At 71.2% G+C, this 114,187-nt stretch carries 104 protein-coding genes, 3 pseudogenes and 1 riboswitch (1 of these 108 cut by a window edge); of the genes and pseudogenes, 56 read left to right on the top strand and 51 right to left on the bottom strand.

The window, feature by feature from the left end:
* The 3 genes in view from ABZV34_RS21045 to ABZV34_RS21035 are tightly spaced (at most 16 nt apart) and all read left to right on the top strand, a layout consistent with a single transcriptional unit that may run on beyond the window.
* Positions 1-87 carry the 3' portion of a cysteine desulfurase gene (locus ABZV34_RS21045; protein ID WP_356278592.1) on the top strand. The gene continues 1,170 nt to the left of window position 1, outside the view, so 87 of the gene's 1,257 nt are visible here — the last part of the coding sequence; its start codon lies beyond the left edge, outside the window; it ends in the stop codon at positions 85-87.
* Between the two features lie 16 nt (positions 88-103).
* Entirely contained in the window at positions 104-568 is a 465-nt protein-coding gene (gene sufU, locus ABZV34_RS21040) for a Fe-S cluster assembly sulfur transfer protein SufU (RefSeq protein WP_153291240.1), read from the top strand.
* Positions 565-903, top strand: a complete 339-nt coding sequence (locus tag ABZV34_RS21035; RefSeq protein WP_355790821.1) for a metal-sulfur cluster assembly factor — start codon at positions 565-567, stop codon at positions 901-903. The genes sufU and ABZV34_RS21035 overlap by 4 nt, the downstream gene beginning before the upstream one ends.
* Positions 904-1,060: 157 nt before the next feature.
* Here ABZV34_RS21035 and ABZV34_RS21030 read toward each other — a convergent pair whose 3' ends face one another.
* A complete protein-coding gene (locus ABZV34_RS21030) occupies positions 1,061-2,035 on the bottom strand; it encodes an AbfB domain-containing protein (RefSeq protein ID WP_356278589.1) in 975 nt (324 codons plus the stop codon).
* A 308-nt stretch (positions 2,036-2,343) separates the two neighbouring features.
* Here ABZV34_RS21030 and ABZV34_RS21025 point away from each other — a divergent pair, with 308 nt between their 5' ends.
* From ABZV34_RS21025 to dapD, 3 genes are all read left to right on the top strand, one after another.
* Positions 2,344-2,664, top strand: coding sequence for a multidrug efflux SMR transporter (locus ABZV34_RS21025; protein ID WP_356278586.1), 321 nt, complete (start codon positions 2,344-2,346; stop codon positions 2,662-2,664).
* The gene (locus ABZV34_RS21020) at positions 2,664-3,203 is read left to right on the top strand and encodes a TetR family transcriptional regulator (RefSeq protein ID WP_356278583.1); all 540 of its coding nucleotides are present in this window, start codon (positions 2,664-2,666) and stop codon (positions 3,201-3,203) included. Before ABZV34_RS21025 ends, ABZV34_RS21020 begins: the two co-directional genes overlap by 1 nt.
* A 289-nt stretch (positions 3,204-3,492) precedes the next feature.
* Positions 3,493-4,482: a 2,3,4,5-tetrahydropyridine-2,6-dicarboxylate N-succinyltransferase gene (dapD, locus tag ABZV34_RS21015; protein ID WP_356278580.1), complete on the top strand. Its 990-nt coding sequence runs from the start codon at positions 3,493-3,495 to the stop codon at positions 4,480-4,482.
* A gap of 291 nt (positions 4,483-4,773) precedes the next feature.
* Here dapD and ABZV34_RS21010 read toward each other — a convergent pair whose 3' ends face one another.
* Positions 4,774-5,199, bottom strand: coding sequence for a hypothetical protein (locus ABZV34_RS21010; RefSeq protein WP_356278577.1), 426 nt, complete (start codon positions 5,197-5,199; stop codon positions 4,774-4,776).
* A gap of 351 nt (positions 5,200-5,550) precedes the next feature.
* Between ABZV34_RS21010 and ABZV34_RS21005 the strand changes: the two genes are divergently transcribed.
* Positions 5,551-7,170: a DUF262 domain-containing protein gene (locus ABZV34_RS21005; protein WP_356278574.1), complete on the top strand. Its 1,620-nt coding sequence runs from the start codon at positions 5,551-5,553 to the stop codon at positions 7,168-7,170.
* 603 nt (positions 7,171-7,773) lie between these two features.
* Here the strand turns inward: ABZV34_RS21005 and ABZV34_RS21000 are convergent.
* The 3 genes from ABZV34_RS21000 to ABZV34_RS20990 all read right to left on the bottom strand — a co-directional run bounded on the left by ABZV34_RS21000 (position 7,774) and on the right by ABZV34_RS20990 (position 9,887).
* Positions 7,774-8,436: a Type 1 glutamine amidotransferase-like domain-containing protein gene (locus tag ABZV34_RS21000; protein WP_356278571.1), complete on the bottom strand. Its 663-nt coding sequence runs from the start codon at positions 8,434-8,436 to the stop codon at positions 7,774-7,776.
* A 315-nt stretch (positions 8,437-8,751) separates the two neighbouring features.
* The gene (locus tag ABZV34_RS20995) at positions 8,752-9,117 is read right to left on the bottom strand and encodes a hypothetical protein (protein ID WP_356278568.1); all 366 of its coding nucleotides are present in this window, start codon (positions 9,115-9,117) and stop codon (positions 8,752-8,754) included.
* A 266-nt stretch (positions 9,118-9,383) separates the two neighbouring features.
* On the bottom strand, positions 9,384-9,887 hold the full coding sequence (locus tag ABZV34_RS20990) for a hypothetical protein (protein WP_356278566.1): 504 nt from the start codon (positions 9,885-9,887) through the stop codon (positions 9,384-9,386).
* 148 nt (positions 9,888-10,035) lie between these two features.
* Between ABZV34_RS20990 and ABZV34_RS20985 the strand changes: the two genes are divergently transcribed.
* Together ABZV34_RS20985 and ABZV34_RS20980 are read left to right on the top strand one after the other, a co-directional pair.
* Positions 10,036-10,596, top strand: a complete 561-nt coding sequence (locus ABZV34_RS20985; protein WP_356278563.1) for a SigE family RNA polymerase sigma factor — start codon at positions 10,036-10,038, stop codon at positions 10,594-10,596.
* Positions 10,593-11,795 (top strand): WD40 repeat domain-containing protein, encoded by a 1,203-nt coding sequence (locus ABZV34_RS20980; protein WP_356278560.1) that lies wholly within the window; start codon positions 10,593-10,595, stop codon positions 11,793-11,795. Before ABZV34_RS20985 ends, ABZV34_RS20980 begins: the two co-directional genes overlap by 4 nt.
* Here ABZV34_RS20980 and dapA read toward each other — a convergent pair whose 3' ends face one another.
* Complete coding sequence (gene dapA, locus ABZV34_RS20975; protein ID WP_356278557.1) at positions 11,796-12,716, bottom strand: 4-hydroxy-tetrahydrodipicolinate synthase; 921 nt, start codon at positions 12,714-12,716, stop codon at positions 11,796-11,798.
* A gap of 475 nt (positions 12,717-13,191) precedes the next feature.
* On the opposite strand from dapA, the gene ABZV34_RS20970 reads away from it, so the two are divergent.
* Positions 13,192-13,926, top strand: coding sequence for a helix-turn-helix domain-containing protein (locus tag ABZV34_RS20970; RefSeq protein WP_356278554.1), 735 nt, complete (start codon positions 13,192-13,194; stop codon positions 13,924-13,926).
* Positions 13,927-13,945: 19 nt separating this feature from the next.
* A complete protein-coding gene (locus ABZV34_RS20965) occupies positions 13,946-14,680 on the top strand; it encodes an SRPBCC domain-containing protein (protein WP_356278551.1) in 735 nt (244 codons plus the stop codon).
* A gap of 178 nt (positions 14,681-14,858) precedes the next feature.
* On the opposite strand, the gene ABZV34_RS20960 is transcribed toward ABZV34_RS20965, so the two are convergent.
* Positions 14,859-16,685: an endonuclease/exonuclease/phosphatase family protein gene (locus ABZV34_RS20960; protein WP_356278548.1), complete on the bottom strand. Its 1,827-nt coding sequence runs from the start codon at positions 16,683-16,685 to the stop codon at positions 14,859-14,861.
* Between the two features lie 437 nt (positions 16,686-17,122).
* Here ABZV34_RS20960 and ABZV34_RS20955 point away from each other — a divergent pair, with 437 nt between their 5' ends.
* From ABZV34_RS20955 to ABZV34_RS20940, 4 genes are all read left to right on the top strand, one after another.
* Positions 17,123-18,550 (top strand): hypothetical protein, encoded by a 1,428-nt coding sequence (locus ABZV34_RS20955; protein WP_356278545.1) that lies wholly within the window; start codon positions 17,123-17,125, stop codon positions 18,548-18,550.
* Between the two features lie 232 nt (positions 18,551-18,782).
* The gene (locus tag ABZV34_RS20950; protein WP_356278542.1) at positions 18,783-20,228 is read left to right on the top strand and encodes an alkaline phosphatase PhoX; all 1,446 of its coding nucleotides are present in this window, start codon (positions 18,783-18,785) and stop codon (positions 20,226-20,228) included.
* A gap of 536 nt (positions 20,229-20,764) precedes the next feature.
* Positions 20,765-22,351 (top strand): TROVE domain-containing protein, encoded by a 1,587-nt coding sequence (locus ABZV34_RS20945; protein WP_356278539.1) that lies wholly within the window; start codon positions 20,765-20,767, stop codon positions 22,349-22,351.
* Between the two features lie 198 nt (positions 22,352-22,549).
* On the top strand, positions 22,550-23,116 hold the full coding sequence (locus ABZV34_RS20940) for a helix-turn-helix domain-containing protein (RefSeq protein WP_356278536.1): 567 nt from the start codon (positions 22,550-22,552) through the stop codon (positions 23,114-23,116).
* Between the two features lie 271 nt (positions 23,117-23,387).
* On the opposite strand, the gene ABZV34_RS20935 is transcribed toward ABZV34_RS20940, so the two are convergent.
* The 7 genes from ABZV34_RS20935 to ABZV34_RS20905 form a co-directional block, all read right to left on the bottom strand.
* On the bottom strand, positions 23,388-24,590 hold the full coding sequence (locus tag ABZV34_RS20935; RefSeq protein ID WP_356278534.1) for a TerD family protein: 1,203 nt from the start codon (positions 24,588-24,590) through the stop codon (positions 23,388-23,390).
* Between the two features lie 355 nt (positions 24,591-24,945).
* Positions 24,946-25,935, bottom strand: a complete 990-nt coding sequence (locus tag ABZV34_RS20930) for a zinc-dependent alcohol dehydrogenase family protein (protein ID WP_356278531.1) — start codon at positions 25,933-25,935, stop codon at positions 24,946-24,948.
* Positions 25,932-26,783 carry a carbohydrate ABC transporter permease gene (locus ABZV34_RS20925; RefSeq protein WP_356278528.1) on the bottom strand — a complete coding sequence of 284 codons (852 nt, stop codon included), beginning with the start codon at positions 26,781-26,783 and terminating at the stop codon, positions 25,932-25,934. Before ABZV34_RS20925 ends, ABZV34_RS20930 begins: the two co-directional genes overlap by 4 nt.
* Entirely contained in the window at positions 26,780-27,718 is a 939-nt protein-coding gene (locus tag ABZV34_RS20920; protein ID WP_356278525.1) for a sugar ABC transporter permease, read from the bottom strand. The genes ABZV34_RS20925 and ABZV34_RS20920 overlap by 4 nt, the downstream gene beginning before the upstream one ends.
* On the bottom strand, positions 27,715-29,085 hold the full coding sequence (locus ABZV34_RS20915) for a sugar ABC transporter substrate-binding protein (protein ID WP_356278522.1): 1,371 nt from the start codon (positions 29,083-29,085) through the stop codon (positions 27,715-27,717). Before ABZV34_RS20915 ends, ABZV34_RS20920 begins: the two co-directional genes overlap by 4 nt.
* Positions 29,086-29,215: 130 nt before the next feature.
* Positions 29,216-29,977, bottom strand: coding sequence for a DeoR/GlpR family DNA-binding transcription regulator (locus ABZV34_RS20910; RefSeq protein ID WP_194280720.1), 762 nt, complete (start codon positions 29,975-29,977; stop codon positions 29,216-29,218).
* A 269-nt stretch (positions 29,978-30,246) separates the two neighbouring features.
* On the bottom strand, positions 30,247-31,071 hold the full coding sequence (locus ABZV34_RS20905; RefSeq protein ID WP_356278518.1) for an NAD(P)-dependent oxidoreductase: 825 nt from the start codon (positions 31,069-31,071) through the stop codon (positions 30,247-30,249).
* Between the two features lie 253 nt (positions 31,072-31,324).
* Between ABZV34_RS20905 and ABZV34_RS20900 the strand changes: the two genes are divergently transcribed.
* Both ABZV34_RS20900 and ABZV34_RS20895 read left to right on the top strand, forming a co-directional pair.
* On the top strand, positions 31,325-32,278 hold the full coding sequence (locus tag ABZV34_RS20900) for a 5-dehydro-4-deoxyglucarate dehydratase (protein WP_356278515.1): 954 nt from the start codon (positions 31,325-31,327) through the stop codon (positions 32,276-32,278).
* A complete protein-coding gene (locus ABZV34_RS20895; protein WP_356278512.1) occupies positions 32,275-33,447 on the top strand; it encodes a hypothetical protein in 1,173 nt (390 codons plus the stop codon). The genes ABZV34_RS20900 and ABZV34_RS20895 overlap by 4 nt, the downstream gene beginning before the upstream one ends.
* Positions 33,448-33,687: 240 nt before the next feature.
* On the opposite strand, the gene ABZV34_RS20890 is transcribed toward ABZV34_RS20895, so the two are convergent.
* Positions 33,688-34,863 (bottom strand): MFS transporter, encoded by a 1,176-nt coding sequence (locus ABZV34_RS20890; RefSeq protein WP_356278509.1) that lies wholly within the window; start codon positions 34,861-34,863, stop codon positions 33,688-33,690.
* Positions 34,864-35,084: 221 nt separating this feature from the next.
* On the opposite strand from ABZV34_RS20890, the gene ABZV34_RS20885 reads away from it, so the two are divergent.
* The 12 genes and pseudogenes from ABZV34_RS20885 (at position 35,085) to ABZV34_RS20830 (ending at position 49,079) form a co-directional block, all read left to right on the top strand.
* A complete protein-coding gene (locus ABZV34_RS20885; RefSeq protein ID WP_356278506.1) occupies positions 35,085-35,672 on the top strand; it encodes a TIGR03086 family metal-binding protein in 588 nt (195 codons plus the stop codon).
* Between the two features lie 704 nt (positions 35,673-36,376).
* Positions 36,377-37,033 (top strand): GntR family transcriptional regulator, encoded by a 657-nt coding sequence (locus tag ABZV34_RS20880; protein WP_356278504.1) that lies wholly within the window; start codon positions 36,377-36,379, stop codon positions 37,031-37,033.
* Complete coding sequence (locus ABZV34_RS20875) at positions 37,030-37,938, top strand: dihydrodipicolinate synthase family protein (protein WP_356278501.1); 909 nt, start codon at positions 37,030-37,032, stop codon at positions 37,936-37,938. The genes ABZV34_RS20880 and ABZV34_RS20875 overlap by 4 nt, the downstream gene beginning before the upstream one ends.
* On the top strand, positions 37,926-39,674 hold the full coding sequence (gene araD, locus ABZV34_RS20870; protein WP_356278498.1) for an L-arabinonate dehydratase: 1,749 nt from the start codon (positions 37,926-37,928) through the stop codon (positions 39,672-39,674). Before ABZV34_RS20875 ends, araD begins: the two co-directional genes overlap by 13 nt.
* 154 nt (positions 39,675-39,828) lie before the next feature.
* Positions 39,829-40,764: a sugar ABC transporter permease gene (locus ABZV34_RS20865; protein ID WP_356278495.1), complete on the top strand. Its 936-nt coding sequence runs from the start codon at positions 39,829-39,831 to the stop codon at positions 40,762-40,764.
* A complete protein-coding gene (locus tag ABZV34_RS20860) occupies positions 40,761-41,663 on the top strand; it encodes a carbohydrate ABC transporter permease (RefSeq protein ID WP_356278492.1) in 903 nt (300 codons plus the stop codon). The genes ABZV34_RS20865 and ABZV34_RS20860 overlap by 4 nt, the downstream gene beginning before the upstream one ends.
* Before the next feature lie 5 nt (positions 41,664-41,668).
* Entirely contained in the window at positions 41,669-42,865 is a 1,197-nt protein-coding gene (locus ABZV34_RS20855) for a Gfo/Idh/MocA family oxidoreductase (RefSeq protein WP_356278489.1), read from the top strand.
* A complete protein-coding gene (locus ABZV34_RS20850) occupies positions 42,862-43,716 on the top strand; it encodes a PmoA family protein (RefSeq protein ID WP_356278486.1) in 855 nt (284 codons plus the stop codon). The genes ABZV34_RS20855 and ABZV34_RS20850 overlap by 4 nt, the downstream gene beginning before the upstream one ends.
* Positions 43,716-45,284: a family 43 glycosylhydrolase gene (locus ABZV34_RS20845; protein ID WP_356278484.1), complete on the top strand. Its 1,569-nt coding sequence runs from the start codon at positions 43,716-43,718 to the stop codon at positions 45,282-45,284. Before ABZV34_RS20850 ends, ABZV34_RS20845 begins: the two co-directional genes overlap by 1 nt.
* Positions 45,285-45,456: 172 nt before the next feature.
* Positions 45,457-46,794, top strand: a complete 1,338-nt coding sequence (locus tag ABZV34_RS20840) for an extracellular solute-binding protein (RefSeq protein ID WP_356278482.1) — start codon at positions 45,457-45,459, stop codon at positions 46,792-46,794.
* Between the two features lie 131 nt (positions 46,795-46,925).
* Positions 46,926-48,242: a polysaccharide lyase family 1 protein gene (locus tag ABZV34_RS20835; RefSeq protein WP_356278479.1), complete on the top strand. Its 1,317-nt coding sequence runs from the start codon at positions 46,926-46,928 to the stop codon at positions 48,240-48,242.
* Positions 48,243-48,244: 2 nt separating this feature from the next.
* Positions 48,245-49,079 (top strand): annotated as a pseudogene (locus ABZV34_RS20830) (pectinesterase family protein).
* 67 nt (positions 49,080-49,146) lie between these two features.
* Here the strand turns inward: ABZV34_RS20830 and ABZV34_RS20825 are convergent.
* The 5 genes from ABZV34_RS20825 to ABZV34_RS20805 form a co-directional block, all read right to left on the bottom strand.
* Positions 49,147-49,308: a hypothetical protein gene (locus tag ABZV34_RS20825; protein ID WP_356278477.1), complete on the bottom strand. Its 162-nt coding sequence runs from the start codon at positions 49,306-49,308 to the stop codon at positions 49,147-49,149.
* Positions 49,309-49,942: 634 nt separating this feature from the next.
* Complete coding sequence (locus tag ABZV34_RS20820; protein ID WP_356278475.1) at positions 49,943-50,725, bottom strand: colicin immunity domain-containing protein; 783 nt, start codon at positions 50,723-50,725, stop codon at positions 49,943-49,945.
* A gap of 31 nt (positions 50,726-50,756) precedes the next feature.
* The gene (locus ABZV34_RS20815; RefSeq protein ID WP_356278473.1) at positions 50,757-51,284 is read right to left on the bottom strand and encodes an RHS repeat-associated core domain-containing protein; all 528 of its coding nucleotides are present in this window, start codon (positions 51,282-51,284) and stop codon (positions 50,757-50,759) included.
* Positions 51,285-51,447: 163 nt separating this feature from the next.
* Positions 51,448-52,371 (bottom strand): hypothetical protein, encoded by a 924-nt coding sequence (locus ABZV34_RS20810; RefSeq protein WP_356278470.1) that lies wholly within the window; start codon positions 52,369-52,371, stop codon positions 51,448-51,450.
* 99 nt (positions 52,372-52,470) lie between these two features.
* Complete coding sequence (locus ABZV34_RS20805) at positions 52,471-52,845, bottom strand: hypothetical protein (protein ID WP_356278467.1); 375 nt, start codon at positions 52,843-52,845, stop codon at positions 52,471-52,473.
* 221 nt (positions 52,846-53,066) lie between these two features.
* Between ABZV34_RS20805 and ABZV34_RS20800 the strand changes: the two genes are divergently transcribed.
* On the top strand, positions 53,067-53,861 hold the full coding sequence (locus ABZV34_RS20800) for an HAD family acid phosphatase (RefSeq protein WP_356278464.1): 795 nt from the start codon (positions 53,067-53,069) through the stop codon (positions 53,859-53,861).
* Positions 53,862-54,311: 450 nt separating this feature from the next.
* Positions 54,312-55,763 carry an NCS2 family permease gene (locus tag ABZV34_RS20795; RefSeq protein WP_356278461.1) on the top strand — a complete coding sequence of 484 codons (1,452 nt, stop codon included), beginning with the start codon at positions 54,312-54,314 and terminating at the stop codon, positions 55,761-55,763.
* Positions 55,764-55,822: 59 nt separating this feature from the next.
* Here the strand turns inward: ABZV34_RS20795 and ABZV34_RS20790 are convergent, their stop codons facing one another.
* The 3 genes from ABZV34_RS20790 to ABZV34_RS20780 all read right to left on the bottom strand — a co-directional run bounded on the left by ABZV34_RS20790 (position 55,823) and on the right by ABZV34_RS20780 (position 58,605).
* Entirely contained in the window at positions 55,823-57,274 is a 1,452-nt protein-coding gene (locus ABZV34_RS20790) for a penicillin-binding transpeptidase domain-containing protein (protein WP_356278458.1), read from the bottom strand.
* 80 nt (positions 57,275-57,354) lie between these two features.
* On the bottom strand, positions 57,355-57,828 hold the full coding sequence (locus ABZV34_RS20785) for a GNAT family N-acetyltransferase (RefSeq protein WP_356278456.1): 474 nt from the start codon (positions 57,826-57,828) through the stop codon (positions 57,355-57,357).
* Between the two features lie 3 nt (positions 57,829-57,831).
* The gene (locus tag ABZV34_RS20780) at positions 57,832-58,605 is read right to left on the bottom strand and encodes an IclR family transcriptional regulator (protein WP_356278454.1); all 774 of its coding nucleotides are present in this window, start codon (positions 58,603-58,605) and stop codon (positions 57,832-57,834) included.
* 131 nt (positions 58,606-58,736) lie between these two features.
* Here ABZV34_RS20780 and ABZV34_RS20775 point away from each other — a divergent pair, with 131 nt between their 5' ends.
* From ABZV34_RS20775 to ABZV34_RS20755, 5 genes are all read left to right on the top strand, one after another.
* Entirely contained in the window at positions 58,737-60,266 is a 1,530-nt protein-coding gene (locus ABZV34_RS20775; RefSeq protein WP_356278452.1) for an aldehyde dehydrogenase (NADP(+)), read from the top strand.
* A 121-nt stretch (positions 60,267-60,387) separates the two neighbouring features.
* On the top strand, positions 60,388-60,996 hold the full coding sequence (locus ABZV34_RS20770) for a DUF1349 domain-containing protein (protein WP_356278449.1): 609 nt from the start codon (positions 60,388-60,390) through the stop codon (positions 60,994-60,996).
* A 90-nt stretch (positions 60,997-61,086) separates the two neighbouring features.
* Positions 61,087-61,560, top strand: coding sequence for a GNAT family N-acetyltransferase (locus tag ABZV34_RS20765; RefSeq protein ID WP_356278638.1), 474 nt, complete (start codon positions 61,087-61,089; stop codon positions 61,558-61,560).
* Between the two features lie 87 nt (positions 61,561-61,647).
* Positions 61,648-62,367: a DsbA family oxidoreductase gene (locus ABZV34_RS20760; protein ID WP_356278446.1), complete on the top strand. Its 720-nt coding sequence runs from the start codon at positions 61,648-61,650 to the stop codon at positions 62,365-62,367.
* 97 nt (positions 62,368-62,464) lie between these two features.
* A complete protein-coding gene (locus ABZV34_RS20755) occupies positions 62,465-63,514 on the top strand; it encodes an aminotransferase class V-fold PLP-dependent enzyme (RefSeq protein WP_356278443.1) in 1,050 nt (349 codons plus the stop codon).
* Between the two features lie 95 nt (positions 63,515-63,609).
* Here ABZV34_RS20755 and thpD read toward each other — a convergent pair whose 3' ends face one another.
* From thpD to ABZV34_RS20730, 5 genes and pseudogenes are all read right to left on the bottom strand, one after another.
* Entirely contained in the window at positions 63,610-64,497 is an 888-nt protein-coding gene (gene thpD, locus ABZV34_RS20750) for an ectoine hydroxylase (protein ID WP_356278440.1), read from the bottom strand.
* 7 nt (positions 64,498-64,504) lie between these two features.
* A complete protein-coding gene (locus tag ABZV34_RS20745; protein WP_356278437.1) occupies positions 64,505-64,903 on the bottom strand; it encodes an ectoine synthase in 399 nt (132 codons plus the stop codon).
* Between the two features lie 52 nt (positions 64,904-64,955).
* Positions 64,956-66,227 carry a diaminobutyrate--2-oxoglutarate transaminase gene (gene ectB, locus ABZV34_RS20740; RefSeq protein ID WP_356278434.1) on the bottom strand — a complete coding sequence of 424 codons (1,272 nt, stop codon included), beginning with the start codon at positions 66,225-66,227 and terminating at the stop codon, positions 64,956-64,958.
* 29 nt (positions 66,228-66,256) lie between these two features.
* A complete protein-coding gene (ectA, locus tag ABZV34_RS20735; RefSeq protein ID WP_356278431.1) occupies positions 66,257-66,814 on the bottom strand; it encodes a diaminobutyrate acetyltransferase in 558 nt (185 codons plus the stop codon).
* 426 nt (positions 66,815-67,240) lie between these two features.
* Positions 67,241-67,459 (bottom strand): annotated as a pseudogene (locus ABZV34_RS20730) (hypothetical protein); the annotation flags it as partial.
* A 425-nt stretch (positions 67,460-67,884) separates the two neighbouring features.
* Between ABZV34_RS20730 and ABZV34_RS20725 the strand changes: the two are divergent.
* On the top strand, positions 67,885-68,763 hold the full coding sequence (locus ABZV34_RS20725) for a S41 family peptidase (protein WP_356278428.1): 879 nt from the start codon (positions 67,885-67,887) through the stop codon (positions 68,761-68,763).
* A gap of 137 nt (positions 68,764-68,900) precedes the next feature.
* On the opposite strand, the pseudogene ABZV34_RS20720 reads toward ABZV34_RS20725, so the two are convergent.
* Positions 68,901-69,307, bottom strand: a pseudogene (locus tag ABZV34_RS20720) (hypothetical protein).
* A 622-nt stretch (positions 69,308-69,929) separates the two neighbouring features.
* On the opposite strand from ABZV34_RS20720, the gene ABZV34_RS20715 reads away from it, so the two are divergent.
* Positions 69,930-70,742, top strand: a complete 813-nt coding sequence (locus ABZV34_RS20715) for a helix-turn-helix domain-containing protein (protein ID WP_356278425.1) — start codon at positions 69,930-69,932, stop codon at positions 70,740-70,742.
* Between the two features lie 75 nt (positions 70,743-70,817).
* Here ABZV34_RS20715 and ABZV34_RS20710 read toward each other — a convergent pair whose 3' ends face one another.
* Positions 70,818-71,918 (bottom strand): aminotransferase class V-fold PLP-dependent enzyme, encoded by a 1,101-nt coding sequence (locus tag ABZV34_RS20710; protein ID WP_356278635.1) that lies wholly within the window; start codon positions 71,916-71,918, stop codon positions 70,818-70,820.
* Between the two features lie 319 nt (positions 71,919-72,237).
* On the opposite strand from ABZV34_RS20710, the gene ABZV34_RS20705 reads away from it, so the two are divergent.
* The 5 genes from ABZV34_RS20705 (at position 72,238) to ABZV34_RS20685 (ending at position 76,943) form a co-directional block, all read left to right on the top strand.
* Positions 72,238-73,086 carry a transporter substrate-binding domain-containing protein gene (locus ABZV34_RS20705; RefSeq protein WP_356278422.1) on the top strand — a complete coding sequence of 283 codons (849 nt, stop codon included), beginning with the start codon at positions 72,238-72,240 and terminating at the stop codon, positions 73,084-73,086.
* Positions 73,083-73,916, top strand: a complete 834-nt coding sequence (locus ABZV34_RS20700; protein WP_356278420.1) for an amino acid ABC transporter permease — start codon at positions 73,083-73,085, stop codon at positions 73,914-73,916. Before ABZV34_RS20705 ends, ABZV34_RS20700 begins: the two co-directional genes overlap by 4 nt.
* Positions 73,913-74,725, top strand: coding sequence for an amino acid ABC transporter ATP-binding protein (locus tag ABZV34_RS20695; protein ID WP_356278417.1), 813 nt, complete (start codon positions 73,913-73,915; stop codon positions 74,723-74,725). Before ABZV34_RS20700 ends, ABZV34_RS20695 begins: the two co-directional genes overlap by 4 nt.
* A gap of 10 nt (positions 74,726-74,735) precedes the next feature.
* Positions 74,736-75,827 carry an amidohydrolase family protein gene (locus ABZV34_RS20690; protein WP_356278414.1) on the top strand — a complete coding sequence of 364 codons (1,092 nt, stop codon included), beginning with the start codon at positions 74,736-74,738 and terminating at the stop codon, positions 75,825-75,827.
* Between the two features lie 189 nt (positions 75,828-76,016).
* Positions 76,017-76,943, top strand: a complete 927-nt coding sequence (locus ABZV34_RS20685) for an SCO1860 family LAETG-anchored protein (RefSeq protein WP_356278411.1) — start codon at positions 76,017-76,019, stop codon at positions 76,941-76,943.
* Positions 76,944-77,187: 244 nt separating this feature from the next.
* Here the strand turns inward: ABZV34_RS20685 and cobC are convergent, their stop codons facing one another.
* From cobC to cobM, 6 genes are read right to left on the bottom strand one after another with little or no spacing between them, the layout of a single operon-like run.
* Positions 77,188-78,294, bottom strand: coding sequence for an Rv2231c family pyridoxal phosphate-dependent protein CobC (gene cobC / locus ABZV34_RS20680; protein WP_356278408.1), 1,107 nt, complete (start codon positions 78,292-78,294; stop codon positions 77,188-77,190).
* A complete protein-coding gene (locus ABZV34_RS20675) occupies positions 78,284-79,231 on the bottom strand; it encodes a sirohydrochlorin chelatase (protein WP_356278406.1) in 948 nt (315 codons plus the stop codon). Before ABZV34_RS20675 ends, cobC begins: the two co-directional genes overlap by 11 nt.
* A complete protein-coding gene (locus ABZV34_RS20670; RefSeq protein WP_356278403.1) occupies positions 79,228-79,839 on the bottom strand; it encodes a precorrin-8X methylmutase in 612 nt (203 codons plus the stop codon). Before ABZV34_RS20670 ends, ABZV34_RS20675 begins: the two co-directional genes overlap by 4 nt.
* Complete coding sequence (cobJ, locus tag ABZV34_RS20665) at positions 79,836-81,554, bottom strand: precorrin-3B C(17)-methyltransferase (RefSeq protein WP_356278401.1); 1,719 nt, start codon at positions 81,552-81,554, stop codon at positions 79,836-79,838. The genes ABZV34_RS20670 and cobJ overlap by 4 nt, the downstream gene beginning before the upstream one ends.
* Entirely contained in the window at positions 81,551-82,840 is a 1,290-nt protein-coding gene (gene cbiE, locus ABZV34_RS20660) for a precorrin-6y C5,15-methyltransferase (decarboxylating) subunit CbiE (RefSeq protein WP_356278399.1), read from the bottom strand. Before cbiE ends, cobJ begins: the two co-directional genes overlap by 4 nt.
* Positions 82,837-83,661 carry a precorrin-4 C(11)-methyltransferase gene (gene cobM / locus ABZV34_RS20655; protein WP_356278396.1) on the bottom strand — a complete coding sequence of 275 codons (825 nt, stop codon included), beginning with the start codon at positions 83,659-83,661 and terminating at the stop codon, positions 82,837-82,839. Before cobM ends, cbiE begins: the two co-directional genes overlap by 4 nt.
* 118 nt (positions 83,662-83,779) lie before the next feature.
* Here cobM and ABZV34_RS20650 point away from each other — a divergent pair, with 118 nt between their 5' ends.
* Complete coding sequence (locus ABZV34_RS20650; protein ID WP_356278394.1) at positions 83,780-84,514, top strand: ZIP family metal transporter; 735 nt, start codon at positions 83,780-83,782, stop codon at positions 84,512-84,514.
* An 11-nt stretch (positions 84,515-84,525) separates the two neighbouring features.
* Here ABZV34_RS20650 and cobI read toward each other — a convergent pair whose 3' ends face one another.
* From cobI to ABZV34_RS20600, 10 genes are all read right to left on the bottom strand, one after another.
* Entirely contained in the window at positions 84,526-85,257 is a 732-nt protein-coding gene (cobI, locus tag ABZV34_RS20645) for a precorrin-2 C(20)-methyltransferase (RefSeq protein WP_356278391.1), read from the bottom strand.
* Positions 85,254-86,705, bottom strand: coding sequence for a cobyrinate a,c-diamide synthase (locus ABZV34_RS20640; protein ID WP_356278388.1), 1,452 nt, complete (start codon positions 86,703-86,705; stop codon positions 85,254-85,256). The genes cobI and ABZV34_RS20640 overlap by 4 nt, the downstream gene beginning before the upstream one ends.
* Positions 86,699-87,307 carry a cob(I)yrinic acid a,c-diamide adenosyltransferase gene (cobO, locus tag ABZV34_RS20635; protein WP_356278386.1) on the bottom strand — a complete coding sequence of 203 codons (609 nt, stop codon included), beginning with the start codon at positions 87,305-87,307 and terminating at the stop codon, positions 86,699-86,701. Before cobO ends, ABZV34_RS20640 begins: the two co-directional genes overlap by 7 nt.
* Positions 87,307-89,343: a putative cobaltochelatase gene (locus ABZV34_RS20630; protein ID WP_356278383.1), complete on the bottom strand. Its 2,037-nt coding sequence runs from the start codon at positions 89,341-89,343 to the stop codon at positions 87,307-87,309. Before ABZV34_RS20630 ends, cobO begins: the two co-directional genes overlap by 1 nt.
* Complete coding sequence (gene cobN, locus ABZV34_RS20625; protein ID WP_356278380.1) at positions 89,340-93,008, bottom strand: cobaltochelatase subunit CobN; 3,669 nt, start codon at positions 93,006-93,008, stop codon at positions 89,340-89,342. Before cobN ends, ABZV34_RS20630 begins: the two co-directional genes overlap by 4 nt.
* Positions 93,005-94,513: a cobyric acid synthase gene (locus ABZV34_RS20620; protein ID WP_356278378.1), complete on the bottom strand. Its 1,509-nt coding sequence runs from the start codon at positions 94,511-94,513 to the stop codon at positions 93,005-93,007. The genes cobN and ABZV34_RS20620 overlap by 4 nt, the downstream gene beginning before the upstream one ends.
* Positions 94,510-95,481, bottom strand: a complete 972-nt coding sequence (locus ABZV34_RS20615) for a cobalamin biosynthesis protein (RefSeq protein WP_356278375.1) — start codon at positions 95,479-95,481, stop codon at positions 94,510-94,512. The genes ABZV34_RS20620 and ABZV34_RS20615 overlap by 4 nt, the downstream gene beginning before the upstream one ends.
* A gap of 104 nt (positions 95,482-95,585) precedes the next feature.
* Positions 95,586-95,721: riboswitch (cobalamin riboswitch) on the bottom strand.
* A 208-nt stretch (positions 95,722-95,929) separates the two neighbouring features.
* Complete coding sequence (locus tag ABZV34_RS20610) at positions 95,930-96,154, bottom strand: hypothetical protein (RefSeq protein ID WP_356278372.1); 225 nt, start codon at positions 96,152-96,154, stop codon at positions 95,930-95,932.
* A 12-nt stretch (positions 96,155-96,166) separates the two neighbouring features.
* Positions 96,167-97,411 (bottom strand): inorganic phosphate transporter, encoded by a 1,245-nt coding sequence (locus ABZV34_RS20605; RefSeq protein WP_356278369.1) that lies wholly within the window; start codon positions 97,409-97,411, stop codon positions 96,167-96,169.
* Between the two features lie 179 nt (positions 97,412-97,590).
* Entirely contained in the window at positions 97,591-98,352 is a 762-nt protein-coding gene (locus ABZV34_RS20600; protein ID WP_356278366.1) for a lysozyme, read from the bottom strand.
* A gap of 196 nt (positions 98,353-98,548) precedes the next feature.
* Here ABZV34_RS20600 and ABZV34_RS20595 point away from each other — a divergent pair, with 196 nt between their 5' ends.
* The 3 genes from ABZV34_RS20595 (at position 98,549) to ABZV34_RS20585 (ending at position 102,231) form a co-directional block, all read left to right on the top strand.
* On the top strand, positions 98,549-99,277 hold the full coding sequence (locus ABZV34_RS20595; RefSeq protein ID WP_356278364.1) for a class II aldolase/adducin family protein: 729 nt from the start codon (positions 98,549-98,551) through the stop codon (positions 99,275-99,277).
* Positions 99,278-99,424: 147 nt separating this feature from the next.
* The gene (locus ABZV34_RS20590; protein WP_356278361.1) at positions 99,425-100,552 is read left to right on the top strand and encodes an alpha/beta fold hydrolase; all 1,128 of its coding nucleotides are present in this window, start codon (positions 99,425-99,427) and stop codon (positions 100,550-100,552) included.
* 269 nt (positions 100,553-100,821) lie between these two features.
* Positions 100,822-102,231: a hypothetical protein gene (locus ABZV34_RS20585; protein WP_356278358.1), complete on the top strand. Its 1,410-nt coding sequence runs from the start codon at positions 100,822-100,824 to the stop codon at positions 102,229-102,231.
* Positions 102,232-102,255: 24 nt separating this feature from the next.
* Here ABZV34_RS20585 and ABZV34_RS20580 read toward each other — a convergent pair whose 3' ends face one another.
* Together ABZV34_RS20580 and ABZV34_RS20575 are read right to left on the bottom strand one after the other, a co-directional pair.
* Positions 102,256-102,669 carry a VOC family protein gene (locus ABZV34_RS20580; protein WP_356278355.1) on the bottom strand — a complete coding sequence of 138 codons (414 nt, stop codon included), beginning with the start codon at positions 102,667-102,669 and terminating at the stop codon, positions 102,256-102,258.
* A 95-nt stretch (positions 102,670-102,764) separates the two neighbouring features.
* Complete coding sequence (locus ABZV34_RS20575) at positions 102,765-103,655, bottom strand: neutral zinc metallopeptidase (RefSeq protein ID WP_356278352.1); 891 nt, start codon at positions 103,653-103,655, stop codon at positions 102,765-102,767.
* 198 nt (positions 103,656-103,853) lie between these two features.
* On the opposite strand from ABZV34_RS20575, the gene ABZV34_RS20570 reads away from it, so the two are divergent.
* The 4 genes from ABZV34_RS20570 to ABZV34_RS20555 all read left to right on the top strand — a co-directional run bounded on the left by ABZV34_RS20570 (position 103,854) and on the right by ABZV34_RS20555 (position 108,004).
* Positions 103,854-104,687 carry a hypothetical protein gene (locus ABZV34_RS20570; RefSeq protein WP_356278349.1) on the top strand — a complete coding sequence of 278 codons (834 nt, stop codon included), beginning with the start codon at positions 103,854-103,856 and terminating at the stop codon, positions 104,685-104,687.
* A 156-nt stretch (positions 104,688-104,843) separates the two neighbouring features.
* The gene (locus tag ABZV34_RS20565; RefSeq protein ID WP_356278346.1) at positions 104,844-106,442 is read left to right on the top strand and encodes an ABC-F family ATP-binding cassette domain-containing protein; all 1,599 of its coding nucleotides are present in this window, start codon (positions 104,844-104,846) and stop codon (positions 106,440-106,442) included.
* 397 nt (positions 106,443-106,839) lie between these two features.
* Entirely contained in the window at positions 106,840-107,061 is a 222-nt protein-coding gene (locus ABZV34_RS20560; protein ID WP_006123601.1) for a helix-turn-helix domain-containing protein, read from the top strand.
* A gap of 139 nt (positions 107,062-107,200) precedes the next feature.
* Positions 107,201-108,004 (top strand): enoyl-CoA hydratase/isomerase family protein, encoded by an 804-nt coding sequence (locus ABZV34_RS20555; RefSeq protein ID WP_356278343.1) that lies wholly within the window; start codon positions 107,201-107,203, stop codon positions 108,002-108,004.
* Positions 108,005-108,071: 67 nt separating this feature from the next.
* On the opposite strand, the gene ABZV34_RS20550 is transcribed toward ABZV34_RS20555, so the two are convergent.
* Positions 108,072-108,893 (bottom strand): nucleopolyhedrovirus P10 family protein, encoded by an 822-nt coding sequence (locus ABZV34_RS20550; protein ID WP_356278340.1) that lies wholly within the window; start codon positions 108,891-108,893, stop codon positions 108,072-108,074.
* Positions 108,894-108,980: 87 nt separating this feature from the next.
* Between ABZV34_RS20550 and ABZV34_RS20545 the strand changes: the two genes are divergently transcribed.
* The 5 genes from ABZV34_RS20545 to amaP are packed head-to-tail and all read left to right on the top strand — an operon-like array spanning position 108,981 to position 111,314.
* Complete coding sequence (locus tag ABZV34_RS20545; RefSeq protein ID WP_168527460.1) at positions 108,981-109,457, top strand: Asp23/Gls24 family envelope stress response protein; 477 nt, start codon at positions 108,981-108,983, stop codon at positions 109,455-109,457.
* Between the two features lie 33 nt (positions 109,458-109,490).
* Positions 109,491-109,676, top strand: a complete 186-nt coding sequence (locus ABZV34_RS20540) for a hypothetical protein (RefSeq protein ID WP_168527459.1) — start codon at positions 109,491-109,493, stop codon at positions 109,674-109,676.
* Between the two features lie 5 nt (positions 109,677-109,681).
* The gene (locus ABZV34_RS20535) at positions 109,682-110,056 is read left to right on the top strand and encodes a hypothetical protein (protein WP_356278337.1); all 375 of its coding nucleotides are present in this window, start codon (positions 109,682-109,684) and stop codon (positions 110,054-110,056) included.
* Positions 110,053-110,730 carry a DUF6286 domain-containing protein gene (locus ABZV34_RS20530; RefSeq protein WP_356278334.1) on the top strand — a complete coding sequence of 226 codons (678 nt, stop codon included), beginning with the start codon at positions 110,053-110,055 and terminating at the stop codon, positions 110,728-110,730. Before ABZV34_RS20535 ends, ABZV34_RS20530 begins: the two co-directional genes overlap by 4 nt.
* A 5-nt stretch (positions 110,731-110,735) precedes the next feature.
* On the top strand, positions 110,736-111,314 hold the full coding sequence (gene amaP / locus ABZV34_RS20525) for an alkaline shock response membrane anchor protein AmaP (RefSeq protein ID WP_356278331.1): 579 nt from the start codon (positions 110,736-110,738) through the stop codon (positions 111,312-111,314).
* Positions 111,315-111,397: 83 nt separating this feature from the next.
* Here the strand turns inward: amaP and ABZV34_RS20520 are convergent, their stop codons facing one another.
* Together ABZV34_RS20520 and ABZV34_RS20515 are read right to left on the bottom strand one after the other, a co-directional pair.
* On the bottom strand, positions 111,398-112,153 hold the full coding sequence (locus ABZV34_RS20520) for an SDR family oxidoreductase (protein ID WP_356278329.1): 756 nt from the start codon (positions 112,151-112,153) through the stop codon (positions 111,398-111,400).
* A 23-nt stretch (positions 112,154-112,176) separates the two neighbouring features.
* On the bottom strand, positions 112,177-113,991 hold the full coding sequence (locus tag ABZV34_RS20515) for a glycoside hydrolase family 15 protein (protein WP_356278326.1): 1,815 nt from the start codon (positions 113,989-113,991) through the stop codon (positions 112,177-112,179).
* Positions 113,992-114,187 lie beyond the last annotated feature (196 nt).

Here is a 114,187-nt window from a genome sequence, read left to right as displayed (position 1 = left end):
CGGGCGTCGTTCTATCTGTACTCCACGCCGGGCGAGATCGACGCCTTGGTCGACGGCCTGGAGCACGTCCGGAACTTCTTCGGCTGAGGGGCTGGCTGGGATCGTGAAGCTTGATTCGATGTACCAGGAAGTCATCCTGGACCACTACAAGCACCCGCACGGGCGGGGCTTGCGGGATGGCGACGCCGAGGTGCACCACGTCAACCCGACGTGCGGCGACGAGATCACGCTGCGCGTGAAGTACGACGGCGAGCAGATCACGGACATCTCGTACGAGGGGCAGGGCTGCTCCATCAGCCAGGCCTCGGCGTCCGTGCTCAACGACCTGCTCGTCGGCAAGGACGTGTCCGAGGCGCAGAAGATCCAGGAGACCTTCCTGGAGCTGATGCAGTCCAAGGGCCGGACCGAGCCGGACGACGCGATGGAGGAGGTACTGGAGGACGCGGTCGCGTTCGCCGGTGTCTCCAAGTACCCGGCCCGGGTCAAGTGCGCCCTCCTCAGCTGGATGGCGTGGAAGGACGCGACCGCCCAGGCTCTGGGCGAGAGCGCCGAGAGGAAGACGGCATGAGCGAGAACGAGACCCTGACGACGAAGCCCGCCTCGGAGGAGGAAGTCCGTGAGGCGCTGTACGACGTCGTCGACCCCGAGCTGGGCATCGACGTCGTCAACCTCGGCCTGATCTACGGCATCCACATCGACGACGCGAACATCGCGACGATCGACATGACCTTGACGTCAGCGGCCTGCCCGCTCACCGACGTCATCGAGGACCAGGCCAAGTCCGCCACGGACGGCATCGTCAACGAACTGCGCATCAACTGGGTCTGGATGCCGCCGTGGGGCCCGGACAAGATCACGGACGACGGACGCGAGCAGCTTCGGGCGCTCGGCTTCAACGTCTGACCGGTCGTCCGTTCCGGCCTCCGGCCGGCCGTCCGCCGCGGCGTCCGGTCGGACGTCCGCCCTGGCGCCGTACGTGCGTGGCCCCCGGCAGTGCGCCGGGGGCCACGCCTGTTTCGGCTGTTCGCGGCCGCCCGGCGGACCGGCCCCGATGCCTGGCTCAGGCCAGGCCGTCGACCACACGGAACGCCGAGTCCGCGCGGAACAGCCGGGAGTTGTCGTACGTCTCCAGGCGGAGCCGGAAATCGCGGTGCCGCAGATAGCGGCCCGGATAGTTCAGCGACTCCAGCATGACGGCGCCGCTGTATTCCGAGGTCCGGGGGCAGAAGGTGGCGTCGCGCTCGAAGAGGGCGGACCCGTCGTCGCGGTCGGCGCGCAGGACGAAGTCCCGATGGCGGAGGTAGCCGCCGTCGGCGGTGGCGAAGGAGTAGCAGGAGGCGTTCCCGAGCCCCGCCACCACCGTGAAGTCGGCGTCCCGCCTGATGCCGGCCGGACTGCCGGCGGTGATCTCGTCGAGACGGACGTAGCCGTCGCGCAAGTGCCAGTACCGGTCGGGGTAGTTGACGGACCGGACCGATTTCGGCGAGGGCGCGGACGAGGACGAGGACGAGGGCCGGGACGCGGGGGGCTCGCTGGGCGAGGCCGCTTTCGACGGTCCGGTGGTGCCGGGAGCGGCCTTGCCGCCGGAGCCCTGTTCCGGGGACTTGGGGGAGGCCGGGCCCGTCGGTGTGGAGCCGGAGGCCGGTGCGGAGGACGGGACGGGCTCGCCGGCCTGGGTCGCCGCCTCGTCGGTGGCCGTGGCGAAGTCGCCGGACAACAAGGGCAGTTCCGTTTCGGAGAGGGCCCGGTTCGTCCCCTCTCGTGACGTGGCGTCAGTTCGGTTGTCCAGTACGGCGATCACGGTGGTGACGAGAACCGCCACCGCGAGTCCTCCGGCCAGCCAGAGCCGCCGTGTTCCGGGCAGCCGTTCCCCGTCCGGGGCCGCACCGCCCAGCCAGGGCGCCGGGGACCCGGTGAAGGAAGGTGGTTCCGCCGGGTGGCGGGCACCGTGGGGCGTGGGCCGCCAGGCGGGTTCCTCCGCGGTGGGCGCGGGATGGTCGGACCCTCGCTCGGGGTCCGGCGATATCTCAGGCATGCGCGTTCCTCCAGCGTCGCCCGGGGCGCACGCGGATTCGTCCACTGGTTTCCGTACAAGAAGGGCACGAGCGCCCGGATCGGCGTCGGCCGTGAAGATCGGGTGTGCGACTGGTGAAACAGTAGTGGAAAGGGTGAGTTCTGAGCAGTCGTTCGCCTGAGTGATCCCTTCCGATCTCCCGTGATCCCCTGTGATTCCTCGCGATTCCCCGCGATCTCCAGGGCTCGGCAGCCCCGGATACTCCTCCCGCGCGAGCGGGACGACTCGTTTATGTACAGGTGTACGCATCGATGTGTACCCTCGTACACATGGGATACCTGCTGCTCGCCGGAGCCATCGTCTCCGAGGTGGCCGCCACGACCGCCATGAAGTACAGCGAGGGCTTCAGCAGACTGTGGCCGTCACTGGTGACCGTCCTCGGATATGTCGTCGCCTTCCTCCTGCTCGCACAGTGCCTCAAGACCGTCCAGGTCGGCACCGCCTACGCGATCTGGGCCGGCGCCGGAACCGCCGTCATCGCCGCGATCGGCATGCTCTTCCTCGGAGAAGCGCTCACCGCCACCAAGGTGGCCGGGATACTGCTGATCATCGGCGGGGTCGTGGTGCTGAACCTGGGCGGAGCCCAGTGATGGCCCCGCGCCGCTACGACCCCGAGCGACGCCAGCGCATCATCGACGCCGCGATCCGGGTCGTGGGCGACAAGGGGCTCGCCGGGCTGAGCCACCGCTCCGTCGCCGCCGAGGCCGATGTGCCGCTCGGCTCCACCACCTACCACTTCAAGACCCTCGACGAACTCATGGTCGCCGCCCTGCGCCAGGCGAACGAGGGCTTCGCCGAGATGGTCGCCGCGCGCGGCGCGCTGGAGGACCCCCGCGTCGACCTCGCGGGCGAACTCGCCGGACTCATGGGCGCATGGCTCGCGGGGGAGCGTACGGGGGTCGAGCTGGAGTACGAGCTGTACCTCGTCGCCCTCCGCCGCCCCGCCCTGCGCCCCGTCGCCGCCGCCTGGGTCCAGGGCCTCGTCGACCCCCTCGCCCGCCGCACCGACCCCGTCACGGCGCGGGCGCTCGTGGCACTGGTAGACGGCATCTGCCTCCAGGTGTTGCTGACCGGCGGGACCTACGACGAGACGTACGCGCGGGAGGTGCTGGGACGGCTGATCGGCTGATCGGCTGATCGGCTGATCGGCAAAACCGGGAGCGGAGCCGGGGGCTGAGAACGGGCGGGCGTGGCGGGCGACGGTGTGTGTCGATGCCCACGCCCATGCCGATGCCCACGCCGATGCCCGTGCGGTGGTCCGGGGCGACCGTGTCCGGTGCGCCGGGTGGGTGAGTTGGCGGGCGCGCCGGCCGGTCCGGTACGTGGGGTCGGCGGGTGCGGCCGCGCGGTCGGCCCGGGACCTGAGACGGGGGGACACCGGTTGGCCCGCGCGGCCCGGGCCGCGTTAGGTTTCACCCATGACCGACACGACTGCTACGCGCACCACCGGCGCCGTCGCCGCGGGCCTCGCCACGCTCACCGCCGACGGCACTGTCCTCGACACCTGGTTCCCCGCGCCCGAACTGTCCACCGAACCCGGCCCGGCCGGCACGGAGCGGTTGTCCGCCGAGCGCGCGGTCGAACTGCTCGGTGAAGGCGCCGTCAAAGCCATCGGTCCCGACGCCCGCCGGGGCGTCGAAGTGATCGCGGTCCGCACGGTCATCGCCTCGCTGGACGAGAAGCCGATCGACGCGCACGACGCGTACCTGCGGCTGCACCTGCTCTCGCACCGACTCGTACAGCCGCACGGCCAGAGCCTGGACGGCATCTTCGGGCACCTCGCCAATGTCGCCTGGACCTCGCTCGGCCCGGTCGCCGTCGACGACGTCGAGAAGGTACGGCTCAACGCGCGCGCCGAGGGACTGCACCTCCAGGTCACGTCCATCGACAAGTTCCCGCGCATGACGGACTACGTCGCGCCCAAGGGCGTCCGCATCGCCGACGCCGACCGTGTCCGGCTCGGCGCGCACCTCGCCGAGGGCACCACCGTGATGCACGAGGGCTTCGTGAACTTCAACGCGGGCACCCTCGGCACCTCGATGGTCGAGGGCCGCATCTCGGCCGGCGTCGTGGTCGGTGACGGCTCGGACATCGGCGGAGGCGCCTCCACCATGGGCACCCTGTCCGGCGGTGGCAACGTCCGCATCACCATCGGCGAGCGCTGCCTGGTCGGCGCCGAGGCCGGCGTCGGCATCGCCCTCGGCGACGAGTGCGTGGTCGAGGCGGGCCTGTACGTCACGGCGGGCACCCGCGTGACCCTGCCCGACGGCCAGATCGTCAAGGCCCGCGAACTCTCCGGCGCGTCCAACATCCTCTTCCGCCGCAACTCGGTCACCGGAACCGTCGAGGCCCGGCCGAACAACGCGGTGTGGGGCGGCCTGAACGAGATCCTGCACAGCCACAACTGAGCAACGGCGGCCGTGACTTGCGGCCGCCTCATCGATCAGCGCTCTGATGTGCCGCTCAGCTGTCGGCGGTTGCCGACGCCGGTCATCGGCGAGCGCCCTTCCACGGCCACGGGACGGCCCGGGAGGGCGCTCGTGCGTTGAAGGCGACAGCCGCCTTGTAAGTTCGGTCTGCCCCCAGCGCGGTAGGGCCCACCTGCGCGAACTAAGGCCGTGCATGTCTTCTGGCGACTGTGTCCGTTCGTCGCCGTTGATGTCAGCGTTGGATGTCAGCGCGGCTCTCGCTGCCCCACGTCACGCCACGGCTGGGCTAGCCCCGTAGCGTTCGTAGAGCCGTTTCATTTGCTTGATCCAGAAGCTGAACTTCTCGTCCTTCGATGCGCTCATGGGTAGAAGCCGGAGCTCCTTGGCCAACTGGTAGAAGCCTGGGCCGGCGTCGTTGCTGTCCAGGTAGTTCACCAGAGCCGAGAGCATGAGAAGGGGGTCGGAGGGAGCGCTCGCCTGATCGCGCTCCACGATCAATCCCAGCAAGTGCCCCATGGCGGCCCGCTCGTCAGCCCGCGCGAAGTCGAAGGTTCTGTAGCCGGTCCGCCTGGCCAAAGTGACGTTGAGCTCGGTGTACGAGGTGACCTTGCCGAGTTTCGCTCGCTCAACAAGGAAGTCCCGCCCGGCGTCCACCAGCAAGTCCCACTCGCTGTCGCCGCGGCCGTATCCAGGCATCCCGCCCCCTCTGATCCGAACCGATCCGTACTTGGGAACGTACAGCGCCGGCGGAGGGCTCCACAATCGCTCGGTGGGGGGATGACTGCGTTGTCAGGGCGGGTGTGATCGACATCGAGGGTGCCCAGGTCACTCCAGCTGTAGTACCAGCCCAGCTCAACGACGTATCTCGACTGCGGCGAGCCGTCGTTGGCCGTGGTTGACCGCACGATGTGGCACGGCCGTGGCACACACCCATGTCAGCTTGGGCCTGCTTCGGCCGCTTTCACTCGCGCTGACGCGGCCGGTCTTTGATCACGATGGACCGACCGGAGTGGCAGGGCCGTCCACCAGATCACGTCTTGTTGAGACGTGGAACTCGCGCAACAGCTAATCTTGTCAGCAAACTTCAGCAAGGAGCATCATATGCCGTCTATCCGTCAACTGATCGAGTCGGTTTCTGATGGCCGAGTCCGGATCCCGGCTTTTCAACGTGGATTCGTCTGGGATGCGGACCGAGTCGCCCAGCTGATGGATAGCATTTATAAGGGTTATCCCTTCGGGGCCCTACTCTTTTGGCGCACCCGGGCGGAGTTGAAGACGGAACGCGACCTAGGCCCCTTCCAACTTCCACCACGCCCCGACGACTACCCGATCGACTACGTACTCGACGGACAGCAGCGCTTGACCAGTATTTTCGGTGTATTCCAGACGGAACTAGAAGCTATCGGAAAGGCCGACTGGGCTGACATCTACTTTGATTACAGGGTAGATGCAGATGCGCAAGAAAGTCTCTTCGTTCCACTTTCCCCAAGTGAAGTAGACCCAGAGAGGCATTTTCCCCTCAACGTTTTCTTTGATGCCTCGAAGTACGGATCCGCATTTCGAGCGCTGCCTGAATCCGTCACGCCTAAGATTGACGAACTGTACAGTCGATTCAAGGAAGTAGACGTACCAGTCCAGACGTTCGTAACGGATGACCGCACTGGCGTGGCAATCGTCTTCGAGCGAGTCAACAGGCTGGGCGTAGAACTTGACACTCTGCAGCTATTGAGCGCTTGGACTTGGTCCGATGATTTCGACCTACAACGTCGCTTCGAAGATCTCAGCGAAGAACTTGAACCCTTCGGCTTCAAGGGGGTCGGCGAAGATGTCACCCTGCTTTTGCGTTGCTGCGCTGCAGTGGTCGACGGGGACGCTTCCCCCAAGACTCTCGTTTCCCTTAACGGGACGAAGGTTCGAGAGCAATTTTCCTACGTCGTGAATGGCATCAAGGGCGCCATTGACTTTGTGCGTCGAGAGCTGAAGGTTGAGAAACTGGACAACCTTCCACATTCAACCCTGCTTGTGCCGCTCGCAGTCTTCTTCGCGGCAGCCGATTCCAAGTCAGTGAAGATGACCGCCGAACAGCGATCCACACTCCTTCGCTGGTTCTGGAAATCCTGCTTCTCGGCTCGCTATGGACGCGTAGTCCAGAGGAATCTTCAGGTCGACGTAGAAGAAGCCATCAAGCTCAAGGATGGGGAACTCTCGAAGCTCGACGACATTCCAGCGCAGGTGGACGACCGATTCTTCCTGGAGAACAATTTCAACCTCAATGCTGTAAGTTCTAAGACATTCGTTCTACTGCTGGCACAGGAACGGCCGCTTAGCCTGGTGAGCGGCTCATCGATTAACCTTTCCGCTGCACTCCAAGCCTACAATCGGAACGAGTTCCATCACCTCTACCCGCAGTCGTATCTGCGCAGTCTTGGAGTTCCCGCAGAGCAGCAAAGCCCGCTGGCGAACTTGTGCTTCATTAACGCCATCGACAATAAAGTCCTGGGAGGAGATGCTCCGAGTGATTACCGCACTCGAATCTCCAGGCAAAACGACGTGCTAAAGCGAGCCCTGTGCCCAGAAGAAGATCTTTTCGCTGACGACTACGAGGCATTCATCAAGACTCGCGCTCGAATCCTTCTCGGTGCAGCAAATTCTCTTATGAACTCCTAGGGGTCGCCAATCATCCAAGGTCGGCGGAACGGCTTTGGGCTGGAGCTGCTTTGGGGCGAGTGATCATGGCCCTTTAAGCTTCCGGCGAGTCGGGCAGTCTGTGGACCTGCCCGCTAAAGCACGACGTTGGGGCCATGATCTTAGAGGCTCGCCCCAAAGTGACTGCCTAAAGCCGTGGAGCCGACCGCCCTAGCCACATGAGGGTGTCTCCCCTTTCATGCCCGCTGCTGCTAGCGCACCGCCTGGCGGGGCCGCCGCTGGCGAAGACACGGCGGCGGCCCCGCCAGGCGGTGCGCGCCCGCGCCGTGGGCGGGCCTTATGAAGTAGGCAAAGTTCTACCGCGCCCTTGGCAATCAGCAGTGTCTTGTCTCGGCTGATGCTTGACGCAGTGGCTTCACCTGATGCTTGACACCGCTTGCCTCGGCTTGGCTGTGCGCGTCGTATCCGCGTGCAGGGAGGGCCGGGGCCGTGCTGGTGGAGTTGAGCGTGGTCGAGCAGCGGTATCACGCGGTCATGGAGGGGGCCGTCGGCGCCTCAGTCACCGAGATCGCGGGGCGTTATGGGGGTCTCGCGGAACGACGCGACGTCTCGGATGCCGGGCGGCTATGACCCGAACTTCGTCCATTGCCCTTCGGAGACCACCTCGACGGAGTCGTCGACAACCTTGATGGCCGTCTGTTCATCGATGGCGTAAGCCGGGACGCCGATGTCGGCGGCCCACCGCTCTGCGTCAGCCAGGGTGTTCTGCGGGAAAGCGTCCAGGTGCGGGAAGATCGAGAAGTCGACGACTCCCAGGGTGCGGTCGTCCGGTGCGGACGGCCACTCGACGAAGTGCGCTCCGATCCGGGGCGTCATCACCATGCTTCCGGCACTCACTCCCACCCAGACCGTGTCGGGCAGCAAAGGCAGGAGATCGGCCAGCCCGGACTCCCGCATCCAGTGGCACAGATAGGTCGCGTCGCCGCCGTCGACCAGGAGCACGTCGGCCTCCCGGATCCAGGGGACGTATCGCTCGGCGTCGATGGTGGGCAGTGCGGTGAGCTCGAGGACACCGAGCGACGCCCAGCCCAGGCCGGACAAGTGCTGCCACATGGGCTCGGCGGCTGCGAAGCCCCGCACCGATGTCGGACCGCACATCGGGTGACCCCACTGTGCTGTCGGGACGCAGAGGGCGTGGCACTCGGCGACCGGCTTGCCGAGAAGCTGCACGAGCGCCGCATGGATGCTGGGGTTCGTGACGCCGCCTGACGTAAGCAACAGCTTCACGGTGCCTCCAAATTCGCGCGCGGAAGGTGGGTGTACCTGAAGACCTGGGACTGTGCTGGAACTCATCGCAGTTCGGGCAACCTCTTCAGAGGTCGCTCAGGTCCCTCAGGTCCCTCAGGTCGCCGGGCTCGACTGCTCCACCTGACAAGACAGTCAGCCACGACGTCTGGACCAGACGTCAAGCGTCACCTGACTCCAACCCGTCAACCATCAACTGAGACTCGACAGCTGCTCCTGGGGGTTCGGGGCTCGGGCTGTCGGCTGAGTAGCGATCTCCGCTACGGTGCGATTCATGCCCTCTGCATTGGACACGCCTCAAGGAGCGGCCGAGCTGGCCGAGTCTCTGTTGCGGGGCTGCTCCTTCAACGCCGCGGAGGCGCGCCCGACCTCGCCCAGGTACTGCTCCAGGCGGAAGCGGACCTCCTCGACGGGCCTGCCGTCGAGGCCCGGGTACATCAGTCCGGACCAGACGACCGTCTCGCCGCGGAGCCGGACCCGGATGGTCAGCCTGCCCGGCCCCGGCTCGGGCCGCTCCTCGGCTGCCACAACCACCTCGCACGGCGTATCCGCCGGACAGAGCGGTCCGCCCGGGCGGAGCAGTCGCCTCGGATCGAGGCCGGCCATCCTGCTGTCGCTGCGCGCGACCACGTCGAGGCCGTCGACGAAGAGGTACGTGTGCACGGCAGCACACGTCGGCGCCCCAGGACACGTACTGACGAGGAGCGTGCTCACCGTACCGCCGACCCGCCCATCGGACACGGCGGTCCTCAGCTCGCGCGGGGACCTACGCGGCATCCGCGTGCTGTGACGTCATGGGTCCGTCCCATCGGCTGTGCGGCAGAGGCCCGGAGGACCTGGCAGGCGGACGTGGGCTGAGCCGGAAGGCGCTGAAGTGCGGCTTGCCGTGGCGTTCGCCGAGGTCCCGCGCGGCCGGCACGGAGACTCCGCTACGCGGGCAGCGTCGCAGCGAACTCCTCCAGGGTGGTGAAGTCCGGTGGGAGCAGGCCCCGTCGGGGGTCGACGTGGTGCAGGAGCGCGGGGGCGGAGTGGTGGGCGGCCACATAGGTGTCGTCGGCCGGGGACTGTTCGTCGTCCACCCAGGCGAAGGGCCGACCGGCCGCGTACGTCACGATCCGCTCCGTCTTCCAGTGCACGCCGTCCGGCCGCGTGGCGAACAGGGCGCCGGTGAAGTCGACGTACGGGAGCGCGGGCAGACCGATGACCGGCGCGATATGGCGGTTGGCGGCGTCCATCCAGGTCGTCGCCCAGCACAGGTCGTACCCGAGGTCCAGGAGGGCGCGGCCGTGCCCGGGGTGGAGCCAGACACGCAGGGGCCTGCCGGGGGTCAACGTCACCCGGATCGTCGTGTACCCCTCGGGCCGGCGCTCCGGCTGGGCGGCGTACGGGTTCAGCGGGCCGTCGACGTCGAGGAACAGCAGCGGTCGGCTCACGAGGTCACCGTAAGGGACGCCGGGTGGAGGAGGCCGGGTAATTTTCCTCCGGCCGGGGCATAGCGGCGGGCGGTCACGCGCGTCACACGGGGCAGGGGAGTGCGGCAGGGGCCGTCGGAGAAGACCCGCGGAAAAGACGAAGGTGACGATGGATGCCGAAGTACAGGAGAACTTCCGGGAGTTCGTGGCGAACCGGTCGTCCGCGCTGCTGAGGACGGCCGTCCTGCTCAGCGGCGGGGACCGGCACGCCGCCGAGGACCTGCTGCAGAACGCCCTGGTCAGGGCCGCCGGGCGCTGGGACCGCATCGAAGAACCCGAGGCGTACGTACGGCAGATCCTCTACCGGCAGCAGGTGAGCCGCTGGCGGCTGAAGTGGCCCCGGCGGGAGGTGAGCGTCGCCGAGCCGCCGGAGGGCGCGCGCCACGGTACGGACTCCTCGGCCGCGGCCGAGCTGCGCGTCGTGATGCGCGGTGCGCTGGCCCGGCTCACCGCACGCCAGCGCACCGTGCTCGTACTGCGCTACTTCGAGGACCTGCCCGAGGGCGACGTGGCCCGGCTCCTCGGCTGTTCCGTCGGGACCGTACGGTCCACGACGCACCGCTCGCTCGCCCGGCTGCGCGCCCTCTCCCCTGAACTGGCCGCGCTCGGTCGGGGCGCGGACGAACAGCCCCCGTCCCGTGACTTCTCGGCCCTGGAGGTGCGCCCGTGAACGTCGACGACCTCGTCCGTGACTCCTTCCGCGAGCAGAACGCGGAGTCGGCCCCGCCACCGGTGGACCTCGCCGACCGGGTACTGGCCGTCCGGCGCCGTCGCCGGGCCCGTACGATCGCGTCCGTCGCCGTGGCCACCGCCGCGGTGGTCGCCGTCGCCGTGGCGGTGCCGCGGCTGGACTCCGGCAAGGACGACGTGCGCCCGGCGAACGTCCTGGACCACGACGACCTCATCGCCCACCCCGACCAGAGCCCACCGCGCGACATGATCGCGGCCGGGAGAGTCGTGCTGGCCGCGTACTGCACCGCGACGAGCGTCAGGCAGTCGGGCGGCCGGCACACCGACGTCCCTACCTACTGGCTCCTCGACGCACGGACGCACACGTACGAGAAGGCGACGAACTGGTCCTTCGTCGCGGTCGCTCCGGGCCTGCGGACCGCCGCCGTCCTGGAACGCGCCCTGCCGGCCACACGGATCGGCCTGCTCGACCTGCTCACCGGCAAGGTGAAACGCTGGATCCCGGTCGAACACACCGTCGGGGCCGTCGCGTTCTCGCCCGACGGCCGCACACTCGTCGCGACGACCTACAAGAAGAACCCCGACCTGCACGTCACGCCGTCCGGCAATCAGTCCAGCCGCTGGCCGAACTACCAGGAGCCGGGCCGGACCGGCTTCTCCATCGTCGACGTCGCGTCCGGTACGGAGTCGTGGAGCAAGGTTCCGTCCGGCGACGGCACCGGCCTCAACGATCGCCAGGATTTCGGTTTCAGCCGTGACGGCAGGCTCGTCTACACCGGGCTCACCGCGGAGCCCGGCCAGCGCTTCTACGACTTCCGGGGCCACCCGGTCCCGACGCCCGCGCTGGAGGAGCACCTGCGCTGGTACATCGACGCGCGGCTGTCCCCGAACGGCCGGCTCGGCGCGGGCGGCACCGCCGACGGGGAGACGTACACGTCCTCCGAGATCCTGAACCCCACCACCGGCGGCCGCTCGACCACGGTGCGAGGGCAGCAACTGCTCGCCTGGATCGACAACGAGCGGTTGATCGCCTGGGACATCACGCCCGGCTCGAACGAGTTCCACAACCGGCTCGTGGTGGTCGCCCTGGGCAGCGACAAGGAGGTGCCGTTGACTGGCTTCCGCGGCGGCGACGACCGCGCCGCCGGACGCTGGACGCCCGTCTTCGCCGAGCGCTGATCAGCCGGACACCAGCTCCTCGTACACCGCCAGCAGACCGTCGGCCACCTCCGGGCCGGCGGACCGCAGCGGCGCGCGGACCGGACCCGCGGGCAGGCCGAGCCGGCCGAGCAGGGCCTTCGCCGTGACCGCGCCGGGCAGACCGGCCGACATCATCGACTCGACCAGCGGGATCACCCGGCGCTGGCGCCGGGCCGCCTCGGCGGTGTCCCCGGAGTCGAACGCGTCGAGGATCGCGCGGAAGGCGCCGGGAGCCGCGTTCGCCACCGTGCTGACGTACCCGGCCCCGCCGATCGCCCGCAGCGCGAGCACGTACTCGTCGCACCCGGTGTAGTACGCCAACTCCGTTTGGGCCAGCACCTTCTGGGTGCCGAGCAGGTCGTACGCGCAGTCCTTGACGGCCACGATCCGGGGGTGTCCGGCGAGCCGGATCAGCGTGTCGGGTTCGATGCGGGTGCCGGTGCGGCCCGGGATGTCGTAGAGGGCGAGCGGCAGACCGGTGGCGTCGGCGACCTCGCGGAAGTGGGCCTCGACGGCGTCCTGCGGTGGCCTGCTGTAGTACGGGGCGACGACCAACAGGCCGTCCGCGCCCGCCTTTTCGGCCTCCTGGGCCAGCTCCACGGAGTGCCGTGTGTCGGCGGTGCCGACGCCCGCGAGGATCGGCACACGGTCGCCGACCGCCTCCCGTACGGACCGCACGAGCGCCGACTTCTCGGCGTCCGTCGTGGTCGGGGACTCGCCCGTGGTGCCGGACAGGACCAGACCGTCGCAGCCTTCGCGCACCAGCCGTTCGGCGAGCAGCGCCGCACCGTCGAGGTCGAGTCCGCCCGCTTCGGTGAAGGGCGTGACCATCGCGCAGAGCGCACGGCCGAAGGGAGGCGCGGGTGTCGCCGGGGTCGTGGTCCGAGGGGTGTGCGTCATGCGAGCAGTCTCGGCACCCTCACGGTGAAGCTCCACTTAATTCTTCTACGAGATAGCGGCAAGGGCTGCTACGAGGTGCCTCTTTCGGCGGCTTCCCGGAGGCGCCGGTGCCCACTCGGCCCCCATGGGCCACCTCGACGAGGAGGGAAGCCGACGGCCGATCGCGGGAGGCGTCCGGAGGCGATCCCCTCGGTCTGCCGGAGATCCTCTTCGTCCGCGCGGACCGGCTCCTCCGCGACCTGGTGCTCGCCCGCGCAGTCGACCTCGCGCACGCCCCGCGCCGCCTGTCCACGTGGTCCCCTGCGCAGCCCTCCTCTGCCGCTCTGCCGCTCCGCCCTCCTCTGCCGCCCGCGGGCCCCCGTCCCGTCCCGACCCACCTCACCCCACCCCGCCCCATCCCGCACCCCGCATCCGTCACTCGGCCGACAACTCCACCCGCCTGGACAAAAAAAGTGTTCGGTGAGACGGTGGGGGCATGTTGGATGTGACCGTCATCGAGGACGCAGAGGCCGCAGCCGTCTCGCTGGACCCGATACGGGCCCGGCTGCTGGCCGAGCTGGCCGCCGGACCCGCGTCGGCCGCCATGCTGGCCGGAAAGGTCGGGCTGCCGCGGCAGAAGGTGAACTACCACCTGAAGACGCTGGAGCGGCACGGCCTGGTCGAGCTGGCGGGCGAGCGCCGCAAGGGGAACGTCACCGAGCGGCTGATGCGGGCGACCGCGGCGTCGTACGTCATCTCGCCGCTCGCACTCGCCGCCGTGCAGCCCGATCCGGACCGCTTCCGCGACCAGCTCTCGGCCCGCTGGCTGCTCGCGCTCGGCGCCCGGCTGGTCCGGGACGTCGGCTCGTTGATCACCGGCGCGGCCAAGGCCCGCAAGCGGCTCGCCACGTTCGCGCTCGACGGGGAGGTGACCTTCGCGACCGCCGCCGACCGCGCCGCGTTCATCGAGGAGCTGACGCAGGGGGTCGGCGCGCTCATCCGCAAGTACCACGACGGTGACGCGGAGGGCGGACGGGACCACCGGATCGTCGTCGCCGTCCACCCCACGGTCAAACCGGAGTCCGCCTCCGATCCCGCCGCGCCGCCCGCCATCGATCCCGCCGCGCCGTCCGGCGCCGATCCCGTCACGGCGGCTTCCTCCGTGACCTCTTCCGCCACCGCCGCCACCGCCGTCACGGCCCCCGCCCCGATCCCGCCCGCCCAGGGCTGACCCCAGGAGAATCACCGCCATGCCCAAGGAATTCGAGATCGCCCGCGAGTTCGAGGTCGACGCCACCCCGGAGCAGATGTGGGACGCCATCACCAGTGGCATCGGTGGCTGGCTGTGGCCGATGGAGTTCGAGCCGCGTCAGGGGGGCGCCGGACCCTTCGGTTCCACGCTCACCAACTGGGACCCGCCGCACCGCCTGACCAGCCGGGTCGAGGACGTCCAGGGCATCTCCCAGCAGACCCTCAACCAGATCGACGAGACCATCGAGCCGCGCGACGACGGCCGCCGTTCCTGGATGCGCTATGTGCACAGCGGCATCTTCGTCGAGGACTGGGACAACCAGTACGACGGGGCGAGCCGGCACACGGACTTCTATCTGCACACCCTGCGCGAGTACGTGACCCACTTCGCGGGCCGCCCGGTCGCCTTCGCCACCTTCGACGGACCTGAGGCGTCCATGGCGTCCGACGCCTTCACCGCGGTGGGGCGTGCGCTCGGTCTCGCCGACGGCACCGAGGCCGGAGCGCGCGTACGGGCCCAGGGCCCCGAGGGCCAACTCCTCGACGCCGTGCTCGACTTCCGCAACCCGTACTTCATCGGCCTGCGCACCGAGGACCAGTTGGTGCGCTTCTTCGGTCGCAACCACTGGGGCGCTCCCGTCGGCATCAGCGTCCACGACTTCGCGGCCGACGCCGACGCCAAGCGCGACGAGAGCGCCTGGCGGAGCTGGCTGGACGGCGTGTTCGCGGGCTGAGCGCGCACAGACTGAGCGTCAGGCCGAGCGCCCGAAGGCTGAGCACCCGCAGACCGAGCGCCTGAAGGCTGAGCACCCGCAGACCGAGCGCCCGCAGACCGAGCGCCCGCAGACCGAGCGCCCGCAGGAAAGAGCCCGGCCCCCCGGACGACGGGGCCGGGCTCTTCCGTACACGGGGTTACGGCCTGAACCTCAGCACCTGCGGGTCGTGGTCGCTGATCTGGTCGGAGAACTCCGAGTTGATGTGCACGCTGTCGTAGTCGACGTCGCAGTCGCGGCGGATCGACGGGCTGACCAGGATCTGGTCGAGGACCTGCTCGTTGCCCTGGTAGTCGTACGTGTAACGCTCGCTCTTCGGCAGCGACTTGATCGCCGACCAGAGCTCGCCGTGACCCTCCAGGATCTTCGCCGTGTCCGAGAACTCGAAGTCGTTCAGGTCTCCGAGCGCGATCACGTCCGCGTCCTTCTGCGCCTTCAGGATCTGGTTGACGAAGGTGTTCTCCGCGGTCGCCTGGAGGTGGCGCTGGGTCTCCGAACTGCGCACCGGAGGCTGGTACTGCGCGGTCAGACCCTGGTCGCCGCCCTTGGAGGCGAAGTGGTTGGCGATCACGAAGACCGTCCGGCCGTGGAAGACGAACTCGCCGGCGAGCGGCTTGCGGCTGGACGTCCAGGCCGTGTTGCCCGGGTCGATCCGGCCCGGAGACGCGGTCAGCCGCGCCTTGCCGTGCGCCTTGGTGACGCCGACGGCGGTCGTCGAGTCGCCGCCCGCGCGGTCCGTGAAGGAGACCCGCTGCGGGTTGAACAGGAACACCTGACGGATGTTGCCGCCCGGCTCGCCGCCGTCCTGGTCGTTGACCGGGTCGATGGAACGCCAGTCGTACTTCGGGCCGCCCGCCGCGACGATCGCGTCGATCAGCTTGTTCACCGTCTGGTCGGCGGCGACCGTGCCGTCGTCCGTCGCGCCGTTGTTGTCCTGGATCTCCTCCAGGGACACGATGTCGGGCGACCGCAGGTTGTCCACGATCGCGGCCGCGTGGGCCGCGAAGGTGCCGTCGCCCGGGTCGAGGTTCTCGACGTTGTACGTCGCCACCGCCAGCTCGCCGCGCGCCTGCCCGCGGGTCGTCTCGCGCTGCAGGCCGCCCTTGTCCAGGGTGCCCAGCCGGTTCGCGACGAGCGTGTAGCCGCCGAACTGGTTGAAGTCGAGCGGACCTTCGGTGGTGCCGGCGAGTTCGTCACCGACGTTCGCGGCGGGGAAGCCGGTGGCCGGACCCAGTGACTGGACCTGGAGACGCCCGGTGTTCTGCGAGGTGTACGCCCCGTAGACGGTGCCACCGCGCCGGTTGGCGTGCTCGTGCGGCTTCACGGTGACCCACAGCTCGCTGTACGGGTCGGTCGCGGTGACCACACGGGTGTCGGAGACCTGGACGTTCATGCCCTCCAGGGACTCGTAGTGGTCCAGGGCGTACTTCTTCGGCTCCAGGGTGAGCGCGTTGACCGAGCCGCTCGCCGCCGTGTCGCCGGCGGGGGCGTAGGCGTCCGGCACGGAACGGCGGTCGATCACCGTGGCGGCGGGGACCGGGTTGCCGGAGGACAGGACCGTGACCACCGGCTTGGTGATCTCCGTCACCGACTGGTTTCCGGTGGAGGCTCCGCCCGGCACGTACTCCGAGACGGTGCCCGAGACCGTGACCGAGTCTCCGGCCGCCGCCTTCGGGGTGGAGCTGGTGAAGACGAAGACGCCCTCACTGGTGGCGGGGTCGGCGTCCGGGGTGGGGTCCTGGATCCAGAAGCCCTTGGACGAGCCGTACGTCCGCACCCCCGTCACCACGCCCGCCACGTCCGTGACCTGCCGGCCCGCGTACGGGGACACCCGGGTGGTGCCCTGGATGTCGTGGATGCGGACCGTGTCCGCGTGGGCCGGTGCGGTGAGCACGACGGCGGAGACGGTGGAACAGACCGCGGCTACGGTCAGCGCGCCGATGCGCGCGGTTCTCTTGCTCGGCAAGGGAATCCCTCCGGGGACTTACATGAGCGCCGGGACGAGGGCGAAGCGGTGGGGGGAACACGACCCGTGTGCGGATCGGTGACGCGCGTAGAAAAAATCGGCGAGCCCAACCCCCGTTGAACTTCTACGCGCGTCAATCTCGTGTGTGGGCGGGGGAGTTGTCAAGGTTTCGGTGGTGTCCAGCTTTTGGCAGGGACATGAACCGGGCGGCATGGGTGGAAATCCGTCTAGGGTGAGTCGTCCACGTGGATTTCCGGGGTGGCGTCCGGGTGTGCGTGTCCAGGGCGGGCTCCTGGCCTCGACGGACTCCCTGCCGTGCTCCGCCTGTCCTCGCCGTCATGCCCACCCCTGTCCGTCATGCTTGTACCGGCCCTGTTCATCGGGTCCTGTCCGGTCCCGCTCGTCGGGTCCCGATCGTTCGGAGGAGAACCCAGCCGATGTCAGACAGCTCCCCCTTGCCGCCGGTGCGGCTGACGTCCGAAGCGGAGCTGGCGCGGGACGCGCTCGCCACGCCGCTGCTCTCCCGCGCCGCGCGGCTGGCCCGCTGGGCCGGGCCGGACACACGGGTCGGCGCGGGCGGTGAACTCGTCGAGGAGCAGCTCGCGGGGGCGGCCGACGCACTCGGACTGACCGGTGACGACGCCGCGGCCTTCGCCAGTGAGGCCTGGCGGATCGCCGTCGACACCGGACTCGTGGAGATCGTGAACGAGGGCGAGGACGAGAGCACCGTCGTGGCGGGCGCGGACCTCGCCCTGCTCACCTCCGGCGGGCCGCAGGACGTCCTGGGGGTGTGGCTCGTCGCCCTGGAGGCGGTGCTCGCCGACGCGAGCGTGCCCGACCTCGACGAACTGGCCGGGGCGGTGGAGGACGGCGGCGAGTTCGACCTCTCCTCGCTGGACTGGGACCCCGAGGCCGAGGCCGAGTTCCTGGACGGCGTGCTCGGCAACCTGTACCTGCTGACCGTGAGCGAGGGCGGGGAGGGGCCGGTGCCGCTGCCGGCCCTCGCCGCGTCGATGATCGTGCCCGATGACATGGGGGACCCCAGCAACGACGTGCTGGAGCAGGTGTCGGACGCGATGATGCGGCTCGACGACCAGTTCCGGCTGCTGGAACCTGTCGGACTCGTCGACTTCCAGCCGGTCGACGAGGCGCTGATGGCGGACACCGACGAGGAGCCGGCCGGCCCCCTCGACGAGACGGACGTCTCGCGGTACGGGATGGTGCAGCTGACCCCGCTCGGTCTGTACGGGCTGCGGTCCCGGCTGCTGGAGGCGGGGCTCTCCGTTCCCGCGGTGGGTGACCTGGTGGACAAGGGCGCGGACGCGCTGCTGGAGGGCACCGGCGTCTTCCCGCCGGCCGCGGCGCAGGCCGAGACCGAGCAGTGGCTCGCCCGGCGTGAACCCCTCCCTGCCGCACGGGAGTTGCTCGCCGCGGCACGCGGCGGCGACGCCGGCGCGCCGCTGCGGCGGCTGCGCTGTCAGCAGGCGCTGTCGCTCGTCGGCATGGAGGCCGAGCCCGCGCTGCGTGACGTTCTCGACGACGCCGAGCTGGGCGGCCTCGCCCGGGTCTGGCTCTCCGAGCACGGCGCCGTCGACGTGCCCCCGCCGTCCGAGGCGATGATCTTCTGGCTCACCATCGACACGGTCGCCGCGCAACTCGCGGCCGAGGGGAACTCCGCGGAGCTGCAGGGGCTCGTGGAGGGTCTGGCGCAGCGGCACGGCGGCTTCTTCGCCGCGGCGTGGCGGGTCGACCACCCCGCCACGCCGGACGTCCTGGAGGCGATGGGGCGGCTGCACCCTGACAAGAAGGTCGCCAAGGAAGCCCGCAAGGCCGCGTTCAAGGCGCGGTCGCAGCAAGGGGGCTGAGGGCGCCGGCCGGGATCCGCGCGCCGCGTCGGGGAGGGCGGGCGCGCGAGGGGACGGCTGAGGGCGTTTTGGGCTCCTGTGGCCCGGTCCTTACGGATTCATGGAAGGGAGTCCGGTGAAGTCGCCGGGCGTTCAACTCCCGTTCAGGCCGGGGCGGGACGGTGTGCCCGCAACGGCGTCCGCGGCCCTCCGCGGCCCTCCACGGTCATCCTCACCGTCACAGGAGACACCCATGTCGCTCACCCGCAGGGACTTCGCCGGACGATCCGCGATCACCGGTGCCGGAGTGGCCCTGGCCGGCAGTGTGGGCGCCCTCGCCACCGCCCCGAACGCCCTCGCCTCCACCGACACGGAGCGTGTGGGAGAGGAGTCCGCGGACCGGCACGGCGGGGTGGGCTACGGACCGCTGGTCCCCGACCCCGAGGGCGTACTCGCGCTGCCCGCCGGATTCTCCTACCGCGTCATCACCTACAGCGGCCGGACCAAGCTGGAATCCGGTGAGTTCACGCCCTCCAACCACGACGGCACGTCCACCTTCGACGGCCCGCGCGGCGCCACCCTCCTCGTCAACAACCACGAGCTCAAGGGCGCCCGCGACAGCTGGAAGTGCCCCGTGCCGCTCACCGAGGGCCTCGTCTACGACCCGGCCGCGGCCGGCGGCTGCACGGTCGTCGAGGTACGCCACGACAAGGTCGCGGAGTGGGTCGGCATCGCCGGCACCTCCACCAACTGCGCGGGTGGCGACACCCCTTGGGACACCTGGCTCACCTGCGAGGAGACCGAGGACAAGGCCGGCCAGAACGGCATGACCAAGGACCACGGCTACGTCTTCGAGGTCGACCCCGCCGACCGCCGCCGCAACCGGAACCCCAAGCCGATCAAGGCGCTCGGCCGGTACGCCCACGAGGCCGTCGTCGTCGACGCCAAGCGCGGCCGCCTCTACCTCACCGAGGACGCGGCGACGCCCAACGGCCTGCTGTACCGGTGGACCCCGCCGCAGGGCTTCGAGCACGGCCACGGACAACTGCGCACCCTCACCGACGACGCGGGCGCCCTGCAGGCCTTCAAGTGCTTCGACTCCGGCGGCCGTTTCGTCGACGACCTCTCCCGCGCCACGAAGATCGGCACCGTCTACGGCGTCGACTGGGTGGACGTCCCCGACCGCGACGCCCGGACGCTCTCCGTACGCAAGCAGTTCGCCGCCGGTGAGGTCACCCGCGCCCGCAAGCTCGAAGGCATGTGGTGGGGCGACGGCGGTGTCTACATCGTCTCCTCGTACGCCCGTGCGGAGAGCCCCGTCCAGCACGACGGCCAGGTCTGGTTCTACGACCCCAAGCGCCGCACCCTGACCCTGAAGGTCCTGATCGGAGTGAACCCCGACCCGTCGGCGGACGGCGCCTTCGACGGCCCCGACAACATCACGGTCTCCCCGTACGGCGGGTTGGTCATCGCCGAGGACGGCGAAGGCGTTCAGCACCTGTTCGGCGCCACCGACAGTGGCCGCACGTACCCGATCGCCCGCAACGAGCTCAACATCGGCACCGAGGACGAGCCGGCCTACAGCGAGTTCACCGGCGTCACCTTCTCGCCCGACGGCCGGACGCTGTTCGCGAACATCCAGGAACCCGGAATCATGCTCGCGATCACCGGCCCCTGGAAGCGCCAGAAGCGGGGCTGAACTCCGCGGCGGCGCGGCTGAACCCCGCTCTGTCGCCCGGCGATTAATTCGCTCGCCCGTCCCGCGGTACGCCTCCTAGAGTGATGCACGTCCAGGTGCGAAGGCAGGACCTACTTCCACTACTCATGGGGCGGCCGCGGGTTCGAATCCCGCCACCGGTACAACAGGCCGGTGTAGCTCAGGGGCCAGAGCACCTTGTCGGTTCCGTCGATCCTGAACTCTGGACACCACAATTTCATGCACCTCCCGGTGCGCGGGCTGCGGCTACTTCTCTGTAAAAGAATCCCATGCCGCCGCCGATTCTGATCTCGGGAGGCGCAGCTCATGGTGGGTGCCCGGTGCGCAGGCGACGGCTACTTCATGGGATCGGACGGTTGCGGGTTCGAGTCCCGCCGCCGGCTTCGGCCGGCGTAGCTCAATCGGTAGAGCATCTGGCTGGTCCGTCGCCGCTTTCCGAACTCGGGCACCCTCCTTCTGCCGCGCCTCCCTCCGAAACACGACGTCACCGTCGTACCGAGAATTCGGGGGAATTCATCATGGCGCGATTCAACACCAAGGCCGCGAAGGCACAGCCCACTTCGCGGGTCACCTCGACCGGCCGCGTCCTGCGGACACATCAGGGCGGCCGCGGACAGGAGCGCGACGCGCGCTCCGAGCTCTTTCTGCTCGCCGTCTCCCACTTCGTCTCGCAGCAGACCTTCTACGAGAGCGGCGACGACCGCGACGACCGGTTCGCCACGCTGGTGCGCGAGCTCGCCGTCCACGACCCCTCGTGGACGGCCGCCCTGCTCGGCTGGCTGCGGGGCGACGGCAACCTGCGCTCCGCCTCGGTCATGGGCGCCGCCGAGTACGTGAAGGCACGCCTCGACGCGGGTGCCACCGACGGCCCCGCCAACCGTCAGGTCGTCGCCTCCGTGCTGCGCCGCCCCGACGAGCCCGGCGAGCTGCTCGCCTACTGGACCTCCCGGTACGGCCGCAACGTGCCCAAGCCCGTCAAGCGCGGCATCGCCGACGCCGTACGCCGTCTGTACAACGGCAAGTCGCTGCTGAAGTACGACACCGCGTCCAAGGGCTACCGGTTCGGCGACATCCTCAACCTGGTGCACGCGGCGCCCGACCCCGGCAAGCCGTGGCAGGGCGAGCTGTTCCAGTACGCCCTGGACCGGCGCCACCACCCCGACACGGCGCTGCCCCCCGCCTCGAACCGTGTGCTCGTCGCCCACCGTGAGCTGATGGCGGTGCCCGTCGCCGAGCGGCGCGCGGTCGTGACGGCTCCGGACGGTGCCGAGCGGCTCGCGGCGGCTGGTCTCACCTGGGAGGCGCTGGCGGGCTGGCTGCAGGGTCCGATGGACAAGGCGGCCTGGGAGGCCGTGATCCCGTCCATGGGCACGATGGCGCTCGTACGGAACCTGCGGAACTTCGACGAGGCGGGTGTCGGCGACGACACGGCGGCCCGGGTCGCGGCGCGGATCAGTGACCCGGCGGAGGTGGCACGGTCGCGCCAGTTCCCCTTCCGTTACCTGGCCGCCTACCAGCACGCGCCCTCGCTGCGCTGGTCGTACCCGCTGGAGCAGGCGCTCGGGCACTCGCTGGCCAACGTGCCGGCGCTGCCCGGACGGACGCTCGTGCTCGTCGACCGGTCCGGCTCGATGTTCTTCTCCCGGCTGTCGGACCGCTCGGAGCTCAACCGGGCCGACGCGGCGGCGGTCTTCGGCACGGCGCTCGCGCTGCGCGCGGCGGACGCGGACCTCGTCCAGTTCGGCACCAGCAGCGATCGGGTGCGGTACCGCGGGGGCGAGTCGGTGCTGAAGGTGCTGGAGCGTTTCGGCGACCTCGGCGGCACGAACACCAGCGAGGCGGTACGGGCGCACTACCGGAAGCACGACCGGGTGCTCATCGTCACGGACGAGCAGGCCGCGTACAGCCACCACGGCGACCCGACCGAGCAGGTCCCGGCGCACGTACCGGTCTACACCTGGAACCTCGCCGGCTACCGGGCCGGCCACGGCCCGGCCGGCAAGGACAACCGGCACACGTTCGGGGGCCTGTCGGACACGGCGTTCCGGATGGTCTCCCTGCTCGAGTCCGGCAGGGAAGGGCTCTGGCCGTGGATGAGTGAATGAGCGTGGGCCCGCCGGGGAAGTCGTCGCGCGATGCGGTGACTTGCCCGGCCAGGGGGGCCGGGGGCGGACGGTGTGGGAGGCAGTGACGGGGTGGACATGGGATGCTCCCTGTCGGGTGTCGCCGGTGCGTCGGCTGTGGGCAGCGATGACCGCCCGCCAAGATGCGGAGAGTGGCCCCGGTTGGCAAGGAGTAAGTGAATGACGCGGGTCAAGCCGATGCGGGCGGATGCGCGGCGGAACTATGAGCGGCTGATCGAGGAGGCCGCCGTGGCGTTCGCCGAGCACGGGGAGGGCGCGTCCCTCGACGACATCGCCAAGCGGGCCGGGGTGGGCTCGGGGACGCTGTACCGGCACTTCCCCACCCGGCAGGCGCTCCTGGAGGCCGTCTACGTCGACAGCATCGAGGCGATCGCTGTCCGCGCGGACGAGATCGCCGCGGAGCTCGCGCCCGGCGAGGCGCTGGTGGAGTGGCTCAACGAGCTGAGCGGGATGATGATCCAGGTCCGCGGTCTGAAGGCGCTGCTCGGATCGGCTGTCTCGGACGGGAGCGGCGCGGTGCTGACCGCGTGCGGGACGTCCGTGAAGGGCGCGGCCGAACGGTTGGTCGAGGCGGCTCAGCGGGAGGGCACGCTGCGGGCGGACGTGGAGCCGATCGAGGTGCTGCGGCTGGCGCACGGGGTTGCCACGGCGTCCGAGCTGGCGGACGGCCAGGGGAAGTGCATCCGGCGGTATCTGTCGCTGCTGACGGAGGGGCTGCGGCCGTAGCGGCGGGTGCCGGGGCCGTGCCGGGGCTTGGGTGGAGGCGCGGTCGGGGTGTGGTGGGGGGCGTACGCGGGTGCGGGCGGCCTGTGCGCGGGGCGTGGTGGGGCGGGCGGGGCCGTGCCGGTACATCGAGCCCGTCGCCGCCGGATCAGACGTTGCCCCGCAGGGAGCCGTATCCCGATCCGGACGTAAGCGACGGGCTCGCGATGCACCGGCACGGCCCCTCGCGCGCGGGGGCGGCCGCGTGGGCCGTGGGGGCTCGCGGCCCGCGCCGTCAGAGGGCCTGGGCCGCCGGCTTCACCATGCCGCGGACCGTGCGGGACTTCACGAAGTCGCCGATGGCCGTCATCTCCCACTCGCCGGAGAACTGCTTGATCAGCTTGGCCATCATCACGCCGGTCTGGGCTTCGGCGTTGGTGAGGTCGAAGCGGACCAGTTCCTCGCCGCTGGCCGCGTCGATCAGGCGGCAGTAGGCCTTGGCGACCTCGGTGAACTTCTGGCCGGAGAAGGAGTTGACCGTGAAGACCAGGCCGGTGACCTCCTGCGGCAGCCGGCCGAGGTCGACGACGATCACCTCGTCGTCACCGCCGCCCTCGCCGGTGAGGTTGTCCCCGGAGTGCTTGATCGCGCCGTTCACGATGGAGAGCTTGCCGAAGTAGCAGCTGTCGATGTGGTTGCGCTGCGGGCCGTAGGCGATGACCGAGGCGTCCAGGTCGATGTCCTTGCCGCGGTACGCCGGCTCCCAGCCGAGGCCCATCTTGACCTGGGAGAGCAGTGGGCGGCCGCCCTTGACCAGGGAGACGGTCTGGTTCTTCTGGAGGCTGACCCTGCCCTTGTCGAGGTTGATCTTCCCGGAGGGCGGGGCCGCCGGGGGCGCGGGGGGAGCCGTCGGGGGCGGCGGTGTCATGGGGGGTGCCTGGGTCGTGGGGGGCATCGGGGGCACGGGGGTCTGCATCGGCGGGGCCGGCGGAGCCCCGGGGGCGGGCTCCTCCACCGTGACGCCGAAGTCCGTGGCGATGCCCGCCAGGCCGTTCGCGTATCCCTGGCCGACCGCGCGGGCCTTCCAGGCGCCGTTGCGGAGATAGACCTCGACGATCACCAGGGCCGTTTCGGTGCCGAGCTGGGGCGGGGTGAAACTGGCCAGTACGGCGTTGTCGTCGGCGTTGCGGATGGTGGCCGTGGGCTCGATGCCCTGGAAGGTCTGGCCGGCGGCGTCCGGGCTCGCGGTGACGACGATCTTCTCGATGCCCGGGGGGACCGCGGTCGTGTCGACCGTGATCGCGTCCGGGGAGCTGCCGCCGCCCGAGCGGTAGGTCACGCCGGGGCCGGTGGGCTGGTTGTAGAAGATGAAGTCGTCGTCGGAGCGCACCTTGCCGTCGGCGGTGAGCAGCAGGCCCGACACGTCGAGCCGCACCGGAGCGGCGACGTCCACCGTCACGCGGGTGACGGGGAGAGGGATGTTCGAGCCAGGGGTCATAGCTGTCATGACTGGGGTAACGACCGGGGGCGCTTTACCGTTCCCTTACCCAAAGATGAGTTGCCCGGGGTGCGTGCGGGGCTGTTGGTATGGCCTTTTTCGCCCCCGCCGCCCCTACCCGACCCATCCGTTCCTGGGGGCTCCGCCCCCAGACCCCCGGTCGGCCTTGAGGGCCTTGTCCTCAAGCGCCGGACGGGCTGAGGGTGCGGGCCGGTGCTGAAAGGCCGGCGGCGGGGCCATGCTTTTCAGCCCGTCCGGCGTTTGAGGACGAGGCCTTCGGGCGATGGCGGGGGTCTGGGGGTGGCAGCCCCCAGGTACGGGATGGGTCGGGTAGGGGCGGCGGGGGCGAGGGACCCTACGGGACCACGACGATCTTCCTGCCCACCCCCGCCGCGAACTGTTCCAGCGCCTGGGGATAGTCCGCCAGCGGGATGCGGTCACTGATGAAGACGTCCGGATCGAGGACACCCCCGGCGAAGAGTTCCGCCGCCCGTTCGAAGCTGTGCAGGACGGCCATGGAGCCGGTGATGGTGATCTCCTGGTTGTAGATGCGGTAGGGGTCGATCGAGACCCGCGTCGCGTAGTCGGCGACACCGAACTGGAGGAAGGTGCCGGCCTTGGCGACCCGGTCCAGGCCGTCCTGGATCGCCGCCGCGTTGCCCGTCGCGTCGATCACCACGTCCCACCCCCGCGGCCGGTCCAGCTCGTCCGCGTTCGCCGCCGAGGCGGACGCCCCCAGCAGCCGGGCCGTGGCGAGCCGCTGGGCGTTCACGTCGACCACGTCGACACTCGCCGCCCCCGTCCGTTTCGCCAGTTCCAGCATCATCAGACCCATCGTCCCGGAGCCGTAGATCAGGACGTGGGCCCCCAGCCGGGAGTTCAGCACGTCGTAGCCGCGTACCGCGCAGGAGAGCGGTTCGACGAGTGCCGCGTCCTGGGTACGGACGTGATCGGGGAGCTTGACGCAGTTGGCCACGGGGGCGGTCGCGTACTGCGCGGCGCCGCCCGCCGTCGTGACACCGATCGCGGCCCAGCGCTCGCAGAGGTTGTTGTGGCCGGTACGGCAGTACCGGCACTCGTGACAGTAGAGCGACGGGTCCACCGCGACCCGGTCGCCGGCCGAGACCTCCGTGACCTGGGTGCCCACGCCGACCACGGTGCCGGCGAACTCGTGGCCGGGCACGATCGGCAGCTTCGGCGCGAACTCGCCCTGGAGGATGTGCAGGTCCGTGCCGCACAGTCCGCACGCCGCGACCTCGACGACGACGTCGCGCGGGCCGGGCGTCGGGTCAGGGACCTCGGTGACGACGGCGCGGCCCACGGACTCGATGACGGCGGCCTTCATTTCACGGCTCCCAGTGACAGGCCCTGGACCAGTTTGTCCTGGGCGGCGAACCCCGCGGCGAGCACCGGCAGGGAGACGACGAGCGACGCGGCGCACACCTTGGCCAGGAAGAGACCCTGGCTGGTGATGAAGCCGGTCAGGAAGACGGGGGCGGTCTCCGCGACCACGCCCGTGAGGACCCGGGCGAACAACAGTTCGTTCCAGCTGAAGATGAAGCAGATGAGGGCGGTGGCGGCGATGCCGGGCAGGGCGATGGGGGCCACGACCCGCGCCAGGATCGTGGGCAGCCGCGCGCCGTCGATCTGCGCCGCCTCGATCACCGCCACCGGCACCTCGGCGAGGAACGACTGCATCATCCACACCGCGATCGGCAGGTTCATCGAGGTGTAGAGGATGACCAGGAGCCAGATGTTGTCGAGCATCCCGGCGTTCTTCGCGAACAGGTAGATGGGCAGCAGGCCCGCCACCACCGGCAGCATCTTCGTCGACAGGAAGAAGAACAGGACGTCCGTCCACTTCTTCACCGGCCGCACCGACAGCGCGTACGCCGCGGGGAGGGCGAGGAGGAGGACGAAGGGGGTGGAGGCCACGGACGCCACCAGCGAGTTGACCAGCGCCGGCCAGGGGCTCGCGCCACCGCCCGTGCCGAAGAAGTCGCGGTAGCCGTCGAGAGTGAGGGCGGCGCCGAAGGACGGCGGGTTGGTCGCCGCGTCCGCCTCCGAGTGGAACGACGTCAGGGCCATCCAGGCGATGGGCAGGAAGAACAGCACACCGAGTACCCAGGCCAGCAGGCCCAGGCCCGTTCCCCGGGTGCGCCGGGGACGTACGCGGATCGTGGTGGTGCTCATGCGCGGGACACCTCCTCGCGGAACAGGGACGAGACCACGCGCAGCGCGAAGGTCGCGATGATGATCGAACCGATGACGACCAGGACCCCGGCGGCCGAGGCCAGACCGTTCTCGTGGGCCTGGTAGAAGCTCTGGTAGACGGTGTAGGGCAGGTTGGCGGTGCCGAGGCCGCCGGAGGTGATGGTGAAGACGGCGTCGAAGTTCTGGACGATGTAGATCGAGCCCAGCAGGGCGCCGAGTTCGAGGTAGCGGCGCAGGTGCGGGAGCGTGAGGTGGCGGAAGACCTGCCAGTCGCTCGCGCCGTCCACCCGGGCGGCCTCGATCTGCTGCTGGTCGCGGCTCTGCAGGCCCGCCAGCAGGATCAGCATCATGAAGGGCGTCCACTGCCAGACGAGGGAGGCCTCGACCGCCAGCAGCGGGGTCTGGGAGATCCAGTCCGGCTGAGGGCCGCCCACATAGTGCAGCAGACCGTTGAGGAGGCCGTACTCGGGGTTGTAGAGCACATGTTTCCAGAGCAGGGCCGCGGCGACCGGGACCACCAGGAACGGCGCGATCAGGAGCGTACGCACCACCCCGCGCCCCCGGAACCTGCGGTCCAGGAGGAGCGCGAGGGCGAGGCCGAGGACCAGGCTGACCAGGACGACGGCCGCCGTCAGGAGGATCGTCGTCCAGACCGAGTGGCGCAGGTCCGGATCGGTGAGCACGTCCGAGTAGTTGGACAGGCCGGTGAAGTGGCGGGCCTTCGGATAGAGGGAGTTCCAGTCGAAGAGGGAGATCACCAGCGTGGCCACGAACGGGAGCTGGGTCACGGCGATCATGAAGATCAGGGCGGGGAGCAGCGGGGCGCGGGTGGCCCAGGCGCGCAGCCGGCCGGAGGGCGGGCGGGCGGCGCGGGCGGGAGCGGTGGCGAGGGGGGCTGTCGTCGTGGCGGTCATCGTCCCTCGTACTCCTTGGAGATCTTCTCGGCGAGTTTCTGGGACTTCTTCAGGGCCGAGTCGACGGACTGGCGCCCGGCGATGGCCGCGCTGATCTCCTGCGAGACCTTGGTGCCGAGATCGGTGAACTCGGGGATGCCGACGAACTGGATGCCGGGCGCCGGGCGCGGCTGCACTCCGGGGTCGCGGGGGCGGGCGCCCTCGATGGCCGCGCGGGTCATCTCCTGGAAGGCCGAGGCCTCCTTGGTGTACGCGGCGTTGGTGTAGGTCGAGGCGCGTTTGCCGGCCGGTACGTCGGACCAGCCGATGGTGTCCCCGACCAGCTGCTCGTACTGCTTGCCGGAGGCCCAGGAGATGAACTTCCAGGCCTTGTCGGAGTTGTGGGAGGCCTTCTGCAGGCCCCAGGCCCAGGTGTAGAGCCAGCCGGAGGACTCGGTCTTCTCCACGGGCGCCGGTACATAGCCCATCTTGCCCTTGACGGGGGAGTCGGACGCCTCCAGGGAACCGGCCGCGGAGGTGGCGTCGTACCACATGGCGACCTTGCCCTGGGTGATGTTGTTGAGGCACTCGGCGAAGCCGGACTGGGCGGCGCCGGACTCGCCGTGCTCGCGGACGAGGTCCACGTAGAACTTCGTCGCCTTCACGAACTCGGGGGAGTCGAGGCGCGCCTTCCAGTCCTTGTCGAACCAGGTGCCGCCGAAGGTGTTCACGACGGTCGTCAGCGGGGCCATCAGCTCGCCCCAGCCGGGCAGGCCGCGCAGGCAGATGCCCTTCATGCCGGACCGGGCACCGTCGGCCTCGGAGGCCAGCTGTGCCACCTGGTCCCAGGTGGGATGCGGGGGCATGGTCAGGCCCTTCGCGGCGAACACGTCCTTGCGGTACATCAGGAAGGACGACTCGCCGTAGAAGGGCTGCCCGTAGAGCTTGCCGTCGTCGGCCGTCAGGGACTGCCGCATGGGCGCGAGGATGTCCTGCTCGTCGTAGCCGCTGTCCTGGCGGACGTAGGAGTCCATCTCGTGCAGCCAGCCGTTCCTGGCGTAGATCGGTATCTCGTAGTTGGACAGGGTGGCCACGTCGTACTGGCCCGCCTGGTTGGCGAAGTCCTGGCTGATCTTGTCGCGGACGTCGTTCTCCGGCAGCACGGTGAAGTTCACCTTGATGCCGGTCTCCTTGGTGAAGTGGGCCTTGGTGAGTTTCTGCAGCTCCACCATCTGCGGGTTGTTGACCATCAGGACGTTGATGGAGTCGCCGCCGGAGCCCGCCCCGCCCGCTCCGGTCCAACACCCGGAGAGCAGCGGGGTGAGCAGCGTCCCTGCGGCGACCGCGGCGAACAGCGCGCGCGGCCTCCGTCGGCTCGGGGTTCGCATGGATCACTCCTGGACTTATAGGGAGATATAGGGCGTAACCGGAGTTGGGGTGCCCCTGGGAGGGTGAGTGAGGACGGGGGTGAGTGGGGGCGTGGGATGTCGGACGCGGTGCGGGGGGTGGGTTAGGTTCTCAGACGCGTATGACCTGGGGTCCCTGCAGTGAGTAGCGGTGAGCTTCGGCCGTCGGGAGCAGGGTGCTCGTGACGATCGTCTCCAGGGCGGTGATCTCGGCGAAGCGGCAGAAACTGACCGCCCCGAACTTGGTGTGCACACCGGCGAAGACCGTGCGCCGGGAGGCCCGGATCGCCTGGGCCTTGACCTCGCTGACCGCCGGGTCGGGGGTGGTGAGGCCGTGTTCGCGGGAGATGCCGTTGGCGCCGATGTAGGCCAGGTCGATGACGAAGCCGGCGAGCATCTTCGTCGTCCAGTGGTCCACGGTCGCGAGGGTGCCGGGGCGTACCCGGCCGCCGAGCAGCAGGACGCTGGTGTTGTCCGCCTCGGCGAGTGCGCCCGCCGTGGCGAGGGACGCGGTGACCACGGTCAGCGGCCGGTCGTGGGGCAGGGCCTCGGCGATGAGCTGGGGGGTGAAGCCCTCGTCGACGAAGACCGTCTCGGCGTCGCCGAGCAGTTCGGCCGCGGCGGCCGCGATCCGCCGTTTCTCGGGTACGTGGCTGGTGGCGCGGAAGGCGAGTGTCGTCTCGAATCCGGCGCTCTCGACGGGATAGGCGCCGCCGTGGGTGCGGCGTACCAGCCCGTGGTCCTCCAGGGCGCGCAGGTCACGTCGTACGGTCTCCTTGGCGACGCCCAGTTCGGCGGCGAGCGCGGTGACGTCGACCGAACCCGTACGGCGGGCGGCTCGGACGATCTCCCGCTGACGTTCTTCCGCGCTCATGGCCGGCACCCGCTTCCCGCGTCCTGTTCTCGCTGCCCGTTCGGGCCCGGTCGGGCCTTGGAGGAAGTTCTACAGCGGGCGCGCGGCACTGACCAGGCCTGTTGCACGCCCGATGATGCCCGGCTGTGCCCGTTCGGCCGCGCGGGGGAGCGTGCCGGACCTGGGGCGGAGCCGGTGCGGGGGTGGGGTCGGGCAGGGTTCGTGCCCGAACACGGAGGCGGGCGGGCCCGTTCGGTGCCCGCCCGCTCCGTCGTGCCCGTGCGGCGCCGTCAGTACGGCCAGATCGGCGGGTGCGTGGTGAAGTGGCCGCCCAGGTGGGCGTGGTCCGGATTGTCCGGGTCGAGCTCGCCCTGCTCGGCGATGAGCTTCTCGGCGTACGGCTCGGAGTCGTCCTGCGGCTCGTAGCCCAGCGCCCGTGCCGTCGACAGGTCCCACCACAGACGGGTGTTGGCGGAGGAGCCGTAGACGACCGTGTGGCCCACGTTCTCGGCGGTGAGCGCCGCGTGGAAGAGGCGGGCGCCGTCCCCGGGGCTCATCCACACGGAGAGCATGCGCACGCTGCTGGGCTCCGCGAAGCAGGAGCCGATGCGGACCGAGACCGTCTCCAGGCCGTGCTTGTCCCAGTAGAACTGGGCCAGGTCCTCGCCGAAGGACTTCGACAGGCCGTAGAAGGTGTCCGGCCGGCGGGGGGTGTCGACGGGGATCAGGGCGTCCTCGCCGAACGGGGCGTCCCCCCGCGGGCGCGGGGTGAAGCCGACCGCGTGGTTGGAGGAGGCGAAGACGACGCGCCGTACGCCCTCCTCGCGCGCGGCCTCGTACAGGTTGTACGTCCCCTCGATGTTCGCCTTGAGGATCTTGTCGAAGGAGGCTTCCAGGGAGATGCCGGCGAGGTGGATGATCGCGTCGACACCGCGTACCGCCTCGCGCAGCGCGGCCCGGTCGGCCAGGTCCGCGGTGATCGCGTCCGGCTCGCCCTCGACCGGGAGCAGGTCGAGCAGGCGCAGCCGGTGGCCGTGCTGCGGCAGCAGGCCCCGCATCAGGGTGCCGAGTCCGCCGGCGGCGCCGGTGAGCAGAACGGTGCGGGGAGCGGGCATGCGGGTGTCTCCTCAGGGCCACGCGAGCGGCCGTATGCTTGTACGGCATTCACATCCATGGACACGCTAGGGATCGCCCGCCTGTCGAGTCAAGTGTCGCGCGGAGGCGGTCAATCCGCTGCCGTGTTACGGGTGTGCGCGCTTGACCGGCCCCAAGGTCGCGCTTTAGCGTGGTTGCGTTCAGAAATATGGACGTGGATCAGAAACATGCACCCGCTGTTGTGTGCGTGAGCACCTGCCTCAGGGAGAGTCCGTGACGTCAGCCCCCCTTGCCGCTCGGCTCAGCATCCCCAGCGGGCCGCTGTTCTTCCCCGTCACGGCGTACGGCCCCGACGGCGCCCTCGATCTGGACGTCTACCGCGAGCACGTACGGCGCGGCGTAGAGGCCGGGGCCGCCGCGGTCTTCGCCTGCTGCGGCACCGGCGAGTTCCACGCGCTCGCGCCCGAGGAGTTCCAGGAGTGCGTGCGGGCGGCCGTCGAGGAGGCGGCGGGACGGGTGCCGGTCGTCGCGGGCGCGGGGTACGGGACCGCGCTCGCCGTACGGTTCGCGCGGCTCGCCGAGGAGGCCGGCGCCGACGGGCTGCTCGCGATGCCGCCGTACCTGGTGGTCGCGGGACAGGAGGGACTGCTGCGCCACTACCGGGAGCTGGCCACCGCCACCTCGCTGGACATCGTGGTGTACCAGCGCGACAACGCCGTGTTCACACCCGGGACCGTGGTCGAACTGGCCCGGAGCGAGGGGATCATCGGCTTCAAGGACGGGCTCGGCGACCTGGACCTGATGCAGCGCGTCGTCAGCGCGGTGCGCAGCGAGGTCCCCGGGGACTTCCTGTACTTCAACGGGCTGCCCACCGCCGAACTCACGGGGCTCGCCTACCGCGGCATCGGCATCACCCTGTACTCGTCCGCGGTCTTCTGCTTCGCCCCCGAGATCGCGCTGGCCTTCCACGCCGCGCTGAACGCCGGCGCCGACGACATGGTGAACCGGCTGCTGGACGGGTTCTACCGGCCGTTCGTCGATCTGCGGGCGCAGGGGCGCGGCTACGCCGTGTCGCTGGTCAAGGCGGGGGTGCGGCTGCGCGGACTGGACGTGGGGGAGGTACGGCCGCCGCTGCACGAACCGACCGAGGACCATGTGAAGCGGCTCGCCGAGCTGATCGAGCGCGGGTACGCGCTGCTGGAGCCGGCCGAGGGGGAGAGCCGGTGAAGGCGTCGGCCTTCGTCTATCCGTGGGACGTCGTCGGGGACCCGGCGGCGGCCGGGCGGATCGCCGGGCTCGGGGTGCGGCAGGCGACGCTCGCCTCCGCGTACCACTCCACCCGCGCGCTGACCCCTCGTCACCCGCGGCACCGCATCGTGACGGCGTCGCACGCGGCCGTCCTGTACCCGGTGGACGGCGCGCGCTGGGCCGGGCGCGTCCTGCGGCCGTACGAGGCCGGGGACTGGGCGCCCGGGGACGCGTACGGGACGGCCGCCGCCGCGCTCGCCGAGGCCGGCCTCGACGTCCACACCTGGGTGGTCCTCGCGCACAACTCCCGCCTGGGGGCCGAGCATCCGGACACGTCCGTCGTCAACGCGTACGGCGACCGGTACGGGTGGGCGCCGTGCGTCGCGCAGGCCGGCACCCGGGAGTACCTCGCGGACCTCGCGGTGGAGGCGGCGGTGCGGCCCGGGGCGCGGGGCACCGAGCTGGAGTCGCTCGGGTGGTACGGAATGGCGCATCTGCACGCGCACGACAAGATCGGCGGCGTGGGGCTCGGGGACGCCGGGCAGTACCTGATGTCGCTGTGCTTCTGCCCGGCGTGCCGGGACGGGTACGCGGGGCACGGGCTCCACGCCGGTGACGTCGCGGCCACCGTCCGCGAGGCCCTGGAGCCCGTGTGGCGGGGGGCCGTGCCCTCGGACGGAGGCTGGCAGACGATCGAGAAGCTGCTCGGGAGCGAGGTGGCGGGCGCCACGCGCGCGTGGCGCGACGGGGTGGCCCGCTCGCTCCAGGAGACCACGGTCGCGGCGGTACGGGCGGCCGCGCCCGACGGGTTCCAGGTGCTGCTGCACGCCGATCCCGTCTCGTTCCACTGCGGGGCGAACGCAGGGGTCGATCCCGCGCACATCCTCTCCGTGGCGGACGGGGTGGTGGTGCCGTGCACCGGCGGCACGGAGCTGCTGGCACCGTTCGCGCGGCAGGGACGGGACGCGGCCGTACTGGCGGCCAACTTCACGGTCGTGTCGGGCATGGGAGGCAGTCCGGGCACACTCGCGGACGATGCGGCACGGGCGGCTTCACTGGGAGCGGGGGAACTGCGGCTGTATCACGCGGGGTTGGCCTCGGAGGGGGATCTGGAAGCGGTGAGAGCGGTACTGGCGGCCGCGCCCTGAGGGGCTGGGGGTGAGTCTTCGGGTGCGGGCGGGCGGGGCTGGTCGCACGGTTCCCCGCGCCTCTCAAGAGCGCGGACCGCGCCCGGCGTCTTCAGCGCGGTCCTGCGCCCCCTGCGCGGGCCCGTGTCTTCGGAGCGGGTCGGCGTCATCAGCCCGGCCGGCGTTTGAGGACGAGGCCGTTCAGGCCGGAGCGGAGGTCCGGGGGCGCAGCCCCCGGGGCGGTCGCGAAACGGGGCGGACTCAGTGCCGGGCCAGCAGGGGCCGGAGCGTCAGCAGGCGGGCGAGCGCCAGCGCCGGGAGCAGAAGGCGATAGCCGACCAGTTCCCCCACCCCCGCACCGACCGCCAGCCCGAGCGCGTTCGGCGCGAACATCAGGGTGTTCGCGGTGGCGGCGGTACGCCCGAGCAGCCGCCCCGGCGTCTCGCGCTGCACGGCGGTGTACGCGGCGATCAGCACACACGGAAGCCCGGCCCCGATCGCGGCACTGCACACCAGGGCCACCCCGTCGGCCGCCACCGCACGCGACCCGGCCGCGACCGCCGTCAGAGCGATCCCGTACGCGGCGAAGCGACGCTCACCCCATCGCCGCAACAGCGGGCCCGAGACCAGGCCGGTCAGTACCGACCCGGCGCCCTGGACGGCGTAGAGGAGCCCGGCGTACGCGGGGGAGTGGCCCAGTCCCTCGACGACGGCGTAGATCAGGGAGCCGTTGAGACCCGCGAAGAGCATGGTCGTACCGCCGGCCAGGACCAGCGGCCGGAGTTCCGGGTGCCCCAGGACGTACCGCGCGCCCACGGCCGTCCGGGACCGCCAGGTCGCGGTGTCCGGGGCGGGCTGCGCCTCCCGGGGGCGCAGCAGCGCGCACACCCCGGCGGCCAGCGCGAACGTCACCGCGTCGAGAAGCGCGACCCGCGCACCGCCGTACGCCGCGTACAGGGCCGCCCCGGCCGCCGGCGCCACCAGCTTCATGCCCTCGTCGGCCGTCATGCGCAGCCCGTTGAAGTCCCCGAGAAGACTCCGGTCGACCACCGCGGCCACCAGCGCGGACTCGGCGGCGTCGTGGACGACGCCCACCGCGCCGTAGACCAGGAGCACCGCGAACAGGATCCACAGCCGGTCCGGGGCGTCCACGGCGAGGAGGGCCGGCAGGAGCACCGCCAGTGCCAGGTTCGTGCCGATCAGCAGGGGCCGGCGGCGGGTGCGGTCCGCGAGCGTGCCCAGGAGGGGGCCGACGAGCGTGGGGGCCCAGAGCGCGCACACGCACAGGGCCGCCAGACCGTTCGAGCCCGTCAGGTCCTTGACCCAGATGCCCGACACCAGCCACATCGCCGACGAGCCGAAGCCGGAGACCACCACAGCGGTCAGATAGAGGCCCGCGTCGCGGTCCCGCAGTACACGCGTCACTGTCCATGTCATGACAGGTGATGGTGGTCCTAAGGGGGCCTGGCGGGGATCGGGCAGGTGCCCTGTACCGGCGCGTATTTCCGGCCCGCGCACCTGTCACCCCGCGCACCTGTCACCCCGCGCACCCGCCACCCCGCGCACCCGCCTCCGGCACCGCGCCGATGAGTTCTCGGCGCGTCCCCGGTCTGCCCCACGAGCGGACTCTGTGAGGGTTCGGAACCGAGGAGCAGCCGATGACCGACCCGACTCTCGACCTGGGGCCGCAGGCCCTGATCGTCGCGCGACTCGTGGCGGGGGTGACGGACCGCCGGCTCGACGACATCACCCCCTGCCCCGCGTACGCGGTGCACCACATGCTCGGCCATCTGGGCGGACTGGCCGTCGCCTTCCGCGACGCCGGACGCAAGAACCTGGGCGCCAGGACCGACACCAGCCCGGACACGACCGTGCCCGACATCGCCCCCGACTGGCGCGAGACCCTGCCGAAGGCGCTCGGCGAACTCGTGGAGGTCTGGCGCGACCCGGCCGCCTGGGAGGGGGAGACCCGAGCGGGCGGGGTGACCCTGCCGGGCGCAATCGCCGGTGCCGTGGCCGCCGACGAACTGGTCGTGCACGGCTGGGACCTGGCCCGCGCCACCGGCCAGGAGTACGAGCCCGACCCGGCCGCGCTGCACGCGTCGTACGGCTTCCTCGCCGCGGCGGCCCAGGATGCCGGCCGGGGCGGAGGCGCTTTCGGGCCCGTGGTGCCGGTGCCGGACGACGCGCCGTTGCTGGACCGTCTGATCGCCCTCAGCGGTCGCGACCCCGGCTGGAAGTCCTAGGGCGTGTATCGAAAGTGGATCTCGGACTGTGAATGACGTGGGTGGCTCTATCAGCGCTCACGATCACGCTCTACAACCCCTTCGTCGAACAGATACCGAAGATGTTCGGCCAGCAGACCGGGGGCGACGGAGGGAGGAAGAGGGAGCCAGGTTGTGGCCTCAAGCGAGGGGCTGCCGGCCGCATCAAGGGAGGCGCAACCCCAGCCGCGACGTGTGCCTCTGGTCCCCCAAAACACGACGATTCCGTTCGTCCAGGGTCCATGAGCGAGCGCAGTATCACCCTTTGGCCAGTAGAAGGCCGTTCCACGTGACTCGTCCCATCGCTCTGCAGGCGACAATCCTGCGACCTCAAGAGCCTGAGCTGCGGTCAAGCAGTACTGCCGAATCTCGGAGTAGTTAGCGGCAGCTGCGGCGCCGTCCCAAGTTGTCATGGCCCTCCTTTACTTCGAACGACTCGACCACAGCAGTCGCTACCAGCGCTTTCGCAACAGGCCCTAGTACACCTCCGGCCCTTGGGTCCCGTCCGAAGCCCCGCGCAGGGCTTCGGACGGGGCCCTGCGCGATGCGTCTCCCTTTCTTTTCTTTCTTCCGTCCGAAGCGTTGACGAAACACGGGCGCGCTCCTACGTTCATCGCGTCGTACTTCGTACGTCATATATGAGACGCGATACGTGAGATCCGATACGTGAGATCCGAGAGGCGCGCATGACCTCTGTGCCCACACCGATACCGTCCCGCACGCAGTTCGTGCTGGAAGGGATCAAACACCGCATCCTCACCGGGCAGTTGACGCCCGGTCAGGCCCTGGTCGAGAGCGAGCTCGCCGCACGGTTCGGGGTGTCGAAGACGCCCGTGCGCGAGGCGCTCAAGACCCTGGCCGGTACCGGACTCGTCGTGATGAACCAGTACAAGGGCGTCACGGTGCGCATGGTGGACGCGGACATGGCGCGTGAGGTGTACGACGTCCGGCTGCTGCTGGAGCCGGAGGCGCTGCGCCGGTCCGTCCTGCGCGGAGCCTCGCTCGCCGCCGCGCGGGACGCTCTCACCCGCGCCGACGACGCCTCCGACGCCGCCGAACGCTCGCTGGCCAACCGGGAGTTCCACCGCGCCCTGTACGTGTCCTGCGGCAACCCCCTGCTGGGCCGCATGCTCGACGAGGTCCGCGACCAGGCCGCCCTGGTCTCCGCGGTCGCCTGGGCCGCCGACCCGTCCTGGGAGCGCGAGGCCGGCGAACACCGGGAGATCCTGCGCCTTGCCCTCGACGACGACGCGGACGGCGCGGCCCGCGCGCTGCACGCCCACATCGAGTCGTTCGTGCGGCGGGCCTTCCCCCCGGCCCGGGAGGAGGACGGACAGGAATGACAGCGACGTACGAGGCCCAACGGGCGGCGCTCGCCGAGGTCGTGGCGATCCCCGTGACCCCCTTCGCACAGGACGGGACGATCGACCGCGACACCCACCGCGCCCTGCTGCGCCGGCTGCTCGACGGCGGGGTCCGCACCCTCACACCCAACGGCAACACCGGCGAGTTCTACGCCCTGACCCCCGAAGAGCGTTCGCTCGTCACGGAGTTGACCATCGACGAAGCGGGCGGGCGGGCCGCCGTCCTGGTCGGGGTCGGGCACGACGTACCGACCGCCGTCGCCTCCGCCCGGCACGCCCGCACGCTCGGAGCGGCGATGGTGATGGTCCATCAGCCCGTCCACCCGTATGTCTCGGAGGGCGGCTGGCTCGACTACCACCGGGCCGTCGCCGAGTCCGTGCCGGAGATGGGGGTCGTGCCCTACATCCGCAACCCCCGGCTCCCGGGGGCCCGGCTCGCCGAGCTCGCCGACGTCTGCCCGAACGTGATCGGCGTCAAGTACGCCGTCCCGGACGCCGCCCGCTTCGCCGCCTTCGCCCGGGACGCGGGACTCGAACGGTTCGTGTGGGTGGCGGGGCTCGCCGAGCCCTACGCGCCCTCCTACTTCTCGGCGGGTGCCACCGGCTTCACCTCCGGTCTGGTCAACGTCGCCCCGTCGCTCTCGCTCACCATGATCGAGGCGCTCCGCTCCGGCGACTACCCGGCCGCGATGAAGGTCTGGGAGCAGATCCGCCGCTTCGAGGAACTGCGCGCCGCCGACGCCTCCGCCAACAACGTGACCGTGGTCAAGGAGGCGCTCGCCTCGCTCGGCCTGTGCCGGCGCGAGGTACGCCCGCCGAGCAGGGAGCTGTCCGAGTCCGAGCGGTCGGAAGTCGCCGCCATCGCCGCGGGATGGCCGCTGTGAGCACGGGGCGGGAGAAGAGGCGCCCGGAGGACCTCAGGAGCCACCAGTGGTACGGCACCGACGGGCTGCGCTCCTTCAGCCACCGTGCCAGGACCCGCCAGCTCGGCTATCTGCCCGAGGAGCACCTCGGCAAGCCGGTCATCGCGATCCTGAACACCTGGTCCGACATCAACCCGTGCCACGTCCACCTCCGGGACCGGGCGCAGGCCGTGAAACGGGGCGTGTGGCAGGCCGGGGGCTTCCCGCTGGAGTTCCCGGTGTCCACCCTCAGCGAGACCTTCCAGAAGCCGACCCCGATGCTCTACCGCAACCTGCTCGCCCTGGAGACGGAGGAGCTGCTGCGCTCCTACCCCGTGGACGGCGCGGTGCTGATGGGCGGCTGCGACAAGTCCACCCCCGCTCTGCTGATGGGCGCGGCCTCCGTCGACCTGCCGGCCGTCTTCGTGCCCGCCGGGCCGATGCTGCCCGGTCACTGGCGCGACGAGGTCCTCGGCTCCGGCACCGACATGTGGAAGTACTGGGACGACAGGCGCGCCGGACTCATCGGCGACTGCGAGATGACCGAACTGGAGAGCGGCCTCGCGCGGTCCCCCGGCCACTGCATGACCATGGGGACGGCGTCCACGCTCACCGCCGCCGCCGAGGCGCTCGGGGTGACGGTCCCCGGCGCGTCCAGCATCCCGGCCGTCGACTCCGGCCATGACCGGATGGCGGCCGCCGCGGGCCTGCGGATCGTCGACCTCGTGCACCGGGACCGGAAGCTGTCCGACATCCTCACCGAGGAGGCCTTCGCGGACGCCGTGACGACCGTCCTCGGACTCGGCGGCTCCACCAACGCCGTCATCCACCTGATCGCCATGGCCGGACGCGCGGGCGTCACCCTCACCCTCGACGACTTCGACCGGATCGCGCGGACCGTGCCGGTGCTCGCCAACGTACGGCCCGGCGGGCGGACCTACCTGATGGAGGACTTCCACTTCGCAGGCGGTCTGCCCGGGTTCCTGTCACGGATCACGGACCTGCTGCACCTGGACCGGCCGACGGTGTCGCACGACACCCTGCGCGAGCAGCTGGCCACCGCCCGGGTGCACAACGACGACGTCATCCGCCCCCGGGACCACCCCGTCGCCGCCGAGGGAGGTGTCGCCGTCCTGCGCGGCAACCTCTGCCCCGACGGCGCGGTCATCAAGCACATCGCCGCCGAGCCGCGGCTGCTCAGGCACACCGGGCCCGCGGTCGTCTTCGACGACTACCGGACGATGCAGCGGACCATCGACGACCCGTCCCTCGGCATCACGGCGGACAGCGTGCTGGTGCTGCGCGGCTCCGGGCCCAAGGGCGGTCCCGGCATGCCCGAGTACGGCATGCTGCCCATCCCCGGCCACCTGCTGAAGCAGGGCGTACGGGACATGGTCCGGATCTCCGACGCCCGGATGAGCGGCACGAGTTACGGCGCCTGTGTGCTGCACGTGGCACCCGAGTCGCACGTCGGAGGCCCGCTCGCCCTGGTGCGGACCGGTGACACGATCACCCTGGACGTCGAGGCGCGGTCGCTCCGGCTCGACGTGGACGACGTGGAGCTGGAGCGGCGCAGGGCGCTGTGGACGGCGCCGCCCGAGCGGTACGAGCGCGGCTACGGGGCGCTCTACAACGAGCAGATCACCCAGGCCGACACCGGCTGCGACTTCGCGTTCCTGGCCCGGCCGGGCAAAGTGCCGGATCCCTACGCCGGGTGAGGGCGGTCCGCGAGGACCGCGCTCCCTGGCCGACGACCCGAACGACACCTCCGAAGCGCGTTCACCCATGCGCGTCTAGCAAGCGCTTCCTGTCTCACCGGCACAGACACCGACGGCAAGCGTTCCACGGCACCCGCAAGAACGGAGAACAGTCATGGCCCAAGCCGCAGCCGTGGCGAAACAGCCCGCGCCGCTCCGGCGGCGCCGCCGCTCGGCGACGCCCCGCAGGCTCCCGTATCTGCTGATCGCCCCCGCGGGGCTGCTGATGCTGGGCTTCATCGCCTACCCGGTCATCAGCGTCTTCTACTACAGCCTGCAGAACTACAACCCCACCAAGCCGTGGCGCAACGGGTTCGCGGGCTTCGAGAACTTCGTGCACGCCTTCACCGCCGACCCCCAGTTCTGGGACACGCTGACCTTCAGCGCCCAGTGGGTCGTCGTCGAGGTCGGTCTGCAACTGCTCTTCGGTCTGGCGCTGGCGCTGATCGTCAACCAGACCTTCGTGGGCCGCGCGGCCGGCCGGGCGCTGGTCTTCTCGCCCTGGGCCGTCTCCGGGGTGCTGACCTCCGCGATCTGGGTACTGCTCTACAACTCCCAGACCGGCATCACCCGTTACCTCGCGGACGCCGGCATCGGCCAGTACGGCACCAGTTGGCTGTCGGACACCGCCACCGTCTTCCCCGCGGCCGTCGTCGCCGACCTGTGGCGAGGAGTGCCCTTCTTCGCGATCCTCATCCTCGCCGACCTCCAGTCCGTCTCCAAGGACCTGTACGAGGCCGCCGAGGTGGACGGCGCGAGCCGCTTCCGGCAGTTCCTGCACATCACCCTGCCGCACCTGAAGGACGCCATCGTCCTGTCCACGCTGCTGCGCGCGGTCTGGGAGTTCAACAACGTCGACCTGCTCTACACCCTGACCGGCGGCGGACCCGCGGGCGAGACGACCACCCTTCCGCTCTACATCGCCAACACCAGTGTCGACGCGCACAACTTCGGCTACGCGTCCGCCCTCACCACGGTCGCGTTCGTGATTCTGCTGTTCTGCTCGATCGTCTATCTGCGGCTGAGCAAGTTCGGAGGCGGGGACAAGTGATCACCGAGGACGTCACCGTCAGGGCCCCCGCGGCACCGGCCCCGGCGGCAGAGGAGCCCCGGCAGCGTCCGGGCGCGAAGCGCCGCGCCTGGGACGAGGTCCCGCGCCGGTACATCTACTTCCCGCTGGGCCTCTATCTCCTCTTCACCCTGATCCCCTTCTACTGGATCCTGCTCTTCGCGCTCCGCCCGGCCGGGTCCACCTCGCTGGTGCCGTGGCCCATGACCTTCGAGCACTTCGACAAGGTGTGGACCGAGCGCAGTTTCGGGACCTACTTCCAGAACAGCGTGCTCATCGCCGTCGCCACGCTCGTCATGACGACCGTGGTCGCCCTGGCCGGCGGATACGCCCTGGCCCGCTTCGAATTCAGGATCAAACGCGGCTTCATGCTGGCGCTGCTGTGCTCCCAGTTCGTCCCGGGCGCACTGCTGCTGGTACCGCTGTTCCAGATCTTCGCCAAGCTCCAGATGATCAACTCGCTGGGCAGCGTCGTCATCGCCGAGACGGTGTTCCAACTGCCGCTGTCGATGATCCTCATCAGCGGGTTCATCAGGAACGTGCCGTACTCCCTGGAAGAGGCAGCCTGGGTCGACGGCTGCGGCCGCCTCACCTCCTTCCGGATCGTCGTACTCCCGCTGCTGCGGCCGGGGTTGATCGCGGTCGGTTCCTTCGCCTTCGTGCACGCCTGGAACCACTTCCTGTTCGCCCTGATGTTCCTCAGCGACCAGGGCAAGCAGACGATCCCGGTCGGCCTCAACACCCTGATGAGCGCCGACAGCGTCGACCTCGGCGCGCTCGCCGCGGGCGGCATCATCGCCGCCGTCCCCGTCGTCATCGTGTTCGCCTTCATCCAGAAGTGGCTCATCACCGGCTTCAGCGCGGGGGCGGTGAAGGGATGAGCGGGATGAACACGCCGGGCGGGGAACTCCCGCTGCCGGTCGTCCTCGCGGGGGCGCGCGGCCACGGCCGCTGGCACCTGCGCAACATCCGCCGGCTCCAGGACAAGGGGCTCGTACGGCTGGCCGGCATCTGCGAGCCGAACCCCCTCACGACGGCCGAACTCGCGGAGGTGTCCGAGGACTTCGGGTCCTGCCAGGACTTCGGGGGCCGGCCTCCCGAGCAGTCCGCCGACTTCGGGGCCCTGCTCGACTCCACCGGCGCCGCGATCGCGGTGATCTGCACGCCCATCCCGACCCACACCGACCTGGCGCTCGTCGCCGCCGCCAGGGGCGTGCACCTCCTGCTGGAGAAGCCCCCCGCGCCCTCGTACACCGAGTTCCGCCGGATGGCCGACGGCGTCGCGGCGGCCGGGGTCGCCTGCCAGATCGGCTTCCAGTCACTCGGCTCGCACGCCCTGCCGGCGATCCGGGAGATGATCGCGTCGGGCGTGCTCGGCACGGTCACCGGGATCGGCGCGGCGGGTGCCTGGGCGCGCGACGAGGCCTACTACCGCAGGGCGGCATGGGCGGGAAAGCGCCGCCTGAACGGCGTGGACGTGATCGACGGGGCCCTCACCAACCCCCTCGCGCACGCCGTCGTCACCGCCCTCGCGCTGCACGGGGCCACCCGCGCCGAGGATGTCGGCACGATCGAGACCGAGCTGCTGCGGGCCAACGACATCGAGTCCGACGACACCTCCTGCGTACGGGTCACCACCCCCCGGGGCAGGGTCGTCGTCGCCGTCACGCTCTGCGCCGAGCGGCCGGGCGAGCCGTATGTCCTGGTGCACGGCAGCGGCGGCCGGATCACCTTCTGGTACAAGCTCGACCGCGTCCTCGTACAGCGGTCCGGGCACGGCCCCGAGGAGATCGAGTTCGGCCGCACGGACCTGCTGGAGAACCTGGTCGCCCATCTGACCGACGGCGACGAGCTGCTGGTCGCACCGGAGTCGACGGGCGCCTTCATGAAGGTCGTCGAGGCGGTCCGGCGGGCCCCTGACCCGGTCGCGCTGCCCGCGGACGCCTGGGAGACGGTCCCCGCGGAGAACCGCCGGAGCGTGCGCGGCATCGACGGACTCGTCGCGGCGGCGGCCGACACCCTCGCCCTCTACTCCGAGCTGGGCGCCTCCTGGGCGCCCCCGAACGAGGTGAGCACCGGATGAACACCGCGCCCCACCACGAGTCGCCCGTCCTGCGCGTCGCGGGCCGCCCGGTCGGCAGGTACCACACCCGCCCCGAGCTGGCCCCCCGGCTGTCCCCGCGTCCGTACCTCCATCCGGTCACCACCCTGGCCGGCACGACGGTCACCGAGTCGAGCCCCGCCGACCACCTCCATCACCTCGGCGTCGGTGTCGCCGTTCCCGACGTCGAGGGGCACAACTTCTGGGGCGGGCGCACCTACGTACGCGAACAGGGGCCCACCGAGCTCGCCAACCACGGTGCCCAGCGGCACGCCGGCTTCCAGCCGAGCGGCCCGGACGGCTTCGTGGAGGAGCTGCGCTGGGTGGCCGCGGGCGGCGAACTGCTGCGTGAGCGCCGGACCGTCGCCGCGACCCGGCTCACCGACTCCGCCTGGGCGCTGGACTTCGCCTTCTCGCTCACGAACACGACCCCGAACCCTCTCTCCATCGGCAGCCCGGCCACCAACGGACGGCCCGGCGCGGCCTACGGCGGCTTCTTCTGGCGGGCCCGCAAGGAGTCCGGGGTGCCACGTGTCTTCACCGCCGACACCGAGGGCGTGGAGGCGGTGCACGGCGCCCGCGCCGACTGGCTGGCACTCGCGGGCGCCCGCTGGACCCTGGTCTTCGCCGGGGCCACCGAACGGACCCGCCGCGATCCGTGGTTCGTGCGCACGGCCGCGTACCCGGGTGTCGGTTCCAGCCTCGCGCACACCGAGCGGCTGCCCGTCGGGGCGGGGGACACCGTCGCACGGCGGGTCGTGACCGTCGTCGCGGACGGCACCCTCGACCGGGGCGAGGCCGCCGCGCTCGTCCGCAGGGCGGTGAGTCCCTGATGGCCCTTCCCTCCTCCGACCTGGGCGACGGCACCTACCGCAACCCCGTTCTCGACGCCGACTGGTCCGACCCCGATCCGCTCCGCGTCGGGGACGACTTCTACCTCACCGCCTCCAGCTTCGGCCGGGTGCCGGGCCTGCCGCTGCTGCACTCGCGCGACCTGGTCAACTGGACGCTCGTCGGCCACGCCCTGCAACGCCTCGAACCGGCGCGGGAGTTCGGCGTGCCCCGGCACGAACGGGGGGTGTGGGCGCCGTCCCTGCGCCATCACGACGAACGCTTCTGGATCTTCTGGGGCGACCCCGACCACGGCATATTCCAGGTCAACGCCCCCGAGATCCGCGGCCCTTGGACCAGGCCGCGGCTGATCAAGGAGGGCAAGGGGCTGATCGACGCCTGCCCGCTGTGGGACGAGGAGACCGGCGAGGCCTATCTGGTGCACGCCTGGGCCGGATCCCGTTCGGGCGTGAAGAACCGGCTCACCGGGCACCGGATGCGTCCCGACGGCACCGGACTGCTCGACGAGGGCGAGGTGATCATCGACGCGGACCGGATCCCCGGCTGGTTCACCCTCGAGGGGCCCAAGGCCTACCGGCACGACGGCTGGTTCTGGATCTTCGCGCCCGCCGGGGGAGTGGAGACCGGCTGGCAGGGCGCCTTCCGCTCGCGCGGCTTCTTCGGCCCGTACGAGGAGCGGGTGGTGCTGGAGCAGGGGGAGACCGGGGTCAACGGCCCGCACCAGGGCGGCTGGGTGCGCACGGCGGCCGGCGAGGACTGGTTCGTGCACTTCCAGCACCGCGGCCCGTACGGGAGGGTCGTGCACCTCCAGCCGATGCGCTGGGACGGACCGGACGGCTGGCCGGTGCTCGGCGACGAGGGCGCCCCCGTCGCCGTGCACCGGAAGCCCGATCTGCCGCGGCAGCCGCCCTCGGCACCCGCCACCGACGACGACTTCCCGGGCGGCCGGTTCGGGCGGCAGTGGCAGTGGACCGCCAACCCGCAGACGGGGTGGAGCACCCAGCACTCCTCCGACGGGCTGCGGCTGACCTGTGTACGGACGGCGGACGCGGACGATCTGCGCAAGGTGCCGCACGTCCTGACCCAGCGCCTGCCCGGGATCGCCGCCACCGTCGAGGTGGAGCTGCGGCTCGACAGCGAGGAACCCGGCGCGCGGGCGGGACTCGCCGTGCTCGGGGACGCTTTCGGCTGGATCGGGCTCCAGCGTCACCCCGACGGGTCGGTGCGGCTCGTGCACCGGTTCGCCGAGTGCGCCGTGACCGGGGGGCCGGTCCGGTCCGCCGGGCAGTGGGGGAGGGAGCGCGACGCCGCCGCCTCCCGGGAGGCCCCCGAGGGCCGGGCCCGGCTGTGGATCGAGACCGGCGCGGGGGCGCGCTGCCGTTTCTCGTACGACGTCGGCGGCGGCCGGGTGTCCTCCGGCCAGGTCTTCGCCGCCACCCCCTGGCGCTGGGTCGGCGCCCTCCTCGGGCTCTTCGCGCTCGCCCCCGTAGGCGCGGGACACGCCGGAGCGGCCTCGTTCACGCAGTTCCGCATCACCGCGACCCCCTGAGGGTCGTCCACCGCCACCCGTGAGCCTGTGGGGAGCCGCAGTGCCGTATCTCCCGAGCAAGCGCTTTCCGTTACCGCGTACCGGACGTCCGGAGCCGGTGCCGCCCGCACCGGCGGACCGTGACCGACCAGACCCCGCAACCCTGATCGAACCAGAGGAAGAGAGCCGACCTATGAAGATCAGCATCCCCAGAACGAGGCGTGCCGCGCTGGCCGTCGCCCTGGGTTCCGTGCTCGCGCTCACCGCCACCGCCTGCGGCGACAACGGCAGCGGGGCGGCGGGGGACAAGGGCGACGAGGGCTCGGGCAAGGGCGAGATCACCTTCTGGGACAACAACGGCGGTGTCCGCACCGACATCTGGAAGCAGATCATCGCGGACTTCGAGAAGAAGTACCCGGGCATCAAGGTCAACTACGTGGGCATCCCCGCGGCGAGCGCCCAGTCGAAGTACGACACCGCCATCCAGGGCGGCGGTCTGCCCGACGTCGGCGGTGTGGGCACCGCGATGCTCGCCGAGGTCGCCGTCCAGGGCGCGCTGGACCCCCTGGACAGCCGCCTGGAGAAGAGCCCGCTGAAGGGCAGGCTGAGCCAGAACCTGCTCGACGTCAGCCGGGCCGCCGGCGGCGGGGGCAGGCTCTACCAGGTGCCGACCTCCGCGAACAACGGCACGCTGTGGTACCGCACGGACCTCTTCAAGTCGGCCGGCCTGGAAGCGCCGACCACCTGGGCGAAGTTCTACGCGGCCGCCGGCAAGCTCACCGACAAGGGCCGCAACCGGTTCGGCTTCACCATCCGAGGCGGCGAGGGGGCCATCGCGCCGGCCCTGGACGCGGTGTACGGCCAGACGGGCCTCACCTCGTTCTGGAACGGCGACAGGACCACCGTCAACGACCCGAAGAACGTGGCGGCCCTGGAGAAGTACATCGCCCTGTACAAGAAGGACACCCCCTCCGCCGACGTCAACAACGACTTCGCCAAGATGGTTGCCCAGTGGGACAGCGGCAGCATCGGCATGCTGAGTCACAACCTCGGCTCCTACCAGGACCATCTGAAGGCGCTGGGCGCGGGGAAGTTCAGGGGCATCCCCAACCCCACGCAGGACGACGGCACGCGGGTGCAGGTGTCCAACCCGGTCGACGGGCTGAGTCTGTTCAAGTCCGGCAAGAACAAGTCGGCGGCCTGGAAGTTCATCGAGTTCGCGGTCTCGGCCGCGGAGAACTCCAAGTTCAACGAGTCCGCGGGCCAGGTCCCGGCGAACACCGACGCCGCGAAGGACGCCTGGATCCAGCAGGCCGAGCCGACCAAGCTGGCCGCGGAGGCGCTCAACGGCGCCGACACCAAGATCGTGCAGCTGCCGTACTACCTGCCCGACTGGAACACCATCTCCAAGGCCGACAACGAGCCCAACTTCCAGAAGCTGCTGCTCGGGAAGATGAGCGCGAAGGACTTCCTGGACACGCTGGCCGACCAGCTCGACAAGGCGCAGGCGGACTGGAAGGCGCATCACTAGGACGTGTCCGGTTCGCCCGGCGGCCCGGCGGCGCCCCTCGCGGCGCCGGCCGGTCCGCGCGGTTCCGCCGCGCCGACCGCCCGTCCGCCCCTCCGGCCACCCCACTCCCACCGGAAAGAGAGAGTCGCACCGTGAACATCGTCAAATGTCATGCTCGCGTCATAGGTTCGCTGATCGGATGCACCGCCCTGGTCCTGGCTGCCACCGTCACCACCGCCCAGGCCCGGACGCGGCCCCGCGATCCCGCCCGCCAGACCCTCCCCGCCGGTGACGGCTGGGGCTCCGCCACCACCGGCACCACGGGAGGGGCGGCCGCCGACGCCGCGCACGTCCACACCGTCACCACCTGGCCGGAGTTCAAGGCCGCGCTGGCGAGCCGTTCCGCCGGGCCGAGGATCATCAGGGTGGTGGGCACGATCGACGCGGGCGCTGACGGCTGCGACTCCTTCACCGCGCCGGGCTACGACTTCGACGCCTATCTGCAGAAGTACGCGCCGGAGAAATGGGGGTACGGCACCAACCTGGACGCCGAGCCCGACGACAGCCCCGAAGGCCTGCGCCGCGCCTCCGCCGCCCGCCAGGACACCGCCATCAAGGCGGAGATCCCCGCCGACACCACGCTGGTCGGCGTCGGCAGGAACGCGGGCTTCAAGGGTGCCAGCCTCCAGATCAAGGCCGTGGACAACGTCATCGTCCGCAACCTCGCCTTCGAGAGCCCGCTGGACTGTTTCCCGCAGTGGGACCCGACCGACACCGCGGTCGGCAACTGGAACTCCGAGTACGACAGCGCGGTGATCTACGGGTCCACGCACGTCTGGCTGGACCACAACACCTTCACCGACGGGGACCACCCCGACAGCTCGCTGCCCACGTACTTCGGCCGGATCTACGAGCAGCACGACGGCGAGCTGGACATCGTCAGGGGCGCGGACTACGTGACCGCGTCCTGGAACGTGTTCACCGACCACGACAAGACGATCCTGGTCGGCAACAGCGACAGCGCCTCCACGGCCGCGGTCGACCGGGGACACCTCAAAGTGACCTTCCACCACAACCTGTTCTCGAACCTGGTCGAGCGCGCGCCGCGCGTCCGCTTCGGGCAGGTGGACTCGTACAACAACCACTTCGTCGCGGGCGACGGCTTCTCCTACAGCTACGGCATCGGCATGGAGTCCCAACTCGTCGCCGAGCACAACGCGTTCACCCTCCCCAGCGGGATCAGCGCGGCGACCGTTCTGAAGAAGTGGAAGGAGGCACCGCTCACCGCCACGGACAACTACGTCAACGGGGTGGCCACGGACCTGATCGCCGTGCACAACGCGGAGATCCCGGCCGAGACGCTGCGGTCCGGCGCCGGCTGGACACCGTCCCTGCGGACCCATGTCGATCCGCCGAGGGCGGTACCGGGGATCGTGGACCACCGCGCGGGCGCCGGCAGGTTCTGCTGATCATGACCGAAGTCCAGTTCGGCAGAAGGGCGTTCGTCGCCGCGGGCATCGGAGCCGTGCTGGCTCCGGCGCTCGCGGCACCCGCCCGCGCGGTGGCCCGGTCACCGTTCGGACGCTACGGTTCGCCCTCCGCGCGCCTCACCGCGCGCACTCTGTACGTGCACCCCGGCGGGCGCGGCGACCACACGACCGTGCAGGCCGCCGTGGACGCGGCGGGCGGGAGCGGATACACGCTGGTCCTGGCCCCGGGCACCTACCGCGAGACCGTGGCCGTCGGCGCCGTGCCGGTTCCTGGGCCACCAGGACACGCTGTACGCCGACTCCATGGCGCTCGGCACCTTCGCCCGGCAGTACTACCGCGGCTGTTACGTCGAGGGTGACGTGGACTTCGTCTTCGGCCGGGCGACCGCCGTCTTCGAGTGCTGTCACTTCCGCGCCCTGAGCCGTACGGACCTGGGCGGGGCCCCGTACGGCTTCGTCCTCGCCCCCTCCACCGCCGTCGCCAACCCACGCGGCTATCTGGTCACCGGGGGTCGTGTCACGAGCGGGGCCCCCGACGCCTTCTACAAGCTGGCCCGCCCCTGGGTGCCCGGCTCGGACACCACCGCCCGGCCGATGCTGACCGTCCGTGACACTCGCCTCGGCGCCGGTGTCGACGCGGTCGCGCCCTACACCAACATGTCCGACACCTATCCCTGGCAGGCCCAACGGTTCGCCGAGTACCGCAACACGGGACCGGGAGCTGCCGTCAGCGTGCCGGGGAACCGGCCGCAACTCACGGACACGGAGGCCGGGTCGCACACCCGTGCCGTGTATCTCGGCGACTGGTGCCCCTGAATCTCCTGGCGGCGAACCGGCTCGTGCGGGAGGCAGTCCTCAGGGCCGCCTCCCGCACCGGGGTGTCTCAGCCCGGGTGCCACAGGACGTACACCACGACGAGCGGGGCGAGGCCCGCGAACGCCATGAGCGTGCCCGGGAAGCGGAGATGGCCGGGCGTCGCGGACACGGTGGACGGCCCGCCCGATCCCATGGCGAAGGTGACGCTCTCAGTCGACTGCGGATCCATTCGGAGGTACGTGGGAGTGGATCGCTTCCAGGGCGGCGCCGTGGTCGGACACGGCCGGATCTTCCGGAGGGAGGGCGGGGGACAGAGCGTTGGCGGCCCTCATGACCGCGGCAGCGAGTTCGGGAGCGGTCGTGCGCGCGACGAGACCGTCCTTCGACGCGACCGACAGACCCCCTTGCCGTGTCGGAAGACGAGGCTGAAGGAGGTGTCGACTCCGGTGAAGGCGAGCGCCCGGACGTTGCCCCGCAGCAAGCCGCCAAGACCGTCCAGGAGCTGGATCACCGAGAGGTGGACCCTCATGCCCTGGTCCGGGCGTGTGACCCGCCGAGTCGGCCGTGCCGAGATCCCCGGCGAACGACATGTCCCCCAGGTCGAAGCCGCTGGGGCCGCTCTGGCCGGGACGTACGGTGAACTGCGCAATGATCACGCGGTGTAGCTCTTTCGTACCGGGAAGAAGGTGATGATGCGGATTCCGTCCTCCGAGTCGACGACCGGCCGGCCGGTACCGGGCCCATCCGACTGTCCACCCTTGCCAGGCGACATCCAGGAAGCGGGGTGCGATGTCCGTCTCCATCAACTGCGTGATGCCGACGCGCCGCAACATGGCAGTCATCATTCTGCTCAGCCGCGCATGTCACTCCAGCCGCGCCAGGGCGTCGGCCACCCGCTCCCGCAACTCCTCGTCCGTCAGGTCGTCCTCGTCCCGAAGGGAGGGATCGATGCTGTAGTCCTCCAGTGCGTAGAAGACCTCGTCCAGCGCTGTGGTGAGAGCGTTCTCCACGCGCTCACCCGTGTCCATCGACCGCCGGCGCGCCTCCAGCCACTGCCGCGCGAACAGGGAGCCGTCGATCGCTCCGGTCACGAACTGTCGCATGAGCGACAACTGGTGACCGTATTGGCTGGTGGCGGGGACTTCCCGGGCGGTTTTCCACGTCCTGGTGAGCGGAGGGAACTTGGCGGCCAAGGCGCCGATGTCCGAAGCCCCTCCTCCGGACCGCACCTTGCGCGCATACCGCTGGAACTCCGTCTTGGCCTGGTCCCCGCCTTCGGGGACGGCACCCCGCAGGAACTCCTCCGTCCCTGCCACCAGCGCGTATCCGGGCCGGAGTAGCAGCGCCCCCCGCAGATCGTCGGTGACCAGCAGCAGCCCGGAACGGTCGAGCTGGCCGGTCACGAGAGCGAGTAGCGCCTCCGTGCTGAGGGGTGCCTCGGTAGCGGTCGTGTCGCCGAGCGCGGGGTCGAGCGGGACCACGAGGACCCCCCGCGCGCCTGACTCCCGGGCGCCGGCCACCATGCGCAGGGCGGTGCTGCCACTGAGGCCTGCGTGGGAGGGGACGGGGACCGTGTACTGCGCGCCGACCGCGCCCGACCAGTCGTCTCTGAAGTCCCCGGATGGAGTCAGGACAGCGCCGGCCACCTCTTGATTCTTCTTCCTCACCTTCGCGCCCTTACGTCAGGAAGCCCTTGTCGATGATGCTCTGGAACTGTTTGTCGCCCAGTCTCCAGGCGGACCAGAACTTACCGTCGCTGTGCAGCATGACCATCTTCTTCGTCGCGGGATCGATGAATCCGACAGCCGGTCCCTGACCTCGGTAGTCGAACCGGTACATCTTGGTGTCGGGGGCGAGCATCTGGCTTCTCATGTTCTGCTGGAACTGGGCCATCGTCTGCTTGTTCCGGTTTCCGGCGACACCGAAGTCACCCGCGTGGCTGTCGTACTTCTTGCTCATGACCTTCTGGCTGCTGAAGTCGGCCCTCTGCTCCCACTGCGCCTTGGCGCAAGGGGCGAGCCCGATGGGGTCCGTCCACGCGAGCGGGTTGACAACATAGGTGTCGGGATTGGGCGCCGGTTCCAGGCCGAGTGGATCGGAGGTCAGGTAGCGGGCCGTTTCCGGCGCGTAGTAGCGCAAGTAGTTGTAGTGCAGACCCGTCTCGGTGTCCGCGTACTGGCCCGGGAAGCGCAGTGGGCATTCCACGGTGGGCGTGTCGTTTGCCGGAGACGGGGTGCCCCACAGTGTCGTGCGGTGCTGCCACGCCAAGTTCCCTCTCGGGTCTACCAGTTCGGTGGGAGTGCCCACGGCGTCGGTGATGATCGCGTGGAAGCGGGTGGTGGGGTCGGGTGCCGTGGTCTCGGCCAGCTCAGTGAGGAACAGACTTGCCCGGCGCGCGAGTGACTGCTCTGTGGTCCGTCTGCGTGAGCGGAAGGTGCGTGCCGGGGGCGTAGTCCCAAGTGGTGACCGTGCCGTCGGGCCCGCACTGTTCGGCCAGGCGGGTGTCGTCCCAGACGAAGTCCGTGCGGGTGGCCGCTGAACCATCCTCGGCCAAGAGACTTTTGGACATACGCCGGCCGAGGGGATCGTATGTGTATCGCCAGTGGTCGCCATCCGGTGTGACCGCCTCCGTCAGCCGGTCCTCCGCGTTCCAGGCGTACGTCCATGTGTGCTGCTTGCCATTGAGGAGCTTGCGGGCCCTGCGGATGAGGCGGCCCGCCGCGTCGTACTCGTACGTGGTGCGGCCGACGCGGTGGATGAGGTTGCCGTCGAACTCGCGCTCGCCCGGGTCGTCATGGCCGGGGGCGGCGGCGTGGGTGAGGTTGCCGGCTGTGTCATAGGCGTAGCCCTCGCTCCAGCCGTGGGCGCGTACCCCTGTGACCCGGCCCTGATCATCCAGGTCGAAGCGACGGGTGCCTGAGGTGAGGTCGCGGATTTCGGTGATATAGCCGTCGGCGCGATGGGTATAGGCGCGGTGCTGCAGGAGGCGGTCCTCCTGCAGCACCGAAGTCATTGCCGTGAGGGACTGGACGGTGAGGCGGTCAGCCGCGTCCCAGCACTGGGTGAGTGTGACCCTGTCGCCCACACGGCGTCGCGTCTCACGGCCGGTCACATCGTGATCGAACGCCAACACACCTGCTTCGGAGCGGAGTTCAATGGCACGGCCCGCCGGGTCGTAGGTCCACTGCGACGTCAGCCCGGACGGGACGACACGTCGGATGCACCGGCCGAGCGCGTCGTACGCGTAGGTGGTCGTTCGGCCGTTGACACTCTCGGCGAGGGTGTGCCCCAACGCATTACGCTGCAGGGAGAGTTCGGCGTCCGCGCTGGCCGCGAGCGTCAGTCGGCCATCCGTGTCGTACGTGTCAGCAGGATCTTCTTGGCCTCGCCCTCAACGCTCACCGGCACCGTCGCTCTGCTGGTCCTTGTCCGCGACCTTCACCTCGGTGGACATCCCGGCTATCGACTGGTCGTTGTCCACGTGTCCGTCGGCCAGGTCGTCCATGGCCTCGTGGATGCTCACCAGGCCGAGCACGAGCGTGCCCGCGGCGCTCTCGATCTTCTTCTGAAGGGGTGAGTAGGCGTCACCGAACTCCTTGCCCTGCTTGTCGTCGCCCCAGGGCCTGCCCAGGCCGTCCAGGGTGGTGACGAGGGTGGTGAGCGCTTTGCTGAGGTTCTTGGCCCCTTCCTGGAAGTCGGGCGCCGCTCGCTTCAGATCGGCGGTGTGGATGTGCAGGACCATGCCGTCGCCGTTGCCCTCACCCATGCGGCTCTCCCCGTTCGCGTATGGGTTCCGCCCCTAGGAGAACCGCTTCAAGGGACGGTCAAGGGCATGTCACTCGCAGGCAATGTGTCGACGGAAGTGCCGTCTATGGGTGGGATATCGATCGGATAAAGGCTCTCGCGTGTCGTGGGTGATGCGCGTAGACAGTCTCTGACCTGGTGTGCGAGAGCCGGTCATTCCACTCACCCAGATTCGGAGAACACATGCGGAAGTCCCTCAGAGCGGCGGCCGTCGGTGCCGCCTGCGCCGTCGCCGGTGCCGCCCTCTACGGCACCGGTGTCGCCACCGCCGGGCAGTCGACGGCGAACTCGACCCACGAGCCCTACAACATCGGGGTGTTGGTCAAGGGCATCGACACCTACTACGGCACCACGCTCGACGGCAACGGCGTCTACCAGGCCTCCGGCACCAGCCAGTACGCCAAGGACCTGGCGCGCCTGGAGTCGGACGCCAGGCGCCACATCGACAAGGCGGCGCACAAGGCGAGGCACCGGGGTGAGAAGCCGGCGGTCGTCTTCGACATCGACGACACGCTGCTGCTCTCCCTGGACTACGAGAAGAAGACCAACTACACGTACAACTCCGCCACTTGGGCGTCGTACGTGGCCCAGGCCGACCGTCCGGCCGTCTTCGGCACCCCCGCGCTCGTCGCGTACGCCAAGTCCAAGGGCGTCGAGGTCTTCTACAACTCGGGCCTGAAGGAGTCGCAGCGCGTCGACGCGGTCACGAACCTCAAGAAGGTCGGCGCCGACGTCAACCTCGACGCCGCCCACATGTTCCTCAAGGACGCCGCCAACCCGCCCGCGTACCTGAGCTCCTGCGCCACGGCCGCCGCCTGGAACTGCACCACCGTGCAGTACAAGGCCGGCACCCGTCAGCACATCGAGTCCCTCGGGTACGACATCGTCGCCAACTTCGGAGACCAGTACTCGGACCTCGACGGCGGCTACGCGGACAAGACCTACAAGCTGCCGAACCCGACGTACTTCGTCAGCTGACGCACGCTCACCGTCCTCGTGGGGCAAGGCGAACGCCCCCGCCGGTCGTCACCGGCGGGGGCGCTCCTCTGACTGGCTCCGAGGGGGGCTCAGGCCAGCAGATCCATGGGGTCGAACAGTGCACGGGTTCGGCGGTGCCGAGCCCGTGGAGCCGTCGACCGTGTGCCTGCTCCACGCACCGGGGAGGACGAGGAAAACGAGCGGATGGTTGTTCCGCGGCACGAATCCGTGCTGCCGAGCCACCGCCGGCCGCCTGCCACGGGGCTGTGCCGGCCCGTGGCGCCCCGCGGCGGAAGGCGTGGCCGCGGGGGTGTCCGGCCGGGGCCTCGAACGGCATATGGCGGGCCGAACCGGATTCCGTAACACAGGGAAAACCTGAACGCGGTTGAACGTGGGAACAATCCAGCCAGCATCCGCACACCCGCCACGCAGGTCACGAGGAGTATCGCCATGTCCGAATCGCAGAAGGCGCCAGAGCGGCCAAGCTCGGTGCCACCAGCGGCGAACAGCGTCGACCGGTTTTTCAAGATCTCCGAACGGGGTTCCACGTTCGGACGGGAGATACGCGGCGGTTTCGCCACGTTCTTCACGATGGCCTACATCCTTGTCCTGAATCCGATCATTCTCGGCAGCGCCAAGGACAAGTTCGGCCACCACCTCGACAGCGGCCAACTCGTCACGGCCACTGCCCTGGTGGCCGCGGTGATGACCGTCATCATGGGTGTGGGCGGCAACCTGCCGCTCGCGATCGCGGCGGGCCTCGGTCTGAACGCCGTCGTCGTCTTCCAGATCGCCCCACTGATGAGCTGGCCCGACGCCATGGGCCTGGTGGTCATCGAAGGCGTGATCATCTGCGTACTGGTCCTCACCGGGCTGCGCGAAGCGGTCATGAACGCCATCCCGCAACAGCTGAAGCACGCCATAGGCGTCGGCATCGGGCTGTTCATCGCCTTCATCGGCTTCGTGGACGCCGGCTTCGTCAGCCGCATCCCGGACGTCGCGAACACCACCGTGCCGGTGCAGCTGGGCGCGACGGGCTCGCTGACCGGCTGGCCCGTCCTGGTCTTCTGCCTCGGTGTGCTGCTCACCATCGGACTGATGGCGCGCAAGGTGAAGGGCGCCATCCTGATCAGCATCGTGACGATGACGGTGCTCGCCGTGATCATCAACTCGGCCGCCGACATCAAGAGCTGGGGCCTGACCACGCCGAAGATCCCCTCCGACGTAGTGGAGGCCCCGGACTTCGGCCTCGTCGGTCACTTCAGCCTGTTCGGCGGCTTCGGCGAGACCGGCGCCCTGACGGTCGTCCTGCTGATCTTCACCCTCATCCTGTCGGACTTCTTCGACGCCATGGGCACGATCGTCGGCGTCAGCGCCGAGGCCGGGCTGCTCGACGAGGAGGGCAAGGTGCCCGGCATCGGCCGGGTGCTGTTCATCGACGGTGCCGCGGCGGTCGCGGGCGGCGCGGCCTCCGCCTCGTCCAACACCGCGTACATCGAGTCCGCGGCAGGGGTCGGCGAGGGCTCGCGGACCGGCTTCTCGAACCTGGTCACGGGCGGCATGTTCGCCCTCGCCCTGTTCCTGACCCCGCTGCTCACCATCGTCCCGCTCCAGGCGGCGGCCCCCGCCCTCGTCGCGGTCGGCTTCCTGATGATGACCCAGGTCAAGCACATCGCATGGGACGACTACGAGATCGCGATTCCCGCGTTCCTCACCATCGCCGCGATGCCCTTCTCCTACTCGATCACCAACGGCATCGGTGCGGGTTTCGTCGCCTACGTCGTGATCAAGGCGGTGCTCGGCAAGCTCCGTGAGGTCCACTGGCTGCTGTGGGCCGTGTCGGCGCTGTTCCTCGTGTACTTCGCGATCGATCCGGTGAGGCAGTTGTTCGGCGTCAAGTGACGGCAGGCGAGAAGGGCCGCCCCGGGGACACGGGGCGGCCCCGCGTCGTGCGAGGGGTCTCAGTCCTTCAGGGCCGCCTGCATCATCGCCCTGGCCACCGGGGCCGCCAGGCCGTTGCCGCTGACCTCGGAGCGGGCCGCGTCGGACTGCTCGACCATGACCGCGACGGCGACCTGCTTGCCGTTCGAGTCGGACTTCGCGTACGACGTGAACCACGCGTAGGGCGTCTTGCTGTTGTTCTCGCCGTGCTGGGCCGTTCCCGTCTTGCCGCCCACCGTCGCGCCGGGGATCCGCGCGTTCGTGCCCGTGCCGTCCTCGACGACCGTGCGCATCGCGGACTGGAGCTGTTCGGCGGTCGACGGACTGACGATCTCCTTGGTCTCCGTACCGTCGCCGTAGTTCTCCACCACATTGCCGCCGGCGTCACTGGTCTGCGCCACCATGTGCGGCGAGACCAACTTGCCCCCGTTGGCAAGAGCCGCCGACACCATGGCCATCTGGAGCGGGGTCGCGGTCACGTCGTACTGGCCGATGCCCGTCAGCGCCGTGGACGACTTGTCCATACCCGAGGGGTAGACACTCGCGTACGCCCGTACCGGCACGTCCTGCGAGGTGTCGTTGAAGCCGAACTTCTCGGCCATCGCCCTCAGCTTGTCCTGGCCGAGGTCGACGGCCATCTTCGCGAAGACGTTGTTGCAGGAGTACTGCAGCGCGACCCGGATCGGGGCGTTCGCGCAGGGCGCGGAGGCGCTCTCGTTCTTCAGGACGGTCGTCGTGTTCGGAAGCGTGTACGGGTTCGGGCTGTCCGTCTTCGTGTCCACATCCGGGTACAGCCCGTCCTCCAGCGCGGCCGCGGCGACGACCAGCTTGAACGTCGACCCCGGGGGCAGCGGCTGGCGCAGCGCCCGGTTGGTCATGGGCTTGTCCGCGTCCTTCGTCAGCCTCTTCCAGGCGGCCGAGTCGCCGGTGCTCAGCAGCGAGGGGTCGTACGACGGAGTGGAGACGGCGGCGAGGATCCTGCCGGTCGTGGGGTCGAGGGCGACGGCCCCGCCCTTCTTGCCGCCGAGCGCCCTGTACGCCGCCTTCTGCACGTCCGGGTCGATCGTCGTGACCACGTCACCCGGAGCGGAGCGCTTGCCGGTGACCGTGTCGAGGGGGTTCTTGAGCTGGTCGTCCGTGCCGTCCAGCAGGTTCCGGTAGATGCCCTCCAGCTGGGTCGCCCCGAACACCTGCGAGCTGTAGCCCGTGACGGCCGCGTACAGGCTGCCGTCGGTGTAGGTGCGCTTGTACCTGAGGTCGCTGCCCTTCGTCTGCGCGGAACCGGTGATCGCGTCGCCGGCCACGATGATGTTCCCGAGCGGGTTCGCGTACTGCTCGATCGCGTTCCGCCGGTTGTTCTTGTCGTCCGCGAGTGCACTGCCGTCGTAGAACTGCACCCAGGTCGCCCTGATCAGCAGGGAGAGCACGAGCAGCAGAGTGAAGACGGCGGCACGCCTGATCGTCTTGTTCATTCCGCCCAGAAGGACGAGCGGACGGGGGTGAATCGTTCCCTTCCGCCCGTATTTCTCATGCGCCGTTCATGAGGTCCGGGTCAGCGCGCCAGGGTGAGAACGACCTCGTCCGTCTCCTCGCCGCGGGCGTGCGCGTACCCCCGCGGCTGCGCGGTGACCTGGAACCCGCACTTCTCCAGGACCCGCCGCGACCCGGGGTTGTCGGCCGCCGCCCGCGCGTACAGCGGGCGCTCGGGCACCTCGGCCAGCAGACCCCGCAGCGCCGCCGTCGCGATGCCCCGGCCCCAGTAGGCCCGGTCGATCCAGTATGTGACCTCGCGCTCGCCGGGCTCGCCGTACACCGCGGCGCTGCCCACGACGTCGCCGTCCGCGAGGACCGTGCGTGTCAGCGTGTCGGGCGAGGCGCGGACACGCTTCCAGTGGGCGTCGAACGCGTCCCGGTCGGCCGGGTCCCTGGGGGTGAACGCGGCCATCCGCAGGGACTCGGGGTCGTTCAGCTGCCGGTAGAAGACCGGCAGGTCGCTGTCGTGGACCGGGCGGAGCGCGATCTCCATGGTTCAGAGCCTCCGGGTGGCGAGCGTCAGCCGGTCGCGGGCGTCGAACAGCGCGTCCTTCACCATCTGCTCGTGCGCGGGGGTGAGCCGGGCGACCGGCACCGAGCAGCTGATCGCGTCACGCGCCGGAGTGCGGTACGGGATCGCGACGCCGAAGCAGCGCAGCCCCAGCGTGTTCTCCTCGCGGTCCACGGCGAAGCCCTGCTCCCGCACCTGGCGCAGCTCCTCGATGAGCTTCTCCCGGTCGGTGATCGTGTGCTCGGTGAGGGCGGGGAGCGTCTCCGGGAGCATCTTGCGGACCTGCTCGTCGGTGTGGGTGGCGAGCAGCGCCTTGCCCAGCGAGGTCGAGTGTGCCGGGAGGCGGCGGCCCACCCGGGTGAAGGGGCGCAGATAGTGCTGGGACTGGCGGGTGGCCAGATAGACGACGTTCGTGCCGTCCAGGCGTGCGAGGTGGATGGTCTCGGTCGTGTCGTCCGACAGCCGGTCCAGGGTGGACCGGGCCGCGGCCACCACCTCGTCGCCGTCGATGTACGAGGTACCGACCAGCAGGGCGCGCACGCCGATGCCGTACCGTGTGCCCGTCGCGTCCGTCTCCACCCAGCCGAGCTCCACGAGGGTGCGCAGCAGCATGTACAGGCTGGACTTCGGATAACCGACGGCCTCCTGGACCGCGGCCAGGGAGTGCATTCCGGGCCGGCCCGCGAAGTACTCGAGCAATTCCACGGTCCGTACCGCGGACTTGACCTGCGCTCCGCCGCCTGTCTCGCCTGCCGACATCGCCCTTGACCCCCTCGTTCGACGGGAAATAGTCTCCGCATCATATTCACCATCAGAGACAGCGTTCAGTATATCGAACGCCGCTGGTCGGTGACACAAGAACCGCGGCATCACATCTGGAGGGACCCCCGGTGGCAGCAGCACCAGTCTGGAGTGTCGACCCCCGTACCGGGAAGCAGCGCGAGCAGGTTGCGGTGGAGGCCACAGCCCAGGAGGTCGACGAGACCGTCCGCGCCGCGCACGCCGCCCGGGGAGCCCTCGTGGACCGCGCCGCGCGCGCGGCCTTCCTGCGCAGCGCCGCGGACCTGCTCGAAGGGGCCAAGAACCACCTCGTCGAGGCCGCCGACGCGGAGACCGCGCTCGGCCCGGTCCGGCTCACCGGCGAACTCGCCCGCACCTGCTACCAGTTGCGGGCCTTCGCGGACATCGTCGACGAGGGCGCGTTCCTCGACGTCGTGATCAACCACCCCGACGACACGGCGACCCCGCCGATCCCGGACCTGCGCCGCTACAAGGTGCCGCTGGGTGTCGTCGCCGTCTACTCGGCCTCGAACTTCCCCTTCGCCTTCTCGGTCGCCGGCGGCGACACCGCGAGCGCGCTGGCGGCCGGCTGCCCGGTCGTGGTCAAGGCGCACCCCGACCACCCGGCGCTCTCCGAGCTGGTCGCGGCCGTCCTGCGCCGGGCCGCCGGCCTGCACGGCATCCCGGCGGGTGTCGTCGGCCTGGTGCACGGTTTCGAGGCGGGCGTCGAACTCGTCAGGCACCCGCTGGTCACGGCGGCCGGTTTCACCGGGTCCGTCCGTGGCGGCCGGGCGCTCTTCGACGCGGCGGCCGCGCGCCCCGTGCCGATCCCCTTCCACGGCGAACTCGGCTCCCTGAACCCCGTCGTCGTCACCGAGGCCGCGGCGGCCGAGCGCGCCGAGGCGATCGGCGCCGGACTCGCGGGCTCGATGACGCTGGGCGTCGGCCAGTTCTGTGTGAAGCCGGGCCTGGTGCTGGCCCCGGCGAGCGCGGCCGGCGACCGTCTGCTCAAGTCGCTCACGGACGCCGTCAGCGACACCGACGCCGGTGTCCTCCTCGACCACCGTATGCGCGACAACTTCGTCGCCGGGGTCGCCGAACGCGCCGGACTCCCCGGCGTGGAGGCCCCGGTGACGCCCGGCGCGGGCGGTGAGCACACGGTGAGTCCCGGCTTCCTGACCGTGCCCGCGCGGAAGCTCGCGACCGCCGGTGAGCACGACCTGCTCCTGGAGGAGTGCTTCGGCCCGCTCACGGTGATCGTCCGTTACGAGGACGAGTCCGAGGCCGGCGCGGTCCTCGCCCGTCTGCCCGGCAACCTCACCGCCACCGTGCAGCTCTCCGCCGAGGAGGCGGCCGGCCAGGGGCGAGGCGCCGAGATCCTCGCCGAGCTGACGCCGCTCGCCGGACGGGTCGTGGTCAACGGCTGGCCGACGGGCGTCGCCGTCGCCCCGGCCCAGCATCACGGTGGCCCGTATCCCGCGACGACGTCCACGTCGACCTCCGTCGGTGGTACGGCGATCGAGCGGTGGCTGCGGCCGGTGGCCTATCAGGGCGCTCCCGAGGCGCTGTTGCCCGCCGAACTGCGGGACGGCAACCCGTTGGGCCTGCCGCGTCGGTTCAACGGGCGGCTGGAGCACTGAGAGCTCGCCGGGAGGCGCCCTCGGGCCCGCGGCCGTCGGTGGGCCGCGGGCCGGGGCGACGACCGCGCGGCCGCCCGCGCCCTGTGTGAGTGCGCGGCGGTGGACCTGGGAGACTCGGGGGATGGACGTGGAACTTCCTGAACTTCCCTTCTCCCTGCGCACGTACGGCCCGGACGGACACTGGTCCTACGAGGACGGGGTGCTCGCGGGCTGGGCCGGCGGTCGCCAGGACCGTTTCGTGCCGCCCACCGGCGAGGCCCAGGACCCCGCCTCGGACGCGCCCCGGCTGCTCGGCGCCCCCGAGGGGGACTTCCAGCTGATCGCCCGGGTCACGGTCGGCTTCGGGGCCTCCTTCGACGCGGGCGTGCTCTACGTCCACGTGGGGGAGCGCGCCTGGGCGAAGCTCTGCCTGGAGTACTCCCCGGACGTGCCCACCGTCTGCACGGTGGTCACCCGGGGTCATTCCGACGACGCCAACTCCTTCACCGTGGAGGGGAGTTCCGTCTGGCTGCGGATCAGCAGGACCGGCCGCGCCTTCGCCTTCCACGCCTCCCGCAACGGAACGAAGTGGACCTTCATCCGGCTCTTCACGCTGGGCGAAGAGAAGGAGACGTCCGACGCGCTGGTCGGTTTCATGACGCAGTCCCCGATGGGGGAGGGGTGCGTGGTCACGTACGACGGCATCGAGTTCCGCCCCCACTGGCCCCAGGATCTGAGGGACGGCAGCTGACCGCACCCGGTTCGGCCGGACCGGAACCGGAACCCCCGCCGCCACGTCCTCCGCTACGTGATCAGAACGCACCGCACCGTCGGCTCCCTCGTGATCAGGACCGCGCTGGTGGGGGAGGCCACCGCCATCGCCGACCTGCATGTCCGCGCCCGCGCCACCTACTACCCGGACGGCGTCCCCGAGGACGGACCCGACTGGCCGGAGCGCTGGCGCGGCGCCATCGAACGCCCGGACACCCATGTGCTGTGCGCGGTGCGTGACGGGCGACTCGTGGGCATCGCCTCCTTCCGTACGGACGAGGGCGCGCCCGCCGACTCCGTGAGGCTCTTCCAGTTCCACGTCGCCCCCGACCGCTGGCGCGACGGCATCGGCACCTCCCTGCACGCGGCCTGCGTCGAGGAGTGGCAGGCCGACGGGAAGCGGACGGCCACGCTCGACGTACATGTCGACAACGAACGCGCGCAGGCCTTCTACGCCCGCCAGGGCTGGGTGCCGGACCCCGAGAACCCTCCGGCCGAGGGCGATCACCACCTCTTCCTGCGGTACACCGTCCCCGGGGAATGAACCCGGCCGCCTGAACGTTCCCGCCCGAGGACCCGTGGAGGGTGCCGCAGTATCCCCGTACCCGTACGACCTGGAGAGAGCCGAGACATGCGCGTCGAGATCTGGAGCGACATCGCCTGCCCCTGGTGCTACGTGGGAAAGGCGCGCTTCGAGAAGGCGCTCGACGCCTTCCCGCACCGCGACGAGGTGGAAGTGGTGCACCGCTCCTTCGAGCTCGACCCGGGCCGCGCCAAGGGTGACATCCAGCCCGTCCTCGCGATGCTCACCAAGAAGTACGGCATGAGCGAGGCGCAGGCACAGGCCGGCGAGGAGAACCTGGGCACGCAGGCCGCCGCGGAGGGCCTCGCCTACCGCACCCGGGACCGCGACCACGGCAACACCTTCGACATGCACCGCCTCCTGCACTTCGCCAAGGAGCAGGGCCGCCAGGACGAGCTGATCGGGCTGCTGTACCGGGCGAACTTCGCCGAGGAGCGGACCGTCTTCGGCGACGAGGAGCGGCTCGTGGAGCTGGCCGTCGCCGCCGGACTCGACGCCGACGCGGCCCGCACCGTCCTCGCCGACCCGAAGGCGTACGCCGACGACGTGCGCGCCGACGAGCGCGAGGCGGCCGAGCTGGGCGCGAACGGCGTGCCGTTCTTCGTCCTGGACCGCAAGTACGGCGTCTCCGGCGCCCAGCCCGCCGAGGTGTTCGCCCAGGCGCTGACCCAGGCCTGGGGAGAGCGCCCGCCGCTGCGGCTGATCCAGCAGGGTTCCACCGACGCGGAGGTCTGCGGCCCGGACGGATGCGCCGTGCCGCAGCAGTGAAAATCCCTGGTCGGGACGCTTGTATAAGCGTTCTTTGGGGGAACCGGGTAGAAGTGCGCGATGGACGAGGGGTGCCCGGGGCCGCAGAGTGGGTCCCATGGAGACCTTCGAGAGCCTCGTACGCGCCGAGTTCGCCCCGAAGAACACCTATCTGAACACCGCGAGCACCGGACTGCTGCCGGCCCGCGCGGTGGAGGCCATGCGCACGGCCGTCGCGTCCGTCGCCGCCGGACGGCCCGCCGACATGTTCGCGGACGTCGAGGCCGCCCGCGCCTCGTTCGCCCGGCTGGTCCAGGTCCCGGCGACCCGGGTGGCGGCCGGGGCGTCGGTCGCCGTCTACAGCGGGCTGATCGCGGCCGCGCTGCCGCCCGGCGCCGAAGTGCTCACCGCGGAGGCCGACTTCAGCTCGGTGGTGAACCCCTTCCACGTCCGCGGCGACCTCAAGGTGCGCGCCGTTCCGCTGGAGCGGCTCGCCGGATCCGTACGCCCCGGCACCGCACTCGTCGCGGTCAGCGCCGCGCAGTCCGCGGACGGCCGGGTCGCCGACCTGCCCGCGATCCGCGAGGCCGCGCGGGCACACGGCGCGCGGACCTACGTCGACGCGTCCCAGGCCGCCGGCTGGCTGCCGCTGACGGCGGACGCCTACGACTTCGTCTCCTCCGTCGCCTTCAAGTGGCTCGTCTGCCCCCGGGGCGTGGCGTTCCTGGTCGTCCCGGAGGACTTCGGCGGCCTCACCCCGCTGTTCGCGGGCTGGGTCGCGGGGCAGGCGCCCTGGGACAGCTGTTACGGCCCGGTCGAGGAACTCGCCCACTCGGCACGGCGGTTCGACGAGAGCCCCAGCCTCTTCTCGTACGCGGGCGCCCGGCACTCGCTGGAGCTCGTCGAGAAGCTGGGCGTGGAGCGCGTGCACACCCACGACCTCGGCCTCGCCGACCGATTCCGTACCGGGCTGCGGGAACTGGGCCACGAGCCGGTGCCCGCGCCGGACTCACCGATCGTCTCCGTACCCGGACTGGGCCGTCTGCAGCCGGAGTTGAGCGCGGCCGGAGTCGAGGTCTCCGACCGGGCGGGCAACCTTCGCGCCGCCTTCCATCTGTACAACACGCCGGCTGACGTCGACCGGCTGCTGGACGCTCTGCGCCCCTGAGGGCCGGCGGCTCCCGGCACACGAGAACGACGCTCCGGGCCGCCGACCGTGGCGGCCCGCAGCGTCGCTCCCGGTGGCCCGGGGCCGGTCCGTCGTCAGCGCACAGGGGTGAAGTCGCGGGCCCCGATGTAGTCGGGCCTGCGCACCGGCGCCGCGAAGGGCTCCACCGCCGCGTTCTCCACGCTGTTGAACACGATGAAGACGTTGCTGCGCGGGAACGGCGTGATGTTGTCGCCCGAACCGTGCATGCAGTTGCAGTCGAACCAGGTCGCCGAACCGGGCCGGCCCGTGAAGAGCTTGATGCCGTGCCGGGTGGCGAAGTCGGTGAGCGCCTCGTCGGACGGCGTACCCGCGTCCTGCATCTGCAGCGACTGCTTGTAGTTGTCCTGCGGAGTGGAACCCGCGCAGCCGAGGAACGATTTGTGCGACCCCGGCATGATCATGAGACCGCCGTTGGTGTCGTGGTTCTCGGTCAGCGCGATCGACACGGACACCGTCCGCATGTTCGGCAGCCCGTCCTCGGCGTGCCACGTCTCGAAGTCCGAGTGCCAGTAGAACCCGCTGGCCCCGAAACCCGGCTTGACGTTGATCCGTGACTGGTGGACGTAGACGTCCGAGCCGAGGATCTGCCGGGCCCGCCCGACCACGCGTTCGTCGCGGACGAGACGGGCGAAGATCTCGCTGGTCCGGTGCACCTCGAAGACGGACCGGATCTCGAGCGACTTCGGCTCGACGATCGAGCGCTCGTCCGCCCGGATCGCGGGATCGGTGACGATCCGCTCCAACTCCTGCCGGTACACGGCGACCTCGTCCTCGCCGAGGAGTTCCTCGACGGGAAGGAAGCCGTCGCGCTCGTAGGCGAGCAGCTCGGAGCCGGTGATCGGGCCGGGATCGCCCGGCGCACCCCACACGACGGGGTCCTGGCGGGGCACGGACACCTCGGTGGCGCCGCGGCTGGGGTAGAGATCGGTGAGGGTGGTCATGGGCGTTTCACACCTCCTCGGTGAGCAGCGGGTAGACGCCGTTCTCGTCGTGGTCCTCGCGCCCGGTGACGGGCGGGTTGAAGACACAGATGCAGCGGAAGTCCTTCTTGATCCGCATCGTGTGCCTCTCGTGTCCGTCGAGCAGGTACGTGGTGCCGGGTGTGATCGTGTACGTGAACCCGGTCTCGTTGTCGGTGAGTTCGGCCTCGCCCTCGACGCACACGACGGCCTCGATGTGGTTCGCGTACCACATCGACGTCTCCGTGCCCGCGTACAGGATCGTCTCGTGCACGGAGAAGCCGACCTTCTCCCTGGCGAGGACGACGCGCTTGCTCTCCCAGGTGCCCGAGGCCGACTTCACGTGCCGGTCGGTGCCTTCGATGTCCTTGAACGAACGGACTATCACGATGCTGCGATGCCTCTCTCTCGTGGCTCGGGTGCGGGGTTCGGGGTAGGTCTCAGAGGGTCTCGCGCACGGCGCGTGCGAGGGTGCGCAGGCCTTCGTCGAGTTCGTCGGGGGTGATGGTGAGCGCCGGGAGGAGTTTCACGACCTCGCTCTCCGGCCCGGACGTCTCGATGAGCAGCCCGAGTTCGAAGGCGCGCTGCGCGACGCGCCCCGCACGCTCCTTCTCGTGGAACTCCAGCCCCCAGACGAGCCCGCGCCCCCGGTACTCCCGGACGTCGGCGAGGTTCTCCTCGGTGATGGAGATCAGGCCCTGCTCGATCTGCTCGCCGCGGGTGCGGGTCTGCTTCTCCATGGCGGAACCGTCCGACCAGTACGTCTCCAGGGTCGCGGCGGCCGTGACGAACGCGGGGTTGTTGCCGCGGAAGGTGCCGTTGTGCTCGCCGGGCTCCCAGACGTCCAGTTCGGGCTTGAACAGGCACAGCGACATGGGCAGTCCGTAGCCGCTGATGGACTTGGACACGGTCACGATGTCGGGCACGATCCCCGCCTCCTCGAAGGAGAAGAACGCTCCCGTCCGCCCGCAGCCCATCTGGATGTCGTCGACGATCAGCAGCATGTCCCGCCGCCGGCACAGGTCGGCGAGGGCGCGCAGCCACTCGGGCCGGGCGACGTTGATGCCGCCCTCACCCTGGACGGTCTCGACGATGACCGCGGCGGGCTGGTTGAGACCGGACCCCTGGTCCTCCAGCAGGCGCTCGAACCAGAGGAAGTCCGGTACCTGGCCGTCGAAGTAGTTGTCGAACGGCATCGGGGTGCCGTGCACGAGCGGGACTCCGGCGCCGGCGCGCTTGAAGGCGTTGCCGGTGACGGCGAGCGACCCGAGCGACATCCCGTGGAAGGCGTTGGTGAAGGACACGATCGACTCGCGCCCCTTCACCTTCCGCGCCAGCTTCAGCGCGGACTCCACGGCGTTGGTGCCGGTGGGGCCCGGGAACATCACCTTGTACGGTAGATCACGCGGTCGCAGCACGATGTTCTGGAAGGTCTCCAGGAACGCGCGTTTGGCGGTCGTCGACATGTCGAGACCGTGGGTGACCCCGTCGCGTTCCAGGTAGTCGATCAGGGCGCGTTTGAGTACCGGGTTGTTGTGCCCGTAGTTGAGGGAACCGGCGCCGGCGAAGAAGTCGAGGTACGCGTGTCCGTCCTCGTCGTACATCCGGCTGCCCTGGGCCCGGTCGAAGACGGTGGGCCAGCTGCGGCAGTAGCTGCGCACCTCCGACTCCAGGGTCTCGAAGACGCTCAGGTCGGGCGGGGTGATGGTCACGGCGGAATCGCTCCTCGGTGCGTGGGGGGTCAGAGGGAGAGGGGACCGATGCGGTACAGGACTTCGGGGTCGTGGGGCCCGTCCGGGCTGTTCGGGAAGTGCCCCGACCCGAACAGCACCTCGCGCTCGACACTCGCGCCGTGGCGGGCGGCGAACGAGGTGAAGAGGCGTTCGGAGGCGATGTTGCCGGGGGTGATGGTGGTCTCGACCCCGCTGAGGGTCCGCTCCCGGGCGACCCGCGCGGTCAGTCCGTCGAGCAGGGCCGCGGCCAGTCCGCGTCCGCGGTGCGTGGCGTCGACGGCGACCTGCCAGACGAGCAGGGTGTCCGGGTGTTCGGGGCGGACGTACCCGGTGACGAAACCGACGGGCAGCCCGTCCGGGTCCGCCGTGTCACGTGCGACCACCGAGGTGCCGGCGAAGTCTCGGCACCACAGCAGATAGCTGTACGAGGAGTTCAGGTCGAGGGTTCCGGAGTCCTTGGCGATGCGCCAGAGGGCGGCCCCGTCGGCCACCTCCGGACGGTCGATCCGAAGGCCCTCTGGCATTTCCAGGAATTCCGCTGGCAGGTCTGTCTGTGCGGCGGTCATGCGGATTGAATTTACCGATGGAAATTCGAAAATGCATCGCTGAGGGGGGTTACGTGTGAAGGGATCCTGTGTTATCTCAAGCCTGCGAGCGTGCACTCGACAGCCGCCGAAAGGTACAGTTCTGTCCGTATATTACGGGAGGAAACGGGCGACCTGTGGAGTGTGTCACAGTGACGCAATGGCCATGAGATCTGTCCGAATCATGTCGATCGGCGTTCGCGAAATCTTTGCGTTTAGCGGCAGGGAAAGCGGGCAGAAGAATGTGGGAATCTACGCTGAATTAATATCCGGATAAGCGGAGCGAATGCATGGTGTGCCGGGTCCGTGGGTGTGTCTCCGGATTTCTCGCACGAGAGGGGCGGTGCGCACCGGAATCTGTCGGTGCGCACCGCCCGAGGGGTGCTCTTCTTCTTACAGGCCGCGGGCGGTGATGTCGCCGTGGGCGGTGCGCAGCGTGACCGTGCCGCGTACGGCCTCCGTGATGCGGAGGTCGCCTTTGTGGGTGCTGATCTCCGCGGGGCCGTCCAGGCGGCCGACCGAGACGTCGCCGGCGGGGAGGGCGAGGCGGGTGCTCGCCACCTCGTCGAGCCGGATCGTGGCCTGCCCGCCCTCGAAGGTGACGTCGCCGAGCCGGCCGACGCCCTGGAGGAGTGTCCGGGAGGGCGATGCCCACGTCAGGCCGAGCGGCGCGCCAAGGACCGTATTCCATACGGTGGGGCGCAGGCCGATCATTGAGCCGAGCCGCGCGCCCGCCACTGCCCCGATGGGGCCAATGCCGTAATTGAACAGGCCGCTGGCTCCTGCGACGCGGGATCGTAGCGTGCCGGGTACAGGAACGTGTTTCTGAACTGACCTGCCACCAGGGCCGGTTGCTCGGCAGCCTAGGCTTGCTCGTGATCGCAGAGTTGGGGGCATGGATGGGGCGGGGAAGGTGGCTGCGTTGGTCTGCCTGCGCTGGGCTGGTGAGTGTTCTTGTTGCGGGGACGGGATGCGCGGATCGTTCGGAGAGGACAGAGGGACCAGGTATGTCGCCCGCTGCCCGGTCGTACCTGTCGAAGGTGCTGGACATCATGGAGAAGAATGCGCTCCTCCGCCATCAGGTCAAGTGGCCTGAGATACGACGCCAGGCGTACTCGCAGGCCCAGGCCGCGAAGAAGCCGTCAGACACCTACGACGCGATCCGCCACGCTCTTCGGACAGTCGGCCACGGGCACAGTTCCTTCTTCGATCCCAAACAGGCTGAAGAGGTGGTGGAGGCTCCGCCCGACTCTTCCTTCGAAGGGCCGGAGGCTCACTCGCTGGGGGATCACCTGGCGTACGTGTCACTCCCTGCGGTACAGGGATCTGACGCCGCGTACAAGCGGTATGTGCGTCAAGGCCGTGAGGCAGTCGCGAAGGCTGACCGCCCGGAGGCATGCGGCTGGGTCGTAGACCTGCGCGGTAACCACGGTGGGAACATGTGGCCCATGCTCGCCGTCGCGGGACCGGTTCTAGGGGACGGCAAGGTCGGCATGTTCGTCGATCCCGACGGTAAGAAGTACCCGTGGACGATCCAGAACGGCAGCCCGCGTGAGAACGGCAGATCGTTCGGCTGGGGAGACAGCGCTCCCGTGGTTAACCCTGACGCCCCGGTCGCGGTCCTGACCGACGGGGTAACGGCCAGCTCGGGTGAGGCGGTGGCGGTCGCCTTCCGGGGGCGGCCGCGGACCCGGTCCTTCGGCGAGGGCACGTACGGTGTTCCTACCGGGAACAATGGCCACCGCCTCTCCGATGGCGCCGTGCTGGTCCTCACAGAGGTCAAGGACGCTGACCGCACCGGCCGTAGCTACGATGCGCCGATCTCTCCTGACGAGGAGATCCCCACCATGAAACTGAGGAGGGGAGCTCACGTAGACCAAGTTCTGCAGGCAGCGAAGAAATGGCTTCGCAAGCAGGCTGAGTGTCAGTGACGTCGGAGTCAAGCGGCGGCTGTCATCGCGGCCGTGGTGGCCTTCCGACCAAGCACTGGACAGCTGGCGCACAGCTACGGGAAGACTCAGGGCCTGTCCCGGTGGAACCCGGACCAAGCCGTGCAGCGTCGAACTGTTCAGCTTGTCGGCGGGCGGATGGGGACGACGTTGTCTGGGACACGCGTGTGTTCTGCGTGCCTGCTGCTTCCCTGAATGAGCACAGCGCTGGCGAGGGTGAGCCTGGTTCCCTGCTGGCGGAGTTCCTCGATTTCGGCCTTTCGGTCGGCGATGGTCGTCTTGAGCTTGGTGACGGTTTCCCGGAGTCGCTTCTCGGCTTCCGGAACCTGTTGGGTTTCGTGCGGACGCGTTCGTAGAACTCGTTCTTCAAGTCGACGTGCCGTTTGCGTAAGGCCATGCGGTGGACGTCGGCTTCGGCGGCGAGGGCGACGACGAGGCTGCCGTTGGAAGTGGTGGCCTGTCCGGTCAGGAGCCGGTCCGTGGTCTCGCGGATACGGACGCGCCCGTCCTGATGCTGCTGGTTCACGTGAGGGCCTCGGCAGGGTGCGCGGTGCTTTCGCGGCCTTCACCGGCGGAGATGTGGTTGCCGTCGTCGTCGGTGACGTTCTTGTAGTGGTGGCCGTACCCAGGTGACGCATCGGTTCAGCGGCCTCGTCGAAGTCCACGTGTTCGCGCCATGGTTCGCCGTTGTTTCTCCCGGCACCCGCAGCGGGCATCGCCCTGGCCGCGATGCGGCGATCTCCGCGAGGCCGTGTTGCTTGACGAACCTTGAAACCTGACCGCGGTTGGAGCCGGTGAGAGCGGCGATGTAGGTGGTGGCCACCCGCCTTGACGTCGCGGCCCTTGGCGGCGTCCGCGGGCAGGATCTCGACCGTGGTGTCGGCCTCGACATCCCCGCGGGACGCGTCCGGCTCATCGCCGCCGACCGGGGCCTTCCGTGGCCCGCTGTTTCTGATAATGGAAACGCTACGTTGCATTCAATGATCCTGCAATGGAGTCGTTGCACAGAACGGTGAACACCGCAGGTGAAGCCCGATATTTCATTGCAATGACTTTGAGTCTAATGCAACAACCATGACGCTGCTCGTTGCAATGAATGAGCGGTGAACGCTATGCTGGAGGCACCACGGACGACGAAGGAGACCGCGATGCCGGGAGGCAGACTCACCCAGCAGGAACGCCAGCAGGTCGCGCTGGGGCTGGCCGACGGCCTCGCCTACGCGGAGATCGCCAGACGTCTCGACCGTCCGACCTCGACCATCACCCGGGAGGTCATGCGCAACGGCGGTCCGACCGCGTACCGCGCCGACCTCGCCCATCGCGCCACCGAACGCCGCGCCCACCGCAGCAGGCAGACCGCGCCCCAGGCCGCGGAGGCGCTCCCGCAGCCCCATGGCCGGGACGCCGAGGCGGTGCGCGAGTACGAGGAGACGTTCACCACCGTGATCATGCAATCGGGCATGTCCAGGATGATGTCCCGGGTGATGGCCTGCCTCTGCATCAGCGACTCGGGCAGCCTCACCGCGGCCGAACTCGTCCAGCGCCTCCAGGTGAGCCCGGCGTCCGTCTCCAAGGCGATCGCGTTCCTCGAGAGCCAGGGCCTCGTCCGCCGGGAGCGCGACGAACGCCGTCGTGAGCGCTACATCGTCGACGACGACATCTGGTACCAGTCGATGATGGCCAGCGCCCGGTCCACCGCGAAACTCGTCGAGACCACCCGGGAAGGCGTCCGCGTCCTGGGTCCGGGCACCCCGGCCGCCAACCGCCTCGAGAACATCGCGCGCTTCCTCGACTTCGTCTCCGAGAGCATCGCCCGCGCCGCCGAGCAGGCCCGCGACATCCTCCACGTGAAACCCGAACCGGCCTCCGGGCAGGCGGCCCGTCCGGCGTCCGAGGGCGAGGCCGCCGAGGCGGCACGGGTGTCCGGCGACGAGTCCCCGGAGAGTGACGGAGAAGGGTAGATACGGCGAATCCGGAACCGGAACCGGAACCGGGAGCCGGAAGCCGGGCGGGGTGGTCGCGGTCCCGCCCTCGGTCTACCCCCAGGCCTCCGTCACCGCGCGCCGGGCCCCCTCCAGGTCCACCGCGTGTCCGGACTCGGCCAGCGCGGCGCCGACGGCGGCGAGGCAGGAGTGCACGACGCCCCGCGTCGCGTCGGGCCCGTAGTGGTTGACGCGGATCATCTCCTTCGCCAGCGCGCCCCCGCCCGCGACCAGCGGCAGCACCGGATCCGCCGCCAGCGCCCTGGCGACGAGCACCGTCGCGTCCGCCCCGGCCGGCACCCGCAGGGTCGTCGCGACCGGCGCCGCGTCCTGCGCGCGATACACGTACGGCTCCAGCCCGCCGCCCAGAGCCACCGCCCCCGCCCGGGTCGCCGCCGCGGCCGAGGCGTGCCGGTCCATCACCGCGTCGAGGCCCTCACCCTCGATCCGCTCGACACACGCCTCCAGCGCCAGCATCTCCAACTGCGCCGGTGCGTGCAGCAACGCCTTGCGCCCGCCGTCGACCCACCGCTCCTTCCAGTCCAGCAAGGACAGGTAGGACCGCCGGGGCGCCCCGGGGTTGGCCGCCATCCGCGCCCACGCCCGCTCGCTCACGGACACGGCCGACACCCCGGCCGGCCCGCCCATCGCCTTCTGCGCCCCGATCACGCACAGATCGACTCCCCACACGTCCGGCAGCACCGGCTCGGCGCCGATCGACGCGACGGCGTCGAGGGAGAACAGCGCGCCGTGCTCGCGCACCACCTCGCCGATCTCCGCGACGGGGTTCGTGTTGCCGGTCGCGGCCTCCGCGTGCACCAGGGAGACGAAGTCGATCGACGGGTGCTCGGCGAAGGCGTCGCGCACCTGCGCGGCCGTCACCGCGGTGTGGAACGGCACCGCGAGATCGACGACCGTGGCACCGCAGTCCCGCAGCCAGTCCCCGAAGGTCCGCCCGTACGGCCCGGTGATCACGTTGAGCGCGGTGGTGCCGGGCCCGGCGGCGCCGCGGATCGCGCCCTCCAGCGGCAGCAGCGCCTCGCCCTGGGTGATCACGACGTCCTGCTCGGTGGAGAGCAGCCGCGCCACACGGTCCTCGATCGACGCGAAGTGCGCGGCGCTCAGCGGGGCGAGGTCCAGAAAGGGGTGGGTCACGGCGTTGCTCTCTTCGCTCACGGGTTCCAATGCGCAGCTCCGAGCGTATCCGGCACCCCCCGGACCGCCGGAGCACGGGCGCAGGCGCCGGTGGCACATGTGTGCGCCGGGCACGGCGGGGCAGGTGGGGGCGGTGCCGGCCGACTTCGCGGCGGCCGTCGGGCGGGCGGGCGGCCGAAGACGTCGTCCGCCCTGCCTCGGGACGCGCCGGCAGACATGACTTCCGAGGCCGAACGGCGCAAGGACCATCGGATTGGTTTGAGTGAGTCAAACTTTTCCTTATAATCGGAAGCCTCAGTTCCCCCCACAGGAGGTCTCCGTGAACTCGGTCCCCGGACGCCGGACGCGCATGCTGGCCGCCACCACCGCGACGGCCGGGCTGCTGCTCGTGGCCGGGTGCTCCTCGGGCGGCGGAGGGGGCAAGACCACCGCCCACGGGGTTCCCCTGGTGAAGGCGGGCCAGCTCACGACGTGCACCCACCTCCCGTACCCGCCCTTCCAGTCGGAGATCGACGGCAAGGTGCAGGGCTTCGACGTCTCGCTGATCGACCTGGTCGCCAAGGACCTCGGCGTGAAGCAGGCCATCGTGGACACGCCGTTCGAGAACTTCAAGACGGGCGCGTTCCTCAACTCCGACCAGTGCGACCTCGCCGCGGCCGGCATGACGATCACCCCGGAGCGCAAGAAGAACGTCGCCTTCTCGGACCCGTACTTCGAAGCCACCCAGGCCGTCCTGGTCGACAAGAAGAGCGGTATCGACTCCCTCGCGGGTGTGAAGGCCAAGGGGAAGAAGCTCGGCGCCCAGGCGCAGACCACCGGTGAGGACTACGCGCGCAAGCAGGGCTTCGACCCGGTCTCCTTCGAGTCGTCCGACGCGGTGCTGAGCGGCCTGCGTACGGGTCAGGTCCAGGCCGTCATCATCGACTTCCCGGTCGTCCAGGGCTGGCTGAAGGACAAGGCCAACGCCGGCGCCTTCAAGGTGGTGGACAACCTCAACACCGGTGAGCAGTACGGCTTCACGGCGAAGAAGGGCAACACCAAGCTTGTCGACGCCATCAACGCGGCGATCAAGGGCGCGAAGGCGGACGGCACGTACAAGAAGCTGTACGAGAAGTGGATCGGCCCGTACGACGAGAGCGCCGCCACGGCCTCCCCGTCCGCCTCATGAGGGGCGCCGACGCACAGGTCCAGCCCCGCAGGTCCGGCCTGACCCGGCGGCAGAAGCGCACGCTCTCGCGCGGCGCCCAGTACGTCGTCTTCGTCGCGGTCGTGATCGCCTTCGCCGCGACGGCCGACTGGGGACGTCTGAAGAACCAGTTCGCCCAGTGGGACCTGGTCCGGCAGATGTTCCCGGACGTCATCACTCTGGCGCTGAAGAACACCGTGCTCTACACGATGTCCGGCTTCGTCGTCGGTCTCGTGCTAGGCATGGTCATCGCCCTCATGCGGCTGTCCCCGGTGGGCCCCTACCGCTGGGTCGCCGGCATCTACATCGAGATCTTCCGGGGCCTGCCCGCCCTGCTGATCTTCGTCTTCGTGGGTGTCGCGGTGCCGCTGGCCTTCCCCGGTACACAGATCCCCGGCGGGACGTACGGCAAGGTGGCGCTCGCCCTCGGCCTGGTCTCGGCCGCGTACATGGCCGAGACGATCCGGGCGGGCATCCAGGCCGTCCCCAAGGGCCAGATGGAGGCGGCCCGTTCGCTGGGCTTCTCGCACGCGCGGGCCATGGTCTCGATCGTCGTCCCGCAGGCGTTCCGCGTCGTGATCCCGCCGCTGACCAACGAACTGGTGCTCCTCTTCAAGGACTCCTCGCTGGTGCTCTTCCTCGGGGTCACGCTGGAGGAGCGCGAACTCACCAAGTTCGGGCGCGACCTGGCCAGCCAGACCGCCAACTCCACGCCGATCCTGGTCGCGGGCCTGTGCTATCTGCTGGTCACGATCCCGCTCGGATTCGTCGTACGCCGTCTTGAGGCGAAGGCCGGGGAGGCCACCAAGTGAGCAGGCCCGAGATCCAAGTGAAGGACCTGCACAAGTCCTTCGGCGACAACGAGGTGCTGCGCGGCATCGACCTGGAGATCGGTTCGGGCGAGGTCGTCTGCGTCATCGGGCCGTCCGGCTCCGGCAAGTCCACCCTGCTGCGCTGCGTGAACCTCCTGGAGGAACCCACCAGGGGCCAGGTCCTCGTCGGCGGTACGGAAGTCACGGACCCCGATGTCGACATCGACGCCGTGCGCCGCCGTATCGGCATGGTCTTCCAGCAGTTCAACCTGTTCCCGCACCTGTCGGTGACCGAGAACCTCACGCTGCCGCAGCGCCGGGTGCTCGGGCGGGACAAGGAGCGGGCGGCGAAGGTGGCCGCGGAGAACCTCAGGCGGGTGGGCCTGTCGGAGAAGGCGGACGCGTACCCCGCCTCGCTCTCCGGCGGTCAGCAGCAGCGGGTGGCGATCGCCCGCGCGCTCGCCATGGGTCCCGAGGTGATGCTCTTCGACGAGCCCACCTCGGCCCTGGACCCCGAACTCGTCGGCGACGTACTCGCGGTGATGCGCAGGCTGGCGAACGAGGGCATGACGATGATGGTCGTCACGCACGAGATGTCGTTCGCGCGCGAGGTCGCCGACCGGGTCGTCTTCATGGACGGCGGCGTGATCGTCGAGGACGGCACCCCCGAGCAGGTCATCGGCAACCCGGGCAACGAGCGCACCCGCCACTTCCTCTCGCGGCTGCTGGACCCCGCGATGGCGGACGTGGAGGAGGAGGCCCCCGACCGGGCGGACCAGGTGGACCGGGAGGGCCAGGGCCCGAACTAGGGTGCAGTCCATGAGCGATCGCGCGGTGCTGCACGTGAAGGGACGGGTGCTCGTCGGACCCGACGAGGTCCGGGACGAACTCTGGGTCGTCGGCGGGAGGATCTCCTACGAGCGCCCCGTCGGCGCCCGTGACGTCCGCGGTGTCGAGGGCTGGGTGCTGCCCGGTCTCGTCGACGCGCACTGCCATGTCGGACTCGACCAGCACGGGCCCGTCCCCGACGAGGTCTCGGAGAAGCAGGCACTGACCGACCGGGACGCGGGCACCCTGCTCGTCCGGGACGCGGGCTCGCCCTCCGACACCCGCTGGATCGACGACCGCGCCGACCTCCCGAAGATCATCCGCGCCGGCCGTCACATCGCCCGTACCCGCCGCTACATCCGCAACTACGCCCACGAGATCGAGCCGGAGGACCTGGTCGCGTACGTCGCCCGGGAGGCCGCTCGCGGCGACGGCTGGGTGAAACTGGTCGGCGACTGGATCGACCGCGGCACCGGCGACCTGGGCGCCTGCTGGCCCCGGGACGCCGTCGAGGCCGCGATCGCCGAGGCGCACCGGCTGGGCGCCCGGGTCACCGCGCACTGCTTCGCCGAGGACTCCCTGCGCGACCTGGTCGAGGCCGGTATCGACTGCGTCGAGCACGCGACCGGGCTGACCGAGGACACCATCCCGCTGTTCGCCTCGCGCGGGGTCGCGATCGTCCCCACCCTCGTGAACATCGCCACCTTCCCGCGGCTCGCCGACGGCGGAGACGCCAAGTTCCCCCGCTGGTCCGCGCACATGCGCCGCCTGTACGAGCGGCGGTACGACACCGTGCGGGCCGCGTACGACGCCGGAATCCCCGTCTACGTCGGTACGGACGCGGGCGGCACGCTCCCGCACGGACTGGTCGCGGCCGAGGTCGCCGAGCTGGTGACCGCGGGCATCCCACGGGTCGAGGCGCTCTCCGCGACCACCTGGGGCGCCCGGCGCTGGCTCGGCAGGCCGGGGCTCGACGAGGGGGCGCCGGCGGACCTGGTGGTGTACGAGGGCGATCCGCGCGCGGACGTAAGAGTGCTGGGCGCTCCGCGTCTGGTGGTGCTGAACGGGCGGCCGGTCGGGTAGCGGGCGGTGACCTGGGTGTTCGGGGCGGCGCACTCGGTCGTGGGACACCGGGCGGCTCCCGTGCCGTGGGATTCGAATGGATTCACGGATGCGCCACGTTGGAGTGAAGTCACGTCAGGTCGCTGACCGTTCACTCTTAGTACGTAATTCTTTCCGGGTCCCAAGCTTTCTCTCCTGGGGGTCCCACCCTTGAACACCCACTACTTCCGCATGCCCGCACGCCGGTTCACCGCCACCGCGGCGGCCACCGTCCTCGCCGCCGGTCCGGTGGCGCTGGTCGGTGCGGGCTCCGCGCACGCCACCGGCGCGCAGGGCCGGGCGAGCGCCGTCGTCCTGCGCACCGGGCTCGACGTGTCCCTGCTCAACAAGACGGTGAACGTCCCGCTCGCCGTCTCCCTCAACGAGGTGCAGGCGCCGCGGAGCGCCGAAAGCACCGCGCTGACAGCCCGGCTGGACGGTGTCGCCGGCGGCCGTCCCTTCAGCGTGCTGCGCGCGGAGGCCGCCACCGCGAAGGCGACGGTGTCGCCGACGAAGGCCGAGGCGTCCACGAACCTCGCGCACGCCAGAGTCCATGTTCCCGGGCTTCCGCTGCTCTCCCTGGTCGAGATCTCCCAGGTCACCTCCACGGCGACCTGTGAGGCGGGCCGGAAGCCGGTCGCCTCGACGAACGTGGTGGGCGCGGTGGCGGTCCTCGGCAAGAAGATCACCGTCACGGCGGGCGGCCCGACGGAGGTGAAGGTGCCGGGGGTCGGCGAGGTCCGTATCGACTTCTCCAAGGCGCAGACCTCGTCGCGAACGGCGGCCGCGTCCGCGCTCGTCCTCAAGGTGTCCATCAACCCGTTGAAGCTGAACGTGGCCGAGGTGGAGGGGACGCTGACCCTCGCGGGCGTCTCGTGCGAGGCTCCGGCGGCGCCGGTGCGGGAGAGCGGCGGTGCCGCGCCCGTGTCCGAGGTGACGCCGCAGGGCGCGGCGGCGCAGGCGCCCGCGCCGGCGAAGGCGGGGCTGGCCGAGACCGGGGGGTCGTCGGCGACGCCCTATGCCGTCGGGGCCGGGGTGGTGCTGCTGGCCGCGGGTGCGGGAGCGATCGCCCTGGGCCGGCGCCGCACGCGTCCCTGACACCGGGGTCCTCGCCGGGTGCGGTGAGTGGGGGCTGGTCGCGCAGTTCCCCGCGCCCCTGAGGGCATGGCCGTGCCCGGCGTCATCAGTGCGGGGACTTTCGGCGCGGGCTCGCCTGTCCAGCCCGTCCGGCGTTTGAGGACGAGCCCTTCGGGCGTTCGGGGGTCTGGGGGCGGAGCCCCCAGGTACGGGGTGGGTCGGGTAGGGGCGGCGGGGGCGAAAGGAACCCCTGCCGCCCCCCGTCTCAGCTCCCCGCCGCCGCCATCGCCCGGTCCAGCGCCTGCAGGAACCCGTTGACGGTGGTCCGGTCGCGAACCGCCAGGCGGAGCCACTCCTCCCCGAGCCCCGGGAACGTGTCCCCGCGCCGCACCGCGAACCCCAGGCCGCGCAGCCGGTCCCGTACCGCCGCCGCCCGGGGCAGCCGCACCAGGACGAACGGACCGTCCGCGGGCTCCACGACCCGCAGCCCGTCCGGTTCGAACTCCCGCAGACCCGCCACCAGATGGGCCCGGTCCGCGGCGACCCGCCGGGCGGCGTGGCCCGCCTCCGCAAGCGCCCGGGGTGACACGCAGGCCTCGGCCGCGGCGAGCGCGGGCGTGGAGACCGGCCACAGCGGCTGCGCCCGCGACAGCTCCGCGATCGTCCCGGGATCGGCGAGGACGTAGCCGATCCGCAGTCCGGCCAGCCCCCACGTCTTCGTGAGGCTGCGCAGCACGACAAGGCCGGGCACGTCCGTCCGCCCGGCGAGCGCGTCGCGTTCCCCCGGCACCGCGTCCATGAACGCCTCGTCCACGACCAACGTCCGTCCGGGCCGGGCGAGTTCCACGAGGGACGCGGCGGGGTGCAGTACCGACGTCGGGTTGGTCGGATTCCCGACCACGACGAGGTCCGCGTCCTCGGGCACCGCCCCCGGATCGAGCCGGAAGCCGTCCTCCTCGCGCAGCAGTACACGGCCGACGGCGTGGCCCGCGTCCCGCAGAGCCGCCTCCGGCTCGGTGAACTGCGGGTGCACCACCATGGGCTGACGGATCTTCAGGCCTCGGGCGACCAGCACGAAGGCCTCGGCGGCGCCCGCGGTCAGCAGCACCCGCTCCACCGGCAGCCCGTGCCGCGCCGCCACCGCGGCCCGCGCGGCCCGCCCGTCCGGATACGCGGCCAGCCCGCCCAGCGAGGCGGCGATCCGCTCCCGCAGCCACACCGGAGGCGTGTCCGCGCGGACGTTCACCGCGAGGTCGGTGAGCGCCGGACCGCCGTCCCGCACCTCGGCGTCGCCGTGGTGCCGCAGATCGTGTCCGTCGGCCCCGGCGGTGTCCCCGTCGCGCCCGGGGTACCCGGCGTCGTCAGTGCGCATGGGAGGGGGAGTGCGCGGGACCCCCGTGGTGGCCCTCGTGGTGGTGACCGTCGTGGTGGTGGCCGTCGTCGTCCGGATGGAAGTGCGGCTGCTGGGGGAGTCCCACCTTGTCCTCGAAACCGGGCAGCGCGATGCGGTAGACGCAGGAGTCGCAGTTCATCCGCAGATCACCCCGCACGGCCTCCCGGTACCGCTCCATGACCAGGTCGAGCAGCTCCGGCTCCGGACCGATGACGTCGGCCGAACGCACCTCGACGTCGGGGTGCGCCGCCGCCCAGCCCTCGGTCTGCTGCCGTACCCGCTCCGGCAGGATGCCCGTGAAGAGGAAGTAGGGCAGGACGACGATCCGGCGGGCGCCCAGGCGCACACAGCGGTCCAGGCCCGACGGCACGTCCGGCGCGGCCAGCGACACGAACGCCGTCTCCACCCCGGCGTACCCGCGTCCCTCCCACAGCAGCCGCGCCGCCTTGTGCACCTCGGCGTTGGCGTCCGGGTCGGTGGAGCCACGCCCGACGAGCAGCACGGTGACGTCGGCCCGGTCCGCGGGGGTGCGGACGGTGCCGCCGAGGACCTCGTCGAGCCGCCGCTCCAGGACCGCGAGCAGCGACGGGTGGGGGCCCAGCGGACGCCCGTACGTGTAGGAGATCCCGGGGTGCCGCTCCTTCTCGCGGGCCAGCGCGGCCGGGATGTCGCCCTTGGCGTGCCCGGCGGACACCAGCATCAGCGGTACGGCGGCGAACCGCCGTACACCCTGGTCCACCAGCTCGCCCACCGCTTCGGCGAGCGGGGGCGGCGACAGCTCGATGAAGCCGCCGGCGACGGGCAGTTCGGGATGACGGCTTCCCAACTCCCGTACGAAGGAACGGAAGGCCTCGGCTCCGGCCGCGTCCCGGGTGCCGTGGCCGGCGATGAGCAGGGCGGGGGGCGGGGTGATCACGGTTTCTCCTTCGGTACGGGGTGGTACAGCAGGGCGTTGAGCGCGGCGGCGGCGACCGCCGAACCGCCCTTCTCGGACACGTTGCTGACAGCGGGCAGGCCGCTCTCGCGCAGCGCGGCCTTGGACTCGGCCGCGCCGACGAAGCCGACGGGCAGACCGATGACGAGCGCCGGATCGGCGTGCAGGGTGAGGAGTTCCTCCAGGGCGGTCGGCGCGCAGCCGATCACCCAGAGCGCGCCGGGCCCGACGTCTTCGTACGCGAGCCGGATCGCGTGGGCCGAACGGGTCAGCCCCGGGCCGGACGTGGCGTCCCGGAGACGGCAGACGGTGGCGCGACGGGTGATGCCCGCCGCGACCATCTCCACGTCCACCACGACCGGTGCCCCGGCGTGCAGCGCGGTGTGCGCCCTCGCCAGGGCGTTCTCGTCGGTGACGAGGTCGCCCGCGTAGTCGAGGTCCGCCGCGGAGTGGACGACCCGCTCGACGACGGCACGTGTCAGCGGCGGGAGGTGCGAGGTGTCCAGGCGGGCGCGCAGCCGCCGGAAGGACTCCTGCTCGATGGGGTGGACGACCCGGGGCTCCGGGAAGACCTGGCTCGCTCGGCTCACTTGGGCTCCTCCTGCCAGCGGTAGCCGCGGGGCGTCACCATGCGCCCGGCGATCTCGCGGGTCGCCGTGTTGCCCACGGTCACGACGGTCATCATGTCCACCGTCGCGGGATCGAGTCCCGCGAGAGTGGTGAGGCGGCTGCTCCCGTCGGGGCGCGAGGCGTTGCGGACGACGCCCACCGGCGTCGTCGGCTCCCGGTGCCCGGAGAGGATCGCGAGCGCCTTCGGGAGCTGCCAGTCGCGGCCCCGGCTGCGGGGGTTGTAGAACGTCACGACGATATCGGCCTCGGCCGCCGCCCGTACCCGCCGTTCGATGACCTCCCACGGAGTGTGGAGGTCGGAGAGGCTGATGGAGACGTGGTCGTGGCCGAGGGGCGCGCCGAGGAGCGCCGCCGCCGCGAGCGCGGCGGTCACCCCGGGCACCCCGACCACGTCGATGTCGTCGGACGCCTCGGCCAGCGCGGGGGAGGCCATCGCGTAGACGCCCGCGTCCCCGCTGCCGATCAGCGCGACGGCCTGCCCGCGCCGGGCCTCGGACACCGCCGTGCGCGCCCGCTCCTCCTCGGCGCCGAGCCCCGACTCCAGGATCCGGGTGCCGGGCCGCAGCAGATCGCGGATCTGGTCGACGTACTGGTCGAGCCCGACGAGCACCGAGGCCCGCCGCAGCTCCTCCCTGGCCCGGGGGGTGAGCAGGTCACGGGCGCCGGGTCCGAGGCCGACCACCGCCAGCCGGCCGCGCGCCGGGCGGCGTACGACCGCGCAGGTGGCCATGGCGGGCCGCCCGTCCGCGCGGGCCGACTTCCGCTTGGGGACCAGGAGTTCACCGCCGCGCAGCAGGGCCGCGGCCTCCGCCACGGACGGGGTGCCCAGAGCGGCGAGCGGTGCGCCGGAAGGGTTCGGCACGTCGACCGCCGCCAACTCCCCGGCGGTGTACGTGACCAGGGGCACCCCGAGCCGCTCGGCGGCCCCGACGATGCCGGGCTCCTCCGCCTTGGCGTCGACGGTGGCCAGCTCGGCGACGGACCGCGCGGACAGCCCGGCGTCGCGCAGGGCGTCCTCGACGAGCCCGAGCACCTCGTCCACGGGGGCGCCCTTCGAGGCGCCCACGCCGACGACGAGGGAGGGCGGCCGGAGGATCACCAGGCGCTCGGCGGGTGCGACCACCCGGTCGGTGACCCGGACCGTGCAATCGCCCCGAGCCGCGAGCGGCAGCGCGGGCAACGGCCAGGGCAACTCGGCGTCCAGCGCGACGGGCTCGCCGTCCAGCAGGGCCCGGGTCACCCCCGCGACGTCCCCCTCCACGGGGAGGCCCAGCGTGTCCAGTCCCGGCATCCCCACCGCGTCCGTGGCCGTCGTCACCACGGGCTCGGCGCCGAGCAACTCGCCCACCTCGCGCGCCAGTTCGTTCGCCCCGCCGCCGTGCCCCCCGACGAGGGACACGGCGAACCGTCCGGCCTCGTCGACACACACGACACCGGGGTCGGTCGTCTTGTCGCCCAGCAGCGGCGCGACCAGCCGCACCACCGCGCCGGTGGCGAGGAAGCACACCAGCTGGTCGCACTCCACGAAGGCGCGCCGCACGGCGTCCCCGACGGACGCGGTATCCCCGCCGGTCCCGCCGGACCCGTCGTACACGCGGGTACGGGCGGGCCAGGCGGCGGCCAGCCGGTCGCGGGCAGCCGCGCCCGCCGCCGTGGCGGAAATCAGGCCGATCACTGGGGGACTCCTTCGGTACGGGCCGGAGGCCGGACGCCCCACAGCAGGAAGACGGGATTGGTCGCCGCCAGCCGGGTGACGTTCCCCGGCAGCGGCGCGAGCCGGGAGGACTGCAGGAGCACGCCGTCGCAGGCGAACCCGGCGGCGTCGAGCGCGTCCCGGGCCGCCGGGACCCGGTCCAGCGCGGCCATGGCGACGACGACGGCCCGCCGGGCGCGCCGCGCGCAGACCGTCACGATGGCGGGCAGCTCCCGCCCGCCACCGCCGATGAAGACGGCGTCCGGATCCTCCAGATCGGACAGCACGGTGGGCGCCGCCCCGTGCACGACCCGCACGTCGACCCCGTGCGCCCCGGCATTGGCCCGGATCCGGTCGCAGCCGTCCCGCGTCTTCTCGATCGCGGTGACGGCGGCACCGAACCGCGCGCACTCGACGGCGACGGACCCGGAGCCCGCCCCGACGTCCCAGACCAGGTCTCCGAGGCGCGGCCCGAGCCGGGCCAGCGCGAGCGCCCGTACCTCGAACTTGCTGATCATCGAGTCGCGGTGCGCGAACTCGCTCTCGTCCAGCGCCCACCGGTCGGGCCCGGCGGCCGGCCCCGCCACCGTCCGCACGGGAGCGAGGACACGCGACTCGTCCAAGCACAGGACGACGCTGACCGCCGTACCCCAGTCGCGGGCCGCGGCCTCGGCGGGCGTGACCCGCTCCACGCGTTCGCGCGCGGGGTCGCCGAGGGCGCTCGCCACGACGAGGACGCGCGCGCCGGAGCGGTGGGTGAGCGCGGCGCCGAGTTCGGCGGGACCGGAACCGGGCCCGGTCAGCACGGCCACCTTCGGGTGGGACCGGCAGACGTGTGCGGCCGTACGCAGGTCACGCCCGTGGGCGCTCACCACCACCGCGTCGTCCCAGGGCAGCCCGAGCCGCGCGAAGGCGGTCGCGACGGACGAGACACCGGGCCGGACGTCCAGCCGCTCCGGCCCGAACCGTTCGGCCAGCGCCCGTACGATCCCGAAGAACCCGGGGTCGCCGGAGGCGAGCACGACGACCCGGCCGCCCTCAGCGTCTTCCGCGCCTTCCTTCTGGTTCTCCTCCGCCTTCGCCACGTACCGCTCGACGGTGTCGAGGGCGGGGGCGAGCGGGCCGAGGACGACCTGTTCGGCGCCCGCGGGCAGCCGCGCGGCCGCCAGATGGCGCCGGGCCCCCACGACCAGCCCGGCCCGCGCCACGGCGGCCTCGGCGTCCGGTGGCAGCGGTGCCCCCGTCCCCGTACCGACGACGGTGATCACGACGTACTGCCGCGCCGCGCCGCACGCAGCTCCGCGCGGGCCTGCGGGTCGGCCTTGCGGAAGCCGTGGAAGTGACCGGGGTGGTAGAGGTGCGAGCGGGTGCCGCTCGCGTCGAGCGCGGGACCGACCAGGAACAGCGTGTGCTTCCAGAGCTTGTGCTCCTTGACCGTCTCCTCCAGCGTCCCGATCGTGCACCGGACGATCAGCTCCTCCGGCCAGGTCGCCTGGTAGGCGACCACGACCGGCGTCGAGGTCGGATAGCCGCCCTCCAGCAGCTCCCTCACCAGCTGGCCGCTGCGGGCCGCCGACAGGAACAGCGCCATGGTCGTCCCGTGCCGGGCGAACTCCCGCACCTCCTCCCCGGGCGGCATCGGCGTCTTGCCGCCGCCGAGCCGGGTGAGGATCACGGACTGCGCGACCTCGGGAATCGTCAGCTCGCGCCGGGCGAGCGCGGCCACCGCGGAGAAGGAGGAGACACCGGGCACGATCTCGGTCTCGACGTCCAGGTCCGCGCACCGGTCGAGCTGCTCCTGCGTGCCGCCCCACAGGGCCGGGTCGCCGGAGTGGATACGGGCCACCCTCAGGCCCTCGCGGGCGGCGCGCTCGTACACGGCCACGACGTCCTCCAGGGACATCGTCGCCGAGTCCAGGATCTCCGCACCCTCGCGCGCGTGTTCGAGGACCTCGGCCTGTACCAGGCTGGCCGCCCAGATCACGACGTCGGCCTCGGTGATGGCGCGCGCGGCGCGGAACGTCAGCAGGTCGGCGGCGCCGGGGCCCGCCCCGACGAAGGTCACCTTGCCGGTGGGGGCATCGGCCATGGGAATCGGTCCTCTCCTACGGAAACTCGGGTGCTGCGAAAAGATTTCGGTAGCCGGATCGGTGGCTACCCGCCCGTTGGACATGCGCGACCGGGGCCTGATCGGATAGCAAGGGCCTATGGCGGTCCTCGTCGCGCTCGGCGCGTTCCTGATGACGCTGGCCGGCGGCTGGACGGCACAGCGGGTGACCGACCGCCGTCATCTGGTGCTCGGCCTGGCCGGCGGGCTGATGCTGGGCGTGGTCGGCCTGGACCTGCTGCCGGAGGCGCTGCGCACCGCGGGCGGCAAGGTCTTCGGCGTACCGGCCGCGCTGCTGCTGTTCGTCGCCGGATTCCTCCTCGCCCATCTGGTGGAACGGCTGCTGGCCGCCCGGCAGGCCGCGCACGGCGGCGAGGAGTGCGCCGGCCGGGCGCCGGAGGTGGGCCTGACGGCCGCCGCCGCGATGGTCGGCCACAGCGCCATGGACGGCGTCGCGATCGGCGCCGCGTTCCAGGTGGGCGGTGGCATGGGCCTGGCGGTCGCCCTCGCGGTGGTCGCCCACGACTTCGCGGACGGCTTCAACACGTACACGATCACGAGCCTGTACGGGAACGCGCGCCGCAAGGCGATCACGATGCTCTTCGCCGACGCGGCGGCCCCGGTCGTCGGCGCCACCTCCACGCTCTTCGTCACCATCCCGGTGCACCTGCTCGGCGGCTATCTCGGCCTCTTCGGCGGCGTCCTGCTGTACCTCGCGGCCGCCGAGATCCTGCCCGAGGCGCACCACGAGCACCCGGCCCGCTCGACCCTGCTGTTCACGGTCGCCGGCGCGGCCTTCATCTGGCTGGTGGTGGGCCTCGCCGGAACCGGGTGATCTCCCGCGGCTCACAGCTTCCCGCCGCGTCCGCCGTCCCGCCGGGCGGGCGCGATGAGCGTGGAGAGGTACGGCAGAGGCTCGCCGTCGAGGTCGGCGGCGGGCCGGATGGACTCGCCCTCCAGACCGAGCGCCGAACCCCACACCGCGTCGTCGATCCGCCCGGTCTCCCGCAGCGCGTGGGCGACCTCGTGCGCCTGCCGTCCGAACTTGTACGCGACGACCGTGCCGGGCCCGCTCAGGGCGTCCTTGAGCACGGCGGCACCGGCCGTCACCGGCACCAGGGTGAGCGGCTCGGTGCCCTCGGTGAGCACGGCCCCCGAGCGGGCGGCGAGGTCCTGCATCGCGGTGATGCCGGGCACGGTCTCGATCTCCGTCCCCGGTACCAGCGCGCCGATGGTGTGCGCGAGGTAGGTGAAGGTCGAGTACACGTTGGGGTCGCCGATGGTCGCGAAGGCGACGGTCGTGTGCCGCTCCAGCAGCTCCGCGACCCGCGCGCCCGCGGCGTCCCAGGCGGCCTCGCGGCGCGCCCGGTCGGTCCGCTCGTTGAGCGCGAACACGATCCGCAGGACCTTCTCCGCGGGCACGTAGTGCAGCACGGTCGCCTCGGCGCGCCCGCGTTCCCCGGTGTCCATGACGGGCACCACGACCACCTCGGCGGCACGCAGCGCGTTGACACCCTTGACGGTCACCAGCTCCGGGTCTCCCGGGCCGACGCCGACTCCGATCAGCTTGCTGCTCATGACGTCAGGCACCTCTCCACGAACCGACGGGCGACACCGGGCACGGACGCCCAGTGCGTGTGCAGATAACTCGCGTGCACGCCTTGCTGCACGAAACCCTCGACGCGCGGGCGGGGGGCACGCACCCCCCAGGCGGGGGCCGCCCCGGCGCCGGGCTCCACGACCGTCCGGTGGAACTCGTGCCCGCGCATCCGGGTACCGGCCGCGGCGAGCACGCTGTCGGACACGGCCACGGCGTCCCGGTAGCCCAGGGTGAGCCGCTCGTCCATGCGGGCCGTGACGTCGAGCACCCCGCACATGGGCTGTCCGTCGAGCTCGCGCGAGAGATACAGCAGGCCGGCACACTCGGCGGCGACGGGCGCGCCGCCGAACGCCAGCTCGGCCACGGCCTTGCGCAACGGCTCGTTGGCGGACAACTCGGGCGCGTACACCTCGGGGAAGCCCCCGCCGATCACCAACCCACGTGTCCCCTCCGGCAGTTGCTCGTCCCGAAGCGGATCGAAGGTGACGACGTCGGCCCCCGCGGCGGTGAGCAGCTCGGCGTGCTCGGCATAGGAGAAGGTGAAAGCGGGGCCACCGGCGAGGGCGACGGTCTTCGGGCCGCCCGGTCCCAGCCCGTCCGGCGTGTGCGGACGAGGCCGTGCAGACCGAGAGCGGGGGTCCGGGGGCGCGGCTCCCAGGGCCGGGGAGGGAAGGGCCGGCGGGGGAACAACGGCCTCGGCCGCGTCCCAGGCCGCGCCGGTCAACTCACCCGCACCGCGGGCCAACGCGAACAACGCGTCCAGATCGCACCCGTGCCGCACCTGCTCGGCCATCGCCCGCACGGCGTCCACGGCGTCCGCGCGCCGCTCGGCGACGGGCACCAGCCCCAGGTGCCGGGACGGCGTGTCCACCCGCGGGGCACGCCGCAGGGCGCCGAGGACCGGCACCCCGGACGCGTCCAGCGCCTCCCGCAGCATCTCCTCGTGCCGGTCGGACCCCACCTTGTTGAGGATCACCCCCGCGACCCGCACCCCGGGATCCCAGGAGGCGAACCCGTGCACCAGCGCGGCCACGGACCGCGACTGCGACGAGGCGTCGACCACCAGCACCACCGGCGCCCGCAGCAGCTTCGCCACCTGGGCCGTGGACGCCAGCTCCCCCTGCCCGGCCGCCCCGTCGTACAGCCCCATCACACCCTCGACGACGGCGAGATCGCACCCCCGCGCGCCGTGCGCGAACAGCGGCGCGATCAACTCCGTACCGCACAGGTACGCGTCGAGGTTGCGCCCCGCACGTCCGGTCGCGAGCGTGTGGTAGCCGGGGTCGATGTAGTCGGGCCCCACCTTGTGCGGGGACACGGCGAGCCCCCGCGCGGTGAAGGCCGCCATCAGCCCCGTGGCGACGGTGGTCTTGCCGCTGCCCGAGGAGGGCGCGGCGATGACCAGCCGGGGGACGGACCTCACCACTCGATGCCCCTCTGGCCCTTCTGGCCGGCGTCCATCGGATGCTTGACCTTCGACATGTCGGTCACCAGATCCGCGGCCCCGACCAGCTTCTCGGGGGCGTTGCGTCCGGTGATCACGACATGCTGGGTCCCGGGCCGCTCCCGCAGGACCGAGACCACCTCGTCCACGTCCACCCACCCCCAGTGCAGGGGGTACGCGAACTCGTCGAGGACGTACAGCCGGTACGTCTCTGCCGCGAGGTCCCGCTTGACCTGCTCCCAGCCCTCCCGGGCCTTCTCCTCGTTGGTCGAGTTGTCACCCTGGATGCCGCGCTGCACCCAGGACCAGCCCTCGCCCATCTTGTGCCAGTCGACGGACCCGCCCTCACCGCTGGCGCCCAGCACCCGCAGCGCGTTCTCCTCGCCGACCTTCCACTTCGCCGACTTGACGAACTGGAACACCCCGATGGGCCACCCCTGGTTCCAGGCGCGCAGCGCGAGCCCGAAGGCGGCGGTGGACTTCCCCTTGCCCACGCCCGTGTGCACCACGAGCAGCGGACGGTTGCGCCGCTGACGTGTCGTCAGTCCGTCGTCCGGTACGACACTCGGCTGCCCCTGCGGCATTACGCGGCCCTCCTCGAAGTTCCCTGCACCTCGCGCACGAGCCCGGCGATGGAGTCGGCGCGCAGCTCGTCCAACGTCACGGCGGTCCCGCCCAGTTCGTCCGCGAGCCGTCCCGCGAGGCCCAGCCGCACCGGCCCGGTCTCGCAGTCGACGACCACGGACGCGAGCCCGTCGGCCGCGAACAGCCGCGCGGCGCGCCCCGCGAGCGCGACCGGTTCGGGGCCGCCCGTGGCCCGGCCGTCGGTGACCACGACGACCAGGGGCCGGCGCGCCGCGTCCCGCAGCCGCTCGACCCGCAGCACCTCGTGCGCGCGCAGCAGCCCGGCCGCCAGCGGCGTCCGCCCGCCCGTGGGCAGCGACTCCAGCCGCGCGGCGGCCGCATCCACCGAGGACGTGGGCGGCAGCGCGACCTCGGCGGCGGAGCCCCGGAAGGTCACCAGACCGACCTTGTCCCGCCGCTGGTAGGCGTCGAGCAGCAGCGACAGCACCGCACCCTTCACGGCGCCCATCCGCTGCCGCGCCGCCATCGACCCGGAGGCGTCCACCACGAACAGCACGAGGTTGCCCTCCCGCCCCTCACGGGTGGCCTGGCGCAGATCGTCCCGCCGTACGACCAGACCGGGCCCCGAGCGTCCGCGTGCCCGCTGGTGCGGCGCCGCCGCCCGTACGGTCGCCGCCAGGTGCAGCTTGGTGAGCGTGCCCCGGGGCCGCCGCGACCCGGTCGTCCGGCCGTGCTCGGTCCGCGCCCGGGAACGCCGGCCGGCCGCGCCCTCACCCAGACCGGGCACGCTCAGCATCTTCGTCCGGAAGGGCTCGGCGGCCCGCACCGGGGACTGCTCACCGGCGCCCTGCCCGGCCGGCGCACGTCCGTCCTGCGAGGGCTCGCCCTGTGCCGGGACGTCACCGGAGGGTGCGTCGCCCTCCGGCCCGTCGTCCTGCGGAGGCTGCCCGCCCCCGCCGGGACCGTCCGGGTCAGGGTCGGGTTCCGTGTCGGGGTCGGGGTCGGGTTCGGGATCGTCGTCGGAGCCGCCGAACTCCTCCAGCGTCTCGTCGAGTTTGTCCTCGTCGAGCCCCGGAGCGTCGAAGGGGTTGCGCCGGCGCCGGTGCGGCAGCGCGAGCAGCGCCGCCTGCCGTACGTCCTCGGGCAGCACCTCGGTGCGCCCCGCCCAGGCGGCCAGCGCGGTCGCGGTCCGGGCCATCACGATGTCGGCCCGCATACCGTCCACCTCGAACGCGGCACAGGTCGCCGCGATCTGGCGCAGCGCCGCGTCCCCGAGCCGCACCGACGGCAACAGCCCGCGCGCCGCCGCGATCCGCGCCCGTACCGCGGACTCCTCGTCGGCCCACCGCGCGGCGAAACCGTCCGGATCGTCGTCGTAGGCGAGCCTGCGCCGGACGACCTCGACCCGCTGGTCGGGTTCCCGGGAGGCCGCGACCTCGACGGTCAGCCCGAACCGGTCGAGCAACTGCGGCCGCAGCTCGCCCTCTTCGGGGTTCATGGTCCCGACCAGCAGGAAGCGGGCCGCGTGCCGGACCGAGACGCCCTCCCGCTCGACGTACGAGGCACCCATCGCCGCCGCGTCCAGCAGCAGGTCGACCAGGTGGTCGTGGAGGAGGTTGACCTCGTCCACGTACAGGATCCCGCGGTGCGCGTCGGCCAGCAGGCCCGGCTCGAAGGCCTTCACGCCCTCCGAGAGCGCCCGCTCGATGTCGAGCGCGCCGACGAGCCGGTCCTCGGAGGCACCGACGGGCAGCTCGACCGTACGGGCCGGCCGGGACAGGTACGGGCCGCCGTCGTGCGGCCCGTCCGGGCACGCGGGATCCGGTGCGTCGGGATCGCACGAGAAGCGGCACCCGGCGACGACGTCCACCTCCGGCATGAGCACGGACAGCGCGCGCACGGCCGTCGACTTGGCGGTGCCCTTCTCGCCGCGGACCAGCACACCGCCCACCGCCGGCGAGACGGCGTTCAGCAGCAGCGCGAGCCGCAGGTCGTCCTGGCCGACCACGGCCGTGAACGGGAACGGGGTACTCACTGGTCGTCGCCCTCCAAGTCGCCTTCGAGCTCCAGATAGGTGGCGCGCAGCCGCTCCAGCGTGTCCGCGTCCGGCTCGGCCCACAGCCCCCGGTCGGCGGCCTCCAGCAGCCGTTCGGTGATCCCGCGCAGCGCCCACGGGTTGGACTTCTTCATGAAGTCCTGGTTCTCCGCGTCGAAGACGTACTCCGCGCTGAGCTTCTCGTACATCCAGTCGTCCACGACCCCGGCCGTGGCGTCGTAGCCGAAGAGGTAGTCGACGGTCGCCGCCATCTCGAAGGCCCCCTTGTAGCCGTGCCGGCGCATCGCCGCCATCCAGCGCGGGTTGACCACCCGGGCGCGGAAGACACGGTGCGTCTCCTCCCCGAGCGTGCGGGTCCTCACCTGGTCGGGCACGGCCGAGTCACCGACGTACGCCTCCGGGCTCGCGCCCGTCAGATGGCGCACCATGGCCACCATGCCACCGTGGTACTGGAAGTAGTCGTCCGCGTCGACGAGGTCGTGCTCGCGGGTGTCGACGTTCTTCGCCGCCACCGCGATGCGCCGGAACGCGGTCTCCATGTCGCCGCGCGCCGCCCGGCCGTCCAGACCCCGCCCGTAGGCGTAGCCGCCCCACACCGCGTACACCTCGGCGAGGTCGGCGTCGGAGCGCCAGTTGCGGGCGTCGATCAGCGGCAGCAGACCGGCCCCGTAGGCACCCGGCTTGGAGCCGAAGATGCGCGAGGTGGCGCGCCGCCGGTCGCCGTGCGCGGCGGTGTCCTCGTCGGCGTGCGCGCGGACGTAGTTGACGTCTGCGGCCTCGTCCAGCTCGGCCACCGCCCGCACCGCGTCGTCGATGAGACCGACCACGTGCGGGAACGCGTCCCGGAAGAAGCCGGAGATGCGCACCGTGACGTCGATGCGCGGCCGGCCCAGTTCCTCGGGGGGGACGATCTCGAAACCGGTCACCCGGCGCGAGGCGTCGTCCCAGACCGGGCGGCAGCCCAGCAGCGCCAGGATCTCCGCGATGTCGTCGCCCTGGGTGCGCATCGCGGACGTGCCCCAGACCGTCAGACCGACGGACTTCGGGTACGCGCCGGTGTCCTGCAGATACCGCTGTACCAGCGAGTCGGCGAGCGACTGCCCGACCTCCCAACTCAGCCTGGACGGAATCGCCTTGGGGTCGACCGAGTAGAAGTTGCGGCCGGTCGGCAGGACGTTCACCAGCCCGCGGGTCGGCGAGCCCGACGGACCTGCCGGGACGTAACCGCCGTCCAGGGCCCGCAGGATGTGGGTGATCTCGTCCGTCGTCCGGGCCAGCCGCGGTACGACCTCGCGGCAGGCGAACTCCAGCACCGCGACGGCGTCCGGGAGTTCGGTGCCCAGCTCCTCACGCACCAGAGCGGGCACGGCCGCGCCGTCCCAGCCGCGTTCCTCCATGCCCTCGGCCGCGCGGCGGCACAGCTGCTCCAGCAGGTCGATCGCGTCGGCGCCCGTCCGCGCCGGGCCTCCGACGAGGTCCGTCAGTTCCGCCGGCACCTTCACCGGCGCGCCGGGCTCGCTCAGCAGCTCCTTCTCGGACAGCCCGAAGTACCCGGCGAGAGCGGCCCGCAGACCCGGCAGCGCGTTCGCGGCACCACCCCACACCTGGGAGGCGCGCAGCACCGCCAGGACCAGGTTGACCCGCGGCTCGGCCTCCGGTCCGCCGCCCAGGATGTGCAGGCCGTCCCTGATCTGCACGTCCTTGATCTCGCAGAGATAGCCGTCGATGTGCATCACGAACGCGTCGAAGTCGCCGTCGTCCGGCTGGTCGTCGACGTGCAGGTCGTGGTGGAGCTCGGCCGCCTTGACGAGCGTCCAGATCTGCGCGCGGACCGCCGGGGCCTTCGTCGGGTCCAGGTCGGAGACGAGGGCGTACTCGTCGAGGAGCTGCTCCAGCTTGGCGAGGTCGCCGTAGGTGTCGGCGCGCGCCATCGGCGGCACCAGGTGGTCGACGACGGTGGCGTGCCCGCGCCGCTTGGCCTGGGTGCCCTCGCCCGGGTCGTTGACGATGAAGGGGTAGACGAGCGGGAGTTCACCGAGCACGGCGTCGGGCGCGCAGCCGCTGCTGAGCCCGAGTCCCTTGCCGGGCAGCCACTCCATCGTGCCGTGCTTGCCCATGTGCACGACGGCGTCCGCGCCGAAGCCGCCCTGGGAGGGCGTCGCCTCCAGCCAGCGGTAGGCGGCCATGTAGTGGTGCGACGGCGGCATGTCCGGGTCGTGGTAGATCGCGATCGGGTTCTCGCCGAAGCCGCGGGGCGGCTGGATCATCACGACGACGTTCCCGAACCGCAGGGACGCCAGGACGATGTCGTCGCCGTCCACGTACAGGTTGCCCGGCGGTTCGCCCCACGCCTCCAGCATGCCGTTGCGCAGCCCGGGGTCGAGCCGGTCGAACCACGCGCGGTAGTCGGCGAGCGGCACCCGCGCCGGTGCGGAGGCGAGTTGCTCCTCGGTGAGCCACTCGACGTCGTGGCCGCCGGCGGCGATGAGACGGTGGATCAACTCGTCGCCGTTGTCCGGGTATTCGGTGAGGGAGTACCCGGCGTCCCGCAGCGCGTCCAGCACCCGTACGGCGGAGGCGGGCGTGTCGAGGCCCACCGCGTTGCCGACCCGTGAGTGCTTGGTCGGATAGGCGGTGAAGACGAGCGCGAGCTTCTTCTCCGCGTTCGGCTTGTGCTTCAACCGGGCGTGCCGTACGGCGATTCCGGCGACGCGCGCGGCCCGTTCGGGATCGGCCACGTACACCGGGACGTCGTCGGGGCCCTGCTCCTTGAAGGAGAACGGCACGGTGATGAGCCGCCCGTCGAACTCCGGGATGGCGACCTGCATCGCCGCGTCCATGGGGGAGAGGGCGGCGTCCGACTCGTCCCAGGCGCGCTTCGACGAGGTCAGACAGAGTCCCTGGAGCACGGGGATGTCGAGGTCGGCCAGCGCGCCGATGTCCCAGGCCTCGTCGTCGCCGCCCGCGGAGGCCTCCGCGGCGTGCGTGCCGCCCGCCGCGAGCACGGTGGCGACCAGCGCGTCGGTCCTGCCGAGGATCTCGTACAGGCCGCTGTCGGCGCCGCGCAGTGAACCGCAGTACACCGCCAGGGCGTTGGCGCCACGTGCCTCGATCGCGTCGCACAGGGTGTCGACGAAGGCCGTGTTGCCGGCCAGGTGGTGGGCGCGGTAGAAGAGCACACCGACGGTCGGGCGGCCCTCGGTGAAGGCACGCTCGCCGTGCACGCCGTACTCGGGCATCGCGCGCGGTTCCTCGAAGCCCTCGCCGGTGAGCAGCACGGTGTCGGAGAGGAAACGGGCCAGTTCGGTGAGGTTCTCCGGGCCGCCCTCGACCAGATAGCGCAGCGCCTCGGCCACCACACCGGCCGGTACCGACGAATCGGCCATCAGCTCGGCGTCGGGGACGGTCTCGCCGCCGAGCAGCACGGTGGGGACACCGGACGCCTTGAGGAAGGCCAGGCCGTCCTCCCAGGCCCGCTTGCCGCCGAGGAGCCGTACGACGGCGAGGTCGGCGCCCTCGACGAGCGCGGGGAGTTCGTCCGTGACGTCCACGCGGGTCGGATTGCCGATCCGGTAGGCGGCGCCGGAGGCACGGGCCGCCAGCAGATCGGTGTCGGCGGTCGACAACAACAACACTGTGCTCATGCGGGCGCTCCCGGTGGAATGAAAGGCAGTCCTTGCGGCGCGCCCGACTCGATGAGCCGCCACAGCGCGTCCGTGTCCGCGTGTTCCTCGATCAGATCGCCGAGCCGGTCCAGCTGCTCCTCGCGCAGCGCCCCGAACGACGTGTCGGCGGCCGGTACGAAGCGGCGGCCCGCGGCGGCCGCCACCTCGCGCAGGAAGGCACGCCGGAAGCCGTCCGACTCCAGCGAGCCGTGCCAGTGGGTACCCCAGACGGCACCCACCCGGCACCCGTCCAAGAAGGGCTCGCCACCGGTGACTTCGGCGACGCCGTGATGGATCTCGTACCCCTCGACGTGTTCCCCGAGCGCCTCGCCGGCCGGGCGGGTGAGGGTCTTCTCGCGCGCGAACCGCACGCGGACGGGGAGGAGTCCGAGCCCGTCGACATGTCCGGCCCGCGACTCGACCTCGTCCTCGATATGGTCCCCGAGGAGCTGGAAGCCGCCACAGATCCCCAGCACCGGGCGGCCCTCGGCGGCCCGCCGGGCGAGCGCGTCCGCGAGGCCCCGCTCGCGCAGCCACGCCAGCGCCTTCACGGTGCCCCGGGTCCCGGGCACGACGACCAGGTCCGCGTCGGCGAGTTCCGCGGCCCGGTCCACGAACCGCACGACGACGCCGGGTTCGGCGGCCAGCGCGTCCACGTCCGTGAAGTTGGACATCAGCGGGACCGCGCAGACCGCGACGCGCAGGACGTCCTCGCCGACGGGCCCGGCGACCGCGGACTCCCGCACGGCACCCCGAAGCGATACACGCAGGCCGTCCTCCTCGTCGATCCCGAGGCCGTGTCGGAAGGGCAGGACCCCGTACGTACGGCGTCCGGTGAGGCCCTTCAGCATGTCGAGTCCGGGTTCCAACAGGCTGACGTCGCCACGGAACTTGTTGACCAGGAACCCGGCGACGAACTCCTGGTCCTCGCGGGACAGCAGCGCGACCGTCCCGAAGAACGAGGCGAACACGCCGCCGCGGTCGATGTCGCCGACGACGAGCACGGGCAGCCGCGCGTTGCGCGCGATCCCCATGTTCACGATGTCGGTCCGCCGCAGATTGATCTCGGCAGGACTGCCGGCCCCCTCACAGATCACCGCGTCATACGTGCCCCGCAACTCGGCGAGGCAGTCCAGCACGGTGCCCAGGAGCTGTCGCTGCCGGCCGCCGTGGTAGCCGCGGGCCGTCATCTCGCCCACCGGCCTGCCCATGAGCACGACCTGACTGCTCCGGTCACTGCCCGGCTTGAGCAGCACGGGGTTCATGAGCGCGGTCGGTTCCACCCGCGCGGCCTGTGCCTGCATGGCCTGCGCGCGCCCGATCTCGGCGCCCTCGCGGGTCACGAAGGAGTTCAGGGACATGTTCTGTGCCTTGAAGGGCGCGACCTTGACGCCCTGGCGCACCAGCCACCGGCAGATCCCGGCGGTCACGACGCTCTTGCCGGCGTCGGAGGTGGTTCCGGCGACGAGGAGACCGCCACTCATGTCGTACGCCCCTTCGTGAGAGGTCCCTTGGCGAGCAGCCGCCCGGCCAGCAGCCGCCCCGCGGCACTCACGCCGAGGGCGAGCCAGCCGACGCGCCGCGACAGCCGTACGGCCCGTTCGATGTCGCCGACGCGCACGGCACGTCCGCCGTCGTTGAGGACGGGCCGGTGCTCGACCCGGCCGCCGTACGAGAGGGTCCCGCCGAGCCGTACCCCGAGTGATCCGGCGAACGAGGCTTCCACGGGCCCGGCGTTGGGGCTCGGATGCCGGTGGGCGTCGGCGCGCCAGGCGCGCACCGCCCCGCGCGGGTCGTCGCCGGCGACGGCGGCGAGCGCCGCGGTCAGCCGTGCTCCCGGCCAGCCCGCGACGTCGTCGAGGCGCGCGGAGGCCCAGCCGTAGCGCAGGTACCTGGCGGATCTGTGCCCGACCATGGCGTCCAGCGTGTTCACGGCGCGGAACGCGACCAGTCCGGGCACACCGCCGACGGCTCCCCACACCAGGGCGCCCACCACGGCGTCGGAGGTGTTCTCGGCGACGGACTCGACGACGGCCCGCGCGATGCCGCCGTGGTCCAGTGCCCGGGGGTCGCGCCCGCACAGGTGCGGCAGCCGCGCGCGGGCGGCCTCGACGTCACCGGAGCCGAGCGCGGCACCGACCGCCCGCGCCTCGCGCCCGAGGGAGGTGCCCCCGACGACGGCCCAAGTGGCGGCGGCCGTCAGGGCGATGGAGGCGGCAGGGGAACGGCGTACGCCACGGCCCGCGAGCGCGGCGAGCGCACCGGCGCCGCCGACACAGACGGTGGTGTGCAGCGCCCCCCAGCCGCGGTGGTCGCGCCACAGCATCCGCTCCACGGCTCCGGCGGTCCGCCCGAACGCGGCGACCGGGTGACCCCGGCGGGGATCGCCGAGCAGCAGGTCGCCGAGGAGGCCGGTGGCGGCGCCGTACGCGAAGACGCGATCGGCACGCACGGGGTCAGCCCGCCGTGGGGTGAAGTGGAACCCTCGTACTCAACAAGACCCGCAACGGGCAGCCGCGCATGGCGATATGTCCTCACTCAGGGTGTCCGCGCCCTGGTTCGACGAGACCGGCGGGGAGAGTTCCTGGCTCCCGGGGAGTTCCTTCCCCGGTCACAGTGGCGGGACCGCGCCGGATTCACACCGGCTTCCTCTTCTGTCGCCGTACTTGGCTCCGGCAGTCCACCACGGGTTGCAGGACCCGTCAACTTGCCGTTGACCTGCGAGGGGAGAGTGTGCGAAGGCCCACATGGCGAGGGCCGGGGCAGGACGCGCGCGGGGGTGCGGGAGGGCATACGCGTGGGGTGCGGGACGGCGATCCGTCCCGCACCCCACGTGAAGTGATGCCCGTATCAGGCTGTTTGCCGGAGACGGTCACCGCAGCGCCGTCACCGGCGCGCGGTCACTTGCCGACGATGAGATAGATCCCGTACGCCACCGCCGCCGCGCACGCGGCGAAGCAGACGTACGCGCCGGTGACCGCGAGAGTGGCCGAACCGCCCTGGGCGGACGCGGACTCGCGCTTGGTGAGGCCGACGATGCCGAGGGTGAAGAGGCCGACGAGGGCCACGGTGACCACGAGGCTGACTCCGAAGACGGAGCCGAGGGCTGCCCAGTCGATGTTCATGCTGTTCTGTCCTTACACCGTGGCCGGGCGGGTGGGCTCCGCGTCCGGGGACGGGATGGTGGTCTTCAGATCGCCGGACAGGTCGCCGGTGACGAGGCCCGCGGGCGGCGGGGTGACCGCGGCCATCGCGGTGGTGACGATGCCGGCCGGCTCGGCGGCGGCGTCGTTGACGTTGTCGACGGTGACCGGCTGACGCCGGGAGAGCGTCCGGATGACGCCGGCGCCGGCGACCAGCAGCGCGCCGGTGAGGACGATGCCCCAGGTGCCCTGCTTGGTCAGGAACTCGGCGGCGGCACCGGCCAGTCCGGCGGCCGGCAGGGTCAGGCCCCAGGCGACGAACATCCGGGTCGCGGTCGACCAGCGGACGACACCGCCCTTGCGGCCGAGGCCCGAGCCCATCACGGCACCGGAGCAGACCTGGGTGGTGGAGAGGGAGAAGCCGATGTGGGAGGAGGCCAGGATGGCCGTCGCGGCGCTGGTCTGGGCGGCGAAGCCCTGCTGCGGCGCGAGGTCGGTCAGCCCCTTGCCCATCGTGCGGATGATGCGCCAGCCGCCCAGGTAGGTGCCGAGCGCGATGGCGGTACCGGCCGAGACGATGACCCAGGTGGGAGGGTTCGAGCCGGGGGCGATCACACCACCGGTGACCAGGGCGAGGGTGATGATGCCCATCGTCTTCTGCGCGTCGTTCGTGCCGTGCGCCAGCGAGACCAGGCCGGCCGAGGCGATCTGCCCGGCGCGGTAGCCCTTGGCGGTCGCCCGCTGGTCGGTGCGTCCGCTGATCCGGTACGTCAGCCGGGTGGCCAGCATCGCGGCGAGTCCGGCCACGATGGGCGCGGCGACCGCGGGGAGCAGCACCTTGGTGACGACGGTCGAGCCGTTCACCGACGACCAGCCGGCCGACATGACCGCGGCGCCGATCAGACCGCCGAACAGCGCGTGGGAGGAACTGGAGGGCAGGCCCAGGAGCCAGGTCAGCAGATTCCAGAGGATGGCGCCGACGAGCGCCGCGAAGATCACTTCGGTACGTATGCCCGATTCGTTGATGAGTCCACCGGAGATCGTCTTGGCGACCTCCACGGAGAGGAACGCACCGACGAGATTCAGCACGGCGGACATGGCCACCGCCGTCTTGGGCTTCAGAGCGCCGGTCGAGATGGTCGTCGCCATCGCGTTGGCAGTGTCGTGGAAACCGTTCGTGAAATCGAACACGAGAGCGGTGACGATCACGATTCCGAGGAGGAGCGTGATGTGTTCCATTTACCCAGGCTTCTTCTTGACGTCAGTGGCAGGTGGACCGTAGGCAACCTGAGTGAACGGAAGATGAACTGAGGCAGGATTAGGGGTGTATCGAAGCACGGATCACCCCTCCGCTTGCGCCGGTATGGATGCCGGAGAGGTGACCCGTTGTTCGAACGAAGGCGGAATATCGGGCTCCGCTAACCCTTCGCGAGCCTCTTCAGCCGGGCCATGGATCCGTTGAAGAGATTCTGGTCACCCGGCAGGGTCCCCTTGTTGTCGTACTGCCAGAACGTCCAGGTCGACCAGCCGCCCGGCAGTGCGCCGGTGTCCGCGGCGTCGTAGCGGGCCAGCCAGAGGGGGTGGTCCGCGGCGAAGGCGCGGCTGTCCCCGGTGCAGGTGTTCCACCAGTGGGCGGTCGTGTAGATCACCGGGCGGCGGCCCGTCTCCTGTTCGAGCTCGTCGCTGAAGTCCTGGATCCAGTTCACGAGCCCGGCCTTGGTCATGCCGTAACACTTGTGCTTGCTGTACGGGTTGTACTCGATGTCGAGCGCGGGCGGCAGCGTCCGGCCGTCGGCCTGCCAGGCGCCCCCGTTGCGTACGAAGTACTCGGCCTGGGTGGCGCCGGACGACTTGTCCGGCATCGCGAAGTGGTAGGCGCCGTGGAGGATCCCCGCGTCGAACGCCCCGTTGTACTGCTGGTCGAAATAGGGGTTGCGGTACGTGTGGGACTCGGTGGCCTTCACGTAGACGAACCGGGCGCCCTTCGCCCTCGCCCGCTGCCAGTCGACGTACTTCTGGTGCGAGGAGACGTCATGGCCCCTGGGCGCACCGGCCGCGGCGGCCGGCGCACCGGCGAGCGCGGTTCCGGTGAGGGTGAGCGCCGCCATGGCGGCGCTCACCGCGAGGGCGCGGGCGAGGGTGTGGGCGTGGCGACGGAACGGCAGGTGACCACGGGCCATGTTTCCCCCCGGAATGGCGTCGTGCACGGTGAATCCCCCAGAGGTTAGTGGAAGATCATTCAATACATGTCGATCACCGGCCAATTGCTTCAAAGAGATGATGTGTCTATATATGCACCCTTATGGGTGCACGCCTTCCGCTCAAAAGTGCCCTCCCCGCCACCCGGTCGACGTCCGTCCTGGCAGGATCGCGGGCATGGCGGAGCGGCGGCGGGACGCGCGGGACGTGGGGGAGGGCGCACGCGGTGCGCGGGCGCGGGAGGTGGCGGACGCGTGGGGCGAACTCGTCGCGACGGCCCGCCGGACGGTGGCCGACGGGCTGGTCGTCGGAACCTCGGGCAACGTCTCCGTACGGGTCGGCGACACGGTCCTGGTCACGCCGACCGGGGTGCCCTATGACCGGCTCACGCCCGACGGCGCCGTCGGGGTCGGCCTCGACGGCCGGCAGACCCTCGGCGACCTCCGCCCCACCAGCGAACTGCCGATGCATCTGGCGGTCTACCGCGCCACCGGCGCGCGCGCCGTCGTCCACACCCACGCCCCGCACGCGACGGCGGTGTCCACCCTCGTGACCGAGCTTCCCCTGGTCCACTACATGGCGGGCGCCCTCGGTGGACCTGTCCGTGTCGCCCCTTATGCGACGTATGGAACGCCCGAGTTGGCCGAGAACATGCTCCAGGCGCTGACCCGGCGCACGGCCTGCCTCCTCCAGAACCACGGCACCGTCGCGTACGGAGACTCCCTGGACCAGGCGTACGACCGCACCGCCCAGTTGGAGTGGATGTGCCGCGTGTGGCTCCTGGCGTCGTCCGTACCGGGACTGTCGCCCGCGCTGCTGTCACGGGAACAGCTGAGGGAGGCGGGGGAGCGGCTGCGGGAGTACGGCCAGCCCGGCCCGGACGCGGACGGCGTGCCCGTCGCGTAGCGGGCGCCGCGGGGCCGTGCCGCTTCACCGCGGGGCTGTGTCGCTCCGCCGCGGTTCCGCGGGACCCCCGTCTCCGGTCCCGGACGAGGGAGCCGTCGGGCCGCGCTCCCGCTGGCCGACAACGGGATGCGCCGTGAGACTGAATCCGTGCGTACTGCCAAAGCGACGGCCGCGGCCGTCACCCTAGCCCTGGCCGCGAGCGCGGCCTCCGTGGCGGTGGGACGGTTCGCCAGCGACGCCGCGCTCAAGGTGTCGCCCGGCCGGCCCCTGCCCACCGAGCCGCGGCTGACCGTGCACGCCACGGCCCCGGGCCGGATCACGCTCACCCGTGCCCTGGCCTCCCGGCGACCGGGAACGTACGGACTGGCCGGCGACGGCTCGCACGCGGTCGTCGGCCCGGTCCTGGAGAACGCGCCCCACACCGCCGACACGGTCGTACGCCGCCTCGAACACGTCACCCACGGAACCCTGCGGCCCGGCGACCGGGTCTGGCTCACCCCGAACCTGTACGTCGGCAACCCGAGCACCGCGCTCGGCCTCGACCACGCCGACGTGGACGTGCCCGGCGAGCTGGGCCCGCTGCCCGCCTGGTTCGTGCCCGGCGTCCGCGACACCTGGGTGATCACCGTCCACGGCCTGGGTGCCACCCGGGAACTCCCGATGAACGTGATGCGGTTCCTGCACCGCAGCCGGCTCCCCGTCCTCGACCTCGCCTACCGGGGAGACGTCGGCGCGCCCCGTCCCCCGGACGGCCTCGGCCACCTCGGCGAGACCGAGTGGCGCGACCTGGACGCCGCGCTGCGTTACGCGGTCCGCTACGGCGCCGCGCAGGTCGTCCTGTACGGCTGGTCCACCGGCGCCACGATGGCCCTGCGCACCGCCGCCCACTCCGCCCTGCGGGACCGGATCGCCGGGCTGGTCCTGGACTCCCCCGTCCTCGACTGGGAAGCCACGCTGCGCGCTCTCGCCACCGCCCGCCACACCCCGAGAGCCCTGCTGCCGCTCGCGGTCCGGGCCGCCCAGGGCCGCACCGGACTGCACGGCGACCGCACCTGGCAGGCCGCCGATCCCGACCGGCTCCAGGTGCCCACGCTGGTGCTGCACGGACCGGACGACGTCCTCGCCCCCTGGGGCCCCTCGCGCCGTCTCGCCCGGCGCCGCCCGGACCTGGTGACCCTGCACACGGTCGCGCAGGCCCCGCACGGCGCCCTGTGGAACGCCGACCCCACGGAGTACGAAGAGGTCCTGCGCCGCTTCCTGACCCCCCTGATGTAGGGACCCGGCCTGACGCACGAGAACCGGTGACCGCCGCCCCGGCACACGGCGCCACTCCTTCCGCCCGGCGTCCGGGCGCGCTGTGCCACCCCTCCCGCACGGCGCCCCGCCGAAGGCACCGGCAGGCTTCCGGTTCGGATCGGACCAACTCGCGCCGCGCCCCGCGCACAGGTGTCGAGCCCCCGCAAAACCCCGTGCATTGGCCACTCCTGTCGCCTGCTGTGACATTCCGTTTGGGTTTTCGGACCGCCAACCGGAAGACTGCACCTGTGACGTCCCGTAACCCGCGCGACTCCAGGCTCCGACTCGTCCGCCCGCGGCCCCTGGCTGCCGCCCCCCGAGCGGTGACCCAGCGCAGCTCGCGCCGACCCGCACCCCGGCCCCCCGAGGGCACCCCGCCGCCGGCGGAACTCGCCCGCATGGCGCGCGCCGGCCTCGCCGACGCGGCCCGCGTCGCCCGCTGGGCCGACTCCATGCTCGGCCCGGGACGCGACGGCGCGACCCCCGACGACAAGGGCACCCTCTCCGAAGCAACCGCCGAACGGGCCGCCGAGGAGTTGGGCCTGACCCCGGCTCAGGTCCGCGCGGACTGGGACACCGCACGCCTCGCGGGCCTGGTCGAGGTGCACGGCGACATCGCCCGCCCCGGCTGGCGGCTGCGCGCCTGGAACCGCGACGACAGCGCCGTCCTGCGCGGCTGGGTCGCCCTCTTCGACGCCTGGTCGCTCGCCCATCCGGAGCCCGCCGACCGTGAGGCGTCCGCCGTCGCCGAGGTCGTCTCCGCGATGCCGCAGGTGCTCTCCTTCCTCCAGCTCTCCGCCGGGCCCGTCCCCGTGGAGCAGCTCCTCGACCTCCTCGAACAGCGGGTCACGGAGCTGCGCACCGAGCGCTGCGAGATCCCCTACGGCCCCCAGCCGGAGCCCGCCCCGGAGACCGCCGCGCCCCCGGACGCGGACGCCCCGCTCGCCCCTCTCCTCGACTGGGCCCTGCACGCCCTCGCCGCCGTGGGAGCGCTCACCGGCGCCGACGGGCAGGCCACCCTCACCCCGCTCGGCAGCTGGGCGGTCTGGGTCAAGCTGGAGCAGATCTGCGTCGCGGCGCAGAGCCCCGCCGGGAACATCGAGCAGCCCGCCGCGGACATGCTCCGCGGCTGCGCCCAACTGCGCCCGAACGCGGCCCGCGCCGAGTACCGCGCGTGGCTCGCCGCCCGCCCCGTCGGCAGCGCCGTCACCGAACTTCTGGCGGCCGCCCGCGGCGAGGACGCCCTCACCCGCGGTCTCGCCTTCGAGGCCCTGCGGGTGGTCGGCGCCCCGGCCGAACCCGATGTGCGCTCCGCGGCCGAGGAGAGCTGGCTGCGCCCCTACGCCCTGCTCTGGCTCGCCGAGCACGACGGCCACGACCCGGAGGACGCCCACGAGGTGCTCACCCGTGAGGAGTCCACCTGGCTGTGGGTCGACACCGCCGCCGCGGTCGCCGACCACGGCGAGGCGCCGCTCCTCGTGCGCCACCTGGAGTCCGCCGTGCAGCCGACCGTGCCCGCGCTCCTCGACGAGGTGCGCGCCGTCGGGCACCCCCGCACCGTCCAGGTCCTGGTCGCGCTCGCGGCCGCGCACCCCGACCCGGCGCTCGCCAAGGCCGTTCGCCGGGCCGCCTTCCAGGTGCACACCGGAGGGAGCTGAGCGGCGCCGCCGGGCCGTGCGGCCCTAGGCGCCGGTCTCCGGCGCGTACGTGCCGAAGCTCCAGATGTTGCCCTCGGCGTCACGGGCCAGATAGTCCCGCGAGCCGTAGTCCTGGTCGGTCGGGGGCATCAGGATCTCCGCGCCGTGGTCCACCGCGCGCCGGTGGTGTGCGTCGACGTCGTCCACCACCACGTACACCCCGGTGGGGCCTGCGCCCTTCATCGCGGTGTCGAAGACCCCGCCGCGGCCCTTGGAACCGAGCATCACCGCTCCGGTGCCCTGGACCAGCTCGGCGTGCATCACCGTGCCGTCCTCGCTCTCGTACACCGACAGCTCGGTGAAGCCGAAGGCCTCCGTGAGCTGCCTGATCGCCGCCTTCGCGTCCGCGTACAGCAGTGTCGGGTAGATGCTCGGACGTCCGCCGTCCATGCCCGCCATACCGACCACTCCTTCTCGTCCCGCCGTCGGAATGTGACCTGACCCACAGTCTCGCACCGGCCACTGACAACGCCCCCGCGGTCGGGACCGGGCCGTCAGCGGAAGGTGTTGCACTGCGCCATGTCGCCGGTGCGGTAGCCCTGGTAGAACCACTGCTGCCGCTGCGCGGCCGAGCCGTGCGTCCAGGTCTCGGGCGTCACCCGGCCCTGGAACCTCTCCTGGATCCGGTCGTCGCCGACGGCCGCCGCCGCGTCCAGCCCGTCGCGGATGTCGGCCGCGGTGAGACTGCTGAGCAGCGGCCTGCCCGTCGACGGGTCCTTCGTCGTCGTCGCGTGGTGCGCCCACACCCCGGCGTAGCAGTCGGCCTGAAGCTCCAGCTTCACCGAGTTGCTCGTGGCGCCGGAGACGCCGTCCTGGGCCTTGCCCAGCGTTCCCATCAGGTCCTGCACGTGGTGCCCGTACTCGTGCGCCACCACGTACGCCTGCGCGAACGGACCGCCGCTGGAGCCGAACTTGGTCCGCAGGTCGTCGAAGAAGCCCAGGTCCACGTAGACCTTGCGGTCGGCGGGGCAGTAGAAGGGCCCGACGGCCGAGGTCGCGGTGCCGCACGCGGTCGCCACCCGGTTGCTGAAGAAGACGGTCGGCGAACCGGTGTACACACCGCCGCGCCGCGCGAACTCCTGCGTCCAGAAGTCCTGCACGCTGTTGACCACCGCCACGACGCGGCAGTCCTCCTTGGCGTTCGCGTCCCGCCCCGTCCGGCACGTCTCCTTGATCTGGTCGAGCGAGGAGGAGGTCGCCGCGGGATGGTCGCCGCCGGAGGAGAGCCCGAGCTGGTCGGGTCCCACGCCGAAGAACAGCCCGAGCAGCAGCGCGACCAGGCCGGCGATACCGCCGCCGACGGTCGCCCGTCCACCGGGGATCCGGCTGCCGCGCGCATCCTGCACCTCGGAGGTGTCCAGGTCGGCGTCGTCGTCGAACTGCATGGGCGCACCATCCTCCGCGTACGGCCGCGTACATCGCTCAGTGCCGCCATCCTCGTACGGCACCGGCTCCCCGGCTCCGGGCGGAGAGCCGAACGGGGGATCTCCGCCCGGCCGGTCGCCGTGTCCCCGCGAGGCCCCGCCGGGACACGCCTACGCTCTGCGCCGGAGCCCGGGCAGGGGCGAAGGAAGGGGGCAGGGGTGGTGACTGTGCCGGTCGAGGCGACGCGGTCCGCGCGGACCGCTGGGCCCGTACGGGCCACGGGGTCCGCACAGGCCACGGGGTCTGTACACACCGACGGGTCCGCTCGGCCCGACGGGTCCGCTCGGACCGCCCCGGCCGGCGACGGCCGCACGCTCCCCGGACCACCTGCCCCCGCGGTCCACCGCCGTAGGGTTCGCGCGCTGGTCCTCGTCGCCGTCCCGCTGCTCCTCGCCGTCGCCCACCAGGCACGTCCCGCCCCCTACGGGGACCGGCTCGCGCTCCCCGCGCGCGTGGAGCGCGCACAGGGCGCGCCGCCGCCGTCGAGGCCCCCGCTGCGGACGACCGCCGCCGCCGTCGAGGCCTACGACGCGGCGACCGGCCGCGCCCGCTGGACGTACGCGCGCGAGGGCCACCGCCCGCTCGCCGTGCTGCCCGCGCGCGGGCACGCCCTCGCGCTCTGGGACGACGGGCTGGTCACCGACACGACGCGTCGCGACGGGAGCGCCGTCCGCTGGCACCGGGCGCTGCCCCAGGCCGCCCGATGGCTCGCGGGCCACAAGGCGACCGGCGTGCTGCGGCTCCTGGGCGACGGCATGCTCGCCGTGATCACCCCCGAACGGGTCGCCGCCTACCGGGTCGCCGACGGCGACCTGCGCTGGGTCCTGCCCGCCCGGGCCGGCTGCCGCTTCGCGCCCGCACGTGCCGTTCGTCACGGCGCGGTGCTCCTGATCGCCCGGCCCTGCCCCGCCGAGGACCGCTGGACGGACGGGCTCGTCGCGGTGGACGACCTGGGCGTCGTCACCCCGCACCGCGCCCCGCCGGGCAGCTGACAGCGGGCGAGCGTCACAGTGCCGGGCACCCGCGCACAGGAAAAGTGGTTGCACAGCGCCGTTAGACTTGGCCCATGGCCATTCTCCTCGCGCACTAGACGGCGGGAACGTCCTCAGCCGCCCACCCCGCCAACGACCCTGCCCAGGAGTCTGTCCGTGATCTCCGCCTCCGGTATCGAGCTGCGCGCCGGCGCCCGCATCCTCATCGAGTCCGCCACCTTCCGCATCACCAAGGGCGACCGCATCGGCCTGGTCGGCCGCAACGGCGCGGGCAAGACGACGCTCACCAAGGTCCTCGCGGGTGAGGGCGTCCCCGCCGCGGGCACGGTCGCCCGCTCCGGCGAGGTCGGCTATCTGCCCCAGGACCCGCGCACCGGTGACCTGGACATACTCGCCGGGGACCGCGTCCTGTCCGCGCGCGGCCTGGACACCCTGATCCGCAAGATGCGGGAGAACGAGCAGCGCATCGCCAACGGCAGCGGCGCCACCCGTGAGAAGGCCATGCGGCAGTACGAGCGCCAGGAGACGGAGTTCCTCACCAAGGGCGGGTACTCCGCCGAGGCCGAGGCCGCCACGATCGCCGCCGCGCTGAACCTGCCCGACCGTGTGCTCGGCCAGCCCCTGCACACGCTCTCCGGCGGTCAGCGCCGCCGTATCGAGCTGGCCCGGATCCTGTTCTCCGACGCCGACACACTGCTGCTCGACGAGCCGACGAACCACCTCGACGCCGACTCGATCGTCTGGCTGCGTGACTACCTGAAGACGTACCGCGGCGGCTTCATCGTGATCTCCCACGACGTGGAACTCGTCGAGACGGTCGTCAACAAGGTCTTCTATCTGGACGCCAACCGCGCCCAGATCGACGTCTACAACATGGGCTGGAAGCTCTACCAGCAGCAGCGCGAGGCCGACGAGAAGCGCCGCAAGCGCGAGCGGCAGAACGCCGAGAAGAAGGCCGCCGCGCTCCATTCGCAGGCGGACAAGATGCGCGCCAAGGCCACCAAGACGGTCGCCGCGCAGAACATGGCCAAGCGCGCCGACCGGCTGCTCGCCGGGCTCGAGGCGGTCCGGGCCTCCGACAAGGTCGCCAAGCTGCGCTTCCCGGAGCCCGCGCCCTGCGGCAAGACGCCGCTCATGGCCGAGGGCCTGTCGAAGTCGTACGGGTCCCTGGAGATCTTCACCGACGTCGACCTGGCCATCGACAAGGGTTCACGCGTCGTCATCCTCGGCCTGAACGGCGCTGGCAAGACGACCCTCCTGCGGCTCCTCGGCGGTGTCGAGAAGCCCGACACCGGCGGGGTCGTCGAGGGGCACGGCCTCAAGCTCGGCTACTACGCGCAGGAGCACGAGACCCTCGACCCCGAGCGCACGGTCCTGGAGAACATGCGCTCCGCCGCCCCCGACCTGGGCCTGGTCGAGGTCCGCAAGACGCTCGGTTCGTTCCTGTTCTCCGGCGACGACGTCGACAAGCCAGCCAGTGTGCTCTCCGGTGGCGAGAAGACCCGGCTCGCCCTCGCGACCCTCGTCGTCTCGTCCGCGAACGTCCTGCTGCTCGACGAGCCGACGAACAACCTCGACCCGGCCAGCCGCGAGGAGATCCTCGGCGCGCTGCGCACCTATAAGGGCGCCGTCGTCCTCGTCACGCACGACGAGGGCGCCGTCCATGCGCTCCAGCCGGAGCGGATCATCCTCCTGCCGGACGGCGTCGAGGACCTGTGGGGCGCCGACTACGCGGACCTCGTCGCCCTCGCCTGATCCCTCGTACGGCCCCCGGGGACCCGACGGGCAGCCCTGGGACGGCCGTCAGCACGGCGTGATCGAATGGCTGATCCACTGCGTATGGATCATTCGGCCGATCCGTGATCCATCATCTGTGTGAGATCTCCTCGTACCGAGGTGTGTCGTACATCGATTTCTCGGCCGAGTCCCTTGTTCTCAAGGGCTCGGCCGTTGCGCGTCGCTGACCTGGCACTTTGCCGAAGAACCCGTTCGGGCGTACGAAGAGCCCAGGGCGGAACATGTGATTCCACTCGTGGGGACGGGCTCCTGTCGTCAAAACCTTGTCCCACCGACCTTGCCGAATGGCTGGCCAGGAAGCCCTTGAGGGGTGATCATGAGAAGTCCAGAGCGCACTTCCCATGAGGAGGCACGGGTGGCCGAGACTCTGAAGAAGGGCAGCCGGGTAACCGGCGCCGCGCGCGACAAGCTCGCGGCAGACCTGAAGAAGAAGTACGACTCCGGTGCGAGTATTCGAGCGCTGGCCGAAGAGACCGGCCGCTCGTATGGCTTCGTGCACCGGATGCTCAGTGAGTCGGGCGTCACGCTTCGTGGGCGTGGCGGAGCGACGAGGGGCAAGAAGGCCGCCTCGGCCTGAGGCCGGGCGTCCCCATCGGCTTCGGTGGTGGCCACCCGGTCGGTCGGGTGATCGACCGGGTGGTTACTGTGCAGTCACTTAGGTGTGTCTCCCCGTACGGGTGCGCGCCTGATCCGACCGCACCCATCGGAGGCACCCCATGGCTTCGCTCGACAAGGATCTCGACCCCGTACTCGACAAGGACGGCGTACGGCTCACCGTCGACGACGCGATCGCCATGGTGACGCTGACCAACGCGGCCAAGCGCAACGCCCAGAGTCCCGCTCTGTGGCGGGCGTTGACGGAGGCCGGACGGTCACTGCCGGGCACCGTCCGGGTGGTCGTCCTGCGTGCCGAGGGCAAGTCGTTCTCGGCCGGGCTCGACCGGCAGGCGTTCACGCCCGAGGGCTTCGACGGCGAACCGTCGTTCATCGACCTCGCGCGCGGCACCGATGCCGACCTCGACGCGACCATCGCCGAGTACCAGGAGGCGTTCACCTGGTGGCGGCGCAGCGACGTCGTGTCCATCGCCGCTGTGCAGGGGCATGCCATCGGAGCCGGGTTCCAGCTCGCTCTCGCCTGTGACCTGCGCGTCGTCGCCGACGACGTGCAGTTCGCCATGCGCGAGACCAGCCTCGGGCTCGTGCCGGACCTCACGGGGACGCACCCGCTGGTCGGTCTGGTGGGCTACGCCCGCGCGCTCGAGATCTGCGCGACGGGCCGCTTCGTGGCGGCCGAGGAGGCCGAGCGCACCGGTCTCGCCAACCTCGCGGTCGCGGCCGGACAGCTCGACGACGCGGTACACGACCTCGCCGCGGCCCTGCTCGCGGCGCCGCGCGACGCCGTCATCGAGACCAAGGCGCTGCTGCGGGGGGCGCGGGAGCGTACGTACGAGGAGCAGCGCCGCGCCGAGCGCGCCGCCCAGGCCCGGCGACTGCGGGACCTCGCCGGCGCGGGGGACTGAGACCCTCCGGCGCCGGGGTACGGGGTGCCGCCCGGCGGTCCCACGCGCCTCCGCACACCACGCGCCGCTAACGCACGGCGGTCACCAGTACGGCCACCGACGGCTCGTCCGGCAGAGCCTCGGCGACGCGGGCCCTGACCGCCCGAGCCACGTCCGCCGTCCGTTCGGCGGCCGAGACCGCCAGTTCGACCCGCACATGGCGGCGCGGCAGGGCCGGGTCCGTACCGTGGACCTCGCCGAAGTGGACCGGACGGCCCAGCGCGCCGGTCAGACCGTCCACCCCCGGGACGGCCAGGACGGCGGCCACCACGCGCGCCTCCTCTGCCTCGGCCGACTCGCCGACGGGACCTGGCCCGTCGAGCGGACGCGATCCACCGACCGGATCCGACTCGCCGACCGGACGTGACTCGTCGGCTGGACCCGGCCCGTCGACCGGGCCTGAGGTCCCCCGGTCCGCTGGGGTGGGCGGCGTGTCGATGTCCAGCAGTTCCGTCACCCGCAGGTCCACCTCCGTGACCATGAGCCCCAGACGTTCCGTCGCCGCCGTCGCCAGGGCCGAACGCAACCGGGCCGCCGCCGTCGGGAGCGGTTCACCGCCTCGCGCCGAAGGGTCCGCCGAGGCGGCGAACTCCCCGGTGACGCGGAGCGGACCGGGCGGCAGCGCGCCGGGCGGAGGCGGCACGGCGGGCTCGTACGTCCGCTCCGGGTCCGCGAGGGAGAGCCGCAACGCGCCGAGGCGGACACCGGGGACGGCGGCCGCGGCACGCCGCAGCACCGTGCCGGCCGCCTCCTCGGTGATCCACGTGCCGTCGCGGCGGTGGCCGAGGGGGAGGAACCGCCCCAGCCCGAGCCGCTGTCTTACCGCCCGCGTCCATCGGTCCGACGTCATTCCTCCAGCCTGCCGTATCCCTGGCGCGCAATCGTGGGGGCGCACTTAGTGTGGGCGGAGGAGGACGACCGAAAGGGACGTGCGGCGATGACCGACATGACGGAGCGGAACCGGACGGAGAACCCCGAGGGCGAGACGCCCCAGACCCGTAAGCCCACCCGGCGCGGCGGCGGTGATCCCGCCACCCGGGGGCGGACCACGATCGCCGACGGCGTCGTGGAGAAGATCGCCGGACTCGCGGCCAGGGACGTGCTCGGCGTGCACGCGATGGGAAGTGGGCTGAGCCGTACGTTCGGAGCGGTGCGCGACCGGGTGCCGGGCGGCTCGAAATCCGTCGCCAGGGGCGTCAAGGCCGAGGTCGGCGAGGTGCAGACCGCGCTCGACCTGGAGATCGTCGTCGAGTACGGGGTGTCGATCGCGGACGTGGCCCGCGCGGTCCGGGAGAACGTGATCACGGCCGTGGAACGCATGACGGGTCTCGAGGTCGTCGAGGTCAACATCGCCGTGAGCGACGTGAAGCTGCCCGATGAAGAGGACGAGGAGCCGGAGTCGCGGCTCCAGTGACCGGACCGGCCACCGAACTGCTGAGGAGCGCACATGAGCTTGGCCGTGATCGGCATGATCGCCGGAATGGCGCTGGGCTTCGCCGGATACTTCGGGGGATTCGGGGCCTTCCTGCTCGTGGCCGCCCTGGGAGCCGTCGGCTTCGTCGTCGGACGGTTCCTCGAGGGGGACCTGGACCTCGGCGCCCTCTTCCGCCCGCGTGACGACCGGCGGCGGTGACACCCGTGACCGGTGCGCCCGGTGACACCCGGCGCCCTTCGGCGGTCGTCGTGGCGGCCGAGCGCGGCGCGACCCGGATCGCCGACCGCGTCGTGGCCAAGACCGCCGCACAGGCGGCCCGCGAGGCCCTCGGGCCGCTTCCCGCGGACGCCGCGCCGCCGCACGCGACGGTCCTCGTGCGTCACGACACCGCCCGTGTCCACGTCCACCTCGAACTCGCCTACCCCACCGACATCGGAGCCCGCTGCAAAGCGGTGCGTTGTCATGTCGAGGAGCGGGTAAGCGCGTTGACGGGGATGGAAGTGCCGGAGGTGACCGTCCAGGTGGAACGGCTGCACCTGGTACCGGTACCCGGCGTGGTGCAGGGGAGGACGCAATGAACGAGCCCCAGGGCTCCGACAGCACGACCCGACGCTTGCCCGTGATGGAGAAGCCGCCCGAGGACGAGCCCGACCGGTCCGCGTCGGCGGACGCCCACGACCCCGCGCGCACCCTAGGCGAGGAGGACGGCGCGCAGGGACGGTTCTGGTCGATGCGCCGCGTCCCCGCGGGGATCGTCGCCCTGGTCCTCCTGACCGGCGCGGGCGTCTTCCTGTACGACGTCACGGCCGTCCGCGCACACCGGCCCGCGCTCCACTGGCGCAGGTCTCTCGCCCGGCAACTGGCCGAACGCCCCCTCGACGACACCTGGGTACTCGTCGGCGCCGGGATCGCCGCGGCCCTCGGGCTCTGGCTGATCGTCCTCGCGGTGACCCCGGGACTGCGCGGCGTCCTGCCGATGCGGCGCACCCACCACGACGTACGGGCCGGCCTGCACCGGGACGCCGCGGCCATGGCCCTGCGCGACCGAGCCATGGAGGTCTCCGGGGTGCAGTCGGCCAGGGTCCGTACGGGGCGGCGCACGGTGGACGTCCACGCGGTCTCGCACTTCCGTGAACTCGGCGACGTACGTGCCGACCTGGACGCCACACTCGCCGACGGCATCAGGGGGCTGGGGCTCTCCCGGACCCCCGCGCTCTCGGTGCACGTGAGGCGTCCCGGACGGAAGGGGTGAGTACGGTGCTCAGGATCGTCAACCGGGTGCTGCTGGGAGTCGTCGGGCTCGCCCTGGTCGTCCTCGGCGGTTCCGTCCTCGCGATCGGACTGGGTGTGCGGTCGCCCTCGTGGTGGATCCACGACGGGCCGCACGACGTGCTGCTGAGCGACGCCGGGCGGACCCGCTGGCGGGACCAGGGCTGGTGGTGGCCGGCCGTCATCGCCGGGCTCGCGGTGCTCGTCCTGCTCGCCCTGTGGTGGCTGGCGGCCGTGCTGCGCCGACGCCGGCTGGCCGAGGTACTGGTCGACGTCGGCGACGGCGAGGGCGCGCTGCTGCGCGGCCGGGCCCTGGAGGGCGTACTCGCCGAGGACGCGGGGCGTCTGGACGGTGTCACGCACGCCCAGGCGCAGTTGACCGGGAAGCGGGGCGCTCCGGGCGCACAGGTGCAGCTCCTGCTGGAACCACATGTGGACCCCGGACACACGCTGCGTCTGCTCACGACGGAGGCGCTCGCGCACGCGCGTGACTCGGCGGGACTCGCCGCGCTCCCCGCGGAGGTGCGTCTCCGCGCCGTCAAGCACCGTGCGGAACGCGTGAGCTGAGCCGGAAGGCGGCGGACCGGGGCTCCCCCGGCCGCCTGCCGCCGGAAGGCTCGGCGGGCCCGCCGGCCCGCCGGCCGCCGTCGCTAGAACCCGCTCCGCATACCGCCGTCCACCGGCAGCATGATGCCCGTCAGGTAGGACGCCGCGGGGGAGAGCAGGAAGGCCGCGGTGCGGCCGAACTCCTCCGGGGCGCCGTACCGGCGCAGCGGGATGCGGGCCTCGTTGGCCGCCCGGGTGCCCTCCGGGTCGGCGGAGAGACCGTCGAGTTCGCGGACGCGGTCCGTGTCGATGCGGGCCGGAAGCAGACCGACCACGCGGATGCCCCGCGGGCCCAGCTCGTCGGCGAGGGACTTGGCGAAGCCGGCGAGCCCCGGACGCAGACCGTTGGAGATGGTCAGGCCCGGGATCGGCTCGTGCACCGAACCCGACAGGACGAAGCCGACGACACCGCCGTCACCCAGCTCCGCGACGGCCGCGCGGGCCAGCCGGACCGCGCCCAGGAAGACGGACTCGTACGCGGCCGTCCACTGCTCGTCCGTGGTGTCCGCGACGAACCCGGGCGGCGGCCCGCCGACGCTGATGAGGATGCCGTCGAATCCGCCGAAGTGCTCGCGCGCCGCCGCGATCAGCCGGGCCGGGGTCCGCGGGTCGGCGTTGTCGGCGGCCATCCCGACCGCGTTCGGGCCGAGCGCGGACGCGGCGTCGGCGGCGCTCTTCTCGTCGCGCCCCGAGACGATCACCTTCGCGCCGTCGGCGGTGAGTTCGCGCGCGGCGGCGTTGCCCAGACCACGGGTGGCTCCCGTGACGACGTACACACGGTCCTTCAGTCCAAGATCCATGGAACCCATCCTCCCTCACCCCGTCACTCCGGCTGTTCGGCCCCTCCCACCGTCTTCGGGCTCTCGCCCCCGAACAGGTTGAACGCGGTGCCCACGAGGCCGAGGTGGCTGAACGCCTGCGGGAAGTTGCCGAGCTGGCGGCGCCCCACGGGGTCGTACTCCTCGGCGAGCAGCCCCACGTCGTTGGCGAGCCCGATCAGCCGCTCGAACAGGTCGCGGGCCTCCTGCGTACGGCCCGTCATCTGCAGTGCGTCGGCGAGCCAGAACGAACAGACGAGGAAGGCGCCCTCCCCGCCCGGCAGGCCGTCGACGTCCGTGTCCTCCTCGCTGTAGCGGCGCAGCAGGAAGCCGTCGCGTTCGAGTTCCGCGCGGACCGCGTCGATGGTGCCGACGACCCTCGGATCGTCCGGCGGCAGGAAACCGGCGCGCGGGATGAGCAGCAGCGACGCGTCCAGCTCACGTGAACCGTAGGACTGCGTGAAGGTGTTCCGCTCGGCGTCGAACCCGCGCTCGCACACCTCCTCGTGCACCTCGTCGCGCATCTCGCGCCAGCCCTCCAGGTCGCCGCCGAGCCCCGGTTGCGCCTCCAGGGTGCGCACGGCGCGGTCGGCGGCCACCCACGCCATCACCTTCGAGTACACGAAGTGCCGACGGGGACCGCGCACTTCCCAGATCCCCTCGTCGGGCTGCCGCCAGGCGGTCCGCAGGAAGTCCATCAGCGCGCACTGCAGCCGCCACATGTGCGGCTTGGACGGCAGGCCGGAACGCCGGGCCAGTTCGAGCGAATCGATGACCTCGCCGTACACGTCCAGCTGCAATTGCTTCACCGCCTCGTTGCCGATCCGGACCGGATACGAACCGGCGAAGCCGCGCAGCCACGGCAGCTCGAACTCGGGCAGCCGGCGCTCGCCGGAGAGCCCGTACATGATCTGCAGGTCGGCCGGGTCGCCCGCGACCGCGCGCAGCAGCCAGTCGCGCCAGGCCTCGGCCTCCTCGTGGTACCCGGCCGCGAGGAGCGCGCCGAGGGTGAGCGTGGAGTCGCGCAGCCAGCAGTAGCGGTAGTCCCAGTTGCGGACGCCGCCCAGCTCCTCCGGGAGCGAGGTGGTGGGGGCCGCCACGATGCCGCCCGTCGGCGCGTAGGTGAGGGCCTTGAGGGTGATCAGGGAGCGGACCACGATGTCCCGGTAGGGGCCCTCGTAGCGGCAGCGCGCCGCCCACGCCTGCCAGTCGGCGACGCTGCACCGCAGTGCCTCGAACGGGTCGATCAGCGGTGGGCGCGACCAGTGCGAGGGATGCCAGGTCAGGACGAAGGCGACCTTCTCACCCGCCTCCACGGTGAACTCCGAGAGCGTACGGAAGTCCTTGCCCCAGGTCGGAACCTCGGGCTCGCTGCGCAGCCATACCGAGTCCGGGCCCGCGACCGCCACCCGGTGACCGTCCGACCTGCGCATCCACGGCACGACCGAGCCGTAGTCGAAGCGCAGCCGCAGGGTGCTCTGCACCGTGACGCGGCCGCTGAGGCCTTCCACGATGCGGATGAGATCGGGCGCCTTGTCGCGCTGCGGCATGAAGTCGGTCACCCGGACAGCCCCGTCGTCCGTCTCCCATTCCGAGTCGAGCACCAGGGAGTCCGGCCGGTACGCGCGCCGGGTACAGGGGCCCGCTCCCTTGGGCGCGATCCGCCAGTGGCCGTTGTTCTCGTCGCCGAGCATCGCGGCGAAACAGGCGGCCGAGTCGAACCGTGGCACGCATAGCCAGTCGATCGACCCGTCCCGGCCCACCAGTGCGGCCGTCTGTTCGTCCCCGATGAGCGCGTAGTCCTCGATACGTGGGTGCACGTGGGGCGGGTTCCCGGCAGGAGCCGGGGCCAATCGGGTCGGGGGCCGACCGGGTGACGCGAGGGTACGTTCGAGCGCGGGCCGTGTACGGCGCCGGGCGGGGAGAACCGCTTCCGCGGCCCGGGGCCCGGGGGCGGCGGGGGCCCCCCCCCCCCCGCCCGCGCGCCGCGCCGGCGGTGCCCCGGCGGGGGGGTGG

The sequence above is a fragment of the Streptomyces sp. NPDC005195 genome (assembly GCF_040608315.1).
GTDB classification, from domain to species: domain Bacteria; phylum Actinomycetota; class Actinomycetes; order Streptomycetales; family Streptomycetaceae; genus Streptomyces; species Streptomyces kaempferi.
The sequence above is the reverse complement of the archived record's forward strand: the minus strand, read 5'-3'. Positions and strand labels throughout refer to the sequence as shown.

Bases quoted from the DNA above. Each gene is read 5' to 3' on its own strand.
- ABZV34_RS21035 (WP_355790821.1), top strand. From the start codon at position 565: ATGAGCGAGAACGAGACCCTGACGACGAAGCCCGCCTCGGAGGAGGAA.
- ABZV34_RS21030 (WP_356278589.1), bottom strand. From the start codon at position 2,035: ATGCCTGAGATATCGCCGGACCCCGAGCGAGGGTCCGACCATCCCGCG.
- ABZV34_RS21025 (WP_356278586.1), top strand. From the start codon at position 2,344: ATGGGATACCTGCTGCTCGCCGGAGCCATCGTCTCCGAGGTGGCCGCC.
- ABZV34_RS21020 (WP_356278583.1), top strand. From the start codon at position 2,664: ATGGCCCCGCGCCGCTACGACCCCGAGCGACGCCAGCGCATCATCGAC.
- dapD (WP_356278580.1), top strand. From the start codon at position 3,493: ATGACCGACACGACTGCTACGCGCACCACCGGCGCCGTCGCCGCGGGC.
- ABZV34_RS21010 (WP_356278577.1), bottom strand. From the start codon at position 5,199: ATGCCTGGATACGGCCGCGGCGACAGCGAGTGGGACTTGCTGGTGGAC.
- ABZV34_RS20985 (WP_356278563.1), top strand. From the start codon at position 10,036: ATGGATGCCGAAGTACAGGAGAACTTCCGGGAGTTCGTGGCGAACCGG.
- dapA (WP_356278557.1), bottom strand. From the start codon at position 12,716: ATGACGCACACCCCTCGGACCACGACCCCGGCGACACCCGCGCCTCCC.
- ABZV34_RS20970 (WP_356278554.1), top strand. From the start codon at position 13,192: ATGTTGGATGTGACCGTCATCGAGGACGCAGAGGCCGCAGCCGTCTCG.
- ABZV34_RS20965 (WP_356278551.1), top strand. From the start codon at position 13,946: ATGCCCAAGGAATTCGAGATCGCCCGCGAGTTCGAGGTCGACGCCACC.
- ABZV34_RS20955 (WP_356278545.1), top strand. From the start codon at position 17,123: ATGTCAGACAGCTCCCCCTTGCCGCCGGTGCGGCTGACGTCCGAAGCG.
- ABZV34_RS20950 (WP_356278542.1), top strand. From the start codon at position 18,783: ATGTCGCTCACCCGCAGGGACTTCGCCGGACGATCCGCGATCACCGGT.
- ABZV34_RS20945 (WP_356278539.1), top strand. From the start codon at position 20,765: ATGGCGCGATTCAACACCAAGGCCGCGAAGGCACAGCCCACTTCGCGG.
- ABZV34_RS20940 (WP_356278536.1), top strand. From the start codon at position 22,550: ATGACGCGGGTCAAGCCGATGCGGGCGGATGCGCGGCGGAACTATGAG.
- ABZV34_RS20935 (WP_356278534.1), bottom strand. From the start codon at position 24,590: ATGACCCCTGGCTCGAACATCCCTCTCCCCGTCACCCGCGTGACGGTG.
- ABZV34_RS20930 (WP_356278531.1), bottom strand. From the start codon at position 25,935: ATGAAGGCCGCCGTCATCGAGTCCGTGGGCCGCGCCGTCGTCACCGAG.
- ABZV34_RS20925 (WP_356278528.1), bottom strand. From the start codon at position 26,783: ATGAGCACCACCACGATCCGCGTACGTCCCCGGCGCACCCGGGGAACG.
- ABZV34_RS20920 (WP_356278525.1), bottom strand. From the start codon at position 27,718: ATGACCGCCACGACGACAGCCCCCCTCGCCACCGCTCCCGCCCGCGCC.
- ABZV34_RS20915 (WP_356278522.1), bottom strand. From the start codon at position 29,085: ATGCGAACCCCGAGCCGACGGAGGCCGCGCGCGCTGTTCGCCGCGGTC.
- ABZV34_RS20910 (WP_194280720.1), bottom strand. From the start codon at position 29,977: ATGAGCGCGGAAGAACGTCAGCGGGAGATCGTCCGAGCCGCCCGCCGT.
- ABZV34_RS20905 (WP_356278518.1), bottom strand. From the start codon at position 31,071: ATGCCCGCTCCCCGCACCGTTCTGCTCACCGGCGCCGCCGGCGGACTC.
- ABZV34_RS20890 (WP_356278509.1), bottom strand. From the start codon at position 34,863: ATGACATGGACAGTGACGCGTGTACTGCGGGACCGCGACGCGGGCCTC.
- ABZV34_RS20885 (WP_356278506.1), top strand. From the start codon at position 35,085: ATGACCGACCCGACTCTCGACCTGGGGCCGCAGGCCCTGATCGTCGCG.
- ABZV34_RS20880 (WP_356278504.1), top strand. From the start codon at position 36,377: ATGACCTCTGTGCCCACACCGATACCGTCCCGCACGCAGTTCGTGCTG.
- ABZV34_RS20875 (WP_356278501.1), top strand. From the start codon at position 37,030: ATGACAGCGACGTACGAGGCCCAACGGGCGGCGCTCGCCGAGGTCGTG.
- araD (WP_356278498.1), top strand. From the start codon at position 37,926: ATGGCCGCTGTGAGCACGGGGCGGGAGAAGAGGCGCCCGGAGGACCTC.
- ABZV34_RS20865 (WP_356278495.1), top strand. From the start codon at position 39,829: ATGGCCCAAGCCGCAGCCGTGGCGAAACAGCCCGCGCCGCTCCGGCGG.
- ABZV34_RS20855 (WP_356278489.1), top strand. From the start codon at position 41,669: ATGAACACGCCGGGCGGGGAACTCCCGCTGCCGGTCGTCCTCGCGGGG.
- ABZV34_RS20850 (WP_356278486.1), top strand. From the start codon at position 42,862: ATGAACACCGCGCCCCACCACGAGTCGCCCGTCCTGCGCGTCGCGGGC.
- ABZV34_RS20845 (WP_356278484.1), top strand. From the start codon at position 43,716: ATGGCCCTTCCCTCCTCCGACCTGGGCGACGGCACCTACCGCAACCCC.
- ABZV34_RS20840 (WP_356278482.1), top strand. From the start codon at position 45,457: ATGAAGATCAGCATCCCCAGAACGAGGCGTGCCGCGCTGGCCGTCGCC.
- ABZV34_RS20825 (WP_356278477.1), bottom strand. From the start codon at position 49,308: ATGGATCCGCAGTCGACTGAGAGCGTCACCTTCGCCATGGGATCGGGC.
- ABZV34_RS20805 (WP_356278467.1), bottom strand. From the start codon at position 52,845: ATGGGTGAGGGCAACGGCGACGGCATGGTCCTGCACATCCACACCGCC.
- ABZV34_RS20800 (WP_356278464.1), top strand. From the start codon at position 53,067: ATGCGGAAGTCCCTCAGAGCGGCGGCCGTCGGTGCCGCCTGCGCCGTC.
- ABZV34_RS20795 (WP_356278461.1), top strand. From the start codon at position 54,312: ATGTCCGAATCGCAGAAGGCGCCAGAGCGGCCAAGCTCGGTGCCACCA.
- ABZV34_RS20790 (WP_356278458.1), bottom strand. From the start codon at position 57,274: ATGAACAAGACGATCAGGCGTGCCGCCGTCTTCACTCTGCTGCTCGTG.
- ABZV34_RS20785 (WP_356278456.1), bottom strand. From the start codon at position 57,828: ATGGAGATCGCGCTCCGCCCGGTCCACGACAGCGACCTGCCGGTCTTC.
- ABZV34_RS20780 (WP_356278454.1), bottom strand. From the start codon at position 58,605: ATGTCGGCAGGCGAGACAGGCGGCGGAGCGCAGGTCAAGTCCGCGGTA.
- ABZV34_RS20770 (WP_356278449.1), top strand. From the start codon at position 60,388: ATGGACGTGGAACTTCCTGAACTTCCCTTCTCCCTGCGCACGTACGGC.
- ABZV34_RS20760 (WP_356278446.1), top strand. From the start codon at position 61,648: ATGCGCGTCGAGATCTGGAGCGACATCGCCTGCCCCTGGTGCTACGTG.
- ABZV34_RS20755 (WP_356278443.1), top strand. From the start codon at position 62,465: ATGGAGACCTTCGAGAGCCTCGTACGCGCCGAGTTCGCCCCGAAGAAC.
- thpD (WP_356278440.1), bottom strand. From the start codon at position 64,497: ATGACCACCCTCACCGATCTCTACCCCAGCCGCGGCGCCACCGAGGTG.
- ectA (WP_356278431.1), bottom strand. From the start codon at position 66,814: ATGACCGCCGCACAGACAGACCTGCCAGCGGAATTCCTGGAAATGCCA.
- ABZV34_RS20725 (WP_356278428.1), top strand. From the start codon at position 67,885: ATGGAGAAGAATGCGCTCCTCCGCCATCAGGTCAAGTGGCCTGAGATA.
- ABZV34_RS20715 (WP_356278425.1), top strand. From the start codon at position 69,930: ATGCCGGGAGGCAGACTCACCCAGCAGGAACGCCAGCAGGTCGCGCTG.
- ABZV34_RS20700 (WP_356278420.1), top strand. From the start codon at position 73,083: ATGAGGGGCGCCGACGCACAGGTCCAGCCCCGCAGGTCCGGCCTGACC.
- ABZV34_RS20690 (WP_356278414.1), top strand. From the start codon at position 74,736: ATGAGCGATCGCGCGGTGCTGCACGTGAAGGGACGGGTGCTCGTCGGA.
- cobC (WP_356278408.1), bottom strand. From the start codon at position 78,294: ATGCGCACTGACGACGCCGGGTACCCCGGGCGCGACGGGGACACCGCC.
- cobM (WP_356278396.1), bottom strand. From the start codon at position 83,661: ATGGCCGATGCCCCCACCGGCAAGGTGACCTTCGTCGGGGCGGGCCCC.
- ABZV34_RS20650 (WP_356278394.1), top strand. From the start codon at position 83,780: ATGGCGGTCCTCGTCGCGCTCGGCGCGTTCCTGATGACGCTGGCCGGC.
- cobI (WP_356278391.1), bottom strand. From the start codon at position 85,257: ATGAGCAGCAAGCTGATCGGAGTCGGCGTCGGCCCGGGAGACCCGGAG.
- cobO (WP_356278386.1), bottom strand. From the start codon at position 87,307: ATGCCGCAGGGGCAGCCGAGTGTCGTACCGGACGACGGACTGACGACA.
- cobN (WP_356278380.1), bottom strand. From the start codon at position 93,008: ATGAGCACAGTGTTGTTGTTGTCGACCGCCGACACCGATCTGCTGGCG.
- ABZV34_RS20620 (WP_356278378.1), bottom strand. From the start codon at position 94,513: ATGAGTGGCGGTCTCCTCGTCGCCGGAACCACCTCCGACGCCGGCAAG.
- ABZV34_RS20610 (WP_356278372.1), bottom strand. From the start codon at position 96,154: ATGAACATCGACTGGGCAGCCCTCGGCTCCGTCTTCGGAGTCAGCCTC.
- ABZV34_RS20605 (WP_356278369.1), bottom strand. From the start codon at position 97,411: ATGGAACACATCACGCTCCTCCTCGGAATCGTGATCGTCACCGCTCTC.
- ABZV34_RS20600 (WP_356278366.1), bottom strand. From the start codon at position 98,352: ATGGCCCGTGGTCACCTGCCGTTCCGTCGCCACGCCCACACCCTCGCC.
- ABZV34_RS20595 (WP_356278364.1), top strand. From the start codon at position 98,549: ATGGCGGAGCGGCGGCGGGACGCGCGGGACGTGGGGGAGGGCGCACGC.
- ABZV34_RS20580 (WP_356278355.1), bottom strand. From the start codon at position 102,669: ATGGCGGGCATGGACGGCGGACGTCCGAGCATCTACCCGACACTGCTG.
- ABZV34_RS20575 (WP_356278352.1), bottom strand. From the start codon at position 103,655: ATGCAGTTCGACGACGACGCCGACCTGGACACCTCCGAGGTGCAGGAT.
- ABZV34_RS20555 (WP_356278343.1), top strand. From the start codon at position 107,201: ATGGCTTCGCTCGACAAGGATCTCGACCCCGTACTCGACAAGGACGGC.
- ABZV34_RS20550 (WP_356278340.1), bottom strand. From the start codon at position 108,893: ATGACGTCGGACCGATGGACGCGGGCGGTAAGACAGCGGCTCGGGCTG.
- ABZV34_RS20545 (WP_168527460.1), top strand. From the start codon at position 108,981: ATGACCGACATGACGGAGCGGAACCGGACGGAGAACCCCGAGGGCGAG.
- ABZV34_RS20540 (WP_168527459.1), top strand. From the start codon at position 109,491: ATGAGCTTGGCCGTGATCGGCATGATCGCCGGAATGGCGCTGGGCTTC.
- ABZV34_RS20530 (WP_356278334.1), top strand. From the start codon at position 110,053: ATGAACGAGCCCCAGGGCTCCGACAGCACGACCCGACGCTTGCCCGTG.
- ABZV34_RS20520 (WP_356278329.1), bottom strand. From the start codon at position 112,153: ATGGATCTTGGACTGAAGGACCGTGTGTACGTCGTCACGGGAGCCACC.